Raw genomic sequence first — 115,343 nt, 5'->3', positions numbered from 1 at the left:
AAATCCGATGCAAGCTTGCTTGAAGGAGGATTTTTGAACTTGGGACCCGACAAAAACATGAGTAAGAAGCCAAAAACAAAGGGGATGCGGCGGCAGACATTTGTTTTACGGAAAGGACAGCATAAAAATGGGAACATGGAAAACAAGAGGCCTTCGTGGATCTACCTTAGAAGATTTGATCAATCATACAAATGAAAGCTACAGGGAAAAAAAGCTGGCTTTGATCCAGAAAATCCCTACCCCCATTACCCCCATTGAAATAGATAAGAGCAGCCGTCATATTACACTGGCTTATTTTGAACAGAAAAGTACAGTAGACTATATTGGGGCAGTGCAGGGAATCCCGGTGTGTTTTGATGCAAAGGAATGTGCGGTAAAAACATTTCCTCTGCAAAATATCCATCCACACCAGATTAAGTTCATGGAAGAATTTGAACAGCAGGGGGGTATATCTTTTATTATTGTACATTATACAGCCATGGATGAAATGTATTATGTACCCTTTGCAGATGTAAAAAAATTCTGGGACCGCATGGAAGCAGGCGGGCGAAAGAGTTTTACTTATGATGAAATTGACAAAAACTGGAAAATACGTTCCCACAGGGATATGTATGTTCACTATCTGGAGCCTTTATCCATTGATCTAAGCCAGAGGGAAAATAAGCAGGAGTTATGAAGATCCAGAAATACGTAGTTATGAAAAATCCAGAAATACGTTGACAAGAAAAATAAGAACCTTTATAATAAGAACCACGTTAATGAATTACCACTCTACCATGATAAAGCAATAAGGGACAAAAAAAGAGCCATTTACACCGGCGGAAGATAAGGGAGATGTGCCATGACAAAGAAAAACAAGCTGATCCATACTCCGGAAGGAGTCAGGGACATTTACAACGGAGAATGCCGCAGAAAGCTGGCAGTCCAGGAGAAGATCCTCCATACATTATATCTGTACGGTTATGAGCATATCCAGACCCCAAGTTTTGAATATGCGGATATTTTTAATGAAGACCGTGGAAGTGTAGGCGCCCAGGAAATGTTCAAATTTTTCGACCGGGACAATAACATGCTGGTACTCAGGCCGGATATGACCCCGGCAGTGGCCAGATGCGTGGCAAAATATTTTATGGATGATGACATGCCTCTGCGCCTGTGTTACTTAGAGCGCACTTTTAAGAACAACACCAGTTATCAAGGTTACTTAAAAGAAAGGGCTGAGTCTGGTGCAGAGCTGATCGGTGATGACTCACCAGATGCTGATGCAGAGATGATCGCTATGGTCATTGACTGCTTAAAGACGGCAGGTTTAAAAGAATTCCAGGTAGAATTAGGAGAGGTTGCATTTTACAGAAGCCTGTTGCTGCAGTCCGGACTGGATGAAGATGCACAGGCACGGTTAAATGACCTGATCGAGAATAAAAACCGTTTTGGTGTGGAAGAGTTCTTAAAGAACCAGAATATGGAAGAAAGCTTAAAAGAAGCCTTTTTAAAGCTTCCGGAGCTGTTTGGCGGTATTAGCCAGATTAAAAAGGCAAAAACATTAACTCACAATCCACAGGCGTTAGCAGCTATTGAGAGGCTGGAACGGGTACATACTTTGCTGGAAGAGTACCACATGGCAGATTATGTATCCTATGACCTGGGAATGTTAAGCCGTTACCAGTATTATACAGGCATCATTTTTAAGGCGTATACTTACGGGACCGGCGATTATATTGTTACAGGCGGCCGTTACAATAAGCTGTTAGTACAGTTTGGAAAAGATACCCCGGCAGTTGGTTTTGCCATTGTGGTAGACCAGCTTATGGCAGCTTTATCCAGACAGCAGATCCATATTCCGGTGCAGTTAGTGAATACAGTGATCCTTTATGAGCCATCAGCCAGACAAAGTGCTGTGCGTTTAAGCCGATTCTTCCGTTCCGAAGGCACTCCGGTGCAGGCCATGGTCATGGAGGAAGGAAAGAGCCTGGAAGACTACAAGGAAATGGCAAAGAAAAGAGGTCTTCGTACTATCCTCTGCCTGAAGGATGCAGGGAATACAGTAACTGCCTTTGATATGCTCACAGGAAATGTAGATGAAACTCCTGTATCTGCATACGGAGTCAGGGGGATCTTATAGGATACCCGGAAAACATATGGATATAAAGGAGGAGATTATGAGATATCTTACCATAGCATTAGCCAAGGGCCGTCTGGCTTTAAAGGCAATGGATATGTTTGAGCAGATCGGCATTTCCTGTGAGGAGATGAAGGACAAAAACTCCAGAAAGCTGATCTTTGTAAATGAAGACCTGGGCATCCGTTTCTTTTTAGCCAAGGCAAATGACGTTCCTACTTATGTAGAGTACGGTGCTGCAGACATTGGCATTGTAGGCCGTGATACCATTTTGGAGGAAGGAAGAAGATTTTATGAGGTACTGGACCTGGCGATGGGAAAATGCAGGATGTGTGTCTGCGGGCCTGAGTCAGCCAGGGAACGTTTAAAGCATCACGAGCTGATCCGCGTAGCTACCAAATATCCCCATATTGCAAAAGATTATTTCTATAATCAGAAATACCAGACTGTAGAGATCATTAAGTTAAACGGTTCTATTGAGCTGGCACCTATTGTAGGGCTTTCCGAGGTGATCGTGGATATCGTGGAGACAGGTTCTACCCTGAGGGAAAACGGATTAGTAGTTTTAGAAGAGGTCTGTGACCTTTCAGCACGTATGGTAGTCAACCAGGTAAGCATGAAGACAGAAAATGAGCGGATCACAAAGATCATCAAAGATTTTCAGGGACTTTTAAAAGAAAAAGAGAGGGCGGACAAATGAGGATCGTAAAGTTAGACGAAGCATCTATGAAAAATATTCTGGCAGATATGTTAAAAAGAGACCCAAATAACTATGATGCCTATACAGAAACCGTGCAGGAGATCGTAGATAAGGTAAAAGTAGAAGGTGATAGGGCGGTTTTTGATTATACCAGAAAATTTGATAAAGCACAGATCAATGCAGAAAATATCCGGGTAACAGAAGCTGAGATTAAAGAAGCTATGGAAGAAGTTGATCCCCACCTGCTGAAAGTAATGAAAAAATCCATGGAAAACATCCGCCGTTACCATGAAAAACAGAGAAGGAACAGCTGGTTTGATTCCCAGCCTGACGGTACGATCTTAGGACAGAAGATCACTGCTTTAGAGAGTGCAGGTGTATATGTACCAGGCGGAAAAGCAGCGTACCCTTCTTCTGTACTTATGAACATTATCCCGGCAGAGGTAGCAGGTGTTAAGCGTATTGTAATGGTCACACCTCCTGGTCAGGATGGAAAGGTAAATCCTGTTACTTTAACAGCAGCGCATCTGGCTGGTGCTACGGAAGTTTATAAAGTAGGCGGTGCCCAGGCCATCGCAGCCCTTGCTTTCGGCACTGAGTCTATTCCAAGAGTCAGCAAGATCGTAGGACCTGGAAATATCTTTGTTGCGCTTGCAAAAAAGGCTGTATACGGCCATGTAAGCATTGACAGTATCGCAGGACCAAGTGAGATCTTAGTAGTAGCAGATGAAACAGCAAATCCAAGATATGTGGCAGCTGACCTGTTAAGCCAGGCAGAGCATGATGAGTTAGCCAGTGCTATTTTAGTTACCACCAGCATGGAGCTGGCTGAGAAAGTTTCTAAAGAAGTGGATGGCTTTTTACAGGTATTATCCAGAAGTGGGATCATAAAGAAATCTCTGGATAACTACGGCTATATCCTGGTAGTGGATACCATGGATGAAGCAGTTGAAACAGCCAATAACATTGCTCCGGAACATCTGGAGCTGGTAACGGCGAATCCTTTTGAAGTAATGACAAAGATCCGCAACGCAGGAGCTATTTTTATCGGTGAATACAGCTCTGAGCCGCTGGGAGACTATTTTGCAGGACCAAACCATATCCTTCCTACTAACGGGACAGCGAAATTCTTCTCACCTTTAGGTGTAGACGACTTTATTAAGAAATCCAGCATTATCTATTATTCCAGAGAAGCCCTGAAAAAGGCTCACAGGGATATTGAGGACTTTGCAGAGGCAGAACATCTGACTGCACATGCAAATTCTGTAAGGGTAAGATTTGAATGATATGTTCTCTCGGAATCTCAGCCACAAAGGCAGGTGCATGAGAGATGCCGAGAGGACATTAATAATTGAGAGAGTGCAAAGCACGCAGCAATTCAATATCAGAGGAGTTAAAAGGTCCGGATAAAGGAGAGTACAGGAATATGGAACGCATTGCGCAGATCACACGAAATACCAATGAAACACAGATAAAAATGACCTTAAACCTGGACGGCAGCGGAAAAGCCAATATCCATACAGGCATCGGTTTTTTTGACCATATGTTAAACAGTTTTGCCCGTCATGGTTTTTTTGATCTGGATCTTCAGGTAAATGGGGATCTGGAGGTAGATACCCATCATACCATTGAGGATACGGGAATCGTTCTGGGACAGGCGATCCGCCAGGCAGTAGGTGATAAAAAAGGCATCTGCCGTTATGGCTCCCAGATTCTTCCTATGGACGAGGCATTAGTAATCTGTGCCCTGGATCTTTGCGGAAGACCTTATCTGGTCTATGATTTAAATCTTGACCGGGAAAAAGTTGGTGATCTGGAGACAGAAATGGTGCGGGAATTTTTCTACGCAGTATCATATGGCGGAGAAATGAACCTTCATCTGCGACAGATGTCCGGAAGCAACAATCACCATATTATTGAAGGGGCTTTTAAGGCATTTGCAAAGGCACTGGATGAGGCAACCGGTTATGATCCCCGTCTGACAGATGTATTATCTACAAAGGGAAGCCTGTAGAAAAAATCTTCACAAAATCAAGTACAAAAAGATTCCGAGAGTACATAAAAGAGAAAAAGGAGACAAATTATGCAGCTGTATCCGGCAATTGATATGAAAAATGGAAGATGTGTCCGCCTGTGCCAGGGGAAATTTAAAAATATTACCGTATATTCTGAGCATCCAGAGGAGATTGCAGCTCTCTGGCAGGAAAAAAAAGCCACTTTTTTACATCTGGTAGATTTAGATGGTGCACTGGCAGGACGTTCTGTGAATGAAGAGACCATTAAAAAGATAGTTTCTTCTGTGAATATCCCTGTGGAGATCGGCGGCGGGATCCGTTCTGAAGAAGCTGTTAAAAATATGCTTTCTTTAGGGGTAAAGCGTGTGATCATAGGAACAAAGGCAGTAGAAGAGCCGGAGTTTTTAAAAGATATGGTGGAGAAATTCGGAGCAGATGCTATTGCAGCAGGCATTGATGCCAAAGCAGGCATGGTTGCGATCCAGGGATGGGAACAGGTAAGTACAGTTACAGCTACAGAACTTTGCCTGAAAATGAAAGAATACGGTGTAAAGCACATTATTTATACAGATATTTCCAGAGATGGTATGCTTTCAGGTCCAAATATCCCGGCAACAAAGAAACTGACTCTGGAAACAGGACTTGACATTATTGCTTCTGGAGGCGTATCCTGTATGGAAGATCTGCAGTCTCTTTATGATGCAGGGATCTCAGGAGCGATCATCGGAAAAGCTCTTTATGAAAACCGGGTGGACTTAGAAGAAGCAGTCTGCCGTTTTGAAAAATGAACGGACAAGGAGTAAATGAAAATGGATAATAAAAAACTGATCGCAGGTTTTGGCTATCAGGAAGGACGCATCAGCAGCTGGGATGGAAAGAGGACTTATACACAGGCTGTGCCACAGATGGCAAAGCACTGCTGTGATAATGGGGTTGACGAGATACTGGTCTATGACTGGTCTGTAACAGATGAGGATCATGAGGCTGCCATTGCAGTGATCAAAGAGGTGTGCAGGGAAGCAGATGCCCCGGTTATTGCAGGCGGCAGAGTAAAGCGCATGGAAGATGTAAAGAAATATCTTTATGCAGGAGCCAGTGCTGTATTTTTAGACATGAGCAAAGAAGAAAACACAGATATGATCAAAGAGGCTTCGGACCGCTTTGGAAAAGAGAAAATTTACGCTTATCTGCCAACAGACGAATATATTGACAGTGTAAAGGACTATGAGGCAGCAGGCGCATCTGTTATGCTTCTTAATACAGCAGGCAGTGTGCCCTCTTTACTGGAAATGGCTTCTATCAGCGACAGTGAGGCATCATTTTTATTCTTCTTACAGGCAAAGGACGATGCCAAAGATACAGCAGAAAGTCTGAAAAATGCCTTTGGCTGTGGAAATATCTGCGGTGCAGTTCTTACCTTTACAGAAGATAACATGGATTCTTCCATGACCATAAAGCAGTCTTTAAAGGCAGCGGGGATCTCTGTGGATACCTTTGAATCTTCTGTAGACTGGAAGGATTTTAAGTTAAACAGTGACGGTCTGATTCCGGTGATCGTTCAGGATTATAAGAGCAACGAAGTGTTAATGTTAGCCTATATGAATGAGGAGGCATTTGATAATACACTTGCTACCGGCCGTATGACTTATTTCAGCCGCAGCCGTCAGGCACAGTGGGTAAAGGGAGAGACCAGCGGACATTTCCAGTATGTAAAATCCTTAAAGATTGATTGTGACAATGATACCCTGCTTGCAACTGTAAAACAGATCGGGGCAGCCTGCCACACTGGAAATCGTTCCTGCTTCTACACCACGCTGGCAGAAAAGGAATATAAAGAGACCAATCCATTAAAGGTATTTGAAGATGTTTTCAATGTGATCTTAGACCGTAAGAAGCATCCAAAGGAAGGCTCTTATACAAACTATCTTTTTGACAAGGGAATTGATAAGATCTTAAAGAAGGTAGGAGAAGAAGCTACAGAGATCGTTATTGCAGCCAAGAATCCGGATCCGGAAGAAGTAAAATATGAGATTTCTGATTTTCTGTACCATATAATGGTATTAATGGCAGAAAAGGGTGTTACCTGGGAAGAAATCACAGAGGAACTGGCAAACCGGTAAAACCGGAATAAATGTAAATATGAAGGATTTGTATTTGGGGCAGCTGGATCGAAAGACTGGCTGTCCTTTTTGCATAATGAATAGATTCGTGGTAAAATTATGATATAAATATGTTTGTGGAGGACAATAAAATGAAAACAACAGATTATTCTGTTACGGAACGCTTTTTACGCTATATTTCCTATGATACCCAGTCAAAAGAAGAGGAAGAACAGGTTCCAAGTACAAAGAAGCAGTTAGAATTTAGTATACTTCTTGCTGCAGAATTAAAGGAAATGGGTATATCCAATGTGCGTATGGACGGACATGGATATATTTACGGTGAGATCCCAGCAAATACAGAAGAGACAGTTATGTCATTAGGCTTTATCGCCCATATGGACACGTCACCGGCCCTTTCAGGCAAAGATGTAAAGCCTCAGCTAGTAGAAAACTATGATGGCTGTGATATCTGCTTAAACAAAGAAAAGGATATCTGGCTCCTTACTTCTGATTTTCCGGAAATAAAAAAGTATAAGGGAAAAACACTGATCACTACAGATGGAACTACACTGTTGGGAGCAGATGATAAAGCAGGTGTGGCAGAGATCATGACTATGGCAGCCTGGTTTTTAAGCCATCCGGAAGAAAAGCATGGAAAGATATGCATTGCTTTTACGCCGGACGAAGAGGTGGGAAGAGGTGCTGATTTCTTCAATGTAGAAGATTTTGGGGCAGAGGCGGCTTATACAGTAGACGGAGGAGCTTTAGGCGAACTGGAATACGAAAACTTTAATGCGGCTTCTGGTCATGTGGTGATACAGGGAAAGAGTATCCACCCGGGAAGCGCCAAGGGAAAAATGAAAAATGCATTGCTGGTAGCTATGGAATTTCAGGCTTTGCTTCCGGCATTTGAAAATCCTATGTATACAGAAGGCTACGAAGGCTTTTATCATCTAGACCGTATGGAAGGCGATGTAGAATGCACCCAGATGGCTTATATCATCCGGGATCATGACCGGGAGAAATTCCAACAGAAAAAGGCATTTTTCGAAAAAGCAGCTGAGTTTTTAAATGTAAAATACGGAGCAGGTACAGTAACTGTTGCAGTAAAAGATTCTTACTATAATATGAAAGAGAAGATAGAACCCCATATGGAATTGATCCATATTGCAGAGAAAGCCATGAAGAAAAACGGCGTTGAACCGGTGATCTCTCCAGTACGCGGGGGAACAGACGGCGCCAGATTATCCTATATGGGACTGCCCTGCCCCAACCTTTGCACAGGGGGACACAATTACCATGGAAAGTATGAATATGTATGTGTGGAGTCTATGGAACAGACTGTCCAGATCCTTACAGAAATTGTAAAAAGCTTTGCAACAGGAAAAAATGTGGATTAATGAACAAAAATTTCAAATTTATATATAAAGATTCATTTTGATCATTAGAAATTTTTATTTTGTATATACAAAATATTAAAAAAGTGCTAAAATGCAAATATAAAAATATTCTGATTTCTGGCGGTCGGGGAAAAGGAGGCAGGGGACTTCTTAAAAAGCTGGAAAGAAGAACTGATCTTTGGTGATTACCAAAGATTAATGATCAGAGATCAATATATGAGAAGGAGGATCTTATATGAGTCTGGAAAAATTGTTTCACCTGAAGGAAAACCACACAGACGTCAAAACAGAGGTGTTAGCGGGAATTACCACCTTCATGACCATGGCCTATATCCTGGCTGTTAATCCGGGTATCCTAGGCGCTACAGGTATGGATAGCGGTGCTGTTTTTACAGCAACTGCAGTTTCAGCATTGTTTGCTACCTTATGTATGGCATTTATGGCAAACTATCCATTTGTACTGGCACCTGGTATGGGCTTAAATGCGTATTTTGCTTATACCGTAGTTTTACAGATGGGTTATTCATGGGAAATGGCTTTAACGGCTGTATTTGCAGAAGGTATCATTTTCATTCTTCTGTCATTGACCAATGTACGTGAAAAAATCTTCAATGCTATCCCAATGACATTGAAACATTCTGTATCTGCCGGTATTGGTCTTTTTATCGCTTTTATCGGTTTGCAGAACGCAAAGATCGTAGTAGACGGAGCTACATTGGTAGGTCTTTATTCCTTTAAGGCAGCTGTTCAGAATGGTACATTTTCTACAGAAGGGATCACAGTCCTGTTAGCGCTGATCGGTATTTTGATCACAGCTGTTTTACTGGTAAAACAGGTAAAGGGAGGTATCCTTTGGGGTATCCTTGCTACATGGATTTTAGGCATCATCTGCCAGTTAGCAGGTATCTACCAGGTAAACCCGGAGGCAGGAGCTTACAGCCTTCTCCCGGATTTTTCCAATGGGATTGCGATTCCAAGCATGGCCCCAACTTTTTTGAAGATGGATTTCAGCCGTCTGTTCTCACTGGATTTCTTTGTAGTTGTATTTGCATTCCTGTTTGTAGATCTGTTTGACACCTTAGGAACACTGATCGGTGTTGCTTCCAAGGCAGATATGCTGGACAAAGACGGCAAGCTTCCAAAGATCCGCGGCGCTCTTATGTCTGACGCCATTGGTACTACTGTAGGTGCTATGTTTGGTACATCTACTGTAACTACGTTCGTAGAAAGTGCTTCCGGCGTAGCAGAAGGCGGAAGAACCGGACTGACCGCTGCAGTTGCAGCTATCCTTTTTGGACTGTCCCTGTTCTTATCACCGATCTTCCTTGCGATCCCGTCCTTTGCAACAGCACCGGCGCTGATCGTTGTAGGATTTTTAATGATCTCATCTATTCTTAAAATTGATTTTAATGATTATACGGAATCCATTCCTGCATACATCGGTATCATTGCAATGCCTTTTATGTACAGTATTTCTGAAGGTATTTCTTTAGGAATCATTTCCTATGTAGTGATCAATCTGGTATGTGGTAAGGCAAACGAAAAGAAGATCAGTCCACTGCTTTATATTCTGGCAGTACTTTTTGTACTGAAGTATATTATGCTGTAAGCGTATAAAAGCATATAGCAGTTTTAGCAAAAAAAGAGTCGCCCCCTGGCGCAATGTCATTAAGTTAACATGACAAATCAAGATCTCAGTATTAGAAAATAATACTGGGGTCTTTTTTTATCAAAAGCTTGACAGGAACACAAAAATGTGTGGCCGCTCTCGCTACTGATTATATTTAGAAGTTGCGAGAGCGGCCCTTGTAATTAAGTAAATCTTGATTACAAGGAGGTCACATATGAAACCCAAACAGGTAAAACAAATTTTATTATCTGAAATTAAAAAAGTTTCAGATAGAGCAGATGAATTCTGTCTTAATCCTGGTAAGTGCTTCGTTAGAAAACGCAAACTATCATTTGAGACAGTTATACGAGGCATTATAGGGATGGAAAGTAAAAGCTTAACAAATGAACTAATCGATATGTTTGATTCATCACCTGAAATGCCTTCAGCATCTGCCTTTGTACAGCAACGAAGTAAAATTAAACCAGATGCATTTAAAACTATTTTTGAAAGTTTCACCTCAAAAATCACTACTAAAAAATCTGATACGCTTCGTATCCTTGCAGTTGATGGCTCAGATGTTCAAATAGCTACGAATCCTGGCGATTCCACTTCCTATCATCCAGGAAGTAATGGACAAAAACCGTATAATCTCTTACATTTAAATGCTTTGTATGATTTAGAACATCATATTTATACAGATGCCGTTATTCAAGGTCGCTTGAATTGGAATGAACATTCCGCACTTCAGGAAATGGTTGATAGATCAGATATTTCAAAGGCACTTGTTGTTGCTGATAGATGTTATGAGTCATATAACAACATGGCACATATCCAAGAAAAAGGATGGTATTTTTTAATACGAATCAAGGATGGAAAAAATGGAATAAAGCAAGGCTTGGACTTACCTGATAGTGATGAATTTGACGAAAAAATAAACTTGCGATTAACACGAAAACAGACAAAAGAAACGAAAGAATTATTCAAAAGAAAAAATTACTATAAATTCGTACCAAGTACTACTTCCTTTGAGTATCTTCCTCTGAAATCAAAGAAAAATGATCCAGCAGTTTTTTACGAACTTAATTTCAGAATTGTTCGCTTCAAGGTGACAGATGAACTCTATGAAACAGTACTTACAAATTTAGATAAGGATGTATACCCACCTGAAAAACTAAGAGAATTGTATGCATCACGATGGGGGATTGAAACATCTTTTAGAGATTTAAAATATACTGTAGGAATGTTAGATTTTCATTCCAAAAAGGTGATGTGTATCCATCAAGAAATATACGCACATCTAATTATGTATAACTTTGCAGAAATGATTACCTCGCACATAGTCATTGAAAAGAAGCAAAGAAAATATACATATAAAGCCAATTTTTCGATTGCAGCTCACATGTGCAGATTATTCTATAGAGGAAAAGCCACATCACCCAATTTAGAAACCATTATAGCAAGACATATCATTCCTGTAAGGAATGATAGACATCGTAAAAGAAATCTTACGATCAAAGTCTTTCATGGTTTCCTATATAGAGTAGCATAAATTTACAAAAATGGAATCATTTTTTAGGCAGATGCAAATCTGTCTAATTAGCATGCTTAAAAATGCAAAATGGCAGGAAAGTACAAAACTCTCCTACCATTTTATTTTTGAGTCAACTATTATACAATGTTAACTTAATGACATTGCCCCCTGGCGGTTCCTTTTTGCTTTCATGAATTTGGAAATGGAAATAGGAAAATGTTATGGATGACCTGTAACTTATTTCTTATAAAAACAGTTATCACCCACAATTTTATAGGATGAATAATTTTCAGGGGAGATCCTTCTGACAGAATTAAAATAAAGATAATCCCCGATGTTGTTGGAACCGCTAAGAGCAGCTTTGGCAGCCTTAAGAGCAGTCTTAGATGGCCCCTGGGAAAGAAAGCTGTCTAACAGACCGGAATGTGCGCCGGGAAACTGCCCATCTGCATAGATGACACTGGAAATACTCTGTCCCCATTGCTTTGACTGGACACGATTGATAATACAGCTTGCAACGGCCAGCTGCTCATCGTAGGAACCATCTCCTGTTTCCATTGCTGTGCAGGCAGCAAGGAGATAGATCTCGTCATCTGTTGCGGAAATGATATAAGCAGGTTTTTCCTGGGGTTTATCAACGGAATGAAGAGCAGCCGCCTCTTCTTTTGCATCAACGGCTTTACCTGGAACCGGAGAGATCTTCGCATATTCTGCACAAATATATCCATATGTATCAGCCGGAAGCTGGATCTTGATCCAGCCTTCTGAGGTACTTGAGACCGGAAAGGCTTCTCCTTGGGCGGCCTGCTTTATGATCGCAGCATCCGTTGAAGGATCTTCACGTATATTTAATGTAACGGCAGTGACGCTGGCTGATAAAAGTCCCATCTCCTGGGCAAGAGGTTTTATATCTGTACCATACAACAGATAGTCATCTTTAAGCCAGCCTTCCAGTTTGCCAGAGTGGATACGTGTCCAGCCGTTTTTGCGCTCTAGGACAGTTCCGCCGCAGCCGCGGTAACATTTTCCGATGATATCAGCATCTGTAGAAGGCCCGGTCCTCATGTTCAGCGGTTCGTTTTTTACATTTGCAACTGCAAGACCGTCATAGGGAGAAGCAGCAAAGGCCGGAACAACTAAAGAGGCAGAAAGAAGTAAAGCAGATAGAAAAAGGGTTATTTTTTTCATAAGCAGCAGCATCCTCCGAAATATTACAAAATTGTTACATATAATCATATCAAAAATGACAAAACTTGTCAAATAAAAGAGATGTTAAAGCCAGCCGTTGCTGATCACACTTGAAAAAATATGTACAGCATTGGGCGTAACATTATCGCAGTTTTTTCAGGAAGGTAATTCAGAGAATCTGACAGAAGAGCAGAAAGAAGTTTTAAAGATATGGAACGATCTGAGTACAAATGAGCAGGAAACAGTAATGTTTTTCTTGTGTACAGTAGAGCGCTATAGTATAATAAAACCAGTTTTCTTGCATAAGTTTAAAAGCTTAAAAAGGATGATCGGCAAACCAGATGAAAATCTGGGACGCAAAGCTACAGGGCCTGTAAAATGGCAGCCAGTTGCATGAAATGAGGTGCACTGTCTGTTTGGCAGTGCTTTTTTATGGTAGAGCACTTGAATAAGTAATACAGAAGCTTTTGGAAAAATATTGTGAAAAATAGCGGGGAGGTTATTGATAATTAATGAATGTAAAATTAAAATCTGGAAGCAAGCAAGCAAGCAAGCAAGCAAGCAAGCAAGCAAGCAAGCAAGCAAGCAAGCAAGCAAGCAAGCAACTGTAGCCTAGAGGATGGGAGAAAGATGAAGAAGTGCAAATTAGTACAGAATATAATGAATTTCAAATTTTGTTACATTATATTTTGCACAATTATATGTTTTATTGTTTTATCCGTTCCTACATTTGCCAAAGAAAACTCTGACAATGTTATCCGGGTAGGATCTTTTGAGGAAACTTATAATGTAGTCAATGAAAAGGGAGAAAGAAGCGGCTATGGTTATGAGTATCTTCAAGATATTGCAGGTTATGCAGGATGGACATATAAATACATAACAAGTGATTGGAAAAACTGCTTTACACAGTTGGAAAATGGAGAGATTGATATTCTTGGTGGCATTTCCTATACAGACGAACGTGCTGAAAATATGCTTTTTTCCGATATGCCTATGGGGGAAGAGAAATATTACATCTATACGGATGCATCCAATATGGATCTTACAGCAGGAAATCTGGATTCTTTTGAGGGAAAAAATATTGGTGTGCTTAAAGATCATATACCGGAGGATGTGCTTAACGAATGGGAGTTAAAGTATGGTCTGCATACGCAGCATGTCAATGCTTCTAATACCGCAGAAGTTATGGACAAACTGTCGAAACATGAAATTGACTGCTTCGTTTCAGTAGAAGAATCCCGTTGGGAAGAATCGGATATTTCACCGATTACAAGTATTGGAGAGACAGAAATCTATTTTGCCATAAATCCCAAACGTCCGGATATCAAAGAAGCACTGGATAGTGCTATGCGCAGAATCAAGGATGACAACCCATTTTACACAGATGATCTCTACAGGCGTTATTTTTCTGCACAGAGCAGCTCGTTTCTTTCAAAAGAAGAAAGGGAGTGGATCGGGCAGCATGGAGCAATCAGGATAGGGTATCTGAATCAGGATGGAGGTATCAGCAGTGTAGATCCATCAACAGGCAAATTGACAGGTGTTATCACAGATTATGTGGATCTTGCAGAAAATTGTCTGCAAGGTCAGACTCTGGAATTTGAATTAAATGGATATAATACAAGAAGTGAACTGCTTCAGGCATTGCAGGATGGAAAAATAGACCTGATTTTTCATGCAAACCAGAATCCATACTTTGCAGAAACAAATGGATTTGCTTTGTCGGATACGCTATTGACTCTCAATATGGCAGCAATTACGGCAAAGGATTCTTTTGATGAAAATAAAGAGAATATAGTTGCCGTTGAAAAAGATAATTTTGTATTGAAAGCATATCTTTCATACAATTATCCGCAGTGGGAGGTTGTGGAATATGAGACATCAGATGCAGCAGTAAAAGCAATGCAGAAAGGGGAGACGGATTGTATTGTAAGCAATTCAAGTACTGTTTCAGACTATTTGAAAAATAATAAGCTTCTTAGTGTTTTTCTGACAAAAGAAGCTGATGTTTCATTTGCTGTTCAGCAGGGAGAACCGGTTCTTTTGTCCATTCTGAATAAAACACTGACATCTATGCCTACAACTCAATTTTCAGGTGCAGTAGTTTCGTATAATGCTTCTTCACGAAAAGTTACAGCGAAGGATTTTATTCAGGATAATTTACTGGCTGTCTCACTCATAGTTGGAATCTCTATTTTTGTTGTCCTGTGTATAATTCTTGATTCTTTGAAAAAATCAAAACGTGCGGAAGAAAAATCCAAGAAGTCTGCTGAGCAAGCATTGAAGCTGAATCAGGAGCTTGAAGAAAAACAGCAGGAATTACAAAATGCACTTGTAGAAGCACAGAGTGCCAATAAGGCTAAGACTTCCTTTTTAAATAACATGTCTCATGACATCAGGACACCGATCAATGGCATTATGGGCATGCTTACAATTCTTGAAAAAAGCGGAAATGATGGTGAGCGGGCAAAAGATTGCCTGAATAAAATAAATGAGTCTTCGAAACTGCTATTATCATTGGTAAATGATGTTTTGGATATGGCAAAGTTAGAATCGGATACTGTGGTTTTTGGTGATGAATCCATCAATCTGGATCAGGTATGTCAGGAAATCACGGAGTCACTATCTTTTCAGGCAGAAGAAAAAGGACTTCATGTTATAGGAGAACATGATGATTACAGTGGTATATATGTTTGGAGCAATGCAGTTCATCTGAAAAAAGTATTGATGAATCTGTTTACAAACAGTATGAAGTACAATAAGGTGAATGGTTTTATTTACATGAGTATGAGAACGATTGAAAGATCAGAAGATCACATGACATGTGAATTTAAAATAAAAGATAATGGAATTGGAATGTCAGAAGAATTTATAAAAAATGAATTGTTTACTCCATTTGTACAGGCAGATAATTCCCCACGTTCTGATTATAATGGGACAGGTCTTGGAATGCCTATTGTGAAACAACTTGTAGAAAAGATGGGTGGAACCATAACAGTTGAAAGTAAGCTGGGTGAAGGGAGCTGTTTTACTGTAGTACTTCCATTTGAAATTGATACGAATGCACGACCGGAAGAAAAAGAAGATTTCAATGCAGATATATCAGGTGTCCGGATATTATTGGTTGAAGATAATAAGCTGAATGCGGAAATAGCAGAATTTATACTGACGGAAAATGGGGCTAAAGTAGAAACAGTGAAAAATGGGTTAGAAGCTGTTCAGCACTTTGAAGCCTGCGAATCAGGAACATACGATGTTATTTTAATGGATATCATGATGCCGGTGATGGATGGGCTTACTGCCACAAAAACAATAAGATCCCTGGAACGGCAGGATGCAAAAACAATCCCTATTATTGCTATGACTGCAAATGCATTTAGGGAAGATGCCGAAAGGTGTATGGAAGCAGGAATGAACGCACATCTTGCAAAGCCGTTGGATGATGAAACAATCAAGCAGACTATATGCGAAGAATTGAGAAGCAGTAGGGACAGGTGAAAATTTATTAAACCAGGAGGTTGACCAGGAGACGTATAGAGAAATTGTCGGATACGATCAGAGCTGGGATGATATGCAGCAGATGCTTGAAGATGGCGAGATTGATATGGTAACATCTCCCCGCAAAACACCGGACAGAGAAGAAAAGTTTGATTTTTCACGTCCGATCGGAACCAATAATGCGATTCTGACCGTCCGCAGTGACAACAGCACGATTGTAGATGGCGATTACAGTACTTACAATGGTATGCGTGTAGCACTTTTGAACGGAAGCTCACGAGATAAAGAGTTTGCGGATTTTGCAGACAACAAAGGATTTACATATGATCCATTTTATTTTGATACGACAGCAGAGATGGAGGAAGCTCTTCAGAGCGGAAATGTTGATGCTATTGCTGCCACTTCTCTGAGAAAAACAAACAATGAGCGTATCGTGGATAAATTTGACAGCAGCGATTTCTATGTCATTGTTAAAAAGGGCAATACAGAATTGCTGAATGAGATCAATTATGCGATCGATCAGATGAATGCAGTTGAGGGTGACTGGAAAACAACGCTTTATAATAAAAATTATGAAAGCATAGAAACTAAGAATCTGGAATATACGGAGCAAGAAAAAAGTATTATTGCACAATATTCCAAGGACAACCCGCTTCATGTTCTGTGTGATCCGTCCCGTTATCCATATTCTTATAATGAAAATGGTGAGATGAAGGGGATTATCCCGGATTACTTCCGGAAAATTGCAGACTATGCCGGGATTTCCTATGAGTTTCTTACACCTGCCACCAGAGATGAGTATATTGCTTATCAGAAAAATAAGGAAGCCACAGAGATGAGTATCGATGCACGCCTGGAAACAGATAACTATGCTGAGACGAAAAAATGGGGGCTTACTGCACCTTTCATTACAATGCAGCTGGCAAGGGTGACACGGCGTGACTTTGATGGAGAAATCAATGTTGTTACTACGGTTGACCAGACAGCATAAAATTCAAGTGAAATGCAATCCGGTACCGGCAGATTTGAAAAGTATCACAGATTCTGCACTGGATATTACAAAAGGCTTTCTTACGAACAGGGATATCAGCTTTAAGATCCAGCGTGAAGAAGCAAAGATCCCAAATGTACTTGTGGATCCTGTACGTCTGCGAGATGTGCTGGTTAATATTCTGAGCAATGCCGTGAAGTTCACCCCGGATGGAAAAAACATTCCTATTATAGCAATGACAGCCAATTCATTTGGTGAAGATGTTCAGGCATCACTGGATGCAGGAATGAATGCACATTTGTCAAAGCCGATTGTGATTGAGGAAGTTATAAAAACGATTTTAAGGTATGTTCATAATGATTAGCAGAGGTTCATGAATTAGTGGAATACAATTGACAGGAGGGCTAAAAGATGACAATGCAGGAGTGCTATAAAGCTATCGGAGGAAAGTATGAGGCTGTTTTGGGACGCCTTCACAGCGAAGCACTGATTCAGAGATTTACATTAAAGTTCTTTGAAGACCAGAGTTATCTACAGTTAAAACAGGCATTGGAAAATAAAAATTATGAAGACGCTTTCCGCAGTGCGTACACATTGAAAGGGGGTGTGTCAGAAGCTTTCCTTTGACCGTCTGTATGAGGTTAGTAATGAGTTGACAGAACTTTTGAGAGATAGAACCGGAGAGAAGCCGGGGATACCGGAAGCAATGGAAAAAGTAACAGAAGTATATGAGATGACGATTGAAGAAATAAAGAAGGGTCTGTCGCATTAAGTGATGCGACACGACCTTTTGTCTTGGATCAAGTGCTTGGAACATCATAAAAAATGAGTGGATAAAGGAAATAAAAAATATGGATAAAAAACAAAAAATACTAATTGTAGATGATGCGAAATTCAACAGGGACATATTGAAGGAGATTCTTGGAGATACCTATAATTATCTGGAAGCTGAAAATGGAAATCAGGCAATCCAGATGATAGGAGAAAATATTGGAATTGATCTGATGCTTTTAGATATCAATATGCCACAGATGAATGGTTTTGAAGTCTTGGAGATAATGAAAAGAAGCCAGTGTATTGCTGAAACTCCCGTAATCATGATATCTTCTGAAGATGCTGTTAATACTATGCGTAAGGCATATGAGTTGGGAATCACAGATTATATCACACGACCGTTTGATTCTGTGATTGTAAAGAAAAGAGTTCAGAATACCTTGGGTCTCTATATGAACCAAAAACATCTGATAAACGTGGTTTATGATCAGGTTTATGAAAAAGAAGAAAATAATAATATCATGATCCAGATTATGAGTAATATATTGGGATCCCGTAACAGCGAGAGCAGAGAGCACATCCTGCATATTAAAACAGCAACGGAGATGATGCTGAGACAACTGGTAAAAGTAACAGATGCTTATCCTTTGACAGAGGCAGATATTGCTTTGATTACAACTGCTTCTTCCCTTCATGATATTGGTAAGATTCGTATTCCGGAAGAAATATTGAACAAACCGGGCAGACTTACCGATGAAGAATTTAAGATTATGAAAAACCATAGTGAGCTTGGTGCAGCTATAATTAAGGATATGGACTTTCCACAAGATCATCCACTGGTACATACCGCATGGGAAATCTGCAGGTGGCACCATGAAAGATGGGATGGAAAGGGCTATCCGGATGGATTGAAAGGTGAAGAAATACCAATCTCCGCACAGGTGGTAGCGATTGTTGATGTTTATGATGCACTTACAAGTGAAAGATGCTATAAGAAAGCATTTGATCATGACACAGCGATTCAAATGATCCTGGATGGACAATGCGGACAATTTAATCCCATCCTTCTTAAGTGTCTGAAAGAACTGAGTATTCAGCTTTCAAAAATGCTTAATAAAGAAATGGACGATAATAAATATTCTCATGAAATACAAAGGCTTTTGAATGAAATACTCAGTGATAAATCCTTACCGAGCCAGATTTATTCACAGAGTCTTGTCAAGGTCATGCAGGAAAAAATCGATTTCTTCAAATCGAACAGTGGCATGAATTCGATTGATTACAATGCGGTTTCAGGTCAGCTTACTATATTAAACGGAAATCAGCAGATATTATGTCAGAGAAATAATCCGAAAATTGATCTGTTCAAAGAATTCGGAGTAAATGAAGAAGATGCTCAATATATTCGGGTTTTGTTACACCAGACATCTGTACAAAATAAAGAAATCTCTGTGCAGATAAAAGCGACAGTGGAAAATAATAGTCAGATGTATAAAATGAAATTGCATACGCTGTGGTCGCCAATGAAGAAAGACGTATGCATAGGAATTATCGGGTATTTTGACACTGTAAAATAGAAAAATACAAAGCAGTGGGGGGAAATGTGGCATATCCTGTTATGGAAAACACTCTGTTTTATAGCAATTGTTTTGATGATTTCCCAGTATTTTAGATTTGTATCGAAAACTGTTTACGATATGTTAATTCATCAATGCATGTAAGCGTTATTACAGCGTTAAGTACGTCCGTGTGCCAGATCTGCTCCTGGACTTACAAGAGGCCAGAGATGAATGAGCTTCATATGAAAAAAATGTTAGGTTTTTAGGATTCATCGATTTAGATTTTTTATAAAGAGAAGTTCAAAAACAGAAGTAAAATATGTGTAGATTTAAAAAAAAATTATTGACGTGCGAAAAAACGCGTGGTATGGTTTTTTGAAGAAAGAGATTATTTTAAAGGCAAACCTGTTGAAAGGCAGGGGCGCAAAGCCAGAAGGGACTAAAGTCAGAAAGCTTGACCATGTCAGCCGGTTGCCACTGTTTCCATATCATCATAATATATGGAAAAGATGTTTGAACAGAAGAGATTCCGATACCTTTTATACTATATAGATGTGTGATTTAAAAAAAATGTAGTAGGACACTGGCAGATTTTTGCAAGTGTCCTTTTTGTATGCAAAAATGGGTAACAAAACTAGCAGGGACAGGTTTTCTGTATACAGATAAAAGCAGGATGAAGAAGGCATAAGACGGAGAGAGGACTTTTATAAAATGAAAAATTATGAAGACAAAATATATTCCTTAGGTGAGACTGTAACGGGGCAGACACAGGCCATGTCACAGGCCGTACAGAAAACACTGGAAAATAATGGCGGGGTAGGTATAATGACAGGATCTTATGACCAAAACCTGTCTATTTTGTCTGTGAATAATCTGCTGTTGCATAGTACAGGATATACATTCGATACTTTCATGGAACAGACAAAAGGCTCATTAAGAGACTTCTTTTATGACGAGGAAGATATACTGGAGCGAGACCGTTTTTTGCAGCTTCACGGAACAGGGGAAGCACAGATCCTTGCAGCAGACGGTACAGTGAATAATGTACGGCTTTGTAAAGAGGATGCGACAGATGAGGCGGGCAGACAGATCTGGGTTATGTCCGTACAGGTCAACTGGGATCATGTAAATTTGACACTGCTCAATGAGGCTATCTATTCCGGCTTCTGGTATTTTGACTGTGACGAAAACAGTGAGATTGTGAATGCAAACTGGAGTCATGAATTCCGAAAAATGCTTGGCTATCATGACACTCTGGACTTTCCGAATAAACTGGAATCCTGGTCAGATCTTCTGCATCCACAGGATAAAGAAAGAGTAATGATACAGCTTCAGGCGGCAATTAAGGATAAGACGAACCAGATAAAATACCAGGTAGAGTATCGTATGAGAATGAAGGGTGATCAATACCAGTGGTTTCGGGCATCGGCAGAAGTAATACGCCGTCTGGATGGTTCTGCCAGCAGGATTGCCGGGATTTTTATTAACATTGATGGGGAGAAAAAGAAATCATGCAGGCACACAAATCTGCTGCTTTCCACCGGGCTTTTACGAAAGCAGATCTGTGCGAGTATTATGTGAATCTGGAAGCGAATACTTTTGATACCTTTAAGGTTGAACCGTCAGATTATACAGGAAAAAGGATTCTGCTGGTTGAGGATAATGAGTTGAACAGAGAAATTGGTGTTGAAATTTTGCAGATGACAGGGGCAGAAGTGGAAACAGCAGAAAATGGGAAAATCGCAGTTGAAAAAGTGGAAGCTTCTCCGAAAGGTTCGTATGATCTTATTTTTATGGATATCCAAATGCCTGTCATGAATGGTTATGAGGCAACTGCAGCAATCAGGAGCCTTCCGGGTGAAAAGGGAAAACTGCCTATTATTGCTATGACTGCCAATGCTTTTGCAGAAGATGTACCGCTGGCCAAAAATACAGGCATGAATGGACATATCGCGAAACCGCTGGATATGAATAAGCTGAATGATGTTCTGGAAAACTGGCTGTAATTGCTTCACAGGTGCATGTGAAAAGCTCCTGAAAAAGTAGAGAGAGGTATAATAGCATTAATATTTTTGCATGAGCAAGTAGCGAAGCGGATTGCGAACATCCGCTTTACAAGTTATAATAGAATAATCGGCAAATAAGATGAAAGTCTGAGATGGGATTATTGAATTATGGTTTTTATCAGGAAAGAATGAGGAAAATAAGAGTATGAAAAAGGCAAAATATTATCTGATAGTTTTATTGTCAGGGGTGCTTGTAGCAGCTACTGTTTTGTCTGGCTGTGGACAATCTAAAAAAGCAGTATCTAAAAATGACGATCACCTTACCGTGTATCTGTGGGAAAATCGTTTAATGAAAAATATTGTACCCTATATCCATGAGCAGTTTCCAGATCAGGATATTGAGTTTATTACCGGTAACAATGTTACCGATTTATATAGCTATTTTGAGGAGCATGGTGAACTGCCGGATATCATAACCGTACGTCGATTTTCTGGAAAAGATGCACAGGATCTGGAGCCATATCTAATGGATTTTGCTTCTTATGATGTGGTTTCCAGGTATTACTCCTATGCATTGCAATATTATAAAAATTCAAAAAATGAGATTCAGTGGCTTCCTATCTGCGGTATACCGCAGACGATTATTGCCAACAAGACATTGTTTGAACAGTATGGAATCAAGATACCGAAAAACTATAAGGAATATGCACAGGCATGCCAGCAATTTTATGATAATGGTATAAAACCGTATTCCCTGGATCTTGCAGAAGACTGGTCCGCTCATGAGGTGATTCAGACAGGTGCAATTGGTGAATTCATGAGTCTGGATGGAATCGAATGGAGAAGCTCAGCTGAAAGTGCATCAGGGGATATCGCATTTGATGATGCGTTATGGAAACGTATTTTTTCAGAAACCAATACATTTTTGAAGGACTCACATTTTACAGGTGATGATATCAGTGTCGATATTAATACTGCAACTCATATGTTTTTTGAGGGAAAAGCAGCAATGTTTCATGGATATCCGGCACTTATGCAGGAACTCCAGGAACAGATGGATGCAGAATTAACTCGTATACCGTTTTTTTCACAGATTTCGGATGAAGCTTTTATAAATATGACCCCTTCTCTGAATATTGCATTCAACAAAGACCTGGAAAAAGATCAGGAAAAACTGGATCTGGCATTCGATGTCCTGGAGTGTATGATTTCAAAAGAAGGACAAACGCTGATCGCAGATGGAAAGGGTGTAATTTCATTAAATGTAGATGTTCCAAACATGATGGAAGATGTACCTGGCCTTGAAGATGAAATTAATAATAATTCTGTTTATATCCGATATTCTGCTCAAAAATCATTTGATGCCAGCCTTAAGGCTGTTCACGGATTATTGTCAGGGGAAATGGATGAAACACAGGCTTATGATGCTTTTCGCAGCACAATGAACAGCAAGGATTCAAAAGAAGAAACCACAGTTAATTTTGAAAACGAATATGCCATTTCGCTAAATGATAAAAACGGTCGCGATGCGGCATCTTCTATTTTAACTACGATCAGAGAAGAAAATGATGCGCAGCTGGCTCTGGTGCCATATTATTATTTTACTTCTTCCATTTACAAAGGGGAGTGCACCGGCAGCCGAGTTGCTTTGCTGACGGCAAAGAGTTCAGATACATTTTTATACCTGGCAAAAATCAATGGCAAAGAAATTTATGAACTTGCGGAGAAATATCTTGCTGAGTCCGATGAGAAATTTCACATAACCAATAAATACGAATTGCCAATTGCATCCGGTATGAAAATAATCGTCAGGCAGGAGGAAAACGGATTCTCATTAAAGGACATAGAAGTAAATAAGAAAAAAATAGACAAAGACAAGGAGTACTCTATTCTTCTTACAGAAACCACAATGTCTGTTTTGAAAAAAATAAATCCGGAGTGTGAGATCAGGCAGCTTGGGAACACAACATTATCAAGTGCATGGACCGTAGCAATGGCAAACGGACAGCAGCCGTCAGCACCGGAAGATTATATAGAGGTTGAAAAATAAAAGTGGGAATAGAACAAGTAATAACAAAAAGAAAAAAGATTATAGTGCCATTGTTCTTTTTAATTCTTATCTTTTTAAGCTTAATTTTTGTAAAGCTCCTTTTGAACAGGATGAACAGCTATATCGCGGAAAACGGGAAAAGCAATATGGGAGCTGTTGTTGAACAGATACAGCAGACCTATGATCTGCAGGTGAATGGATACTACAGCCAGCTGCATTTGCTTGAGGATTCTCTTATTCAAGAGGAAGTGAGATCTATTGAACTGGATAGAAACAAGAAGTTCTTTGAGGCATGGCAGAAAGAATCTGAAAGTACACTTATATTTCTCCAGGAAAATGGAAAGGCAATAACCACTGATGGAACAAAACTTCGGGTTGACATGCCAAGTAAATGCTTGTTGGATTTGAGGAACGGATATAATATTGGAAAATTGGTTTCTCTTGATTACAACCAGAAGGAAAAAGATGGTTATCTGGTTGCAATTCCATGTCAGGGATATACGATTAATGGGGAAACTTATACGGCAATTGGAACCTTGTATGATCATTCAAAATTAGATTCCATGTTAAGTGTGAAAAGCTATAACGGGAATGCGTATCTGTTTATGCTGGATAACGACGGAAATATTACTTATACAAATCAGAAAGAAGATAAATTTTTTAGGAACTATTTTTTGTTAAAGCATTTAAAAGGAGATCAGGCTATCACTGAGGAAGAGGCTGATTCTCTTCAAAAAAAGCTGGATGGCAGAGAACAGGGGGTAGAACTTCTGGGAAGTGACAAACCTTACTATCTGGGATACTGTCCGATAGAAAATAATAACACCATGCTGATCTGTATTGTAGGAAAGAGTGTTGTAGATAATGTACTGAAAGATTATCAGAAAACAATAGTGTTTGAAACAATACTCATGGCAGGTTTTATACTTTTGCTTTTTGCCGGATTATTCTACAGTATTTCTAGACGCAGTCTTGCTGAGCAAAAAGCTGAATATGAAAAAAGAAATAATGAGGTTCAGACGCAGGCAATGAAGGAAATGGAGGAGTCCAATAAAAAACTGAAAAAAGCAAAGGACATTACAACGGAAGCCTTGCAGACCGCTGAAAATGCAAATAAGGCGAAAACAGATTTCCTGTCCAATATGTCACATGATATTCGTACACCAATGAATGCAATTATTGGTATGACATCATTAATCAGATATGATGCAGGGAATAAAGATAAAGTAATAGAGTATGCAGATAAAATAGATATTTCATCACAGCATCTGTTAGGGATTATTAATGATGTTCTGGATATGAGTAAGATTGAAGCAGGAAAAACAGTTTTTAAATACAATGATTTTTCCATTCTGAATTTTATACAGGAAATCAATACTTTATTTCAGTCACAGATAGATGAAAAAAAACAGACTCTTACGATCATAAAAGAAAACATCCGGCACGAATGGGTGAACGGAGATCAGGTTCATCTGATGCAGATTTTCAGCAACTTGCTTTCTAATGCAGTGAAGTACACGCAGGAAGGTGGAAAAATTCAGTTTCTGGTAGAAGAATGTGAGACAAAGTCATCTGTCTATGCAAAGTACCGTTTCTTAGTCAGCGATAATGGTATGGGAATGTCTGCAGATTTCAAAGAGACGATTTTTGATCCGTTTACCCGCGCTGAAAGTTCTATGACTAATAAGATACAGGGAACCGGTCTCGGAATGGCTATTACCAGAAATCTGGTTAAAGCAATGGGAGGCACCATTGATTTGGAGAGTGAACTGGGACAGGGAAGCTGTTTTGAGGTTCTCATAGATATGAGAATTGCAGAGGAGAGAACAATTGCTTTGGCAGCACAAGAAGAAATAGATGAACAGGATGATAATATCCTTCAGGGAATGAGATTCCTGTGTGCGGAGGATAATGAGCTGAATGCAGAGATTTTGATGGAACTGTTAAAAATTGAGGGCGCAGAGTGCATCATCTGTGAAAATGGTGAAAGAGTTCTGGAGACATTTGAACAGTCTGCCCCGGGGGATTATGACATGATCCTGATGGATGTGCAGATGCCTGTCATGAACGGTTATGAGGCAACAAAAGCAATCCGCAGAAGTTCTCATGAACTGGCAATGACAATTCCGATCATTGCTATGACCGCCAATGCGTTTTCTGAGGATATTCAGCATTCTCTGGCAGCCGGTATGAATGCCCATGTTTCAAAACCGGTTGAGATGAAGGTATTGGAAAAGACGATCAGAAGCATAAAATCCGGCGGCGGTTTTGTGTGGGGGGGGGGGTGGGTATCGAAATGCAGGTCATTGAACAGTGATAAATGGAAAGTAAAAAGTGGAGATTGCTCCCTGATGGACCCAGTCGCTGGAGGCAGAAGGGAAGGACGCAGGAGAGGTAACGATCTGGCACCGGACGGATGGCACTGCCTATAACCGCCGGTCCTATAAGGATGATTTCAATTCCCTGAAAAAACTTTACGGTCTCCCGGATGATTTTCACTGGCACGATTTGCGTCATGTATACGCAACATTAATGGTCCAGTACCAGGTTAATATCAAAGAACTGGCCGTCGTGCTCGGACATTCCAGCGGAATTTTCACGATGCAACACTATGTTGTTCCGAGTCAAAAAGTTTGTGAAGAAGTGCCGGAATTTGAGGAAATTGTCCTGAATGCCATGCCAGTAAAACTGGAAAATGATGAGATCGTTCTGAAGGAAAACCTGATTTTTGAGGTTCCTGGATTTGACGAATATTCGGAAAACTTAATAAAAAGTTCGACGATAGAAGCTCGAAAAATTGATTTCGGGAAAGAATCTATTGCGGAAACACGGGAAATACCGTATAATAATGCGGTCTGATCTGTACATTTAAAGCGGATTTATCCGTAAAATGATGGAAAATCCGAATTGTGCGTATTTCAGAAACAATTTTTTTTGTCGTAAGAGCGAAAAATATTATGTAAACTATCCGTGAGATAAAAACACTTGACAAGAATTTGTGTTTTTACGCTTACGGAAAAGAACAGAGAAAAAGAACTAAAAAGAACCAAAAAACAGCGATGAATATATCGCAAAAAACGTGAGAAATGTAGGTAAAATAAGGCTTTATGAAAAAGTTAGCGTTAAGTGATGAAATTTTATTAACCGTTCAACAACCCGCCAGATACATCGGAGGGGAAGTGAACTGTGTCATGAAAAATCCGTCCCTTGTGGACATTCGGTTTGCCATGTGCTTTCCGGACGTATACGAGATAGGCATGTCCCATTTAGGCATCCAGATCCTGTATTCTATGTTTAATTCCAGGGAAGATATCTATTGTGAGCGTGTATACAGCCCCTGGATGGATCTGGATCCGATCATGAGAGAGAAGAATATCCCGCTGTTTACCCTTGAGACCCAGGAGCCTGTAAAGAACTTTGATTTTCTGGGAATCACTCTTCAGTATGAAATGTGCTATACTAATGTGCTTCAGATCTTAGATCTGGCACAGATCCCGCTCCATGCAGCAGATCGTGGGGAAGATATGCCAATTGTCATCGGTGGCGGCCCATGTGCCTATAATCCGGAGCCTTTGGCAGATTTCTTTGATATGTTTTATATCGGAGAAGGTGAGACAGTTTATTTTGAACTTTTAGACTGCTATAAGGAAAACAAAAAAAACGGCGGAAGCAGAAGAGACTTTTTAGAGAAAGCAGCCCAGATCGAGGGAATCTATGTCCCGGCTTTTTATGACGTAGAGTACAATGAAGACGGCACATTAAAAAGCTTTAAACCAAACTGTCCAACTGCAAAGGAAAAGATCGTTAAGCAGGTAGTAGCTGATATGGACAGTGTGCCATATATTGAAAAACCGCTGGTGCCATTTATTAAGGTGACTCAGGACAGAGTGGTTTTAGAGATCCAGAGAGGCTGTATCCGTGGATGCCGTTTCTGTCAGGCGGGTAATGTGTATCGTCCGTTAAGAGAACACAGTTTGGAATATTTAAAGCATTATGCATACGATATGCTTAAGAGCACCGGACATGAGGAGATTTCCTTAAGTTCTTTAAGTTCCAGTGATTATACGCATCTGGAAGGTCTTGTGAACTTTCTTATTGATGAGTTTAAGGGAAAAGGGGTGAATATTTCCCTTCCATCCCTGCGTATCGATGCTTTTTCCCTGGATGTTATGAGCAAGGTCCAGGATATTAAAAAAAGCAGCCTTACATTTGCTCCTGAGGCTGGTTCCCAGCGCCAGAGGGACGTTATTAATAAGGGACTTACAGAAGAAGTGATCTTAAAGGGTGCCAATGATGCTTTCCACGCAGGGTGGAACCGCGTAAAACTGTATTTTATGCTGGGACAGCCTACAGAAACAGTGGAAGATATGGAAGGGATCGCCCTTCTTTCTGAAAAGATTGCAGAGACCTATTATGATGAGATCCCAAAAGATCAGAGGCATGGTAAGGTACAGGTAGTTGCCAGTTCATCATTCTTTGTTCCGAAGCCATTTACCCCATTTCAGTGGGCAAGGATGTGTACTAAGGAAGAATTCCTAGAGCGTGCCAATATCGTTCGCGGAAAGTTCCGTGAGATGAAAAACTTTAAGAGTTTAAAATATAACTGGCATGAAGCAGAACTGACTGTATTAGAGGGCGTTCTTGCAAGAGGCGACCGCCGTGTAGGTGCAGTTATTGAAGAAGCATACCGTAGAGGGGCTATTTACGATTCATGGTCTGAATTCTTTAAAAATGAAGTCTGGATGGAAGCATTTAAAACCTGCGGCGTGGATATTGATTTTTATACCACCAGAGAACGCAGCTTAGATGAGTTATTCCCATGGGATTTCATTGATGCAGGTGTTTCCAAGGCTTTCTTGAAGAGAGAGTGGCAGAATGCGCTTGATGAAAAAGTGACTCAAAACTGCCGTCAGAAATGTTCTGGCTGCGGTGCTGCCAAATATGGTGGCGGTGTCTGCTTTGAGAAAAGATAAGACCATAAAACTGTAAGAGTGCAAATTCGTAAATTAATGTAAATATATAAATAATAAAAGGAACAATACAGACAATGATGAAAATTCGTATAAAATTTCGCAAATACGGCACCATGAAATTCATCGGCCACCTGGATGTGATGCGTTATTTCCAGAAAGCGATCCGCAGAGCTGAAGTGAATATCCGTTATAGCGAAGGCTTCAGCCCTCATCAGATCATGTCCTTTGCTGCGCCTTTAGGTGTAGGTATCACCAGCAAGGGTGAATATGTGGATATTGAGGTACTGGATACTGAAAATTCAAAAAAAATGGTGGACCGCTTAAATGCAGTGATGTCAGAAGGCTTTGAAATCCTGGAGTACAAGCTTCTTCCAGATGATGCAGCAAATGCTATGTCTATTGTGGCAGCAGCAGATTACAGTCTTACTTTCCGGCCGGGTTATGAGCCGGAAAATGAAAGTCCACAGGAGTGGTTTGAAAAGCTGGTTCAATTTTTTGATACAGACCATGTAATGATCATGAAAAAGACAAAAAAGGGAGAACGGGAAATGGACCTTAAGCCCTTTGTCTATGAATTAAAAGTTCGTAAAGAAGGGGAGATCCCTGCTCTTTTTATGAAAGTGTCTGCAGGCAGTGCTGCAAATATTAAACCGGAGCTTGTTTTGGATGCGTATTATACTTCTTTAGAGGAAGAACGTCCCCAGTTCGCTTTTATGACTGAGAGAGAAGAAGTATATGCAGATGCAGCCACTGCAGAAGAAGCAGAGGCTGGCACACATAAATTTGTAACATTGGGCAATCTGGGACAGGATATAGAATAATGGATAAATTAGTCATTACCCGTTTGCAGGGAAAAATATGTACAGCTTCCGTATCCGATAGAAAGGTAACAGGTATTATCCTGGAAGAGGAAGACCAGGCATCAATCCTTAATAACATTTATATTGGAAAAGTCCAGAAGGTAGTTGCAGGTATTAATGCAGCTTTTATTGATCTGGGCGTGACGGTTGGTTATTATAGTCTGGATGAAAATAAAGAACATATATTTACCCAGAAAGGAAGAAGTGGTAAATTAAGACCAGGAGATGAGCTTTTAGTTCAGATAAGCCGGGACGCCGTAAAGACAAAGGCGCCTGTGCTTACCTCTAATTTGTCTCTGCCTGGGCGTTTTTGCGTTCTCACAGCAGGCAGAACAGGGATTGGTTTTTCGGCAAAACTTACAGACACAGCATGGAAGAATCAGATCCGGAAAATGCTTTTGGAAAATGATTTTATAGGCTTTGGCATTATTTTAAGGACCAATGCAGGATCAGCAGGGCCGGAACAGATATTAGAAGAGTGCGAAAAGCTTAAAGCTATGTTAAAACAGCTGATAAAAGAGAGCGGCAGCCGCACCTGCTACAGCTGTCTGTATAAGACACTTCCTTCTTATATTGCAGGTATCCGGGATTCTTATGCCGGAGGACTGGAGGAGATCGTTACAGACTGTCCGGATCTATATGGGCAGTTAAAAGAATATCTGGAAACCAGCCAGGCGGAGGATGCAGGAAAATTAAAATTGTATACAGACAGATTGCTTTCACTTGGAAAGCTTTATAGTCTGGATAATGCTCTTTCCAAGGCACTTGATAAACGGGTATGGCTGAAATCCGGAGGCTATCTGGTGATCGAGCCAACAGAAGCCATGGTAGTGATAGATGTAAATACGGGGAAATATGAAGGTAAAAAGAAGCTGGAGGAAACCGTATTAAAGATTAATTTAGAGGCGGCGGCAGAAATCGCAAGACAGCTGCGGCTGCGCAATCTTTCCGGTATTATTATGGTGGATTTTATTGATATGAACCAGGAAGAAAGTAAGATGCAGCTGATGGAAGCATTAAAAGCAGCTGTAGCGAAAGATCCGGTAAAAACAGTTGTAGTAGAAATGACCCGTTTGAATTTAGTGGAGATAACCCGCAAAAAGGTAAGACGTCCATTATACGAACAGGCGGCAGGATTATATAACAGTACAAGGGAATAGGGGAAAACAAACATGAAGATCATAATCGTGGGCTGCGGCAAAGTTGGAACAACTCTGGCAGAGCAGTTAAACAGGGAAAATCATGATATCACACTGATCGATACCGATGATGAGGCATTAAAAAACATTTCTGACAATGTAGACCTGATGAGCGTAACTGGAAATGGCGCTATTTACCAGGTACAGATGGAAGCGGGTATTCAGGAGGCAGATCTGATGATCGCCACTACAAACTCAGATGAGTTGAATATGCTCTGCTGTCTGATCGCGAAAAAAGCAGGTAACTGTCATACCATCGCACGTATCCGAAACCCTGAGTATTCCGCAGAGATCGGTTATATCAGAGAAGAGTTAAACCTTTCTATGGCCATTAACCCGGAACTGGCAGCTGCGAGAGAAATCGCAAGACTTCTGCGTTTCCCATCTGCTATTAAGATCGAGCCGTTTGCCAAAGGAAGGATCGAGCTGTTAAAGCTTCTCATCCCGGATCATTCCAATTTAGACCAGTTAAAGGTCATGGATGTGGTAAATAAGTTAAAGAGCAATGTGCTGATCTGTGCTGTAGAGCGCGGGGATGACGTTGTGATCCCGGATGGTAATTTTGTGATGCAGAAAGGAGACAAGATCTCATTTATCGCATCCCATACAGACAGTGCGGACTTCTTTAAGAAAGCCGGAATCGTAAACAACTCCGTAAAAACTGCCATGTTTGTAGGCGGCGGAAAGCTGACATATTATCTTTGCAACCAGCTGGCGGATACAAAGATCAAGATCAAGATCATTGAGCAGGATGAAGCACGGTGCAGACAGTTAAGTGAACTGCTGCCAAATGCCATGATCATCCACGGTGACGGTTCTGACCAGCAGGTTTTATTGGAAGAAGGTATCCTTCAGACAGAGGCTTTTGCTTCTTTAACAGGCTTTGATGAAGAAAATATCATGCTTTCCCTGTATGCAGCCAGCAAATCCAATGCAAAGCTGATCACGAAGGTAAACAGGATTGCTTTTGAAAGTGTGATCAATTCCCTGAATCTTGGAAGCCTGATCCAGCCGAAAATGCTTACTGCAGACCTGATCCTTCAGTATGTAAGAGCAATGCAGAATTCTATGGGAAGCAATGTAGAAACTCTTTATAAGATCGTAGCTGACAAGGCAGAGGCGTTGGAATTCCGCGTAAAAGAAGGATCCCCTCTTCTTGGTATTCCGTTGGAAAGGCTGCAACTGAAAAATAATCTGTTAGTAGCCTGTATCAACCGCAGCGGCTGTATTATTACCCCTCGAGGCAAAGATACGATTGAAGCTGGCGATACCGTGATCATTGTTACGACCCATACAGGCCTGAATGATCTGACCGACATATTAAAGTAAAGGGGTTTAGGCAATGAATCATAGTATTATTATTTATATGTTAGGCTGGATTATGAATATAGAAGCGGCGCTGATGCTGATCCCTATCCTGACAGCAGTCGTTTATAAAGAAGGAATTATCAGCTGTTACGCAGGGGTAGCAGTTGTATGTGCAGTTCTTGGTTTTTTATGTACCAGAAAAAAGCCAAAGGTAAGGATGTTTTTTGCAAGGGAAGGCTTTGTACTGGTTTCCTTAGGCTGGCTGGTTCTAAGCTTTTTTGGCTGCCTTCCTTTTGTGTTAAGCGGGGAGATACCTCATTTTATTGATGCTTTGTTTGAAATTGTGTCCGGTTTTACTACTACCGGTTCCAGTATCCTTCCAGAGGTGGAGAAGCTGTCAAAAGCCAGCCTGATCTGGAGAAGTTTTTCCCACTGGATCGGAGGCATGGGCGTTCTTGTATTTATCCTTGCTATTCTTCCCATGGCAGGAGACTATGATATGCACATCATGAGAGCAGAAAGTCCGGGACCTTCTGTAGGGAAACTGGTACCGAAGATCCGCATTACCGCAAAGCTGTTATATGTGATCTATTTCTTTATTACCGCTGTGACTGCAGTTTTCCTGCTGATCGGGAAAATGCCTATATTTGATACCATCTGTATGAGCCTTGGCGCAGCTGGAACAGGAGGTTTTGCCTGCCGCAACAGCGGACAGGCAGGTTATACCGTTTACCAGCAGGCAGTTTTAAGTATTGCCATGATTCTTTTTGGTATTAACTTTAATGTTTATTATCTGCTTCTCATTCGTAAGCCCAAAGAAGCCTTCAAGTGTGAGGAGATGCGTGGTTATCTGGCGATCATCCTGGCAGCGGTAGTGCTGATCACTATTAATATCCGCTCCATGTTCCCATCTCTTTTCCTGGCAGCTCACCATGCATTATTTCAGGTTGCTTCTATTATTACAACCACTGGTTATTCTACCGTAGATTTTGATAAATGGCCGGAGTTTTCAAAATGCATTATCGTGCTGTTGATGTTTATTGGTGCCTGCGCAGGAAGTACAGGCGGCGGAATGAAGGTTTCCCGTATTATGATCGCTTTTAAAGAAGCTAAACGGGAAATTTCTACCATGATCCACCCAAGAAGTGTAAAGGTCTTAAAATATGAGGGGAAAGTGATCGGAAATGATACCCTTCGTGTTTTAAACTGCTATATTATTGTATATTTTATGCTGTTTGTGGCTTCTGTCCTTATTGTCAGTCTGGATAATTATGATTTTACCACCAGCTTTACAGCAGTAGCCGCCAACTTTAATAATATTGGACCGGGACTTTCCGTTGTAGGTCCTGCATCTAACTTCTCTATGATGTCCTACCTGTCAAAAACAGTGCTTATCTTTGACATGCTGGCAGGCAGACTGGAGCTGTTCCCGGTACTTGTTCTTCTTTCTCCGGGAACTTGGAAAAGAGGATAAAATAATTAAAAATATCCTTGACAATTGAAAAGTCGGGTGATATTATACTTAAGTATGCCGCACAGCGAGGTAAAAGATTTCGTAAGAGACACCGAAGCTGGCGAGTAATGAACATAGGAGGTGCCTTTTTATGTACGCGATTATTGCAACAGGCGGAAAGCAGTACAAGGTAGCAGAAGGCGATGTCATTAAGGTAGAAAGACTGGGCGCAGGCGCAGGCGAGACCGTAACATTTGACCAGGTGCTGGCTGTTAACAACGGCGAACTGCAGATTGGATGCCCAACCGTAGCCGGAGCAACTGTTACAGCAACAGTTGAGAAGGAAGGCAAGGGAAAGAAAGTTATCGTTTACAAGTATAAGAGAAAAACTGGCTATCACAAAAAGAATGGTCACAGACAGCTCTTTACACAGGTTAAGATCGAAAAGATCAACGCTTAATTGTAAATGGTATGATCCAGACAACAGTATTTAAGAAATCCACAGATTCAGGCAATGATCTTTACTGCGGGATCGTGATTAAGGGACATGCAGGTTATGCTGAAGAAGGTGAAGATATTATCTGCGCAGCAGTTTCTGCATTGGCTATTAATTTTTATAATTCAGTAGAGACATTTACGGATGACGGATTTGAAGGAACAGCAGGACAGGATGACATTCAGTTTGACTTCCGCTTCACTTCAGATATAAGCCCTGAGTCACAGCTCCTTATGAATTCTCTTATTCTGGGACTTCAGAATATTGAGAATGATTATGGAAGATCATACATTAATATCCGGTTTAAGGAGGTGTAAGACATGTTAAAGATGAACCTTCAGTTATTCGCTCATAAAAAGGGTGTTGGTTCTACTAAGAACGGCCGTGATTCCGAGTCCAAGAGACTTGGCGCAAAGAGAGCTGATGGACAGTTCGTACTGGCAGGAAACATCCTGTACAGACAGCGCGGTACACATATTCATCCTGGCAACAACGTAGGTAAGGGCGGCGACGATACCTTATTTGCTTTAGTAGACGGAGTTGTTAAGTTTGAAAGAAAGGGCAGAGACAAGAAGCAGGTTTCTGTTTACCCAAGAGCAATCAACGAGTAATTCTGAGGGCCCCATACAAGTATGTATGGAGCCCCTTTTTTCTGTATCCTTAGTGACGGGATGTGCGTTCTGCCTACTGAGGATCCTCACATTCAACACCAACAGGAGGTGCTGTATAATGTTCGCAGATAGAGCAAAAGTATTTATAAAGTCCGGTAAAGGCGGAGATGGCCATGTTTCTTTCCGAAGAGAACTTTATGTTCCAAATGGCGGTCCTGACGGCGGGGACGGCGGAAGAGGCGGCGATGTTATTTTCCAGGTAGATACAGGAAAAAACACACTGGTAGATTTCCGTCATATTCATAAATATGTGGCAAAAGACGGACAGGAAGGTGGAAAACGCCGCTGTCATGGAGCAGATGCCGATGATCTGATCGTAAAGGTACCGGAAGGTACTGTAATTAAAGATTTTGAATCCGGAAAAGTCATTGCAGACATGTCCGGTGATAATAAAAGAGAAGTTATTTTAAAAGGCGGAAAAGGCGGCCTTGGAAACATGCATTTCGCAACCTCCACCATGCAGGTTCCCAAGTATGCACAGCCTGGACAGCCTGGACAGGAGCTGTGGGTCACTCTGGAGCTTAAGGTGATCGCAGATGTAGGTCTGGTAGGATTTCCAAATGTTGGAAAATCTACATTGTTATCCGTAGTCAGCAACGCAAGACCTGAGATTGCAAACTATCATTTTACTACATTAAATCCACATCTGGGTGTGGTGGATCTGGGTGATGGTGCAGGTTTTGTTATGGCAGATATCCCGGGATTGATCGAGGGAGCTTCTGAGGGAGTAGGACTGGGGCATTCTTTCCTGCGTCATATTGAGCGTACCAAAGTGTTAGTCCATGTAGTAGACGGTGCTTCTGTAGAAGGAAGAGATCCGTTAGAGGATATTTTAACTATTAACAAAGAGCTGGAGGCATACAATCCGGATCTTTTAAAACGCCCACAGGTGATCGCAGCCAATAAAATGGATGCATGTTATTCGGAAGATGACTCCAACGATATTATTGCCAGATTAAAGGCAGAATTTGAGCCAAAGGGTATTAAAGTATTTCCAATCTCTGCAGTCAGCAGACAGGGCGTAAAAGAGCTGTTATGGCATGTAAATGACCTGTTAAAGACTGTAGATTCTGCACCGGTTGTATTCGAGAAGGAATTTGAGATTGAGTATCAGGGCGACCGCAGCCTTCCGTATACAGTTACAAGAGCAGATGATGGTGCTTATGTAGTAGAGGGACCGAGAATTGAAAAGATGCTGGGTTATACGAATCTGGATTCTGAGAAGGGCTTTGATTTCTTCCAGAAATTCTTAAAAAATACCGGTATTTTAGACGACCTTGAAAAATCTGGTATCAATGAAGGCGATACTGTCCGTATGTATGGACTGGAGTTTGATTATTATAAATAATTACTGCAAATAATTACTACAATTACTATTGATCGTTTTAGTTTATATAGATGAAGGAGAAATAAATGACAAGTAAGCAGAGATCCTATTTAAAAGGTCTTGCAATGAACCTGGATCCAATCTTTCAGATCGGCAAATCCAGCCTTACACCAGAAGTGACAGAGGCTGTTTCTGAAGCACTGGAGGCTAGAGAGCTTGTAAAGATCACTGTATTAAAGAACTGCCTGGATGACGGCAGATCTATCGCAGAAGTATTGGGTGAGCGTACTCATTCAGAAGTAGTACAGGTGATCGGAAGAAAGATCGTACTGTATCGTCCGGCTAAGGATGAGACTAAGAGAAAGATCGTATTACCTTAATTAACTATGAAAGTGTTGCCAGGTGGCTATAGGGTCTGAGTGTCTGCACCCGGGGAAGTATAGATATCTGGCAGCAGTTGTGTAAGTGCCGGCGGCATGTGACAACAGACTTATGCACCTGTTTTTGTGGTTGATTTTCCGTCAGCTGCACCTGGATTTTATCACCGTACGCACTGCGTATGCCTCAGAAATTTGGGTATAACTGACAAGAAATCTTTTCACAAAATCAGGCACAGAGAGATTCAGAGAGAACATCAGATGACTACGGAGGTCTGACATGGCGAAAATAGGAATCTTGGGAGGAACCTTTGATCCGATCCATAATGGTCATCTTGCCCTTGGAAAACAGGCATACGAGCAATTTGGGCTGGATGAGATCTGGTTTATGCTTTCTGGCCATCCTCCTCATAAAAAGGGTCGCCTGGTAACAGAGGGAAAAGAGCGGGAAGATATGGTAAAACTGGCCATTGCGTCAGTTCCCTATTTTGTATATTCCGATTTTGAATTAAAAAGGGAAGGAAATACTTATACAGCCCAGACGCTGACACTGCTTAAGGAAGCATATCCCCAGCATGAGTTTTATTTTATCATAGGTGCAGATTCCCTTTATGAGATCGAACAGTGGTATCATCCGGAGCTGGTCATGAAACAGGCTGTTTTGCTGGCTGCGGCAAGAACTTATGAAAAAGATCACCGTGATTTTGAAAAGCAGATAAATTATCTGCAGGAAAAATATGGTGCCAGGATTGGTATGATTCAGTTCAAAGAAATGGATATATCTTCCAGACAGATACGAAAAGCAGTTGGATCAGGCCAGTCTGTTGAAAAACTGGTACCAGGTTCGGTTGCCGGATATATCAGAATACATGGACTTTACAGAGAAGCCTTTGATGATTAAAGGAGTGTACAGATATGCAGATGAGTAATCATTGCAGTCAGATCATGATGCTGCGCAGTAAACTGAAAACAAAACTGGATCCTATGCGTTATGAGCATTCACTTAGTGTATCCTTTACCTGTATGAATCTTGCCATGCGTTATGGGTATGACATAGATAAGGCAGAACTTGCAGGACTGATGCATGACTGTGGAAAGCGTTTTACAGATGAGATCATTTTAAAGAAATGTATCAGTCATAAGATTCTTGTGACTGATGCAGAACAGAAAGCCCTTCCAGTACTTCATGCCAAATATGGCGCCTGGCTGGCGGAGAATAAATACGGAATCGAAGACCCAGAGATCATAAGCGCCATTGCCTGTCATACAACAGGTAAGGCAGATATGTCTGTTTTGGATAAGATCGTATATATTGCTGATTATATTGAGCCAAGGCGATACAAAGCAGATAATCTGCCTCAGATGAGAAAACTTGCATATGAAGATCTGGATAAGACCATGTATGAGATTTTAAAAAGCACATTGGAATATCTGGCAAAGAAGGGCGCAGCAGCTGATCCTATGACTGCTACGGCTTATGAGTATTTCAGACAGCTGGTAGCCGCCGAAAAGTAAAGGAGAAATAGAATGAATTCTAAGGAAATGGTAAAAATTGCCTATGAGGCGTTAAGTGATAAAAAGGGACAGGATATTAAGATCATCGATATCCAGTCTGTATCCGTTCTTGCTGATTATTTCATTATTGCAGACGGAAGCAACCCAAACCAGGTACAGGCAATGGCCGACAATGTAGAAGAGATGCTTGGCAAAGCAGGCTGTGAGTGTAAGCAGATTGAAGGCTATCAGAGTGCAAACTGGATTCTTATGGACTACAAAGATATCATCGTGCATATTTTCTGCCGCGAAGACCGTCTGTTCTATGATCTGGAGCGTATCTGGAGAGATGGAAAGACATTTGTGGATGTAAATGAGATTAATTAAATGTTTGTTTAATTCCTTTTATTTCGCGAACATTCCCTCTAATCGCGAACAAGGGGTAAAAAAAGCGTAAAAAATTCCTTTTATATCACGAACAGAGAGGGAAAAACCTGCGTATGGTTTTTCCCTTTTATCGCGAATAAGGAATGTAAATTTGAAATCTGTGTTTTCCCATATATCGCGAACAAGACAGATAAAGCATTTTCCTTTTATATTGCGAACAGGAACTAACTACAATTCCCTTATGATTGGTACTGGCGAGCCTGTCCTTTCCGTGGTACAATATTTACGTTATCAAGAAACACGGTCCTGAATCATGGAGGCGCAAAGTATGGAACCAATGTATTTGTCAATCCAGCCGGAAAAGACCGGGGAACGCATAAGAAAGCTGCTTTTGGAACAGGGGTATACGATTCGGGAAATCCAGGGAGCTTTCGGGTTTGAAAATCCACAGGCCATTTATAAATGGTTGTCCGGCAAATCGTTACCCAGCATAGACAATTTCATTATTTTAAGTAGATTATTACATACTACGATTGAAGATATCCTCGTCATTGACGGGGATATTCCTCGTTTATGGGGAATTTTAAACCGATGGTTGAATGACATCCGCCGCCGTATGATTTAGAATCGGAGCAGAAACAAATAGCGGAAGATAAGGGCAGAGAGGACGGAAAAGCATGGAATCGGTACATAAATGTATGTTAAATGATATTCCGCGAAAGAAACGGAAAAGTAAAACACGAAAACCGGAATATCCAGTTTTTCTTACTAACGGACCGACTCACGGTTCTCCCATGGAATGGATAAAACGCTGGAGAGAAGACATTATCTGCATCTGCCAGAGATTGCGTTACGGATACTGCTACCGTGATGTCTGGTCGATTGACTGGTGGTTCGTTACCGTTGTTCCGAACATGATTCACGATCTGCGTATCAACAGCCACGGGTATCCTGGATACTTCACTGGAACCGAAGAAGAAAATGTACTGAAGTGGAACAGGATCCTGAAGCGTATGGAATTTTTGTTTCGAGAGGCAAACGAGGAAACCTGCCGCCGGAAAAACCCGTATCAGGATGCGCATGATGAAGCAATGGCGGCATTCACTCGACAATACGGGATGTTCGGCGAAAAACTGAAGACGAAAGAAGAAAAAGAACAGGAAAAAAAGAAAGGATTCAGCCGTATGTACACCATGTCCGATGTACCGGAATATAAGGAAATATCGGATCAGTGGCTGGCAGCGGAAAATGAACTGACAACATACCGGGATCGATGCATGAAAGAAGGTATGAAGCTCTTTGCCAGATATTTCTGGAATTTGTGGGACTGAGATCATTTGCGTTGAAAAAACATTATGGGAGGCGAAAACCATGCAGAAAATTACATCGGCTTATGCAAACAAAATGCTGAGAAGCCTGGAAGAAGACAAAGCATTCTGGGTAAACAAGGAAGCTGCATCCAGTACTTACGTGGCTGCGGTCAATGAGGAGCCGGTCATTCCGGAATACGATTACATGACCGTTGCGAATATGATTGACGAGATTGACAGGAAGATCGTTACTATCAAGCACGCACTGAATCTGACCAATGCCACCGCAAAAGTGCAGGTCGGTGAGCAGGAGATGAGCATTGATGGCATCCTGATCCGGATGGCGCAGCTCAACAAGAGAAAGGCCGTGCTTGACGATATGCGCAAGAGACTGCCGAAAACTCGTGTATATGGCAGTTCCTTCGGCTCTTCTGGTTCGGCACCGGAGTATAAGTATATCAACTACGATCCAGAACTGATCCGGCAGGAATACGACCGTATCTCCAATACGATCATGGAAATGCAGATCGCACTGGATCGCTACAACCAGACGGTGTTGTTTGAGGTGGACATCTAAACAGGATTTCCGTACAGGGCATACTTCTAACAAAACTTACAGGCGGTTACTGTTTATGGTCATTGCTTATCGGTTATTTGTTATCAGGTTATGTGTTCCTGTTCATGGAGACGACTTTGGGAAAGCATACAATGCAGATTTTCAAATCGCCCTGTAAAAAACCCGTGAGAGATCACGGTGCCAAGGTACGGTTTTCAGGCACGACGGCTGCGGGAGCAATTCCGCAGCCATTTTTCATGGTAAGAAGGATTTCAGCCTGGAACCTTGCGGAGTGGTTTTATCCGAAAAACGTTATCCGCAGAAAAAGCTGTCTTGCAATGTCACCGCAATGATGATATAGTTGTAGCCAAACATATGATCGACTGTAACTGATGATGAGGCGAAAAGTTAAACTTAACAAAAGAGAAAAGGAATGATAAACGTATGAGCAGTTTTGAGAATGTAGAGGTTTTTGAAGATACAAAAAGAATGTGTGAAACAAATGGAAAGATTAAGAATGCCCTTACACGGTCTGTGAAAAACCAGAAGCTCATTTTGGAAGGAACAGAGCTGCCTGCTGTGGATAAGGTGTATTTTTCAGATGAGGCGAAGATCATCGTATCCACAAAGCGGACTTTCGAGGCGGCTGCAGGTTATGCAGGTCAGAATGTGGCGGTACATAACTTTGCTTCCGCGACCAATCCGGGCGGCGGCGTGACAAGGGGATCCAGCGCGCAGGAAGAGTGCTTGTGCAGATGCTCCGGCCTGTATTTCTGTCTGAGTGTGCCGGAAATGATGAAGGGATTCTATTACCCTCATCGGAATGCAAAGAATCCGCTCAACAATGCGGATATCATCTATACGCCGGATGTGACCGTATTCAAGACGGATACGGGCAGGCCGAAGCTGATGAATGAAACAGAGTGGTATGATGTGGATGTAATCACCTGCGCAGCGCCGAACCTGCGAGAGCGGCCGAGCAATCGGTTCAATCAGGGTAACGGTGACCGGGCGGTCAAAGTCAGTGACCGGGAACTCCTGGAAATCCATAAGAAGAGGCTGACCAGGATTCTGGATGTTGCAGTACTGAACGGTGACGAAGTGGTAATTCTGGGCGCATTTGGATGCGGAGCGTTTCAGAATAAGCCGGAAGTGGTGGCGCGTGCTGCCAAAGAAGTGATTGCGGATTATCTGCACGCATTGAAAACCATTGAATTTGCTGTGTATTGCCCGCCGCGGGATGATACGAATTTCAAAGTGTTTAAGCGGGTGATGGGAGCGTAAAGAATCGAAAGGAGACAAGCGATGGGAGAAAACTATGTATATATGGATGACGATGAAATGATGGAATTACACGGTTTGCTCGAAGAAATGCTTTCCAAAGAGAAATTTTCAATGAACGCTCTCGAAGGTGCAACGGTATCCACAGATCCGTCCCCGGATTATCTGCTCCGGGTGCTGTGTACGCCGGTTCTGGACCGTTGCTTTTATTTGACCATGTGGGGCGACAGATCATACGAGCACTTACTGCACGATATCAAAGACGGTACGTATCAGGGACTTACCATGGATGTTTTTGAGAAGAAACGCTTGGAATGGGTGAAGGAAATCAAGAATACGGAAGACCCCATTCTCCGTGTCGAGAAAGCATTACGGTATGCCCGCGAAGTCGATGTTTGGGAGACAAAGAAACACTTTTTGGATCTGGTTGCGAAAGACAAGACCACGATGGTATGCGCGGAAGTATGTGCCAATATGATTAAGAAAGGCTATTCCCTGACGGAAATTGCGTCGATTGTTCCCCGGACCACCAAAGCGGATATCTACGGGCTTTCCCACATGATAAAAAAGCCGCTGAAACTGACGGAAAAGGAATATAAGGATGTTGAAAAGCAGTACCGGAAGACAGGAGAACCGGCCGTCTTAAAGAAAGTTTTTGGAGAGCCCGGTCAGAAGAAAGGAAAGTCTGAAGATGTATAACACATTCCGTTATTAATCAATAGTAAGAGAAGCCGGTTTGAGAGTGATGGAAGAGACTGATAACCGTGAAGATTGCATCTGTGCTTCATCAGGAGTCTGCCCTTTTTACCGGGATTGCGATTGTGTTTAAAGAAGATGAGAGAGGAGTGGCGATTATGTGTCATGAAATGGAAATCATGAGAAATCAGGCACATGAGGAAGGCGTTGAGGAAGGTAGACGCTTGTTATTAATTGAGCAAGTCTGCGCAAAAATGCAGAAATTTTCTTCAGCAGAAGAAATTGCAGATGATCTGACGATACGGGACGTGCCTTTAATCCAGAAAATCATAGATGTAGCTACGAGGTTCGCTCCGGATTATAACGTTGATGCTATTTATGAGGCATTAAACTTGTAGAGCTGCTAAAATTCTCCTTGTGGAGAAATAGTATTAAAGATATTTCGCTAAGAGCTTCCTGAAAAAGGAGTCTCTTTTTTTGATGTAAAACACCAACTTTCGCGACACATGCCCTGTTAGTTTCCAAAAATTTTACAGCCAAAATGGGAGAGCTGAACCCTGATGCTTCCACTATGGCGCATAACCAATAATCATCTTTTTCTTTCCATAATTCACGCAAGAATAAATCTGGAAAGGAAAGAGTGATTATGGGATTACGAACCGAAGATGCCGTACGGGATGGTTATGCACCGTCTGACGGAACTGCATTTGTAAACGGGGCACGACAGATTTTAGGATTTGATAAAGTGGAAGCCGGAGTACGCCAGGGAACCGGACAGATCACCACCTTCAATCAACTTGGATTTACAGGAGTGATCGACAAGCCGGATGGATGGTACCTTCCGGACGATTACAGTAAAGTTGCCATTGTTCTGGAAACAAAAGCAGAAAAAGAAGATGTGGCAAATGAAAAATGGGTGAAAGAGCTGCAGAAAAACATGAATATTGTTTCTGCAAAATATAACAAGGTAATTGGCATTCTTTATAACGGTAAAAATGTACGCGTCTTTAAGAATGAAGAGGAAATGACATATGCATTCCCCATCACGCGTTGTTCTGCCAGCCATGAAACAAGCGCACTGACTACAAGGTCAGCTGAATCGACAGCTTGTAGCCAGATACGCAGCTGTTCCGGGAAATCTGGATCATCGTAATAGAAGCAGAAACCCCAGGTTCCATTCTCCAAGACCATTTTCATAATCATTTCTCCTCGCAGTGATTGAGTTCGTAAAAAAGCTTCTTACCACTGAAATGAATTGATTTTTTTCAGTAACTGAAACCAGTGAGAAGCATCGCCCCACTGAATATCCTGTTCCGTATAACTTCCAAGACAGATTTCTTCCATTTTCTTTCCGGGTTCAAAGAACTGCCAAACCAACCCGTTTGTATAGATGACTTTGCGATAGGAGAGGACGTGACCGTCAAGCTGATCGGTATAGGTCAGCTTCACGTCAGGCCGTTTAATTTCAACACATCCAAGAATGGGAGCATGCTTGATTTTCTCCCGTTTCAGCACCACAAAATCGGGAAATCCGGATTCGCCTTTCAGATAAGAGGATTCAGTGGTTGTTCGTCTTTCTGAAACGTCCCGGATAGAAACTTTTCTGCCGGATTCGGATTCGCGCAACACACTGGCGACGATGGAATATAATTCACACTCGACGGCACAGTTTTGTATCAGGGCAAGTTCCAGTTCTTCTTTGTAATCGCTAAAAATTCTACCGTAATTCAATATTCGCTCCTTCCGGGAACCCATAGACCAGGACTAATTCCACTCCATCACCGTCAATATGTCTGTTTACACTGATGTGATCGGCCGTAGCCAGGGCCATCCGCATCCGCTTCTGAGTAGCCATGATATCAAAACCGCACCGTCCTGTAAAAGCAGCGGTAATATCGTGAAAGTGATCCTGCCGGATAGTCAATTTGGCACCAACCAGTTCTGCAAATTCCTTCAGGATCGGCAGAAGAGCCGCATCAAACCACGTCCGGAAATCCCGTACCGCGTCATCTGCCCGTTTCTGCCTAACGCTTTCGATGGCCTCCATGGCAGCAGCGGCTTCATCTTGTGAGAGGTTTTCTGCCATATCAGCTAAATTATCGGCCTGATCCGTACCGGTATAATCAAATTCCAACACATCATCATTTTCCAAAGTTTCATTCTGTTCCATAAAATATCATCTCCATAGATTTGTAAATTGTTCTTTAGAACAAATATAGCATATAAAAGATTGGAAAGAAACGCTTTTCGTTCGACTGGATTCGACAAAAAGCGACAAAAAAATGGAGGATCAAAGGGATCCTCCTATTCAAGATAAGCCTTGAGAGCTTTCATCAACCTTTTCTGTTCATCCGGTGGAAGAGTACGGATTGCTTCCGGCAGACCATTCGCGAATCCATCCACGGAATATGTCACAACATCAACCAGGAGAGTATCTGCGGAAACATCCAAGGCATTTGCGATGGCAACAAACGTATCTAATCTTACAGTTTTCATACCGCGTTCAATGACACTTATATGTGTTGAACTGAGATCGACAATGGCAGCCAGATTTTCCTGTGTCAAGCCTTTTGCTTCCCTTGCGGTCTTAATACGCAATCCTACTGCTTTTAAATCCATCGTACATCTCCTTTAGCACAAAAAAATGGTCTAAAGGTATTATATCTGTTGGGCAGGATGCAATACAGAATCTACGAAACTATATATTGGTCTAAAGAACAATATAAGGAAAGATTATGAATGATTATTATCTTGCATGCGTCTGATTCATGTTGCAAATCCTGTGCTAATTCCGTGGTGCGTACATAAATATCACCGCTACAGTTCGCGCCGGTGTCGCTGTACAGATGGTTATCCGTGCAAATTCCGTAGTCTTTACTATACGCATAGGATGTCAATGATGCAAATTGACTGATATCAATGGTACCAGTTGCGAGCAATACAGCAAGCAGCCCGGCAACCGGACGCTTCCAGTTCCCTTTTTTATGTTTTTGCATAGATTCTCCTTCCTTCCTTTTTTTATAGGCTAATTATGGAGAAAAATGATGCAAATTTGGTTTTGATGTGATTTTGTTATACATACAAAAAAGACTTCCTCTAATTTCTTAGAGAAAGTCCTTGTGTTGGAGAAACGATTTATTCGTATTTAATGTATTCACCGAAATTGAAATTGTAAGACTGTCTTGTTCCGAGTTTTGAAGTTTCTCTCCAATCATTAACGAGGTCGATAGCTCCGTTTTCAGCCATATGCGGAACGCCGTCTGCCTGTACAATCCAACATGCGTGTACTGTGTCCCCGACAACGGCGCATTTTAAACCAAGCAACGTTGCAAGCAGATGTCCTGTATCAGCAAAATCAATACATACGCCCTTTTTGTTGATAAGCACCTGATAAAATTTATCGTACGTATGCAGACTTGGATTGTTTTTTACTTCATCGTCGTATTTTGATCCGATTAACAATTCTGAAATCTTTGCGAGTCTCTCTGGTTCTGTAGCATGTTCGAAATCAAAACTATTTAACCAGTTCCTCAACACAGCAATAACTTCATCGGCCTGTTTTTTCTCTTCGTCTGTCATGGAATTTACACGATTGAATGGATCTGTTTGACCGGTCAGCTGTGCGATGTAATAACCATAGTTTGTGATAAACTGATTATGCCCCGCGAGTCCGTGATGATTAATTTCCGAATATTTTTCAAGCCAGTCTTTAGTTGCTTCAATATTCAGTGCATACAGATCCACGACCCTTTTAAGTGGATAATTACTATCATACGCTACATCACGCACCTTGCCGCCTTCATAGGTCAAGCCAAGCTCTTCTGCAGTGGCAGTTTTAATTTTGCCGTTTTCATCCAGTACGCGGTACAGGTAATCGATTGTCACTCCGTCAGGAGTTGTCCATTTATCGAACGTCCAATACGACTGCGCATTCGGATAAAGTTTCATCTGGTAACCTGCAGATGTCGGCTCTCCGATATCTCCCGCTGCTTTTGTATCTGTTTTTCCGTGATAATACAGAATATATTCGTTACCACCGTTCCAGTTGCGCCAGTACATATTGTCGCCAACTTTCAAATCGGTTGTTGGAAATGCGACACCAGTTCCAACTGGGTTTACTCTTGTAGTATTCTCCGGTTTATCGACATCTCTCATATAGCTGACAAGGCTCGACTGTTTGACGTTGGATTTTGCGGAAGACTGGGGTTTTCCTGTTGAACCGGTACTTTTTACAGTCCCCTGCGTCTTTACCACGCCGTTCTCTACCCACTGTCCGTCTGCATTTACGGTATAGCCGTCCGGGGTTGTGGTGTTGGTTAAGAGGTAACCGTCTGCACCGAAATAATAACTCTCGGAAATGCCGTCCCCATTACCATCCAGCCAGCGCCACTCATTTTTGGGATAATTACCATTTTCATCCCACCAGTATCCAGTTGCGTCCTGTTTCCATTGCCCGGCAAATGCGGTTGTTGCAGAACCCGCGGCCATCGCCGTTGCCATTGCAAGCGCTGCCGCTTTTTTGTAAATTTGCTTTTTACCCATAATGTTCCTCCTTTGTTCGTTAGCCCTTTTTCTTGCGCTATAGACTTATTATAGTTCCTTGGGTGATTTCTGACAATGCTTTTGTATTCTGCCGATATCCAAAAGAACTATTTTAATTCTGTTTTCAAGAAAAATCCAGCTGTACTATGAATAGTATATCGTATTGTGGATATATACACAATATTGATCTGAAAGAAAATCAGCTATGATTGTTCGCAGGAGGAGGACTTGTCATGGTTGATTACAGCCCGCTGTGGGACACAATGCGCAAACGCGGAATAACGCAATATATGATTCTGCAGGATAAGGTCCTCGATAATCATACGCTTGATCGTCTGAAAAAGAACATGAACATCACGTTGATTACATTGGAGCGTATCTGCACCTATCTGGATTGCACACCGAATGACGTGATTCGGTTTACAGAATAGAGCAGTAGTATATTTGATCGGAAATTATAAATAAAATCCCATGTCAGTGCCGCGCGGCGGTTGACTTGGGATTTGTTCGTATAGAGATTTTTTATGTACACCTTATAAATACCTCATTGAATGGAGTAGAGCAATTATATGGAAAATACATTAAAAAAGAGACCTTGTACGGAAGTAAAATATCATGGTCTTTACGATGGCAAAAGCCTGCTTCCGTACGCCATTGAAAGGAACTGGGAACTGAAGAGGTCCAAAATAAATTATGACATAGAAATCTTAACCAAGCTGAATCAGAAATCAATAACGATAAAGCTGTCAGATTCGGTACCTTTTGAAAGGGTACATGCGATACTCTGCAAAATTCTGAGGTATGAATGTCTTTTTGATGGCCGTTTTTTCAAAATGAATAAATATGAAGTAGACGGTATTGATATCACGGCTGACATGAGAGAAAACATGCTGTCATATTATGAAGGTAAACGGGCATATACAATATTCAGTCAACCAGTGAATGATATGGCCTATAAAAGAGGTTTTTGTGCATGGGAGAGGTACGATAAAAAGGCATTACAAATGGATCAGATGTTTTATTATATCGGGTTCGGTGATGGCTTGACAGCCGATTTGAGGTTGGCATTATTCTCAGAGATATTTGAGCCGTTATCAGAGTATCTTGCATCATTGCAAAAAATCCAAATTAATTGTTCACAGCCGCCAAAACAGAGGAATACAAAATGCCCACAATGTGGCTGCAAGTATAAAATTTCCATACCGAGTATTCCCTCCTTCAAGGATAAGATAGATTCGGTGATACAAGGATACGGAAGAACAGCGTTTAATGGCGATAATATTCCTGAAATTCTAAAAAGGACTGTCAACACAAGAAATAAAATGCTTCATGTTGATGCGAAAAAAGAAGATGCAATGACGGGCGGTCAGTGTGGATTTTACATCAGAAAATATGTAGAATTGTATCGGGTAGTGGTGCTGTCAGAATTAAAACTGTGGAATGCAGATCTGGAAAATGAACTTGCAGAGGCCATAAACGGTTACAATGCTGATTTCAAAAAATTAAGAATAAAAAAGAAATGAAAGAAGCGACAGCAGTATACTACAGGAACAATGATAAGAAAGCGCAGGTGCGAGTGCCTGCGCTTATTCGTTATGTATGTTTCTTTTATATTACTGTAAATCCTGTATGTAGCTTATGAGATCATCATACTGTGACGAGGACATTTCGCCATTATCATACAGTTCCTGAATGTGCTCCGCCAGAGCATCGATGTCATAATCTTCGGTGTCTCCATTCACAATATCCACAATCTGATCTTTCAGGTCCTTGTATTCCTTGCAGAATATATGGCTGTCGTACATTGTGTTGCCTCCTTCTTTTTATTCGATATACATACGCGGTTTATCGGAAAAGAGCATTTTAACAAATGCTTCCTGCGGATTTCCTACATAGTAGACCGGGTGCGCCTGACAGATCTCCAGCATTTTCTTTATAATCGCGAAATTGGGGTCCGTGGGATCGCATCGGAAGTCTTTGGTTTGCATGATAACACGATATTCCAGCTCATATGCAAGCATGACCGTAAAGGGTGTAAACTTGCCGGGCTGAAAGTTTTTCAGTGTCTCGAACCGTTCCTTCCGTTCCGCTTCATTGGCCACGCACATCCTGAGATAGCAGTGATCGAAGTACCTGCAGGTCTCGCAGACGAGCTGGTCAATCTGTTGATCGATAAGCTGTTCGTCGGTAGGAACCTCATAAGATCCAATCTTTTCAATATTGTCAGGATTCCGCAGTCCGTAATCAATCAGTTTACCGTCACTCTTACGCATGTAACGGTAAATATCCGCTTCGACCCAGAGGCAGTCGCCGGGATTAAATAATTCAAAACCGGTTCTGTCCATCCAGACATGATCTTCCTTGCCGACAAAACCGATACCGTCACCATACATGTCGTTTACCATGATACGTTTGAAAAGTACTTTGTTTTTCTGCTGATCGAACCGTAAAATCTGGCCTTTAAAGTCAGCGGATGAGCCTGAAACGTGATAGTAGCACAACTCGAAAAATTGCCGGACCTTGTCGCAGGAACGTTTCTGCACCTCCAGATATTCGTCATAGGACTTGAAATCGCCATTCTCCACATCCCGCATGCTGTCCGGAGAGAAGTCTATCCGACCGTTCTGATATCTTTCGAGAGTGTCTTTCCCATAACATTCCTTTCGTAATTCATCCCATTTGTTCATAAATCATTCCTCCCAAATTGATAAGTGCTGCATGGCAGCCTGACATACCAATCTTTGGGTTAAGCCCATTATAATACATTTTGTGCCTGTTATAAAGAATAATAATGGCAATCTCCAAATAGCCCATAATCAGGGATTTCAACTGTACTGGAGCGCCTCGTCATCCATTATTTGGGACGATCAGATTTCGCCTAAAGGTAAATTGTATTTTTTGAACACGATTACCGCTTAATATTTCTTTAAAATGAATGCGAAAACCCGTATTCGAATAGATAACCGCAATGGCCGGACGAAATTTATCCTTTTTGAGCAACTTATACGGATAGTCCGGATCTCCGGTAAGCAGCTTTGCCAACGCCGCTGTGGAAATGGTAATAACGCCTGAGTTGGATACTACACAGCGCAGGTAGAGAATAACGGCAGGCAGTGTATGAAGCGAATACAGGTTTTGGAGATTTACAGTTTTGTAAGTCTTTTCGGTATTGTTTTCCCAATACTGAATAAAGTCATGGGAAAAAGTTACGGAACACAGATCTGAAAGGATATCCACCCGTACAGACTCTATACAGACCATGCCTGATGTATTATTCTTACGGTGTCTTCCAAAAACAAGAGGCTGCTCGGCAAGATCTTCCAGATGGGAGAGGATGCGACGGACATGGTGTGAGCGATTGCGATTGCACTCCGAATTGGAATAGTATCCAAACATCATGTGCAGGATCGTGATCGGCACAGTGATTTCACAGTGATCGCGTTCGGGGAAAAAGTACATGATGGACAGCAGGGCCTTCCAGGCGATTGCGGAAATCGGCTTTCCGTCAATCCCGGAAATCCCGGTTAACAAAATGGTTTTTGGAACTTTTAATAACAAATCAGTGGAATACATGGTGCCTCCTTAGCCTTTATAAGATGAATCGATGATATCATCATAGATGGAACTGGAATAATCGACATCGATCTTCGAGACTGTGGCATCCTGATGAGATATGTATTCCTGGGTAGCCATATCGTAATCAAAGTCATTCATCCAGTCATTCCGATACGGACAGATCGACAACTCATCGAACATGATATTTTCATGGAGCATGTAATGATCCATCTCGTCCTCGGCAGGAAAACGTGAAATGACAAAGCGTAAACTGCTTACCTTCCGATCCGAAAAGTTTTCCGAGACGGTTACGTTAAGATTTGTGCAGCGGTTAATTTCCTGAATGGCCGGCAAAATATGGTCCCGTTTCAGATATTTGTACGGAAAATCCATGTCTCCTGTCAAAAGATTTGTGAGATCCGAAATATCATAATTGAAGACATGCATATTTTGGTAACGGCAGAAAAACGGATACAGTATGACGGAAGCGGGTTTCTTGAGCCGATTCAGGTATTTCAGTTTTACCACAGTGAAGTCTTCTTTCAGCGAATAGCCGAAATAACGTGCAAGGTCCGTATTGAAGCGGATAGTAAGCCAGTCTCTCTTGAAAGAAAAACTCATCGTCTGAATCCATACAAAAGAAACATACATGTCCTGATCTTTGTCATGGATTGTCAGCGTTTCATTCATTAACTCCTTAACAAGCAGCACAATTCGCCTTTTTAACCGGGCAAAGTTGCAATTCCGGTCGCTGCAGTATCCGAGAGCTTGACAAAGTTCGCTGATGGACAATGCTACACCATCGATATGTCTGTAATTCTGCTGTAAACTTTTCCAAAGCAGATACATAAGGCTCTTATATTGGATCGGATCAAGAGCCTTATAGGTGATAAACATGATGCCGTATTTGGCAATATCATTCCGCTCAAAGATCTTGTAGTCGTGTATTGCTGGCTGGGGATAATGTTTCATTGATTACTGGTCTCCTTACTACCGATTTGATGCCGTAATTATGGAGACAAAACGGAATATTTTGGTATTGATGGATCAATTTTCTTCTGAAGGAAACGGATTTTTTAGTGTATGACAGCCATTTTCTGCAAGACAATACAAGTTTTTATGCCATTTTCGCGTCTCCACAACAGCATTTACACGGTGCCGTATGTCAATTCAGGCACTGATAAACGGAACTGTTCCGTATTCCAATGGTGGCTATATCATTTCCTAAGTGGAATTTTGGCGGTGTTCCTATGTCTTTTCCGAAAAAAGTACGTGATTTCTGCCAATACAGTCATTGTTAACCGACAATTTTCTCTTCACCAATTACCACCTCTCCATAAGATGGGAGGCAGCGTATGCGACTCGGTCACTGATAACCAGTACAGTTTTTTATTCCGAGAACTATATCTATACGTTGGAGAATATTTTGGTGGTGTGCTAATTCTTTTCTCGAAAAGATAAGTTATCTCTGCCACTATGTTACCTCTCCAATAACTTCACCTCAGATAATCCACATTCTCCATAAAGGGTTCACTGTGTAGAAGATGCCAATACATTCCCCTAGTATCGATACTGTTACTGATACAATTAATAGTAACTGTATCGATATTTTCTGCTTATGAGGAATCGATTTAATAAACTTATTGTAGCTGAGTCAATTCATGGTCTGTTCTACGATAAAATTTTTTATTGCGAGATTTCTTTTCTTTTGTTTCTTTTTTGGGGGCAAAAAATTGTTGCCGTACATTTTTGTACGTTTATAGTATTGCATAGTTATAGATCTGTTTACGGAGACGGCGGTGCCACCCAGAAATCGTTGGAATTACAGGTGTTTCCGAGGAATTATCAATGTCTTATGGTGAGCAAAATGACGTATTTGGGGGTGGTACGGTGAGGAAAAGTAAGTGAGGTGAGCAAAATGACGTACTTTTCCCCATTTCCTATCGTATTTTTTTCCACCACATTTTTGGAAAAACAGGCCTGCTTTTAAGTTATGGTGAGGGAAATGACGTATGGTGAGCAAAATGACGTATGGTGAGGGAAATGACGAGTTTTTCTGACAAGCAAACTATCACGAAGGTGATAACTTCTGGAAAATCATAGCTATCACGTATGTGATAACTTATGAAAAATTACAGACTATCACGAAACTGATATACGTAAGTACTGTAAGTTATCACGAAAGCTGATATCCAGTAATCATCAGGATATCACGTATACTGATATCCGTAGCCCAACCGTGATTATCACGAAACTGATATTGCTGTACCATAAGCTATCACGAAAGCTGATAACATCTGAGAAAAAAACGACCTCCCGCCAAAAATGACAGGAGGCCGTTAGGTTCGTGCTACTGAGAAGTGAGGTCATCATACATGGCCAGAGCAATCCTCAGCATCGTTCGCCGTTGGTTAAAATTATTAATCCGCTTGAAAAACTGCCTTCCGGTCCGCATGTGATATTCCACGCGGAGGCTTTTGCAAATCTTCGAAAAGTCATCCATCAGATCCATCAGATCCAGGAGATACAGAATTCTGGTCTCATTTGATGGAGCCGGATCAGATATCAAAACCAGCCAACACTTGTGTATCCCGGTAAGAAGTTTTTCCAACTGACTATACAGCAGCGGAGTCGTAACCTTAAGCTTTTGCAGGTTTGCAGGATCATAAAACTCGTGCATCATGATATATTCTCCTTCCGTAAAAACAGGCACGAAGCATTCACTCCAAACGCCTTTGATTTATACGGAAATTATGGAAATGGGTAGCACGAGAAAACATGGAAAAGCAAGAACGGAAAAGATGGAAGAAAAGAGCAGAATACGGATTGACACCAGTCAGGGAGGACATTATACCTGTCTTTCGGAGTTGAACTGAAGAAATAGTGCTAAGCCATGGACTAAAATCTATGGCTCAGCACTTTTTTAATATCGGTATTACCCATAAAATAAGAGGTTAATGGAAGTCCGGTATGATCGGAAAAAAACTTTATAAAAGAAGAATTCCGTGATAAGTTTATATATTTTCGGTCAGATATTTTTGCAACTCTGAAGTCACGTATGAAATCAAATATCTCTTCGGTACCATACTGGTTTTTTAAGATGTGTATCTGTAAGATCCTGGTCAGCAGTACCGCAAGGTAACAAATGAGGAAATGTCCGGTGATCGTTTCCTGTTTTTGTAAATATACAGGTCTTGCATCAAGCTGGGATTTCATGACACGGAAAGATTCTTCAATGCGCCAGAGATTATGGTAGGCAGCATACACCTTGGACGCAGCCATGTGGATCTCTGAAGTAACGATCATGTTATAACCTGCAAATTTGCGGGCATTCTCAATGGATTTTTCGTTTATTTCAACTTTTACAGCACCCTCTGTTTCTTCTCCCTTTTTATTAGTGGGAATAAAAGAAACATATTTAGAACTATCGCCATATTCGGATCTTTTTGCCTGACTGGCTTTGAGCTTCTTTGCTTTCTCGACCTGCCGGTTTATTTCATATTTCTGTTTTGCGGCAAGTTTTGGATTGAATGTTACGATCCGTTTTTCTGTAAGTTTTACTGTTTTTTTATGTCCAGCGGTATCTGTGTAGGAATAAGAAAAATCATCTACGCATTCCTTGATACGGTACAGTATCTCTCCTCTTTTGTTCTTAACGTCTGCATAGTCATTTTCAAGCAGGACCCATGTTTTTTCCGTCTCAGGAAGAGTTTTTACAGATTTGGAGAAGATGTATCCATCGCCAGCTTTCAATGCGTGTGCGATGTTATTAAAGCAGTTAAGTCCCTTATCCGCGATCTGAATCGTTCTGCCGGATATGTGACTGCGTTTTTTAAGATCATCAATGATGTTGCGTATAACGGGTTTTTCACTTTCATTCCCAGGATACATTTTCATACCGATAGGGATCTGGTTGGCATCCAGGAGCAGGCCCATACCGACGATCGGTTCCCTGCGGTTTTCTTTTGAGGGGCCTTTCAGTCGGAAATCATCTTCTTTATCAATCTCAAAGTAAAAGTTTGTACAATCAAAGTATGTGTGGACCGTATCAAGCGGATATGTCTGATTGATCTGGTGGTTATAGATCTCGATCACCTTTTCGTATTCGGAGCCAATGTACTCCAGACCGGAATACAGCTGGTCCAGTGAAAAATCGTGGTTTTCAAAGAGATTTGGGATAACCTCATCATAAGTTTTTGATTTCGAACAGGGATGGACTGTTCTTGCATAAATTAAAGCAGACATCATATCAAAAATGTTAAATCTGAAATTAGTTGCCGTCTGCATGAGATCAATAAACCGCTTACAGCCGAGAGAGTCATTGATATTTTTTAAAGGAAAATACCCCAGATGTTTTTCGGGAGACACATCGGAGATATGTTGTTCTTTTTCTGCCTGTTTTTTCTGTTTGCATTTCTGATTAAGTTTCTGGACCTCTTTGGTAAAAACAGCAATCGGATCCTCAATGCCGGTAGCCTGAAGTTCGTGTACATACCCCAGAGGTTTGTAAGAACGATGAGCACCGCATTTTCGAGTAGGATCATAATAACTTTCGTAGATCTGTAAATAAGTACCCTTTTTATTGTTTGTTTTCTTTAAGAAATAAGACATATAAATCACCCTTCTCCATTATAACACTATAGCACTATATATGCAAAGGGTAAAAACAAACTTTGTCAAATATTTTTAGCAACAAAAAAACCAGCAAATATGTCGGTTTATAATAAAAGGGGGATTTTATTACTCCCAAAAGTAATAGTGCTAAATCCTAAAGACGGGATTCACTCCAAACGCCTTTGATTTATACGGAAATTATGGAAATGGGTAGCACGAGAAAACATGGAAAAGCAAGAACGGAAAAGATGGAAGAAAAGAGCAGAATACGGATTGACACCAGTCAGGGAGGACATTATACTTAAAGAGTAAAAAGAATACGGATAAGGACACCACTAGGTGCAGTTCCTGTTTAGAGGCCATAGAATTGGCGGCAGGGGCTGTGCCTTTTTGCGTCTTTTAGAGGAAAAGAGAGGAGAGAACAGATATGGGATATGAGAAGAGACAGGATATCGATCAGCGTGTGTACAGTGCAGAAGATATTCAGGTGATGCTTGGCGTGAAGCGTTCGGCTGCCTACAATTTCCTGACTAAGGTTTATAAAGACGGAGCGCCGTTCCTTGTACACAAAATCGGGACCATGTACCGCGTGCCCAAGGAGAGCTTTGACGCATGGTTGTGCGGCAAGGAAAAGTGAGGAAGAGAGTAGCTTTGAAGAAGTTGTTACTTGTGTTGAAAAGTCGTTTGAAAAAGTTTCGCTTTCTGATTAAAAGAAGAAAGAATTAAAAAAATGCACTGCCGGAGCAGATTACGTTCCGGCAGTGGGGATTCTATTGCTGATGACGATGGGACTGAAGGAAATCCATGGTTTTTCGCACAAACTCTTTTTCCTGCCGTGTCAGGCTGAGGTAAGCCTCAATCCCGTTACGGTCCATCGGCTGTAAGCGGGACTCCGGGATAATCATGCTTTGTGGAGTCGGTTCGTCATCCACACCGCAGATATACGGAAGGCTTACGTTGAAAATATAGGAAATGGCGACAAGAGCGGTATCATTTGGTGTACGCTTACGAAGTTCCCACTGCTGCCAGGCACCACGGCCTGCGCCGATGGAATCACCGGCCTGTGTCTGGGACCAGCCTTTTTCCTCTCGAAGTTTTTTGAGCCGTTTAGGGATCAGTTCATCATTGCGTTTTAATTTCATCTTACGTGTACCTCGAAGATTTTTCTCATAAGTAATAACAAAAGTATAGCACAGTTCCCGATTCCGGGAAACCGGATTTGCAAAGGAAAATCACACATCAAAATGACTGCGTGCAAACAAAAATATGCAGTCATCCCTGATGAAATATAATAAATTTTGATATCCGCAGTCAGTAAGCACGAACTAACACAGTCACAGTGCATGCGTTTGTGAAAAAAATGAAGAAATATACAGTCATAGTGTGTGTCGGCACGAAAAGTAATATTTCTAAAGCAAAATGACTGTATATATTCGAGACGATGCATACATTTTGCATTTAAAAAGCGGAATTCATCTATCCGCAAGAAAAGATACATCAAAAGACAGTCATTCTGATTGTTCGGTTCGTCAAAATTCAAAAATGCACAGTCGATACAAGGGATTTTTTTTCAAGAAGAAAAGAGATTTTTATATTCCATGATCCCTGCAGATAAAAGGGTATGGACCGGAATGTTCCATAATTGGACCGAGGAGGTGAAAAATTGAAGCAGAAAAGCGACGCAAAAAAACGACAGGAAGGGCGCTGCCTCGGAACCGGAAACCTGTATGTCGGATTCATTAAAGCAAATGAAATCGGCAGTATCGGAACATCAACGGCAATATACGATCCGATTGCGGAGAGAACCGTGGATACGTTATCCATGGGCGAAAAGGAATTTTTCTGGATCATGCGTTTTCGCGATGACGTGGCACAGATTCAGGAACAGATGATGCTTTCTTCCGAGACGGTACGGAACATTTGTGAGGAACATGGATTTCGCATTCCGCGGAATGTCCTGTCCACGGATTTTCTCATTACATTCCGTAACGGCAGCAGGATTGCATACAGCATCAAGTCAGGAGCGGAAGAGTTTAATCCGGAATCGCCGAAATACCAAACTCTTTTGGTTCGGCAATATATTGAGATGGAATACTGGAAGCGATATGGCATCGATTTCCGGATTGTCTTACGGGAGAACCTGAATAAAACGCTCGCGGTCAACATTGAACATTGTATGGCGTACTATGATTCAGCTCATGTGACGGGAACGGAAACCATGCTGAAATACCTAGTCGCGCATAAAGCTGTATCAATCCCCATGGATGGGGAAATCGTACGGTTTGCAAGTCTGGTAAGAGGGAACGAAGAGAATATCAGAGAAACTTACAGGAGGTACCGGGATGGAAAATAAAGGACAGCCGCAGTTACAGGCAGGTGATGTAATACATGCGGATCAGGAATATTATCGAATTCTTGTACTGACGGAAAAAACGGTAATATTCGTACAGCTGGATGTAAGCAGGTTAAATATTGTACGTTTTTCCACGGAGCTTTTAAAATACCGGATGAATCTTGGCGAATTTGAAAAGGTTGAATGGAATGATGATTACCGGATTAAGAACCTTACGTTGGATGAGGAAGAAGAGATAGCGCGTAAAGCAAAAGCGATGGAACGTATGCTTCAGAGTATGTATCCGGCATGGGAAAGAATTTCATCAAAAGAAACCAAGTCGGAAGTAAAAGCGCTCATGCAGGAGCTGGGTTGCCGTAAGACAACTGTTTATAAGCTGATTAGGCTTTACCTTCAGTCAGGACGTAATCGGTATTCCCTGGTTGATGGAAGAAAAGGCGAGAAAAACAGAGTGAATGACTATAAAACAGGAGATTCCGTCCGTGGACATGGTGATAAGACAGTTGCCAATGACGAACGCCTGGAAGAGATTTTCCAGGACGGCTATCAGTATTTCCTGAAAGGAAAAGAGGCCGGAGTGTCACTTAAATCGGCATACCGTTATCTCGTCGGAAAGCACTACATGACGCAGGAATACGTTGACGGTGCCCTGGTCCAAAAGATGCTCCCGTTGGAAGAAATCCCCACCTACAAACGTTTCTGGACCTACTGCAAAAAGCAGGGAGGCGAAAACGGCATCATGCCGTTAAAGATGAGCGCGAAGGAGCGGAGAAACAACGCAAGGCTTCTTCAGGGAAACAGCCAGAGCGGCTGTGCCGGTCCCGGCCATATCGTGGAGGTCGATGAGGTGGAAATCGACATGATCAACGTGTCCACACGGGACAGCAGGCAGGTGGTCGGGCGCGCAGTCATGTACCTCGCAATCGACGTTTATTCCTGCTGTATTGTAGGCTGCTGGGTCGATTACGCAAACAATAGCTTTGTTGGAATCACAAATTTACTTATGGCGCTGTTTTTTGACGGCCGTGAGCAGTATGCAAAATACGGTCTGACCGCACCGTCAGAGGTTTGTCCGATGGGATTCATTCCGCAGGAGTTGCGCACGGACCACGGTTCCGAATACACATCAGAAGATATGAGGCGTGTCGGCCGGGAAATCGGAATGAACATTGTTCTGGCACCTCCGGCCACGGGTTCCATGAAAGGCATCGTTGAGCAGTCGTTCCATCAGTTCCAGGAGCTCGTGCGCAGCGCAGCTGGTGGAACGGGAGTCATTATGAAAACGCATGACTCGAAGCACTATGAAACGGCCTGCACCGACCTGGACGATATTCGTCGCATGGCGTATCGCTTTGTCGTTTATTTTAACCAGCACAAACGGGACGGATACCCTCTGACGAAGGAAATGATTCAGGCAGATGTTCCGCCAATCCCGGCTTCCATCTGGCAGTACGGATGTGAGTATCTGATGACACCTCGGTGGCTGACAGAGAGTACGAAAAAGACTGCATTTTTCGCACTTCTGAAAACGGACAGGAAGTTCCAGATCTCCAGGCGGGGCGTTACATACCGCGGGCTCTTTTATGAAAACGGAGAACAGTGGCTTCTGGAGAAAATGTGGAAGACAGGAAAGAAAAAAGAAGCATTACCGGGTGTGCGCTACGACCCGCGGAGCATCAATAACGTGTATTTAATGGAAGATGGTGCACTGCATGTCATCGCCCTGAACGAGATCCGGGAGGAACAGAGAACATTCAGAGACATGAGCTGGAAAGAATATGATGAGCTCTGGAAACGGAGAAAGGATACCAGCCGTAGCCTGGAGGCATATGATCTGGAACAGCAGGTCGCTGTCCAGCGTGACATGGCGGATGTCATCACAACGGCGAAAAAGCTGCAGAATGCCGGGAAAAACAGAAAGAAAAATATTCGGGAGGCCAGAAAACAGGAACAGGAAAACGGACAACTCCAGAATACGCTTGCGGAGCGCCTTACGGTAGGCGGAGAGGATGTCGTGACCGGACTGCCGGATGCGAATGTCCTTCAAAAGAAGCCGGAAACGGAAAAAGAGAACGTTACGGAAAAGGTGAAAGATAAGGCACCTAAAGCAACCGAAAAGGTACTTGAAGTGCTCCCGGACGATTTTAGCGGGATGACAAAATATTTTGGTGTGTAGAATGCAGAAAGGACGGAAAAAATCATGAAATTTGTTAAGAACATGAATCTTGATTATGTGGAACCGGCCGGCGGAAAAAATCTGTATGACGGCGTGGATCTGTCAGTGGAAGATTGTGTGGAGGCACGCTACTGGAAGCAGAACGGACATCTTGGAAATCCGGACATTTGTTCATTGCCGCGTGCAGCGGATATCACTGAACTGCTCAAACAGAACAATATCCCCATTTCCGGATATGACCCGGCAAAGGTGAAAATGGCCTCGCTGTCTGAGCGGAAACGTCAACTGATCAGTCTGAAAAAGATCCGTTATCCGATTCCGTTCCATTCGCTTATTGAATACCACTTGTCCACGGCTTTGATTTCGTCATACGCCAGCAGACGGAACGGAATAACGGCTATGGCCAGACCGATCAAAGTTGCGGGCGAGGAGATGGAGACCAATATTATTTCATATGCGAATGATATTTCTGCCAACGTACTAGGCTTCTCCATTGTCGGAACATCCGGAGTAGGCAAATCGACCGCTTTTGACCTGACATGCGCGAAGTATCCGCGGGTCATCCGCCACACCTTCCCGGATGGATTTTACACGCAGATTCCGATTATTCGTTTGACGGCATTTTCGAATTCCAACTTAACGGCATTGTTCTTATCATTCGCCAAGCAGCTTGACCAGCTGCTGGATACAGGGGAAGATCATTTGAATGTGATTTCGGGTAAGGCGAATTTAGGAAAGATTGTTTCCATCATCTGTGGGTGGATTGAACTGTATCATATTGGCGCGATTGCGATTGACGAGATCCAGTTTTTGGATTTTTCACAGAGCAGCGCGAAAAGTTTTGAGAATTTCCTGACAATCACGGCTCAGACTGGCGTTGCAATCGTGGCAATCGGAACCTCGGAAGCATGCCGGTTATGGGGAGGCATGCTGCGGATCCAGAGACGCATGGCAAGCACAATTATCCGGGCAGATTCTTACTGCAAAGACAAGAAGTTCATGAGCGAGATTATCGAGAGAATCTGGAAATACCAGTGGCTGGACGAACCGGCACCCCTGACGGAGGGACTTGAAAATAGCATGTATGAGGAAAGCTGCGGAAGCATCGATCTTCTGACAACGTTATGGATGATGATGCAGTTTGAGGTATTAAGCAATGAGGAGCAGCCGACTATTGATGAAGTGTTTGTTCATAAGGTTGCCGAGAAACACATCAAGGAAATGCGGGGGCTGTTAAAGGAATCCCTGATTGAGAATGAAGAGCGATTTCTGGAACTTCGTGAAAATATGCTGATGGATATTCAGCAGTCAGCCCTGGCGGATGAGGAAAGAAAAGTCGTGGAAGCATTCCGCCGGGAAGCGAAGGAAAATATTGATAATCATTATGACCGCGACATGATTCTTTCTCAGATGATGGGATCCATTTCAGATTGTTATCCGGAATATTCGGAGCTTCAGATACGGAAAGCCTTTGCAAAAGCGGAGCAGGAAGATGGATTCAAAAAGGCCGCCAAGGGAGAACGTGTCCAGAGGGTTCTTGCCGTATTGAAAAAAGTCGGGAAAGGAAAAAGACGGACAGCCGGGACAAAACAGGCAGCCGGGGATGACGGAAAAATGAAGGAGATTGAAAACACGTTGATGAACTGCATCGAGAAAGGATAGGGCTTCATAACATGATCATGCCGGTATGTGTGAGACCGATGGAAGATGAGCTGCTTTACGGCTGGCTTTCAAGGCTGTCACTGGAAAACGGATACACGTCGATCAAAGAATTCGGGACACGGTTCCTGGCCGAAAGGACCGTACTGCATGCAGAGAAACCGTCATCCTGGATTACAAGGGTTGATTTCATCCGGGATCTGGACCGGATCTGTTCGGAATACGGACAGGTCCCGTTCTTTCCTTCCGCGGATGAACTGCTTGGGCGGATGACGCCGCTGTATGCCGTTTTCCCGTTCCTGATATACGGAAACCAGGCCAGATGGACGCAGTATATCCTGCGGGCAAAAGGGACCGCCATGACCGGGAACGGAAACCGTTGGAACATGATTACGGAATTCCTGTCATGCCCGGAATGCAGGCGGCAGGACCGGGAGCGGTACGGTTTTTCCTATCTGCGCACCTGGCACCATCTGCCCGGGGTGCGGGTATGCGCCGTTCACGGGGTGCCCCTGCAGGTTCTTTCCTTCCGGAAACAGAACGTGATTGACCCGGATGGGGAAGGAGCCGTCGGACCGGAAAAGGAACCGATCGGGGATCCAGAAACGGAACGGAAGATTGCCCGGTTTGCCAAAGAGATGCAGGAACGGCCGCTGTTTCTGGATCTTCGCGGACTGCAGGCACTTTGTTCGGAACGCATGGAAGAAACCGGAATCGGAAGGAATCTTCCCGAAGCGGTGGAGGCGGCGGGCTTTCTTCCTTATTTTCACGGGGAATGCGAAAAACAGGTACGGAAAATGCGGATGGAACGGTGGATCGGGATGGAGGAATTCATGGCGTTCACCGTGTTCCTGTTCGGGGAATATGCCGTTCTGGAAGAAAGGGCAAAGCGGTTTTGCGGGGAGCTGGAACAGCCTTTTGCGGATGTAATCCGGGGACGGTTCCGCCCGGTGTCCGAATTCGGCAGACTGGTGCGTCTGAGGTGCGATGCCTGCGGTAAGGAGTTTCATATCCATCCGTATGCGCTCGGCTTGGGATGCGGCTGCCCTTTTTGCGAAGCCGGGATGTCACTGCAGCAGCGGATCAACCGGAGGCTCTCTTTTCTCGGAGACGGGAATTACGAACTGGCAGAAGAAATCAATGAAGGGAACATGGACGAGCGGGTCGGCATCCTCCATAAGAGCTGCGGAAAAATCCGGAAAACCATCCTGACGGAGGCAATCTGGATGCAGAAGAGATGCGGATGCGAGAAATGGATCACGTTCGAGGATGCGTCAAGGCGTGTCCGTACGGCGGATCCCGGTTTTTCCCTGATCCGGTACATCGGAGGCAGGAAAGACCACATCGTCCTGTTAAAACATGAGGTATGCGGTCAGACCTTTCAGTGGGAACTGAGCCGTTTTGAGAAGAGGCCGACCTGCATGGCATGCGGAAGACGGCGTGCCCCAAGGAATTCCCCGGAAGATTTCCGGGAACGGATGCGGGAACTGGCAGGAGACGAATACGAGCCGATGAGCGGCTTCACGGATTTGAGAAGCCGGATACTGATCAGACACCGGGCATGCGGAACCGTTACGGAGATGATTCCGAATGATTTTCTCCGCGGGAGAAGATGCAACCTGTGCCACAAGGCAATTCGAAGAACGGAACTGGAAGAGGCGCTTAACACATGCACCGGAGGGTACTACCGCATTACGGACATGAAAAACGTCAGATATTGCATCGAAGGCGAAAACGGAGAAAGATTCTTCCGGGATTCCGGATGCATCATGCAGGAACTGTCCAGACCCACGGAATCAAAGCTTTTTACGCACCGGCTGGCAAAGCCGAAACCGATACAAAGAAAAGAGGCAATGATTTATTTATCCGCAAAGGAAATCTGCCGAAGGAAGGGCTTCTGGAGTCCAAGGGACTCGGCTGACATCCTGCCGCTGAAACAGGTGCAGGACTTGATGCGATGGCTGGTAAGAAACGATTATCTGGAACGGATCGGATACGGCGAATACGTCCTGTCGGAAAAGAAGCTTCCGGGAGAACATGACGGTGCAGATCAGGCTGCCGAGAGCGGGACTGTACAGGAACATGACGGAATGGTATGATGTCAGTAAGCTCCTTGTAGAATCAGAACGGAATCATGTAAAAAAAGGAGAAAAGAAAAATGGGAAGAATTTACGTGACAGGGGATATTCACGCGGAACCGGACCGCTTCAATACGGAGAATTTCCCGGAACAGAAAGAGCTGACGCACGATGATTACATGATCATCTGCGGAGACTTTGGACTGGTATGGGCAGAGGATAAGGAAAGCAAACGGGAGAAGCAGCTGCTCGACTGGCTGGAGGAAAGACCATATACCACACTGTTCGTGGACGGGAACCATGGTGCGACACGTTGTTAATTGAAAAGATTAACCGTTTCTTTGTTTAAAGAAAAAGAACTAATTTCTTGAATAGTCAAATGATGGAGTAACGCCCTGAAGGACTATTGCTAATACTACGACATGCGATAATAGTGATTATATATTATTGTATGAAGCTCGTTGAAGACGGCTGAAGAGACCTAAGTAAGAAAACATATGAGTATAAGTTGGTATAAAAGTGACTAGAGTCCGCCTGCTTGAAAATTTGGAAGTAATATATGGTTTACGATAGGCCGGGCATCCGAAAAAGGTGAATATGGATAGTATGTACAAGTAATGCTTGGCTGACGAATCCTCGAAGTAAAGAATCTAAATGCCGAAAATATCGAAAGATATTTAGTACTTTTGTACTATCTGCATGGGGTTTAGTAAGAATCGTGGTTATGAAAGACCTTGTTAGTTTACAGGACTAAGATATGTGGAAGGTTCATAGAGGAATCCTAAGTTCATATATGATGGATAGAGAAATTGGAACGTGGAAAGTTGGAAACCGAAATGAAAATCATATAATCAATGAGATGTTCGGTTAATGAGGAAAAGAATTTGACTATAACTCATTTTAATTCCAATGAGAGCGAAGGCACAGTACCAATGAAGCTATGGAAACACAGCTGAGGGATAGCCTTTAGTCAATTACAATTGAATAATTATTTTGGGTTAATTATAAGTTGGTTCGAGTAAGACTAAGAGAAACTATCCTTTTGAGAAGGAGGTTGACAACTTGGCTTTAGAAACAAGACTTAGAGCGGAAGAAGCGTATTATGACATGAGTAAAATCACAGATAAATTATACGCTCAAAGTAAAAATGGTAATAACTTTTATAAGCTGTATGAATTAATTATTAGTGAAGATAACATTTTATTAGCCTATAGAAATATCAAACGAAACACAGGAAGTAATACGAAGGGAACTGATGGAAAAACGGTTAAAGACTATGCCAATATTCCGATGGATGAATTGGTCAGTCTAGTCAGATCCAGATTGGCAAATTTTCAACCGATGTCAGTCAGAAGAGTGTTCATACCAAAAACTAATGGAAAGGAAAGACCCTTAGGAATACCGACATTTGAAGACAGATTGATACAGCAATGTATCAAACAGATTCTGGAACCGATATGCGAAGCCAAATTTCATCCTCACAATTATGGATTTAGGCCACTAAGAAGTACAAAGTATGCAGTGAGTAGAATGATGACATTGGCCCAAGTTAAACAATATTTTTATTGTGTAGATATAGACATAAAAGGTTTCTTTGACAACATTGACCACAATAAACTTATTAAGCAAATGTGGACTCTTGGAATTAGAGATAAAAGGCTTCTTTCAATAATATCAAAAATGTTAAAAGCTGAAATAGTAGGCGAAGGCATTCCAGAGAAAGGAACTCCTCAAGGGGGAATTTTATCACCTCTGTTAAGTAATATTGTGTTAAATGAGCTGGATTGGTGGATAAGTTCACAATATGAAACAATTAAATTTAGTGGAAATTGTAAGCCTGAAAGTGTACAAAGCAAAAAAAGCAAAACCAATCTTAAGAAAATTCATATAGTGAGATACGCAGATGATTTTAAAATTATGTGTAAAACGCATGATGATGCTGTCAGAGCATTTAATGCTACCAAAAATTGGCTTAAGGAACGATTGAATCTTGATATATCGGAAGATAAATCTAAAATAGTAAATTTGAGAAAACAGTATTCTGAATTCCTAGGATTTAAAATCAAGCTAATCAAGAGAAAGAATAAGTATGTCATCTGTAGTCATATGTCTGATAAGAGCAAGCAAAGAGCAAAAGAAATGCTCAAACGAAGTATTATCAGTATTGATAAAAATGGTGAGAATGCAATTAAGAAAATAAATCAAATCAACAGTCAAATCATGGGACTACATCAATACTACTGCACTGCAACAATGATTAACCATGATTTTGGAGATATTGCTTATGAACTTAGTTACCTCATCGAGAACAAACTTAATCCAATTGCCAAACGAGGGAAATTTAAACAATCATGTTCTAAATACATCACAGATACATATCTAAAAAGGAACAATTACACAACCTATAAAATAGGGAAGGTTGTATTGATCCCAATGGTTTATATCTCTCACAGAAAACCTATGAACTTTTCACAGGATATGAATGTTTATACCGAAGAAGGCAGAAATAAAAGTGGGTACAAGAAACTCGTTTTAGAAGGCGCACTGAAAGAACGATGGAGGGTAAGAAATAAATACGATGATGTTGAGTTCCTGGATAACTCAATTAGTAAAATATCGGCACAACAGCTGACGTGTGCAATATCAAAACTGTTTGTTACCGATGGAGAAATTCATCATATAAAGCCTAAAGAAAACGGTGGAGATAATAGCTATGATAATCTGCTATATGTAGACAAGAATGTTCATAAACTTATCCACCTAAAAGATGAAGGCAAAATCCAAATATATCTCAGTCACTTTGAGAAAATAGTTTCTGACTACAACGATTTTATTAATACATTGAACAAATTTCGGAAGTTAGCAAGAAACAAAATAATTAACCTAAGCAAGTAACTAAAGTTGATAACCACTATAATTAACAATTGTAATTGATGGAAAGCCGTATGAGGTGAAAGTCTCATGTACGGTTTGGAGCAGGGGAAAAACTGGAGACTATATCAAAAGTTTACCTATTGCTATAGAATTTTACCAGGCTTAACGCTTTTCCGGTGGAGGAATGGCATGGCGGCCATGTGCATAAGATCCGGGAGCACGTCATTCATCTGATGCGTGGTGAGATGTTCAATCTGGACGGAAAGAAGATATTTGCTTTCGGCGGGGCAAGATCCCATGACATCGACGGGTTTGCCACGGATGCGGCACTGAAACGGGATTACACGGCAGGGATTTTGCAGCCGGACGATCCGCTTCTGTATGATAAGCTTAAGATTCTCCGCATCACGAACTGCTGCGCGAGGATTGAGGAAGTCAGCTGGTGGCGTGCCGAAATGCCGACCAAACTGGAAATGATGCACGGGATGCAGACACTGAAAGCAAACGGAATGAAGGCGGATTTCATTGTTTCCCATGACGGTCCGTCATCCAGTCTGGCTATCTTAGGCGGCGGACTGCTGCCTCCAGATCCGTTGACACAATATCTGGAAAAAGTGAAAAAGAAAACGGATTACGGTCACTGGTTTTTCGGTCATCACCATGTGGATCGCCAAATCACGGAAAAGGATACCGTCATATACGAGCGGATCACCAGAATCTGCTAATCGAAAAGTTAATAATATCTGCCTGGAGCCCTGGAGGGAATTGAAACCTTCCGGGGCTTTTCTTTTTGCGGTAACAGGGTGCTTTTCTTCCATAATTTACACATGAAAGCAGAGAGAAATCCGGCTGTGTACGGATTACTTACCATTTCTAAGGCATCCTGTCCAACTGATGCACGGAACGTTAGACCATAAAAGCAAAGGTATTAAAAAAGAGGAATGACAATGGAAAATCAAAAGATGACTTTAGAGGAAACGCTTCAAATATTGGAAGATGCTCATAACAGATATTTAAACATGACTCCAGAAGAACGCAGAGACTGCAGACCGCAGAGCAAACTACGGTATTGGGGGACGCAAAAATCCCTTTATGATTATTGCGATAAGTATAACTTAGTGGAAGGAAAATCTTATCTTTATGTTTTAAAATGTGCAGAGGACTTATATTACATTGGAGAGACGAACGGTATTTTTCAACGTTTTCGGGAGCATTTTGCAACAAGTGGAAAGTCTGCCGTATCAGCAACTGCGGTATATGAGCCACAATCGGTTTACGAAATTATCCCGCTTGGAGAGATAAGCAAATCCAAAAGACTGGTTTATGAGGATGCACTGACTGTAGAGTACGCTAACAAATACACGATTTATCAGGTAAGAGGAGGACATTTTTCTCATTATGATATTCAAAAGGCATACTCTGCAAAAAAGTTGCAGAGTCATTGGCTTTATGAAGAACACGGAAGGCTGCGTTTTATAAATCCACAGTATAATTGGATGTTATCAGCAATCAATCAGATGCAAAAATTTCCAAGGATTCATCCCAAACTTTAAAATCATCATTAAGAATCTTTTCTTATTATTTTATGTGACTTAACCCCGGAAGGAATGAGCCTTCCGGGGCTTTTCATTTTGCGGTAACAGGGGGCTTTTCTTCCATAATTTATACAAAGACATTATGGAAAGGAAGTGCTATTTATGCTGATGCCGACATGCTTGAAACCTTATCCCGGTGAACTGCTGTACGGCTGGATTGTAAGGTTATTCAGAGTCAATATGTACGATTCCATTGAGAAATTCTGTGCAGCTTATATCCCGTATGAAGATCGAAAATTTAAAATGGGAAAACCGGTTCCCGTTCGTCTGGATTACCGATTCAATCTGGACCATATATGCTCGGAGAACGGAGAATTCGAATGTTTCCCGGATGTCAGGAGCATGATTGCGGAAATGACACCGCTCACGACCCTGTTTCCGTTTATGACCAGGGGATATCAGGCAGAATGCATGGAAATTCTGCTCCGGGAACATAACGGTTGCAAACTGGATATTCCTCTGATGGACAGTGATATCACGGAACTGCGCGTGTGTCCGGACTGCGCGCGGGAGGATATTGCCGCATATGGAAGACCGTATCTCCATACCGTCCATCATCTTCCTGGCGCTCGGATGTGTCCGAAACATCACCGGGTACTGATGCGTGTACAGATAGAACCGGACGATTGGGAACGCGGACTTGATGACGGGTCCATGGTTCCGGTGGAGCTTAGAGCAGATGAAACAACGGAACAGCGTATCAGTGAGTTTATGCGGAAATTATATGAGTGCCCGCCGGATCTGGATCTGAATGGCTTACAGGCGATGATTCTGGCGCGCATGGGAGAAGGCGGATATCCACTGGAGTCACCGTACGGAAATCTTGCGGATGATCTTCGGACTGCCGGATATGCCGGTCTGTTCGCCGGTAAAACGGATGTGCGTGTGTTCAAGGTTCTGTCACAGAAGAAAATTGTACCGGAAGACGCGATTGCACTGTTGTTATTCCTGTTCCATGATTACGAGGATTTTCAGAAGGCGGCATTGAAGGTACAGACGGATGATACGGGAACGCTTGCCGAGCTTTTCCCGGGATACATCGTGCATTCCGTGGATCACTGGATTGCGGAACTGGAGTGTCGGAAATGCGTGGAGCGGTTCCATATCCATCCTTATGCTCTTTTCCTTGGTGCCGGATGTCCGAAATGTGACCGGGAAGCGGATCCAGATGAGGTGTTTCAGCGCCAGCTTCATATGATTGGGGACGGTACCTACGAACTGGAGGAACACTTCCCGGGATATGGAAGACCCGTAAAGATCCGACATAAGACCTGTGGCAAGGAACGTAATGTGAACGCCACGGAGCTGATATGGATGGAGAAACGTTGTTACTGTGAAACATATCTCAGACAGGAAGAACTGCAGGCAAGGATCGACAGGGCCGCGCATGCGGAAAATACATACACGTTGGTGAAATACCGGGGCGGTAAGGGAATCGGACAGTTCGTGACGCTCCGGCATGAGGAATGCGGAGGCGAATTCACAGTATCTCTTCGGGAATTTGAACGGGCACCGTTCTGTCGTTGCTGCAGGAGCGGTCAGGCGGTTGTTGACCGATTCGGGGAGAGATTCCAGGAACTCATGGGGGATGAGTATGAGATGATCACTCCATATCAGGGACTGGCGAAAATGATGACGGTACGCCACCGCACCTGCGGAACGACCACGGAAGGATATGCCCTCAGCTTTCTGAACGGCAAGCGGTGTGCCCTGTGTACGCCGATCATACCGAAGGAAGACATGAGAGGATATGTGACGGAGTGTACCGGCGGGGAATATCGTGTGAGCAGCATTGAACGGAACACGATAACGGTATGCGGCCCGGACGGAAAGGAACTGACGAACTCGGTACAGTTTTTTATACAGGAGCTTTCGCTCGGCGAGAAATCCTCAGTGTTTAATCACGTGGTCAAAAAACCGGAAATTCCCCTGCGGGATGCTGCGGTTTTGTATTTCAAGGCGAAAGAAGTCTGTGAGAAATATGGAGTCTGGATACCGGAAGAAACGGACGCTGCCATGGAGTTTGCAAAGATTCAGTATCTGTCACGTCAGCTGCTTGCCGAAGGACACCTGTTTCGGAAATGTCCGGGCGTATTCTCCGTGGATCTGGATGTTCCCGATGAGACTGCAATCCGGGAGATTTACCTGGAGCGTCGCGGGGAACATATCGGGGCTTATTACCATGAATCCGCCGCGTACCATGCCGGTATTCTGGATAAGAAACCGGAAACGGAATACATTCTGTGTAATGACGTGAAAACGGATGACTTCAGGAATCAGAAGGTGGGAAATACAAAGTTCAAAACCAGAGCGGCATATGCGGAAATCAATAACCGGAATTACAAGGCAATCGAAGGAATCAATCTGTTGATGTTTTCCGGCAAACACCCGGAATATAAAAAACAGGTGGAAGACTGGCTCCTGGAGAACCGCATCTTTATTTCTGACATGGAGCCGTATCTTCAGTATTATCCATTCATGATTAAAAAGATTGTCAAAGGACTTTTTAAATAAGAAGAAACGAAAATTCCCCCACCTCTGCAGGTGGAGAGATGAATTAAAAACAGAAACAACATCGAGCCATTTTTATTTTCTGACCAATTCTGCGGAAATTTCTTCCATAATTCCTGTATCAAACAGGAAAGGAGGAGATCCTAAGTAAGATGTGGCATTAAGACTAATTTCTTCCATAATTTTCTGTCAAAAAATTATACATGGAAATAACCAATAAGATTGGGTATGTCACATCAAACGAGAGCCTGTTCCCTGGTGGGAATGGGTTCTTTTTACGTTTTGCTAATTTATGCAGTAATTCTTCCATAATTGTTCCGCAAGAAAATTTATGGAAGGAGGTTTCTTTTTATGAGGAAATCAAAGAAGCAGATGGTCATGGCAGCAGCAGCCTGTGCCATGATGGGAGTAATGGTCATCGGAGGAACCATGGCGTATTTAACTGACAGTGAGACCGCAACCAACACTTTTACCATTGGTCAGGTAAAGATTGATCTGGAGGAGCCGGAGTATGCGAAACTGACGGACACTCAGAAGAAGAACCTGGTACCGAACCAGATCGTGGCAAAGGACCCGCAGGTGGAGAACACCGGTGTCAACGATGCAATCGTATTCTTAAAGGTTGAGATGCCGAAGAAGGATGTAATTGTGGCGGAAAAGGACGGCACAAGAAAGACCACTGCAGTAACAGAACTCTTTACCATGCTGAATACCGATATCGATCCGGCAGCCGACGGCAGCACTGACGGAAAGAACTGGGTAGAGCTTCAGGGTGATGATACCGGTGCTGATACAAATATACATGTTTATGCTTACAAGGAGAAACTGGCAAAGGATGCCAAGACCACGGCACTGTTTGACAGTATCCAGCTGCAGAACATCATCGAGGGACAGATCGATACCGATACCGAGAATATCAAGGTTACCGCTTATGCGATCCAGGCAGCCGAGGTGCTGGAGGGCGAGGATACCGACCTGACTGATACCTTGACTAAGGAGAATCTGCAGAAGATCTATAATGTCTACGGCAAGCAGAACAACGGTCAGACCGTCCCGGAAGCAAATACCAATAACAGCAAGAATCTGGAAGGCAATGACCTGTCAGTCTGATTATTTTTTCATGAAACAAGAGCCTGTTCCTTATCGGAGCAGGTTCTTTTGCGTTCCACCAATTCCGGGTGCAAATTTTCCATAATTGTACCGACAAAAAAATATGGAAGGAGGTTTTCTTTTTATGAGGAAATCAAAGAAACAGCTGCTTCGGACAATGATTGCCTGTGGTCTGGTGGTTTCCGTGGCGGCAGGCGGCACCGTGGCTTATCTGACCGATGCCGAGACAGCCACCAACACGTTCACGGTCGGCAAGGTCAAGATCGACCTGGAGGAACCCGGCTATCCCGGAAATGACAGTGACGAGGTCAAAAATATCATCCCTAATCAGGAGATCGTGAAAGATCCGCAGATCGAGAATACCGGCAACAACAATGCCCTGGTATTTTTACGGGTCGAGGTACCACAGGAAACGTTTACCGACGAGGATGACGGCACAGGAGAGCAGAAGAAGCAGGATCTGTTCCGGTTAAAAGGCATCAGTGACCAGTGGGAACTGCTGCGGACGGAAACAGTGACCGGGGAAGACGGGAAAGCAAAAACATCTTATGTGTACGGTTACAAAAAGACCCTTGGTAAAGACGCAACCACGGACAAACTGTTCCAGAGGGTACAGATGAAAAATGCTGTGGAATCCGATTTGAGCGGAAACGTGGAAGATATCATTGTGACCGCCTGCGCCATTCAGGCAACCGATATCCCGGATGTGAACCTGACACCTGGCAGTGATGGAAATCTGAGTAAGGATGCTCTGGATCAGGTATACACCATCTTCCTGAACCAGTCCGGGAACCAGACAAGCCGACCGGCAGATGAAGGTGACCGGAACCAGTCAGGAAAACTCGGTAAGATCAGCTATGAACTGGATGGAGGCACCCTGGCAGCCGGAACACTGACGGAGTATGGAAGCGCTGATTATGGATACACGCCGCCAGCTCCGGCGAAGAAAAACTATACTTTTACGGGATGGGAACCGGAGAACATTCCGGCCGGCAGCACGGGAACCGTAACAATGACTGCGAAGTGGACTGCAGATGTGCTTGGTAGCATCCACTAATATTCATCGACATACAAAAACCTCCTTGTAAATAAACTAAAACTCCGTTTAAAACCAAATCATTACTATAATTACTATATATTATATCGTCATATCTCCTACAAAAATAAATAAGGCAGTTCCACAGTCGAGTAGACTTACACCTCACAATGTAAGCCCCTCACAGAACCGTACGTGCGGCTTTCTCGCATACGGCTCTTCATAATAATATTTACAGTCTCAAAACAAGCTGACATAAATCTTTGGCATTGCCAATGTATAATATTTCAGCATTTCAATGAATCCTTCTCTTGTATAACTCTTTCTGTCACTTCGTCTATTCAGCACCTTAAACAGAAGTTCTCTCACTTGTTGTTTGTAGTTTGAAATCATTCTGCCATTAAAACTTATGCCATAGTACCTATAATGACCTATTAGTTTCAGATTTAGCATACCCATTAGTTTCTTTAGCGGTTGGTCTCTATTCGCATATAACCATACCTTGATGTCTCGAATTTTCTGTCTGAATTTCTTAGAGCTTGTCTTTGGCATTATATATGGCATGCCTTTTAAATCCCCTGGATCCCAAAATCAAAGATGTCGATCCGAAAAATATCTATTGAAACGTTTGTATAAAACAGAGAAAATATATTTTCTGTTTTGGTACTGAAAAGAACTGCTATCGTTTACAATGGATGACCGGATCAGAACAATTCATTCGTCTGCTATCAGGCAGGAACGATGCAATTGCACCTTGAAAACCCTATATTTCCAAAGGCTGACATACGAATTCGGATGACTTTCGTGGCAGGAAAAAATGACGAACTCGGCCTGAAAGCTGATTCGCATTTGTCACAGATTTCTGCTATACTACCGTTAGTAAGAAAGGCGGATATCATGTGCAAAAAATTCACTCCAGATGAACTGAACAAGATGGATCATAAAACTAAGGACGATGTCATCTACCAGATGCAGGACCGGCTTGACCGACTGGAACACAACTATGAAAACCTCGTAGAGCAGATCCGGCTGGCAAATCAGCAGCGCTTCGGCCGCCATACGGAAAAACTGGATGATATCGCAGGCCAGCTTTCTTTTTTTAATGAGGCAGAAGCGAATTATGATGGAACAGCCAAGGAACCGACTGTGGAAGAGGTCATTGATTCATCCAGAAAGGTACCGCGAAAGCCTAAGAAAAAAGGCCAGCGTGAAGAAGACCTGAAGGATTTTCCGCAGGAAGTAATCCTTCATGATATACCGGAACAGGAACTGAATGAGGCTTTCGGTGAAGAAAACTGGAAAAGTATGCCGGATGAGATTTTCTGGCAGCTTCGTTTCGAACCGGCCAAATGGACTGCTGAAAAACACATCATAAAAGTGTATGTTGGAACAGATGGTGCGCATCAGGATGAATTTCTTCGTGGTGATCACCCGGAAACGATGTTCAGGGGAAGCATTGCTACTCCTTCTCTTGAAGCCGCAATCATCAACGCCAAGTATGTAAACAGCAATCCGCTTGACCGTATTTCCAGAGACTTCCAGGCAAACGGCCTGGATCTGTCCAAACAGACGATGTCGAACTGGACGGTGTGGACAGCTGAACGCTATTTATTGCCAGTGTGTGATCTCATGAGAAAACGTCAGCTGGAAGCACATGTAAATCAGAGTGATGAAACACCTGTAGATGTAATTCATGACGGCAGACCTGCAGGCAGTAAAAGATATATGTGGGTTCACATCACTGGAGAGTTAAGTCCTGTGCCGCCAATCATTGTGTATGAATACCAGAAGACACGACACAGCGATCATCCGAAAGCGTATTATAAGGACTTTGACGGTGTTCTTGTGACTGATGGCCTGGAACAGTATCATAAGCTGGAGCGGGATCTTGCTGGTGTGAAGAATGCGAATTGCATGTCTCACGCAAGGCGCCACTTCGCAAATGCGATTAAGGCAATTGGAAAAAGTAATCCAGAAGCGGTCGAGGCGTCTGTTGCGTATAAAGCACTGGTACGAATTGGTGCCATTTATGACCTGGAAGGAGCTTTAAAGGAACTGACTCCAGAAGAACGCTTAAATGAGCGGCAGGCTTCCATCAAGCCTCTGGTTGAAGAATTCTTTGCCTGGCTCCGAAAGATACAGGCGGACCGGTCGGTGCTTCCAAAGAGTGAAACAGCCAAAGGCATCAACTATTGCCTGAATCAGGAAGCATATCTGAAAGTATTCCTGTCAGATGGAGAAGTACCGATTGATAACCTGGCCAGCGAACGTGCGCTGAGAACTTTCACGATTGGCCGTAAAAACTGGATGACCATCAATACGGTACGAGGAGCTGATGCCAGTGCAATCATTTACAGTGTTACGGAGACCGCCCGGGCGAATGGCCTGAATGTCTACTATTACATGAAACATTTGTTGACAGAGCTGACACGGGTTGTTCGTGCCGATGGAAGTATAGACGAAAAAAAGTTAGAACCACTTATGCCATGGTCGAAAGACCTTCCGGCTGAGTGTTACAAGCGCCGCAAATAAGCGGCGCTGTATTTGGCGTGGAGCGAAGGATTTGACCTTTACATAATAGAAACATTAAAATTGTAATTGACCGAACTGAAGGTGAAGAATGCTTCTTGTCTAAAGGGCAAGAAGATGGGGATTAGAAAGTGTTTTTTACAAGGAGGTGATTAGGTGAATGATCAATTCATACAAGGAGTAATATTTGATTGGGATAAAATTGATAAGGATAGTTATCTGAAGGGAATCAGGGCTTTTAAGGGAGTTGAAAAACTTGATTTTAACAAACCAATTACTTTTTTTGTAGGGGAAAATGGCAGCGGTAAATCAACTTTATTGGAAGCACTTGCCGTAGCACATGGTTTTAATCCTGAGGGTGGAACGAAGAATTATGTTTTTTCTACGCATGATACACATTCAGAGTTGTGTGATGCGATAAGAATTGCCAAAGGCTATCGGAAGGAAAAGTGGGGATATTTTCTTAGGGCAGAAAGCTTTTATAATGTAGCAACGCAGGAAGAAGAATATGCAGATATTACACATCCTTCCGCTAAATATCATGAAAAATCACATGGAGAGAGTTTTCTCGCATTAGCACAGAATAATATGAATCCAAATGGCTTGTATCTTTTTGACGAGCCGGAAGCTGCATTATCGCCGCAGAGACAGCTTACATTGTTGATGCAAATATACAGATGTGCAAAAGAGGGAGCACAGTTTATTATAGTTACGCATTCGCCAATTTTGTTAGGAATACCAGATGCAGATATCTATTGTTTTGATAATGGACGCATACATCTGTGCGAATATGAGGATACAGAGAGTTACCAGGTAACAGAAATGTTTATAAATAATAGGCAGATGCTGTTGGATAGATTATTAACAGATTAGATAATAAAGAAATCGATAAATTCAAGTTTGGAGAATTGAGAAAATCGGAATGTGGAAGTGTGAAAGGAATGGAAATGGATATATACCTTGAACTAAAAGAAAAATTTGAAGCAAATAGAGATGATGAAAATGCTGTAAAAATGGCGGCGTATATGAGGAATTTGTTTTCATTTTATGGTTTATCAACACCTAAAAGGAAAGCAATTTACAAGGATTTTCTGAAATCTGAGAAACGCAAAAAAATAATTGACTGGGATTTACTTGACAGATGTTATGTAGATGAACATAGAGAATTTCATTATTTTGTGATGAATTATCTTGTGGCAATGCAGAAGTTTTTAAAATTCGATGATGTACCTCATATAGAAAAATATATCAAAACAAATCAATGGTGGGACACAATAGACGGACTTGATAGAATTGTCGGGAATATAGCTTTTACAGATGAACGAATAAATGACCTAATGTTGGAGTGGTCAACAGATGAAGATTTTTGGGTACGCCGAATTGCTATTGACCACCAGCTTTGTAGGAAAGAGAGAACAAATACGGAATTGCTTGAAAAAATATTAGTGAATAACTTCGGCAGTTCAGAGTTCTTTATCAACAAAGCCATCGGTTGGAGTCTGAGAGATTATTCTAAGACAAATCCGGATTGGCTAAGAAATTTTGTTGAAACTCATAAAGACAAGATGGATAAATTGAGCATCAGAGAAGCAAGCAAATATTTATAAGTCAAATGGGAAACACAAAATTCCAGTTGTGCGCCCAGCTAAGGGTGTGTAGTCAAGCCGGTGGGATTCCGGTTTATCCAAGGTTTAGCCAACCAGATAATAGCGAGTCTTGGGATGATGCCGGTAACGGCATCTGACAAGCGTAGACAGCAAGAAAGCAAGGTTGAATAGTGATTGAGCTTCGAAACGTTAACTTCAGTCGGTCGACGTCTTAACTGGTGCGGAAGGCAATATCATGTAATGCGATATGGCGAGTGCTATGTGACACTGCGGAGTCAGAGAAGTGAAAAAGCTGAGCAAAAGCGGTCAGTATGCCGCAAAGAAAGCAGAACACGCAAAGTCCTCTGTCCGTGCCAAAGTGGAGCACGTATTCGGTGTCGTCAAGAAACAGCTGCGTTTCCGAAAAGCACGATACCGAGGGCTCGAAAAGCAGAGAGCCAAATTCAATATCATGTTCGCGTTAGCGAATCTGATTCTGGCTGACAGACCCTGCCTGGCAGCTTGAATCAGTGCGCTCCTGCGAGCAAAAGCACGGGCGACCTAATTGATTCTTACAAAATGGCCGCCCGGTAATGCGTATCGTAGCAGTTGTGCGGTATTGCCTTAGAAACACCAAATGGTTATGTGTGGCATCATTTGGATGATTATAATGTTGAAAAAAATACAATTACAATGGAATTAGTAATGGATGAAGCACATAATGCATCGAAACCACATTCGGGAGGTTGTGCACAGTATGATAGTGTTAACGGACCGACATATAACGAGAAAAGGAGATAAATAGATGTACGGATTTGTAAAAGAAAAAAGTGAAAACACCCATATTTCAAGTTGTGAGGTATTGGAAATTGAGAATAAGTATAATATTAATTTTCCGACAATACTTAAAGAATATTATTTACAACATAAGCGGTCAGGAAATGAACTATTCAGAATGGTGTGCAATCAATTCCTATAAGGGTTGGTTGAAATATTGTGATAGCAGCCGATTGTCTGAAAAATATATTGAACCAATTCAGCCTTATGCTGATAGGTACTATAAAAATCATATCAAGAAAGGTGGTAAAAAGCATGAAAGAGTACGGAAAAGTACGCAGTACAAAGCAGCCTGAACAGAAGGTCATTGATGACTATTCAGTTTGGATTGCAGAGAACATCACCCCGGTCACAGAAGCCGGGACAGATGAACAGCCGGGGTTCACTGGTTATGAATATGACCTGACCCAGTACACCAAGGATGAATACATCAAAATGATTGATGACAGGAACGCATCTTTGGAAGATCAGATGACACAGGCACAGGAAGCCATGTGTGAAATCTATGAAATGATGGCATAAGGAAGGGGGTGAGAATATGGCAAACATTTATGCAGCACTTATCATCAAGGGTAAGAAGTCAATCAATGATGTTCCTGACAAAATCAGGGATGAAGTCAAACAGGTGCTTATTGATGAAGGACACCCGGAACTGGCAGAAGGTGGTAACTGATGTTGTTTCAGTTCATCATAAAAATTTTATTCAGAAAGGATGTGGAATTTATGGCAGTGATCTATGCAACCCTTATCATTAAGGGCAAGAAAACCTTTGCTGATGTACCTGAGAAAATCAAGGACAAAGTGAAGGAAGTTCTGATTGACCTTGATTGCCCTGAATTAGCAGAGTAATCAACAGACAAGGAAATTATCACAGGAACAAAAACAACCGCTATATGACCCTTATATGAGGTCACAAGCGGTTGTTTTTATGTTCAGAAAGGACAGAGAAAATGAAACAGACTATTTGCAGTGTATTAGGTGTGATTGGTTCAGCAATCGCATCTTTTTTTGGTGGTTGGGATGCGGGACTTGCAACCCTTCTGATCTTCATGGGTCTTGATTATATTTCAGGACTGATTGTTGCGGGGGTGTTCAAGAACAGTCCCAAGACAGACACAGGTTCACTTGAAAGTAAGGCGGGGTGGAAAGGTCTTTGCAGAAAGTGCATGACCCTGATTTTTGTACTGGTTGCGTACCGCCTTGATCTTGTCATTGGCACAAATTACATCAGGGATGCAGTAATTATTGCGTTCATTGCCAATGAAACAATCTCCCTTGTGGAAAATGCGGGTCTTATGGGTTTACCACTCCCGGCAGTCATCACCAAGGCTATTGATATTTTACAGAAAAAGACAGAAAGTGAGGGTGAATAATTATGGGTTTAGTAGTAGGTTCAGCAAGAATTGATGAAAACGGCAAGATTTCCGGCGGTGCGTTGGGTGACAACAACGGTAGGGAAGTAAGTACACAGCCGTATTATTTGCACAGCAAGGGTTGGTATGTTTTAAGACCAAAGACTATTGCACTTGCAAATGGTCTTGCATCTGCAATGTCAGATGCGTGTGCAAATAACCATATCGGTTACGATCAGTCTAACCGTTATGGTGTCATTAAGATGGTCAGAAAATACGGCAGCATGAAAGCAATCAAAGAAAAGACAGAAGCAGACTGTTCTTCCTTGGTTCGTGGTTGTTGTATTCAGAACGGTTTTGACCCCGGTGATTTTGCAACATCAGGTGAAGCAGCCAAACTTGAAGCAACGGTCAGAGTGCTGCACCAGTTACTTCAAAAACCGCAAAGTCATCTGCACAGAAAAAGTCATCTGCCGTTGCCGGAACATATAAAACAAGCACTGATTGTCATATGCGTAACGGTGCGGGAAAACAGAACGTATCAATGGTTGTGTTAGAACAGGGGACAGAAGTGAGGTGCTACGGTTACTATTCTGAATATCAGGGTGTAAAATGGCTTTATGTTCAGGTAACATACAAGGGTGTGAAATACACTGGTTTTGTTTCTGAACGTGTCCTGAATAAGCAGTAACCGGGTGTTACTAATTTGTTACTAAATAGCGGGATTTTGTGAGATTTGCGGAGATATTCAAAACTGAACTTTTCAGCAGATACTGGCAAAAAGCGGGGTGTTATATCAATGAAATTTATGATATATTGTGATGATGTGGAGAATCCAGTTTGGGTATGTGATTCTATTAAAGCATTTTTTGACTTAATGGAAAATAATTCGCAAATTGCAAGTGCAAGCTGGACACATGCACGGTAGAAATTAGTTAATCAGAGCGTCGGTCAGGATGGAAGCCGCTGGCTTCCGTCCTGGGCGATGCTGCCGCAGCCTTCGGCTGCGTAAACAGAGTCGAGGAACTCGTCAATCGGAACGAAGGTTCGAAACAGCCCGTTGTGGCGTTCGTTTTGGGGACGTTCCCACGAAGTATAGGGATGTGCAAAGTAGACTGCACAGCCCCAGTTCTCGACCTGACTGAACGCAGAGAACTCCGAGCCGTTGTCCACGGTAATGCTCTTGAAGACCTGTGAGAACTTGTCTCCGAATTCTTCCCTGAGTGACTGCATGGCGTTCAGAACGGAGTCTGCATCCTTGCCGGGGATCCGGATGGCAATCTCCATATCCGTTCCGGTGCTGAATCTCCGCAAGATTCAGCGCGCTCTTTTGAGAATGCTCGCATATCTTCTGGAGATTCTGGCTCAGAACAAAAATTGGGCACTTGTTCAGTGGACATTATGTAAACACCGAAAAGGTTTATCGGACGACGGACGGCGGAAAAACCTGGTACGACATTACGCCGGAGCCTGGCGCGTAGTCGGATCGGAGACAGAATATACGGAGCTGTAACGTTCTCCCGGAAAACAGGCTGCCGTAGCGAGATAGGGTACTGCTGGGCAAGCGCGGCAGCTGGATGGCCGAGCTTGCCGAAGGATCTTACAGCTTGGCTGCCGGTAAAGACAATGGAATGATGCTTGAAAAGCCCGACTGCAAATTGCAGTCGGACTTTTTCACACCGGGGCCCCAGGAATTTAGCCTTGACACTTCACATTTTAGATGATACGACCGTGGCAGAGGAATCAATTTCCTCTGCCATAATTTTATATTGATCGGACGATGAAATCGGGAGAGATCGCTCAGGCGATGCCGAAGGGGAACGCAGAAGCTCCCAGGCAAAAGGACCGGTTTCGGACGACGCTCCGAAAAGGCCGGGCGGCAGCGCCCGACCACCGAAGGTGCAACCTCCCAAAGCGGAGGGAATCTCTCAGGTAACTCAACGGGGGCACAAAACCGTAAAGGGCGGTTTTGTGCCCTTTTTTGCTGTCCTAAAAAAGAAACGGAGGAGCGGTATAGCCATCACTCCGAGGCGATGTCGAGACCGGCGTCCCCGCCTCCGCCGGGGACGGAGATCTCCGCCTCGCCCGCGATCTCGCTGGCGGTCTTTTCTTCGCCGTTTTTTTCCTCCTCGTCCTCAAAGAGGGAGTCGTACTTCTCGCCGTCTCCCTCTTGCAGCATGGCCGCGGTCTTAGCCGCCATGTAAAGCTCGTGGTTGTATTCCATCAGCCGCTGTTCATCCTCCGGAGGGACTTGGCCGCCGGAGGCGATGCGGTGGTAGATCTCCAGCATCTTGCCCATCTCCTCTGCGGCCTTCGATAGAGCATTGCCCTGCTGCTTTGCAACCTCGGCGTTGTGGATGGCAGTCTCCCGCTCGATGATGCTCTCCATCACGCCCTGGGCCTCGTTGTATTGCGCGTCCACGGCGGACAGCTCACGGGAGATCTCCACACGATCCACATTGGGCGCGCCGCCCTGCTGGCAATTTTTGAGCGCCTGCGATAGGTCGCGTTTCCGTGTCCACAGCGTATCTATCTGCGCGGCGTATGCCTTCTTCGCATCTTGAATTTTCATTGCGGAACCTCCTGTCTAAATGTTTTTCATATCCTTATTATCGACAGAAAAATGTTTTTCATATCCTTATTATCGACAGAAAAGGGTCCGGATTTAAGCCGGAGCACGGAATACAGGACAAAAGCTTAACTGATCGTGGGCAAGACCACTGCCGGACCGCCCTTCCTCGACAAGACCTTGTGGGAACAAACGCTCCGGTTGAAACCGAGAAGGGGAGAGAACATCATGAAAAAAGCGATTGCTTTGCTGCTGACGTTTGTAACGCTGCTGTCCTTCGCGAACGCCAAGGAGGATCTGGCCGCTGAGGATCTCCATATCCCGGGCACCGGTTAAGGCTGATCCATCGCTGTCAAGAAGGGAAAAGCGGGGCGGTCCCTTTCGCCCTCATTTTGCGTGTCCGCGCGCGTTTGTCATGCGCCGTTACCCAAACCGGATCATGGCGAAGGGGGTTCCGCGTATTTAATGTGCACTGAATAATAGAAAAAGCCTTATATTTCAATCCATAGAAGCCAATCCGTGGTATAATAGGAGCAAGGGAACTGGCAAAAATCCAGCAAAAATCTTGCACCTGGAGGGCAACTATGTATCGTTACAGCAATGGCCAGATCAGCTTGGCGGATTTCAAACAGCCGGTGGATATGAATCTGAAGGAAAGCAACCGTTGGGTAAAGAAAGCCCAGACGATCCCCTGACTGGAGATCGAGAAGCGCTACGCCGCACTATTCACCAACCGGAAAGGCAATGTGGTCAAGCCGCTGCGTCTGGCCTTGGAGGTCTGCATCATTCAGGCGGAGTATGGCTATTCTGACGAGGAAACCGCGCTCCAGATCCAGGAAAACCCATATCTTCAATATTTCTGCGGGTATCCTGGCTATGATGACGAAAAGCTGCCCTTGATTATGGGCAAAGCTATGAAACAGCAGTACGAGATCTTTATGGTGATGTGCCTTTTAGACAACGTCAGTACGAGGCTCTTGTAGATGGGCAGTGGGTTGATGGTGTTGCTGATAATGTAGTGCAAATTGGTGGAAAAAACACTGCAATAGAAGCAAAGTATGTTGATGATTGGGCAGCTTCACTTCGAAATCCTCTAAGCCCTAATGGTACCAAACCGTGGGCTTTGGCTGAACAACGAAAGATGCTAAATCAGGCTCAAAAGTACAACTCTGCTTTCGATCAGATAATCTATCATACAAATAGCGTTGAACTAGCAAATTACTACAGTGATATGTTCAAAAATGCGGGTATTACAAACTGGAAGTTTCCATTTTCTACAAATTGGACAAGTCATCGGGATGGCTACTTTCGCATAATTTTAAATCACCATCTTTTAAACTAAAATGCGAAAGAAAACTCAAATTTCTCCCCTACAGAGAATGGAACTGCTCCTATTGTTTCCGTGACTTCAAAAGTTGCTCCATTCCATCCGTTGATTTGGATAGTTCCCTTAATGCTGCCGTCATCCGATGTGAAATCAAGGTTTCCATTTCCATTATCAATAAAACTTCCTTCTATTTCACCCAGCCTATAGACAGAAATGATCGCCTCATCTTCTCCCTCCCAGCTTTGTTGAGTGATTAGTGAACTGTACACGGCATCGGTTCCCTGGTTATCGACAAACAAACCGTACTTTGTAGATGCTTCCGGCATGGCAAAAGATTCTCCCTCAATCTGTGCCAGCTCATTTGCAATGAAATAAGCCCTGTTCTTGGTTTTTTCTTCCCAAAGGGAATTTACAAGCATAGGATACATACTGCCATTTTCCTCCTGAGAACCAAGGCTCATTAATGTTACTTCTTCTTTCATAGCAATCCAGTTTCTCTGTTCTTCAAGAACCATTTCTTTAGTATCCTGATTTGCCAAGCTACTGAATCTGCTCCAAAGATTATTCAGTTCCGTATCCCAAATCACATAAAGCCATTGAGATGCCACATTCATCTCTCCTTGAGTCTGCGCAGACTCTGCCAGCAAGGTGTATTTTTGGGTAATTGTATCGATATTCTTTAATTCCTCCTGAAGAGAAGATGAATTTGATGCCACATAGGCAACATCCGCTTTGATATCTTCTGTGTAATCATAGGTGAAATCTATTTCAATTGTAGCTTTTAGCTCTATATCATCTTCTTCATCGTTATTAAAAGTGGTGGATTCTTCTGATGTCGTCTCCTCATCCATACTTTCAATCTGTAGGCTGCTTTCCTGCTGTGTTACGACAGTTGCATCTTCTTTTGTTTTTCCACAAGCCCCTAAACTAAACACCATAAAAAGAGTGCATACCAATATGGTTATTTTTTTCTTTTTATTCATAATCGTTCCTCCATCAAATTCTGATTTATCGTGCTACAAAATATTCAGCTTTTTTCACCCATTTTCTTTTTATTTCCCACATGGTTGCCTGGGTACTAAGATGGGGATGTACTTCACCTTCAAAAGAGCAGCTGATATCAAAAATATTTTCCCAGCTTTTCCGTTTTTCTTCTTCAGAATATACCGCTGAATCGTCAATAGGAAAAATAATTTCGCCATCGTTTAGGACACAGTGCCAGTAATCAAAATCAGAAAGCAAAACTAGGTTGTCCGGGATCTCAATCGTCAGTAAAACAACAGGTGTACCTTTTTCTCCCCAATTACGTCCATGCACACGCATATCCGGTCGTTTCCGCATGCCTTCCCACTGGTACCAAGGCCCACACGGGGAATATAACGCCTTCTGGTGGTTCACCTATACGCTTTTTCATTTGCTCTGCCATCCACAGATAAGAATTTTCAAACCAATCCGTCGCAATGAAATTTTTGTCTGCCCTGAGCACTCCGGTTTGTTCCATTTTTTCATATGCACGTTTATGCTGTATTGACCACAAAAGCATGATACACCTCACTGAAATCTTCTGAATTATCTATTATTCTACCATAAAAAATAGAGCCGGTGTAAAAAAATCACACCAACTCTATCCAGACATTCATTCTTCATTTTCCGGGAATCCAAAGATCAGAGAAAATTCCACTTGTGAGAGGTTTTCTGCTATTTCAGTGTTCCTGGGATGGAGCGTGTATTTTATGTCTTCATAATGGTTTGTAAAAATTTTCTGTAAGATATTCATAAGACTATTATGAGATATATTTTGAAAAAAAGGATTCCCCAACCACTCAATCTTAAGGAACTGGGGAATTTTCACTTAATATGATAGAAAAGGGTTTTTGATTCCAACATTTTAGGTTAAAGTCTCACTGTGATTTAGCACCGATGTACTATACAGAAACAGCACATCCTGATTTTTGAATTCTATAAAACGGTCAAGTAAATCCGCTCGCAGATACCGGATATCAACCAATGTAATCTTTGCATACCCTTCTGCCAGAAGAGGAGCAATACTGCTGCCAAAGGAATCACGAAAGATGATAAGTTCCCTGTCTGATTTGTAGTTGGGATTCTCAATGGTGATAAGGGAACAGGGACCGGAAAGAAAGATTTCATAAGGATCCTTACCGGATTTCTTTTCTATATTATAGATGCCGCCCACTGTCTGATCTTCATGATTTGTTACGATACAGTCATCTAATGCATCATTGGACAGATAATACAGTGTCTCCGGCGGCAGCGGGAGCGCTGACTGACCATAATATACACCATAAAAAGGTACATCCAGTGCACATTCTGTATAGTTTCCAGAGATAGAAGCACCCATGCTTTCAGCAAGGACCGCGGCTGTCTCTGGAAGCTTCTCCTGACGCCAGTGGGTGTCCGTCTTGTAGTAATCCGTAATATCCAGTGTTTTTGTAATATCAATATAGTTAGCATAATCCATGCTATTTTGCATTATATGGCACAGTTCCTTATAGTCCATGGAGAGGTATCCATATTTCTCAGCAAGAAAATAGCTTTTATCCGGTACAATAGAGAGATAGATATCCATTTTCTTGTCCATTAAATACTTCTCATAGATATATTCAAATCGGTCCGTTGCATGTTCCAGAGAATCCGTATGCAATGGGTATTCAAGTTTTGCGGCATATCCGTCCTTTATATAAATATCATAATTATCAAGCTGGCCGAACACATGGTAGATTGTGTAAGCTTTCAGCGTACGGAACTGATTTCGCAGCGGAAATTGATCCAGGGTATATTTCTCAAAACCTGTCATAAAGCTTCCGTCGGATATGCCCTCCAGGGAAAGTGCCGGACGCTGGGCAAGCTTTCGACGTTCGCTGTCGGAAAAATCCCTGGAGGGCAGCAGCCAGGATGCCAATGTAAGACTTATAAAGCTGAGACCCGGTACAACCACAGTCAATATGCGGTTCATGTTCGTTATACTTTTTATACGTTTATATTCGTTCATCTGTCATTCCTTCCTGAAACTGGATATTCCTAGAACCTGAAATAAAGGAATGGGTTAAAAGAGCCATCTACCAGATAGGCCGTGCAAACAAGCAGCAGGGCAGAAAGAACCACAGGTTCAGCCAATGCCATAACCGCCGCACCTGCTTTCCATCGCTGAATCCCCTTGCAAAAGGATTTTGGAATAGGTGTTGCACCAAGGAAAGCAATTACCAGAACCACAAAATAGCTGCGGAAATAGTAGCTGAACTCAGCTGAAACCAACGGATATGCGTCTGCTCCAAACATGGCTTTTATATATGAAAATGCCTGGGACATATTAACAGCATCAAAAAACACAAAACTGACCACGACAGCAGTAAATACGTAGATATGGCTTAACATGCGGCTTTTTTTCAGATGGTTTAGGAGAAAGACCTTTTCCAAAATCAGCAGCAGGGCAAAATAAAGACCCTAGATCACGAAATTCCAGGCGGCACCATGCCAAAAGCCTGTCAGCATCCAGACCAGGAATTTTGCCGGAGCCTCCGCCTCATGCTCTGCATTACCGCCTACAGCTGGAAACTGCTTATCTTCGCCAAAGGCATCCCAAACCTCTGTATAAAAATCAACTGCCGATTCAATCACAGTTCCCTGGGGCTTAGGTGGGTCATTTGCCGGCTTACTGCCGCAGCCTGCCAGAGAGACAGCCATGGTAAGAATCAGAAGAGAAGTAATCGTTTTTTTCATATTGGAAAATTCCTTTCAGTTATTTGTTTCTGCATATCAGGCTATATTATCTCAGAAAAGCCAGCATAAAGTAAGGCAGGTAACAGAACAGTAAGAAATGTAAAGATTAATTAAGGCATTGCAGAAGACTTCGGAAAATTTAAAACAGAGCTTCAAGAAACTCTTCCAGTTTGTCTGTTTGGTAAATAAAAGGAAGGAAAGAAACAATAAAAGAGCAGGTATGAAATAGGAGCAATATCAATTTCAGACCTGCTTTTGACTTTATAGATTCATTTATTCAAGCATTTCCTGTGCTTTCAACAGGTTCCGCAGGCAATAGTAAAAGGCCGGAATCAGAAAGGCGTCTGCCATAAGCCACGCAAGAGGAGAAGCAAAGCATATGATAATATAGCCGAAGATGGGAACCAGTGCAAATCCAACCAAAGCCCGGGCGATCATCTCGCAGACACCGGCGAGAATGGCAAGAAGACTGTAGCCCATTCCCTGAATGGTAAAACGCCATACATTGACGATGGTAAGCGGAATATAAAACAGAGAATTAAAGGTTAAAAACTGGTGAGCCTGATGAATTACAACTGTCTCCGAAGCATCTACAAAGAGCAGTGGGATCACACCGCCGAACAGGGTCAGGACAATGCATGCCAGAACCGAGTAGATGCTTCCAATGAAGGTTGCAGAACGAACTCCCTGGCGGATACGGTCAGTTTTCCCGGCACCGGCATTCTGTCCGGCATAGGTTGCCATTGTGCCTCCCAGTGCATCAAAGGGGCAGCAGAAGAACATACCGATCTTCTGACCGGCAGTAACCGAGGCAACCGCAATGGAACCGAGAGAGTTGATGGCGGTCTGGATTACCACCGAACCGATGGCGGTGATGGAGTACTGAAGTCCCATCGGAATACCCATCATGCAGAGACGATAGAGGTGGTAGGTACTGATTCGTGTTTCCTCCCGATGCATTTTTAAAATATCGAATTTCTTCTTCATATAAATCAGGCAGAGAATGCCTGAAACAGCCTGTGCAATCACCGTAGCATAAGCAGCACCGGCTGTTCCGGTTCCTATCTGTACGATGAAAAACAGATCCAGTACGATATTAAAGAGACTGGATAAAATCAGAAAATAAACAGGTGTCCTGGAGTCTCCCAATGCACGGATGATACCGGCTAAGGTATTGTACAGATACGTGGCCGGAATACCGGCAAACACAAAGAAGATATAGCTGTAGGCACCGTCGATGATATTGTCCGGTGTCTGCATCCAGACAAGAATCTGACGGGTCAGCAGACAGACGATTACGGTCATAACCACAGCGAAAAAAGATGCCAGCCATCCGGCATTGGCAACGAAACGCCGCATGTTCTTATAATCCTGGGCGCCGAACCGCTGAGCAACCGGAATGGAGAATCCGGTGCATACACCGATTACAAAGCCATTAATCATAAAGTTGATGGCAGCTGTGGAGCCAACGGAAGCCAGGGCATCCACGCCCAGAAACTTTCCTACAATAATGGTATCAACCATGCTGTAAAATTGCTGAAACAAAAGCCCCATCAGCATGGGAATGGCGAATCCAAAAATCAATTTAGCTGGGCTTCCAGTTGTCATATCTTTAATGGTAGATTGTTTTGCAGATTGACTCATAAAGCAGTCTCCCTTCTTTTACAAATCAAACAAGTATAGCTGAATCCGAAATCACATGGAATTGATCAAAAAATCTCAAACATAAATTTTATAAGAAAGATGGAAAATTGGCAATTCATAAAAGTCACGAAAAATTGGAACGATAAAAGAAAAAATTTGGAATAAGAAGCATTGGAAAAATCCCTTGATTTCAACCGGATTGTAGCTACAGGAATATGACTAATGCTTTATTTTTATGAACGTTCCTCACTTTATCGCTACCTAAATGACATTGATGGCTGAATTGTAACCAATTTTCTTATGATTGGTACTGGTGAGCCAGTCTTTTCTGTGTTACAATATATACGTTATGAATAAACACGGTCCTGAATCATGGAGGCACAAACTATGGAACCAATGTATTTGTCAATCCAACCGGAAAAGACTGGAGAACGCATAAAAAAGCTGCTTTTGGAACAGGGATATACGATTCGGGAGATCCAGGGAGCTTTCGGATTTGAAAATCCGCAGGCTATTTATAAATGGCTATCCGGCAAATCGTTACCCAGCATTGACAATTTTGTTATTTTAAGTAGATTATTACATACTACGATTGAAGATATCCTCGTCATTGACGGGGATATTCCTCGTTTATGGGGGATTTTAAACCGATGGTTGAATGACATCTGCCACCGAATGATTTACAATCGGATCAGAAACAAATGATGGAAGATGAGGATAGAGAGGAAGGCGAAAATCATGCAGAAAATCACATCGGCTTATGCAAATAAGATGCTGAGAAGCCTTGAGGAAGACAAAGCATTCTGGGTCAACAAGGAAGCATCATCCAGTACTTACATTGCTGCTGTCAATGAGGAGCCGGTCATTCCGGAATACGATTACATGACAGTTGCGAATACAATTGATGAGATAGACAGGAAGATCGTCACTATTAAACACGCATTGAACCTGACCAATGCCACAGCAAAAGTGCAGGTGGGTGAACAGGAGATGAGCATTGACAGTATTCTGGTTCGAATGGCTCAGCTCAATAAGAGAAAGGCTGTTCTTGATGATATGCGTAAGAGACTGCCAAAAACGCGTGTGTATGGCAGTGCATTTAGCTCATCTGGTTCAGCGCCTGAGTATAAGTATATCAACTACGATCCGGAACTGATCCGGCAGGAATATGACCGTATTTCCAATACGATCATGGACATGCAGATCGCACTGGATCGCTATAACCAGACGGTGCTGTTTGAGGTAGATATCTGATCACTCATTCCGTGCAGGACATATTTCTAACAATACTTACTGGCGGTTACGGTTCATAGTTATCGTTTATCGGTTATTTGTTATCGGGTTATGTGTTCCGGTTCATGGAAACGACTTTTGGAAAGCATATAATGCAGATTTTCAAAATGTCCTGTAAAAACCTGTGAGAGATCACGGTGCCAAGGTACGGTTTTCAGGCACGACGGCTGTGGGAGCAATTCCGCAGCCATTTTTTATGGTAAGAAAAGCCACTGTATAGTTTCAGATTTTAGTAACTGTACAGTGGCTTTTTGGTGAAAACTGTTTTATAAGTCAGGTTAAACTTGCGAACACGCACATTACATCATTCTTATCAGACCAATGACCCTTCCAAGAATCTCAACATGATCTGTAATGATCGGATCCATGGCATCATTTTCAGGCTGCAGGCGGTAGTGATCTGTTTCCTTGAAGAAACGCTTTACAGTAGCGGAATCATCTAAAAGGGCAACTACGATCTCGCCGTTTTCAGCAGTTGGACGCTGCTCAACGATCAGCTGGTCTCCTGGAAGGATGCCGGCATTTATCATGCTTTCACCTTTTACATGGAGCATAAAGGTCTCGGCATTAGGAAGAGATTCTGCCGGGAATGGAAAGTAGCTTTCAATGTGTTCCTCTGCCAGGATCGGTTCTCCTGCTGCAACTGTACCAATAACTGGGATATTTACCATTTCCTTCCGGTTAAAATTGAATGTATCGTCCAAAATCTCAATAGCTCTTGGCTTAGTAGGATCGCGATGGATATATCCTTTTTCTTCCAGAGCAGAGAGGTGAGAATGGACAGAAGAAGTGGATTTCAATTTTACAGCTTCACAGATATCCCGCACAGCTGGCGGATATCCTTTTTTTAAGATCGTAATTTTTATGTATTCTAATATTTCCTGTTGCTTTGCAGTAAGTTTATCCTGGGCCATAAAAATTCCCCCTTCTGTTTTGTAATAATCTTTTACTGATACTATAGTAACATATGTTCGATAAAAATGCAAACCTTTGTTCGGTTTTTGCGTACTAAATGATTGACAAACATATGTTCTGATGATATAGTATGAATATAAAAAGAACAAATGTTCGCATCTGCTTTAGACGAATGAGGAGGAAACGTTATGAGGAGAAGAAGATTAGTAAGAAGACGGTTTTTGACAGGATGCTTTATCATGCTGCTTTTTGTTACCATTCTCACAGGACGGAGTATGCTCACGACTATGGCAGAAGAGGAACCTGTGACAGTAAGCCCATATTACCGGAGTGTGGAGATCAAAGAGGGAGACAGTCTGTGGAATATAGCCCGTCAGTACAAGAAGGGGAGCCATATGTCTACAGAAGAATACGTTAAGGAATTAAAACGAATGAATTCCCTTCGCTCTGATACGATCCATAAGGGCCAGTTCCTTACGGTTGTTTATTATAAGTAATTATTTTTAGAAAAATGAACGAATTAGGAATGTCATCATATTAAAAGGCACATTGAAAAATTCATATTTAGGAAAACTGCGCTTATTGAGAAATGTTTCTAATGAGAAAAGTTACCTGTAACCCTACTTGTTTTTTCGTGTTTTATCTGATAGGATATATAAAGAAGTTAGCTAACACTAACTATATTTTAACAGTAGTAAATGAGGTATCCTATGAGTAAAGAAACACTTGATCTGATGCTTAGCTTAAACAGGCAGGAACTGGAAATCCAGATCGCACTTCAGTGTGCGCCCCTTCTTACTGGACGTAAGATATCCAATCTTCTGACAGTAGACAGGAGTTTTCGCAGTGCAGTATTGGGGCTGTTCCGTTCCAGTGCCGTTTCCTGTTATGTTCTTTATGAGTCGGCTGACCGTATTACCTTTCTTTTGTATGTACGGGAAAAGCTGGAAGCTTATTTAAGAACAGAAAAGGTTAAGAAGCTGATGCTGGAGTTTGGATGCAGTGGGTGTACGCTTTCTAAGATCCTTTATAGCGTATCAGGACGTTACCGTGAGCATATGGAAGGAAATGGTGATTTTCCTCATGAGATTGGATTGCTTCTCGGATATCCGCCGGAAGATGTAATAGGTTTTATTGAAAACCGGGGACAGAATCCGCTATATATCGGATACTGGAAAGTATATTCCAATTTGGAAGAATGCCGGAAAGTATTTGCTGGATATGATCAGGCAAGAGAAAAAGTGATCCACATGGTATCTTCAGGAATGACTGTTAAAAACATTATGGAGCTGTATGATTTGCATTCATGCAAATTAATGGCAGTATAGGAGGAAGAATAAATGGACGAAATCATGGTAGTTTACTGGTCACAGACAGGAAACACAGAAGCTATGGCACAGGCAGTAGCACAGGGAATCGAAGAAGCTGGAAAGAAAGCAAAACTGGCAGAAGTATCTGCTGTATCTGCCACTGACCTGAAGGATGTAAAGGCATTTGCGTTAGGATGCCCTGCAATGGGAGCTGAGGTTCTGGAAGAAGATGAGATGGAACCATTTGTAGCAGAGGTAGAAGGATTTGCAGCAGGTAAAACTGTTGGTCTGTTTGGCTCCTATGGCTGGGGTGATGGACAGTGGATGCGTGACTGGGAAGAACGTATGAAAGCAGCAGGTGCTGAAGTTGCATGTGGCGAAGGTGTTATTACCCAGGAAACTCCAGATGATGATGCATTAGCTAAGTGTAAGGAATTAGGAAAGACACTGGCAGCAGTTTAATTTTATTTTAAAGTAAATAACCGCATATAAATCTATTTACCGCAAAGCAGGCAGTAAAATGTTTCCTGTTTTGCGGTATTTTTGTTTGTTGATACCATGGTCATTTACAGAATCAGAAAAAACATCTATAATACCATTCAGTGTAAAAAATGCAAAAGAGGAGAAGCAGTTATATGGATATCAAAAAGCAGTTTATCCGCTATGTATCCCAGAATATGTTAGGCATGCTGGGTATGTCTTTGTATATTCTCGCAGATACTTATTTTATATCAAAAGCAGTAGGAGCAGATGGTATTACAGCATTGAATCTGGTACTTCCTGTATATAATTTGATCTTCGCCATTGGAGCTATGATCGGTGTAGGTTCTGCTATCCGTTTTGTGATAGAGAGAAATAAGGAAAATCCAGAGGCAGAAAGCTATTTCTTTCATGCTCTGTTCTGGGCCGGGATCATCAGCCTTGTATTCATTGCAGCCGGGATTTTCTGCCCGGATCAGGTGATCAGGCTTATGGGTGGAGATGAACAGATTATAGCAACAGGAAAAAGCTATACCCGTATTTTTATGACATTTGCCCCATTATTTATGTGGAATCATATTTGTAATGCTTTTGTACGAAATGATGGAAGCCCTATGATCGCTATGATGGCTACACTGTTTAGCAGTTTGTTTAATATTGTATTCGATTATATTCTTATGTTCCCTTTTAGTATGGGTATGCCGGGAGCAGCCCTTGCAACAGCTCTTTCACCAGTAGTAGGTATGTTGATCTGTCAGCTGCATTTTCGTTCAAAAAAGTGTACCGTATCTTTTTTGCCGGTGATGCCATCGTTAAAAAGGCTCATTTTTTCCTGTCAGGTGGGAGTTTCTGCCTTTGTAGGAGAGATATCTTCCGGTGTGATCACTACAGCTTTTAATTTGATCATATTGCGGCTGGCTGGAAATACCGGTGTTGCAGCCTATGGTGTAGTAGCCAATATCTCTCTGGTGGCAGTAGCACTGTTTAACGGTATATCCCAGGGTTCCCAGCCTCTGCTTAGCAGTTTCTATGGAAAGTCAGATAAAAAGGCTTTAGAGAAAGTAATAGGCCTTAGTTTAAGGACAGCAGCAGTTACGGCTGTATGTATATATGCAGTGATCTATTTGTGGTCGGAACCAATTGCTGGTATTTTTAACCAGGAACATAACAAAGAACTGGCGGCTATGGCCAGATTTGGTCTGAAGTTGTATTTTATTGGTTTCTTTTTTGCCGGTATCAATATAGTAGGAACAGGTATATTAAGTGCGGTGGAGTCAGTTAAATGGGCATTCACAGCTTCCGTTTCCCGTGGATTTGTTATGATCCTTCTTTCGGCCTTTACTATGTCTGCAGTTTGGGGGATGACAGGTATATGGCTGGCTTTTCCGGCAGCAGAATTTATTACTATGGGAATGACTCTCGCAGGTGTTTGGGGATTTTTTTCTAAAGTAAATCTTGTTGGGAAATCCCTATAAGAAGGCTATAGAAAGTCTTGTTGAGAAATCGTTAAAATTGACTTTCTGCGTATTATAACTTATAATAAGGAAGGAGAAAGTCAAAAGAAGAGGTTAGGGGTAGGGAAGTTACAAAAATTCAAATGTAATTTACAAGTCCAGAAAAATCTTCTGGACCTTTTTTTGCCTTTTAGCCAGTTCTTATATCGGTATTATAAAATGTTTTCCTGGAGTCATTTCTCACAAAATCAGGAACAGGGAGATTCCGGCAGAACATAAAAAGGAGAAGGAGGGGCAATTAAATTACAACCGGTTATTTTGACTTGCTTCTAAGAGAAAAACAGGCTGTCGCAAAATGACAGCAGAATGGGAGTTTACAAATGATTCATGACGGGTTTATCTATCTTGGCACTTTGATGCTGCTAGCAGCGATTTTAGTCAATCTTCCTGTATACCTGAAGGGAAAAGGCGCACAGAAATTTTTTAAGTTTGCACCGCCTATTGTTTTGCTCTATTTAGGTATGATGCTTTTATGTACTATGAAAATGTGGAACCTGGAAGATACAGCTGCAACTTATAAGGCAGTAAAAAACCCACTGCTGTATGCAATGTTGTTTTTAATGCTGCTGCGCTGTGATCTTAAGAAGATCATCAAATTAGGACCGAAAATGCTGATTGGTTTCTTTGCAGCCAGCCTTTCTATTTGTACTGGTTTTATAGTAAGTTATGCTATTTTCCATAAAATGTTAGGCCCAGACAGCTGGAAAGCACTGGGGGCATTGTGTGGAAGCTGGTTAGGCGGAAGTGGAAATATGCTGGCTGTACAGGCGGTTTTAGATGTAAGTGAGGAAAGCATGGCATATTCACTGGTAATTGATTCTGTTTGTGCGGTAATGTATGTTATGTTCCTTCTGTGGGCCATTAACTTTTCAAAGGAATTTAACGCATGGACCAAAGCAGATGTACGTCTGATCAATGAAGTTGGCGCTTCTCTGGAAGAGGAGGCAAAAGCAAACACCAAACCTCTTACATGGAAGAGCATGCTTCTTTTAATTGGTGTATCATTCTTCATTTCTGCTATTTCCAAGGATGTAGGAAGTATGGTTGCAAATGCACTGCCTGTTTTTGACAGTGCAACCTGGACTGTTCTTCTGGTAACTGCTGTTGGACTGCTGGTGGCTATGACTCCATTTGGAAAATTAAAAGGAACAGAAGAGGTATCTAATATCATCCTTTATGTTGAGATTGCCCTGATCGCTTCCAGAGCAGATATTTCTGCTATGGGTAATGCACCTGTATGGCTGGCAGCTGGCTTCCTGATCCTTCTGATCCATGTAGCTGTTATGGTCATTCTTGCAAAGGTGATCAAAATGGATATCTTTACCTGTGCCGTTGCATCTTTAGCAAACGTTGGTGGAACTGCTACTGCACCTGTACTTGCAGGCGCATACAGTAGTGCTTTAGTTCCGGTAGGTATTCTTATGGCACTTCTGGGTAATATTATTGGTACACCAGGAGGTGCATTTGTGGGACATTTAATGAGTCTGATCGGATAGTAGTTTCTGTCAGATAAGTCAGATAAGTAAAAAGGTATTCCGGGATCATGAAAAAATGATCTGCGGAATACCTTTTTTAGATCCACGCTTTGAAGATTTTTTCTGTTTTTTTGCTTAAAAAGTGTTATATGGCAATTAGTTTGATATAATAGGTGCTGCAAATAAATGTCAGGAAATGAAAGATATACAGTCATTAAAGAGGAAATGATATGAAACATGAAGAATTACTTTTAAAATTAACACTGGAGGAAAAAGCGGCACTTTTGAGCGGCAAAACAGTATGGCAGACACGGGATATCCCACGCTTTAAGATACCGTCTGTTTTTCTTTCTGACGGCCCACATGGGATCCGCAGGCAGGCGGGATCAGGGGATCATCTGGGTTTAAATGCCTCTTTAAAGGCAACCTGTTTTCCGACAGCGGCAGCTATTGCAAACAGCTGGGATCCGGAGCTTGGAGAAGAGATTGGCAAAGCACTGGGAGAAGAAGCAGCTGCCCAGAATGTAAATATTGTACTAGGTCCAGGGCTTAACATGAAAAGAAGTCCTCTTTGCGGAAGAAATTTTGAGTATTTTGCGGAAGATCCTTATCTGGCAGGAAAAATGGCAGCTGCTTATATACGGGGTATCCAGAGTCAGGGCGTATATGCCTGTCCAAAGCATTTTGCAGTAAACAGCCAGGAAGAACGGCGCATGGCTATGAATGCAGTGGTAGATGAGAGGACTCTTCGAGAAATCTATCTGACAGGTTTTGAGATTGCAGTCAGAGAAGGCAATGCCAAAGCTATTATGACCAGCTACAATGAGGTAAATGGGGAATATGCCAATGAGAATAAAAAGCTGCTGCTAGATATTTTAAGAAAGGAATGGGGCTTTGACGGACTGGTGGTTACAGACTGGGGCGGTTCTAATGATCATGTAAAAGGAGTGATGTGTCAGTCAGACCTGGAAATGCCGGCACCTGGGCTTGACTCGGCCAGAGAGCTGGTTACAGCTGTAAATGAAGGGCGTCTTTCCATGAAAGATATAGATCTTTGTGTGGATCATGTTTTAGATGCAGTATTGGATCTGAAACAAAAAGCAGAGGAAAAAAAGTCAGTTTTTGATGAGAAAGCCCATCACGCATTAGCCAGAAAAGCAGCTGCAGAAAGTGCTGTCCTTTTAAAGAATGAAGATAATATACTTCCGTTAAAGCCGGGAACCAGGATCGCGCTCATTGGTGATTTCGCTTTTGTACCACGCTATCAGGGCGCAGGATCTTCTATGGTAAATCCTTTTAATGTGGAATCCATGGACCAGCTGATTGATGAGTATGATCTTCAGGTAATTGGAAAAGCTCATGGATATACACGCAATGGAGAACCAGATGCAGATGCAGATTTAGAAAAAGAAGCATTAGAGGCAGCTGCCGGAGCAGATGTGGTCCTTTACTGTTTTGGGCTGGACGAGGTTAGTGAATCAGAAGGGAAAGACCGGGAACACATGCGTCTGCCTCAGAACCAGCTCCGGTTGTTAAATGAACTGGTAAAAGTAAATGAAAATATTGTGGGTATTTTAAGTGCAGGTTCTTCCATTGAGATGTCCTGGCAGTATGATTTAAAGTCAATCCTTCACAGTTACCTAGGCGGAGAGGCAGGTGCTGGGGCAATCCTGGATATCTTGACCGGAAAGATAAATCCTTCCGGCCGTCTGGCGGAGACTTATCCGCTGCGGTATGAGGATACGCCTGCATTTCAGTATTATCCTGCTTCTGAGCGTACATCAGAGTATCGTGAAGGACCTTTTATGGGCTATCGCTATTATGATACAAGTATGGTACTTTTCCGGTATCCGTTTGGATATGGCCTTTCCTATACAGAGTTTGCCTATTCAGCTTTGGAAGTGGATGAAAAAGAGGTACAATTGACTGTCACAAATGTAGGAGAGCGGGATGGGGCAGAGGTTGTCCAGCTTTATGTCGGCTTTCCGGACTCCGTTGTATTCCGCCCGCAGAAGGAATTAAAAGGCTTTCAGAAGGTCTTTTTAAAAGCGGGGGAAAGTAAAAGGGTGCATATTCCATTTGACGATAAAACTTTTCGCTACTGGAATGTAAAAACAGGACAATGGGAGATAGAAGAAGGAGAATATCTGCTTATGGTGGGAGCCAGTGTGTCAGATATCCGGTTGTCCGGAAAATTATGGGTGGCGGGAACCACAAAAGAAATACCCTATGAAAAGAAAAAATTGCCTTCTTATTACAGCGGACGGATCAGTAATGTGGGAGCAGAGGAATTTGAAGTTCTTTTGGGACATCCTGTTCCTGATGGAAAATGGAAGGGCGAACTGGGGATTAATGATGCTATCTGCCAGATGTATTATGCCAAAAGCCGTCTGGCTCGTCTGGTTTACTGCATATTGACAGATAAAATAAAAAAGAGTGAAGGAAAAGGCAAACCGGATTTAAACTTATTGTTTATCTATAACATGCCATTTCGCGGAATCGCAAAGATGACAGGTGGTGCTGCAAGCATGGAAATGGCAAGAGGAATCGTTGATATGGTTAATGGAAAGTGGCTTTCTGGCACCAAAAGGGTAATTAAAGGATATTTCCGTAATAATAAAGAGAACAAAAAATATGAAAAACAGTTGGAAGGTAAGGAGAAGAGAGAATGAAATCAGGAAAAAGAAGGATTAAGAGCTGGATCGACAAACATCCAGCCGCCTGGGAATTTATTCTATTTAATGTGCTGTCTAATGTGGCTACATTTGTGAATTTTATAGCAATGTGGATCTGTACAGCTTTCCTGTTTACCTCTTTAGAGGAAATCCCATTTTGTTTTTTCGTTTTCCATTATACTCAGGTAGAAAATGACCTGGGATTGGGTGGATTTTTAAGCTTTCTTGTAGCAACAGCAGCTGCCCAGACCATTAATTTCTATGTACAGAAAAACTTTGTATTCCGCTCCAATGCAGCATTTACAAGAGCCGTACCAAGATACATCTGTCTTGCAGTGGTACTGGTTATTGTATCTGCAGCACTTCCTGCCTACAGCCAGGCATTTTTCAAAAATCTGGGGCTTCCACAGGCGTTGGTTCCTACGCTGGCTAATGGAGTGAATATTGTGGTACAGGTAGTGCTCAGTTATCCGGCAATGAAGTTCTGGATCATGCCGGAAAAATTGCCTGACAAGGATAGTTTCTAATTAGTTGGCTTTTTAATCTAATCATTTTCCATCTATCTCCCTTAATTTTACTGCATTACGGGCGCTGCGGCGGCGCTCGTCCTCAAGGGCAGCGTAGTGCTTTTTGGTGGTATTTACGTCTGAGTGTCCTAGAACATCAGCAACCAGATAAATATCACCGGTTTCACGGTAAAGATTAGTTCCGTAGGTGCTTCGAAGTTTATGTGGGGTGATCTTTTTTAATGGGGTAACGATCCTGGCATATTTTTTAACTAAGTTTTCCACACTGCGTACATTCATACGTTTCTTCTGAAGAGAAAGGAAGAGAGCATTTTCACTGCCTTCCTCAGGGATAATGCTGTTTCGTTCATCCAGGTAATCCTGAAGCGCAGTTTCTACTTCTGTGCCAAAATAAACAGTAACCTCTTTTCCGCCTTTTCGATGGATATGGATTCCGCCATTTTTAAAATCAATATCGTTTAAATCTAATCCTACACATTCAGAAACACGGATGCCGGTTCCAAGAAGAAGGGTTAGAAGAGCAAGGTCGCGCAGTTTAGTCCGGTTGTGGAAAGCTTTCTGTTTATCCGTCAGACCATCCCCTTGTTCCACAGCATCCAAAAGGAGAGCAACTTCGTCAATATCAAGACGTATGATCTCTTTTTCATGAAGTTTTGGAAGCTGGACCAGGGCAGCAGGATTTGTTTTCAGCTTTTCTGTACGGAAAAAATAGTTGTAAAAGCTTTTTAAAGAAGAAATTTTGCGCATTATTCCCCGTTCTTTGTTAATGATTTCCTGATTATGCTCATTAAAACGGTATTTTAAATACTCCATATATTCTTCTAAATCTGTTACCGAGATCTGATCTAAATAATCTAAAGTAAGATCCATTCTCTCCATTTTGGAAAATACGGGATTTTCTTTTTTAAGGAAATCGAAAAATACAGAGAGATCGTATGCATAGGCAATACGAGTCCTGGTAGAAGTTCTTGGTTCGATCCCACGAAAAAATTCAGTGCAGAAGGGTGGGAGAGTCGTCATCATTTCCCTGAGTTTTTTAATATTTTCAATATCTTTTTGCTCGTAATAAGGTAAAGTTGTTGCCATAATTAATGTATGCCTCGTTCATAGATTTTTATTATTTGGAAAGCTTGGGCCAATCTTCAAAATTCCCGTTAATGACTGCGTGAAATAAACGTTCCCGTACACCGGGAGAGTCCGTATTCAGAGTCCGAATCAGATTTTTGACGTATTCCCGGTGCGTGTGTCCATCCATAGGACATGGATTTTTACAAACGGGAAGCTGGTATTTATTTTTGAAGCCTTTTACATCAGCTTCAGAAACCAGCATCAGAGGCCGGATCACGGTTAAATCTGTACGGTCAAGATGAGTGACTGGCGGAAATGCATAAAAACGCCCCTCGTATAAAAGTGACATTAATGCAGTTTCAATCAGATCATCCTTATGGTGTGCGTAGGCAATCTTGTTGCAGCCAAGTTCCAGAGCTTTCTGGTTTAGGGCGCCTTTTCGCATTTTTGCACAAAGAGAACATGGATTAGCCTCATTACGGGCCTCAAAAAGGATTTTTCCAATCTCAGTGGAGATAATTTCATAAGGAACGTTAAAATCCGCACAGAGAGTCTTTACAGGCTCTAAATTCATGGTATCAAGTCCCATGTCTACAGTAATGGCAGATAAGGTAAAATGTTTGGGATAAAATTTCTGAAGTTGAGACAGCCCATACAGCAAAGTAAGGCTGTCTTTACCTCCGGAAATACCAATGGCAATATGGTCGCCGTGTTCAATCATCTGGTATTGGTCGATAGCCTGACGAAGAAGGCTTAAGAGACGTTGGAGTTTCATCTGGAAAAGAGGATCCTTTCTGTAATTTGTAATATGCAAGCAGTGAATAGTTTACATAATTAATTTATGTAAACTGACAAAGGTTTATAAGTGAATGAATAAAATATAAGAGAAAAGTATACGTAACTATTCGTTAAACTATTCTTTCGCGAATAGTTACATTTCACTCTTCATTCGGTATCTGCCTGTTCTTTGGGCTGATATAAAAAATATTATAGGAGGTTTTTGTATGGATGTCAAAGAAACTGTAAAAAAGTCTTTTCTTCCTGTGGCTACTGGTCTTGCTTCCGCTGGTCTTGCTGTCCCGGCTTTTGCTGAGGGGCCTACCACAACGGTAGTAACTGCGTCTGATTGGTCTAGCGTGATCTCTGCACTGACTGCCCAGATCTCTGTCAGTACGATTATCGCAGCTCTTGCAACGTTTGTGGCTGCTGGTATCGGTATCGTCTTCATGTGGTGGGGACTTCGTAAAGGTATCCGTTCTCTTATGGCAGCATTCCGCAAGGGTCGAATGTCCATTTAATATTTTTTGTTCCTTTGTTTCCGGGGGCTTGCCGATTGGTAAGCTCCTTTTTTGTTAGGTGGTGCTTATGGAATTGAATCTACTTGACGGCTCACTTAATCCGGTCAATGTGGGCCGTGTCATAAAACATAACCATGATTTTTATAGATCCCATCCCGGTTACTTCCGTCCGGAAGGCTTGCTTGTCTTCTGCGGTGAACAGGGGTCGGGGAAAACTCTTTCGGCGGTGCAATATGTTAAGAAGCTTTGTAATGAATATCCTGATGCAATATTGTGTACTAATGTTCAAATTAATGGGCTTGATCCTCGAACGCATGTAATTGAGTATGACGGTCTTGATTGTCTTAAGAATCTTGAAAATGGTTACTTCGGTGTGATCTACCTGATTGATGAGATCCATCTTGAGTTTAATTCTCTTGAATCAAAGAATATTGATATTGAGGTCATGATCGAAGTCAGCCAGCAACGTAAACAGCGTAAACATATCATTGGTACCAGTCAGGTGTATGGCCGTCTTGCTAAACCTTTTAGGGAACAGATCCGTAACGTGGTCTTGTGTTCCAACTTCTGCAAGATCTTACAGATCAATACTCTCATTGATGGCAGCAAGTCTGTTGAAAAAGACGGTAAACTGATCACGGAATCGGTCAAGCGTTTCTACTGGTTTCATGATCCGGCTCTGTATGACAGTTATGATACGTATGCAAAAATGAAACGATATAAGAAAGAATGGCAAGGTAGGAGGTTAAGTTAATGGTACAGGAAGCTATCAATCTGTTTGCTGATGTTGTGGCTGCTGCTATCCCTTATGCAGTAGTCTTCGCTCTCGGTCAGCGCCTGGTAACAATGTTCCTGGGCATGGCATTTAAGGGGCATGTTGAATTATGATGAGGTGGAAAAATGTTGTATTATGCAGTTTGTTTCTTTGCGTTATGGGGTCTGTGCCGGTGTATGCGGATGAGTACACGCTTACTGCGGAAAGTTATGCGTCTGATTCGCAGAACTCTTCTGCTCCGTCACTGGATGTAAATTCCTGGCTTGCTACTGTCCCGGATGATATGGACTTTGATACTTATCAGGAGATCATGGCTCTCATGCATCCGGAACTGGCTGATGATTATGAGGAAGAAGAGTTACCAGATGAGGATGTTGATGTTGCTTCCTCATCTACGGCTAGGCGCTCCCGTACGAATGTGACTTATAATAATGTGTCTGTGGCATCTAACTATGTCCCGGATAATGACCAGATCAGTACGTCTGTATTGCAGTATTTCAGGGATATGGTGGTCAAGCTCCCGTATGGTACTGATTACGTCTTTTTCAGGGTCAATGACTATGAATATCGTCTTGTGTATGGTAAAGAGCTTAGTTACTCCAATGGTGTGTTCAGTGGGTCTGATATGAGCTATGTCAGATACTATCGTCAGAGTTCTGGCAATTATTATTATGATTGGTTGCTTGCATCCGGTTCAGAGGGTGATTTCAAGTTAACACCGAATGGCTATATGGTCTATACGAATGTTCCTGAAGCTGATCTTTATCCTACAATGTCAGGGGGTGTGTATTCTTATGAAACGTATGCGGTTGTATTTGTCCTTGTGCTTACTCTTCTGTTTAACATTGTCCATGCCTTTTTCTTCGTTGGCAAGTACCGCATCTAGTTCCAATGCCATGCGTGTTCCTCGTGCTTCCTGGTCTAATGCTTCTAAAGCATGGGATGACTTTAAGGATAGTTTTGACCGGATTAATGATGTTGGTACTGTGTCTGGTGATGATATTACTGTAGCTGCTTCTGGGCCTGATGCAAATTATGGGAAAACTTGGTGGCTTATGGCTTGGTTTACTAATAATACTGGTGTAAAACTTGTCTGGAATGATACGTATGGTTATTATCGCTTGCCTGATGAGTATATAGGTAAGGGTTATAAAATTTATAATGTTCGTTTGTGCATCTCTCAGAGTAGGTTACCTTCGTCTGGTACGTATCTTTTTAAGTATGATTTGGTTCAAGGTTCTGTTGTTAATAAGATTTTTAGGGCTGATCTGCAATTTGATATAGTTCAAAAAAATACGTTGGATATATTTCCTAAATATCAGGGTGTGACTTGTAATCAATCTGGTTCTCATATTTCTGGTAGTTACAATGTTACGATTCCTAGTCGTTGTGTTAGGTTGTCTTTATTGTTATATCCATACGGGGATGATCCGGCTGTTAATTTTTCTGGTGTATCATTTTCATTCGGTCAGATCCCTGATTCCTCTGTAGGTACTGCTGATTCCGGTGTTAAATCTGATCCGTCTCAGGATACAGCTAATAACACTGCTACTATCGCAGAAAACTCTAACCGTCAAGTTGAACAGGGTGATTCTATCATTGAACTGATTAAGAATACGATCCAGACTATATCTAGCCAGTTAGAAAGCTTCTGGAATCAGCTCGCTGGTGAGTTTACGAATCTTTACAACAAAATGAATCAGCAGCATGCGGAGAAGCTTCAATCCGATCAGGACACAAGGGACACGATCACGGAAGAATCGGAGAAGTCAAGGAACTTTATAGTTGACGGTATCATCAATGGCCTTAAATCACTGTTCATTCCGTCTGATGACTATTTCAAGGCTTGGTTTGATGATATGTATGCGTTCTTCAATGACCGCTTTGGTTTCCTTATGTTCCCAGTAGATCTGCTTGTTCAGATGGTCAATCTTTACCTGAATGCTGATTCTTCCTTTGTTGGTGTTCCGTTCCCTGAATTTAAATGGATTGATGGTACTGTGGTGATCCCGGCGCAGAATGTCCAGTTTACTTTCCTTGAAACTGATTGGGGTCAGGGCATCCAGCAGAAACTTTACTTTGTTGGTAATATCATTATGATTGGTGCGCTTCTCTCCCTCATGCACCGTAAATTTGAGGAGGTGTTAAGGAATTGATCCTTCAAGCTGTATTCGATTTGGTCAGAAATGTAATCAAGGTTGTATTTGGCTGGATCAATCTCCCGGCCATGCCCGAAGCTGTGACTTCTGTTATTGATGAGTTGTTTGCTCTGCTCCGTGGATCCGTGGGGATGCTGGGTGTGTTCGTGGATTTGTCAATGCTCAAGATCCTGTTGCCTGTGCTTCTGATCGTGATCAACTTTGAGCATGTATGGAAGTTTACAATGTTCATCTTGCGTAAGATCCCGTTTCTTGGGATTGAGTGATTGCAAGACAAGCCCCCTAGGCGCTGCCGGGGGCTTGTTGTCTGTCTAATTGTATATACAAATGTTTTGCTGCAGCGTTTAATTGTGTACACAAAATCAATGCTGCAGCGTTTAATTGTCTGTCTACTCTTCTATTTTGATCTCTCCGTGTATTTCTTCATAGTCATCTATGAATTTTTCTACAATGTACTTTGTCATATCACTGGCACTTTTTCTTTTTAGCTTTTTAGATAAGCTATTGAATTTTTGATAATATGTGTCATCCAGTAGATATTGCATTTTGTTCTTATTGGTTGGCATTTTTCTTCCTTTCTTCAAAAAAGTGATTGACTTTTATTCACCCATTTGCTATATTGGAAGTGGATAGAAGTGATTCACTTTTATTCACTAATTTATTCAATTTAATTGTACCAGATTTCCCAGTCTGGTACAAGGTTCAAGCAGTTTGTTAGCCAGTATTCTATTGAGAAATCTGGTGGCTGTCGATTGTGGATAATCCACACGCTGCGTTGATGTAAACTCCGCAGTTGCGAACTTTGACAACAAAATAAAAAAGGATGGTGACAAAATGAAAGTCAAGGTTACAGGTTTTAGAAAAGTCAACTTTACTGATCAGAGTACAGGCCGTACTGTTAATGGTACATCTTTATATGTGGTGTATCCTGATCCTGATGTTGTTGGTGAACGGTCTGATAAGTTTTTCATTGATGATAACTTGAACTTGGATCTGTCCCAGGTTCTTCCAGGTGTTGCGCTCAACCTGATGTTTAATCGCCGGGGCAAGGTATCCAGCTTTGATATTGTTAAAAACTAAAAATCTGCTTTTCATACTGGCGGTCGGGGGTCTGTCCGCCCCTGTCCGCACTCTCTCCCCGGAGATGCCCGCGTTTCCTTGTTCGCTCCCAGTGCCAAGGCTCGTAGTGGGTTTAGTTCGTCATGGTAGGCCGTCAGGCCGTGCGGATTCTGCGTTGCGCTCCCCTACGCGCGCGTATTATTAGACTTATTCAAGAAGTTCCTGGTATAGTATTACCCAGGAACTTCTGTCGCAAGGTCCAACAAACCTTTTAAAACCTAGGCTTTCCAGTCTGCGACAACTTATGTCGCAATCGTCGCTGTCGCAATTACAAACTTTGGAGGTCGCATATGGGAAAGGATTCGCAATCGCGTAAATGGCAGCTAACAATCAATAATCCTGTTGAAAAGGGTTATACACATGAGGTTATTAAGTCTATCTTGATTGACATGAAATCACTTGTTTACTGGTGTATGGCAGATGAGATAGGTGAACAGGGAACTTATCATACACATATATATCTTCAAGGCCGTGGCGCTATTCGGTTCAGTACGTTGAAAAGTCGTTTTGAGCCTGCTCATTTTGAGATGGGTAAAGGTACAGCGCTCCAGAATTATGAGTATATCACAAAAACAGGCAAGTGGGAAGCTGATAAGAAGCATGAGACTTGCGTGGATGGTACTTTTGAGGAGTGGGGCGAAATGCCTGTAGAGCGTCAAGGTGCCAGGAATGATCTAGCCGACTTGGTCTCTATGATCGCTTCGGGCATGTCTGATTATCAGATCATTCAAGAAATGCCGGAAGCAATGCTACAGCTTGATAAAATTAGTCAAACTCGTCAAGTTCTTATATCGGAGACTGCTCGCAAAGTATGGCGCGACATATCTGCTTATTATGTGTGGGGTGACACGGGCACAGGTAAAACAAGGTCTATCATGGAAAAATATGGATATGATGATGTTTTCCGTGTGACTGATTATATGCATCCCTTTGATAACTATCATGGTCAAAACACCATTGTTTTTGAGGAGTTCCGTTCAGGGTTTCGTATCTCTGACATGCTCAACTATCTTGATGGCTATCCTCTCGAGCTTCCTTGCCGGTACGCTAATAAATGGGCTTGCTACCATAATGTTTACATAGTCTCTAATATTCCTCTTTCTGAACAGTACCGCAATCAGCCTATAGAATCTTTTAATGCGTTTTTACGTAGGTTAAAAGGTGCGATTCATTTTAGTAAGAAAGGGATTATATATAATGATATTGAGATCCATGCAGATGGGTTTCAACTTGTATTATCTGGTGAAAAAATACCATTTGATAACTAGTTCGCGAAAGAACTGTTTAGCAAATAATAGATGGACGAGCGCCGTCCAGATCAAGGAAAATGATGTCCGGCGCTATCGATTATTCGCTAAACATTTGTACACTTTCGCGAATAGTTACATGTCACTCTCATCATCAAAATATAACTAGTATTTTTAAGAATTTAAATAAATAATTAAAAGCCTCAGTGTTTATCCAAGGCTTTTTTAATATATGTTTAAAATTGTTCTTACTTACATCATTCTCAATTCGGATAACACTTTTTGGTTGTTAGCCGTACAGCTGTTCTGCAACTTCCATTGTTTAAGATATTTTACATCATTCTCAAACCGGAAAATCACCAAGCAGAATTCCAAAATAGTTTGAGTCCCATGCATATTTACATCATTCTCAAACGGATTAGCAACATACATTACGAATAACCCAGTTTGAGTCCCATACATATTTACATCATTCTCAAACCGTCACTTGACTCACCTCCTACTTTCTTTCGTTTGAGTCCCATACATATTTACATCATTCTCAAACCCCTGTTCGTGCTGAAAGACGATATCCGTTGTTTGAGTCCCATACATATTTACATCATTCTCAAACATACGTTGGATGTGCCAGTAGATATCACAAGTTTGAGTCCCATACATATTTACATCATTCTCAAACGCGGTTGCTGTGGGAATGTTCAATGGATTGGTTTGAGTCCCATACATATTTACATCATTCTCAAACTATCGTGTAAAGGAGATGGAAACATGGGCTGTTTGAGTCCCATACATATTTACATCATTCTCAAACCTCACATGCGAATTCTGACTTGAGGTGTACGTTTGAGTCCCATACATATTTACATCATTCTCAAACGAGTTTTTCACATTCTGGTAAACAATCTAAGTTTGAGTCCCATACATATTTACATCATTCTCAAACAGCAACGTATTAAATGTTATCCCTGACTTAGTTTGAGTCCCATACATATTTACATCATTCTCAAACTACAGCTTCTTTGATGTCCTCTAAATCGTAGTTTGAGTCCCATACATATTTACATCATTCTCAAACTGCGGAAGCAATCGCAGGCAGTGTGGAAATGTTTGAGTCCCATACATATTTACATCATTCTCAAACTATAATGAGCACAAAGGAGGTATCTATCAAGTTTGAGTCCCATACATATTTACATCATTCTCAAACAGATCTGTAGCGTTAGCTTTGGCAGCAATAGTTTGAGTCCCATACATATTTACATCATTCTCAAACCTCAAAGTTAAAAATGAACTGCCTTCATTGAGCAGAAATATGTGAACCTCAAACATAAAGGATAGGTATTCATAACACTAATAAATTTCACAACCATCCTTATCAATTATATAACAGGATAAAGAATCTGGAAAGTCTTTTTGATGATTTTCAGGGATTTCGCTTTTAGCACTGTATATTTATAAATAGTGCCCCTCTCACGCTTATTTTCTCTTTTGCTTCCTGAATAGCTGAATGCGCACAACGTCCCCCCTTAGTTAAATTTAGCTCATTTCAAAGCGCCTGTTTTTATTTTCCCACTGACAGACTATCCGCCCTTTTCATACAAGATACTTTTTACTTTTTCCAATAATAGCTCATCACAAAACTTCCGGTTCACACTTTTTCGGCTGATTCCACTTTCTTTAAATCTTTGAATACGGCGATACAGGTATAATTCTCTCATGTTGAAGCCGATGATCATCAGATCAAATATTACTTCTGTTGCTGCATGGCAATAGCAATGTTTTGCGTGATAATACGTTTTCAACTGGTGGAATCCATTCTCTTCTATATCCCATCTTCGGTTCATCATCTCCCATAAAACCCGAGGTTCCCCTTGATCCAGAGTCGTTACCAGCCACATCCGGCGTTCGTTTTCTTTCCAGCTTTCATGATATCGGATCACACGAAGCTTATGGGGACTATTATCTATCTCAAATCCTGAAAGATCCCAGACTTCTATATTCTTTTTTCCACAGGTAAACGACCTTTTTTTCCCCTCATCCCGCTTAAACAGGCTTTCCGCATCCTGAAACAGTTCCCTTCGTTCATCTTTTAGTCGGATCACCGCATCCAGTCCGCACTCTTTTATCGTATTGATAAATGGGGCATTCAGATACAGCGCATCTGCTACGATCACATCTGCGAAATGTCCGTGTCTTTCCTTCAGACGTCTGATCAGCTTTTTTCCTCCTGTCAGTTCTCCTTCATCTTTTTCCGCTCCGTCCCTCGGTTTTAACATTTCCTGGCCCAGGATTACATGTGGCGTTTTTCCTACTGTCATACAGACCACGCTCCGGTGGAAATATTCTGTTTCACCTGCACGGTTTTTCCGGCTAAGGCAGTCCGAACAGGACTTTTTTGTGCTGTTGAACAATTCCACTCCATCGATACCGGCTACAACATATCCACCTATAGTCCCTTCCCGAAATACACGGTTGCTTTTTATGATATCGATCGTCTGGTCGTGGATCTCACGGATCTCATCTGGATCTATCTGGGTAAGAAGGTCACGGACCGCATCAATTTTAGGTATTTTTCCATGTATGCAGTTTTTCAATCGTTTTCCCATACTTTCAGGCGCAGAAAAAACTGTATGAAAACTCTCATACTGCAGCATCAGAAAGAGCAGTGCCGGCATGACGATATTAAATAATGGGATCGTTCTTCTTTTTCTTTTGTCCGATAACCCCTTGATTTTCTCCGGGATTTTATATACACTTTTCATATAAGTTAGCAGCTTCTTTAATGCTAATTTTTCATTAAGGACACCTTCTTTCGTGTTGTTTTGTGGGTAACATAATTATACAATAAAAGGTGTCCTTTTTGATTGCTTATGCAGAAAAAACAGTAACTTTTTATTCAATATGAGAATTCCCCGTTCTGCCAGATGGATCCCTTGCAAAACGGGGAACTTTTTATCTTAAAAGCGAAATCCCTGGATGATTTTCTATTAGCAATAAAGCAATTTCGTTATATTCTGCAGTTTCTAGTACTTGAGAAAGCTGTGATTTATTTAAATAGCTGCACAGGTTAATGAAAATAATTAGTTTCTTTTCCAGTAATCCGGCCATTATTTTTATATATTGTATAAGCTTTTCTAAAAATGTATCTCCAAATACAGCCAGACGGATTCCAGAAGCTTTCATAACACTGACAATGTCAATATTCAAATCGGTTTCCAGACAATATTCGCTTTCCTCTTCTATCTGGAAAAAATATTCCTGAAGGGAACTTAATATATTTTGTGTTTGTGTATACAATATTTCTCCGCAAGCTATTTTTTCCAATTCGGAATATAGTTTTTTCTGTATACGTCGGTCATTTAAATCAATAGAAAATGGATCTGTTATAATTTCAGCTGATTTAAAAAGGGAAAGCTCCTTTTCTTTTTCTTTCAGTGATAAAACAAAGCTGCTCTCCTCTCCTGCTATTATTGCTTTATATAAATCTTGGATATATTCCATAAAATATTCTGGAGATTCTATAATCCATAAGCATCCTTTGCCAGGGGAGAGATTTATTTGATGTTCCAAATCTTTATGTACTAATTTCAAAGAAAACATCAAAGAATCACCAGCCTTTCATCACTGTTTAAAACTTCACTTTTTATTTCACCAACGATCAGATCCATTTTGGCATATTGTTTTTCTGTTACAGTAAGTAACTGGACCAGTCCTTCAGGAGGTTTATTTTTATGAACATGATCTACAATACTATTTACAGCTGTTGTATTAAGAGCAAGTTTACAATATACAGATTCTTGGAGCATCATAAATCCATTTTTAATCAAAAATCTACGAAAATGTACATATTCCCGCCTCTGCTCACTTGTAAGTACTGGTAAATCAAAAAAGACAAGTATTCTCATAAATCTATAACTCAAATCTATAAAACTGAATCAGGGAACTATCATTCTCATTTAAAGCATCAAATACACTTTTGCAATAAATCTTGATCGCATTGTTTACATACTGTTTACGACCATCAATTTCCACTTCCTGATTTAATGTATTAACAAGAAACATTTTTCCTTCATGATCAAGATCTTCTATGGGATACATCATAATGACTGCTCTGTCTATTAAAATGCGGAAAGGCTCCATTAAATCAGAAGCCAGGTTAAATTGATTAAACATATTATCGTGAAAAAGGCCGAGCTGTGTGATATAACCATTTGAAGTAATCTCTCTGGCAAAAGCAGAAAGCAAAATACTGTAACCATAGTTTAATGCAGCATTAGTAGGATTTTCTGCAGTCCGTGTGAAATCAAGACCAAACAAAGCATTAAAATAAACTTTTGCGGCGTGACCCTCGCGGTTGCTCTCGTCATTCCAACGTATTTCCTGTAAATAAGAATGAAGAAGTTTTGATTCATCCTTTCCTAGAAATTCCAATAGTTCTTTTTGTTTTCGTATCTTTTCAGTAACAATTTCTGTCCATACAGCTTCTTTCGTTTGAATCCCCCATTGAATCTGGCTGCGTACTTTATTACTGGTGTCATGGCTGCCATAATATCCTACAAGTTCTGATGAGGGGTTTCTTTTCTCATCGCAAAATATAACCTTGATTTTTCGTTTAGTTAATTCTGCAAGTAAACTGGTAGTAAGCGAAACGGCTGTAGATTCAATTAAAAGTGTGGATATTTCACTTAAATGGATTTTTACTATCTCTTCCGTACGGATCACCAGATAGCCAAGTTGATGATCCAACTTGGCTCTTCTGGTGATCACAACAATTCTCCAGCTCATAGTTGATTTAAATTCAGCACCTGTTCATAAAGACCAGCGGGTGACTGATGGATGATCTGGATATGTTTGCATTTTGTGATATCACTATTTAGAACTAAAATACCTGCACTTCCTGGTCCATCAATAAGTTTTAGATTGGCAGAAGCACTCTGACATTGAAACATGTGTAAAATTTCCGAAAGTACGGTACATTTATCTTCTGGTGATAACTGTTCAAAAACTTCCTTTTTATCTTCTAAAGATTTAATCTGTGCAGATAGACGACTACTGTAAATAGTATTTTTAAGTTTATCCAGAAATTGATCATATAATTGCGTCAAAGATTCATTTGTCAATTCATCTGAAGGATAGATTTGTAATTCTTTATTTTCTTTTCTTCTGGAAATAAACTTTAATACCTTTTTTAACGTAGCAGTGTTCTTTTCCGAAAGAATTAACTGATTTGCATTTTTAAAAACCAACTGCCTTCCTGTTCTTCCAGATAACCACATATAAAAGCCATCAATGCAGAATAAAGTATCAATCTGGATTTTAGAAAGCAATATTTCAGGTTCGTTTAATCCATGTTCATCTGCCATATAAGTTTTCATCGCCATTTCATTTTTTTCCAAAGAATCTTTTAAACGTAAGGGCACAAACTCTATTGTACGGATAAGATTTCCCTTTTTATCCTTTGACTGTACCAGAGTAAAATAAGCCCCCGTTTCCTTATTATATCCTCCATACTTTTCAATATCCCTCAATCTAGGATCACTGCTTTTAACCGGAACCTGTCCTTTTCCTTTTTTAAGAAGTTGCTGGTCAAATAAGCCACCACTTACTTCATAACTTCTCCGGGTAATAATCACATTATTCCTTCCCATAACCTGTCGGACTATATTAATGGATCCATTTTCCCCCGGTGTCCAGGCAGTCTGGCCATTTCGTTCCACAACACCTGCTGTAAACATTTTTTGTAAATTGTAACTGCGTCCTGGATGCTCTTTTACATACCACATAGCATTCTTGGTAAATTTTGTAAAATACACATTTCCGACTACAATATTCAAATAAGCATCTTTGGCATGATGAAAATCATTCATGTCACGCACTTTAATAAAATGAAAATCCTGACGGAACTGCGATACAGTTTTGGCCTTTACATATACTATTTCAGTATCTGGTAAGAACTGTTTTAATATACTTGCAACTGCTTTTGTACTCTGCCGTGTTTCTACCAACTGCCTTGCAATAAAACCAGCTAATTCTGAAGGTTCAAAACCAGTGTTTCTGGTAAGACGATGATATTTCTCTTCAGAAATAAATTTCTTTTCCAGCAACATTTTCCAGAATGGTGTCTGTTTCTTTCGGATATCCTCCGAAATAGGATAAATATCTGTTTTATCAGCATTATAGGTGCGTTTTACTAAAACACGATTGTCTAGACTATCATCCATTACCTTTGATTGAGGATAAATATGATCGATATCATACTTTTGATCATTCCACAGATCACTTAATTCAATTGGTTCACCAGAGTACATACAACGTCCCATCTGAACATAGTATAAATACAGCTTATCTCTTCTTAAATCAGAGTCATTTTTCTCGTTTAATTCATTGATCCAATCACGTTCTTCTTTTTTACAGCTTTGATATAGATCGATCAGTTGTTTTCTACGTGAAACGGTTCGATCAGTATTTTGCTTTTCACGGGCCATTTCAATAAAAATCCGTTTAGGTGGCTGTTTTTTCGCCTGACATAATTCTTTTATAATAAGGATTGTCTGCCATACCTGGCGTTTTACAGCTGGAGATAATGGTTGGCGATCAATCAATTCATACGATAATGTTTGTGGAAGATCTCCGTTTTCCTGATTTTGTTTTTCAATGGCATCCGCAAAATCATATTTATCACTTAAAATCTGCATCAGATTATCATTGGTTTCCCAAAGTGTTCGTAAAATAGTCCAGTTTTCCCCTGTTTCAGGAGAAATTGCGGTCAGTTCATTTAAAAAAGCAGATGAAAGACGTCCCCAACCTCTGTAAGGAAGATTGCATATACTATTGCGCTGTTTGTCAGTCAGTTTAGGAAATAACCGGGAAAGACGTTTACTTAACAGACGCTTATCATCACCAAATAATGTGATATTTAAAACCAGAATTTCCATATCACTTGTATTAAGCGGCATTCCTGTGAGCTTTTCTTTAAAATCAAGATACGCTGTCAAAGAACCCTTAAAGTCCCCATCAATGCCTGTTATTTCAACTTCTTTTTTTGCAATGCCTTCCCGTACCAGATATTGTTTTAAACTTTTCTGAGTTACTTTCCGCTTCTTCATAAAAAGCTCTGTAAATATCTGCTGTTTTAAAGGAACAGAAATGGCTTGTCCATCCAACCGAAGGTTATTTAATTCATTCAGTACCATAAAACGGCTGTACATAGGTGAATACTTTGGTAGTACGTCTTCCGTTGGCAGATAGGTACAATGATTAGTCATTCGTTGGATAAAATGTCTCGCACTTTCTTCTTCATCAACGATTTCTGAAAAATTCCATGGATAAATGGTTCCTTCTGATTTTCTTTGCATCCAGTTGGTGCGTTCGCCGTTTTTTACAATACCGTTTAAAGGTCCGATATAATAGGGGATGCGGAATGTGAGAAGGGAACGAAGCTTGTCTTTTTGTTCTTTTAGCATGGGAATCCGATCAGCCAAATTAGCTATGATCCGATCAAATTCATATAAATGAAGCTGGTTTGGTATGACACTGTTATCCTTGGTGGTTTGTTTTGGAAGAAATGTTCCATATTCTATTTCTGCTTTAAGAAATGCAGTTTTTGTTTCATCTGCTATGCAAGCTAGAACGTGTTTTTTTAAATAAGAATAAAAATCCTCCTTTGAGCATAATTTATTTTCCAATGATTGCTTTTTACCGTTTTTTTTCGTCATTCCAATATAGGCACTGTAATTAGACAGTTTTTCATTGGTCTGTACAAATAATTCTTTGTAGTCAGTTACTGAAAGGTTTTCTTTAACAAGCTTTTTTAAATAAACCAGATCATTATGGTGTTTTTCATATGTTGCTACTTTTGCTTCTGAAATAGAGGAAAAGCCTTTCAGAATATCCGCTAAAACTGCCCAGTCATAAACAGCTTTTAGAGCCTCTATAATATGGTAACGTTCTCCAAGTGTACTTTGAAGGGAATCAACATAGTCATCATAAGAAGCATCTGTAAAAGATATTTTGGGCTTTTCGGAATCATTTAAAAGTTCGTCACCTAAAAGGTCGCTTAGTTTTGCAGTACCACCGGCCAGTAAAGTATAAACTGCTTTTTCGCAGGGAGTTTTTTCGTTGAATAATTGGATAAGTAAAGTTTTTTTCTGTGACTTTGTAAGTTGACTATTTTTTAACAGGAGTTCTGCTTTTTCTACCTGATCTTCTGTAAAATTGTAATTAAAGGGAAGATCTTCTGATCGTAATGCATCAGACAGCTGTTTAAATACATTATTAAAATTGCGGATTTCATCAATACTTCCGGAAAACAGAAAATGTCCTCTGTGTTTTAGCATATGATGAAATGCGAGATAGACCAGACGGATGTCAGGTGTCGTATCTGTTTCCATAAGCCATTTACGCAGATGATAGATAGTCGGAAATTGACGATGGTAATCTTTATCTGTATATGACTTATCTATAAACAGTGAATAAGGAAGATCTGGTATACTTCCATCTGTATTATGTTTATCTTCTGGTAGATAGCGGCTTTCTTTTAAGCGACGGAAAAAACCATCGTCTATTTTGTTTATTTCATCTACGAAAATCTGCTGTAAAAGATTTAATCTCCAGTTGCGGCGTTGTAGTCTTCTACGTGAAGTACGAAATACACGTCGTTCTTCTGCTGTTTTTGCAGTATCAAATAAGCGGACACCCCATAAAGCTTTTCCATGTGAACGGAGAAGATGATAATCAGGATCAGTAACAGCCCATCCTACGGAACCACTTCCAAGATCAAGTCCTACATAATAATCATTTTTCATATAAATAAATACCTCCGTATTAGTCATTTACAGATATTGTATAATGAAATGCTACATATTTATTGTACTTATTATAACATGAGTGAGGGGAACATAAAAGAAAAATGTAGAAAAATGAACAAAAATACATAAAAAAACTGCTCCTTTTCAGGAGCAGTTTTCCCACACACTGTGGACCATGTTACCATGGTGATTTGAATAAATTTTTATTTGAACTTATGATGTAAATTTAGTATGGGCTAAACTTATATTTAATATACCGTATATTTGCGTTTTCGTCAACAAAATTCATTACAAGATTGTTCGTAATATTCCGCTTAAATACCCCACCGCCTGTTTTTCATCAGGCCCGTCTGCGGTCAGTACCAGAGAGTCTCCCTGTTTAGCGCCAAGGCTCATCAAAGAAAGGACATTTTTACAGTCTGCAACTCCTCTAGAACTTCCCAATGTGATCTTGCACTGGTATTCAGAGGCGGCACGGCTTATACTCATGGCATTGGCAGCATGTAGTCCGTGATTTGTTGAAATAACGTAATGGCAACTTATCATAGTAACATCTCTTCTTTCGCAATCATGTTGTTTAGTAAACGGATATGTCATCGTGACGTGAAATCATCAAAAATGAAAATCAGTTGTAAGTGTCGTTGTCACTTCCACAACTCTATAAAATATTTTAACATAGACATTTGATAAATTCAATATTGGAATTACACTCCCGGACCAATAAGGTCGGCTTTTTCGGTGTTTTCACCAGAAGTGTTTCCTGAATTGCTGACAGTTTCCTGCATACCAGGTCCTTTAGAAGAATCATCAGCTGTTGTTTCAGTGGCTTTTTCTGTTTCTTTTGGTTTTACGGTGCCGGGACCACCCTCAGATGCACTGGTGGTTTCTTTCTCAACCTTTGGGTCATCCAGCTTTTCAATGATAGCTGAGTTACTCTCTTCTGCTGCGGTCTCGTCGGTTTCTGCACTGGTTTCATCTATTGTTTCCTCCGCCTCAGAACTTTCGGCAGCTGCTGTCTGGGCTGCTGTCTGGGCAGGTGACGGTGAATCCTTTTTACTGT

At 41.8% G+C, this 115,343-nt stretch carries 111 protein-coding genes, 4 pseudogenes, 1 CRISPR repeat array and 3 riboswitches (1 of these 119 cut by a window edge); of the genes and pseudogenes, 82 read left to right on the top strand and 33 right to left on the bottom strand.

The window, feature by feature from the left end:
- The first annotated feature begins 127 nt into the window (after nt 1-127).
- The 10 genes from OGM16_15570 to OGM16_15525 all read left to right on the top strand — a co-directional run bounded on the left by OGM16_15570 (nt 128) and on the right by OGM16_15525 (nt 11,497).
- A complete protein-coding gene (locus tag OGM16_15570) occupies nt 128-676 on the top strand; it encodes a Holliday junction resolvase RecU (protein ID UYJ46196.1) in 549 nt (182 codons plus the stop codon).
- Between the two features lie 165 nt (nt 677-841).
- Nucleotides 842-2,122, top strand: coding sequence for an ATP phosphoribosyltransferase regulatory subunit (gene hisZ / locus OGM16_15565; GenBank protein UYJ46195.1), 1,281 nt, complete (start codon nt 842-844; stop codon nt 2,120-2,122).
- A gap of 37 nt (nt 2,123-2,159) precedes the next feature.
- Nucleotides 2,160-2,819 (top strand): ATP phosphoribosyltransferase, encoded by a 660-nt coding sequence (hisG, locus tag OGM16_15560; protein UYJ46194.1) that lies wholly within the window; start codon nt 2,160-2,162, stop codon nt 2,817-2,819.
- Nucleotides 2,816-4,105, top strand: coding sequence for a histidinol dehydrogenase (gene hisD / locus OGM16_15555; GenBank protein ID UYJ46193.1), 1,290 nt, complete (start codon nt 2,816-2,818; stop codon nt 4,103-4,105). The genes hisG and hisD overlap by 4 nt, the downstream gene beginning before the upstream one ends.
- 140 nt (nt 4,106-4,245) lie before the next feature.
- Nucleotides 4,246-4,833, top strand: coding sequence for an imidazoleglycerol-phosphate dehydratase HisB (gene hisB / locus OGM16_15550; protein ID UYJ46192.1), 588 nt, complete (start codon nt 4,246-4,248; stop codon nt 4,831-4,833).
- A 69-nt stretch (nt 4,834-4,902) separates the two neighbouring features.
- Nucleotides 4,903-5,622 (top strand): 1-(5-phosphoribosyl)-5-[(5-phosphoribosylamino)methylideneamino]imidazole-4-carboxamide isomerase, encoded by a 720-nt coding sequence (hisA, locus tag OGM16_15545; GenBank protein ID UYJ46191.1) that lies wholly within the window; start codon nt 4,903-4,905, stop codon nt 5,620-5,622.
- A 21-nt stretch (nt 5,623-5,643) separates the two neighbouring features.
- A complete protein-coding gene (hisIE, locus tag OGM16_15540; protein ID UYJ46190.1) occupies nt 5,644-6,954 on the top strand; it encodes a bifunctional phosphoribosyl-AMP cyclohydrolase/phosphoribosyl-ATP diphosphatase HisIE in 1,311 nt (436 codons plus the stop codon).
- A 131-nt stretch (nt 6,955-7,085) separates the two neighbouring features.
- A complete protein-coding gene (gene pepT, locus OGM16_15535) occupies nt 7,086-8,336 on the top strand; it encodes a peptidase T (GenBank protein ID UYJ46189.1) in 1,251 nt (416 codons plus the stop codon).
- A 235-nt stretch (nt 8,337-8,571) separates the two neighbouring features.
- On the top strand, nt 8,572-9,945 hold the full coding sequence (locus OGM16_15530) for an NCS2 family permease (GenBank protein ID UYJ46188.1): 1,374 nt from the start codon (nt 8,572-8,574) through the stop codon (nt 9,943-9,945).
- Between the two features lie 235 nt (nt 9,946-10,180).
- Nucleotides 10,181-11,497 carry an IS4 family transposase gene (locus tag OGM16_15525; GenBank protein UYJ46187.1) on the top strand — a complete coding sequence of 439 codons (1,317 nt, stop codon included), beginning with the start codon at nt 10,181-10,183 and terminating at the stop codon, nt 11,495-11,497.
- Between the two features lie 219 nt (nt 11,498-11,716).
- On the opposite strand, the gene OGM16_15520 is transcribed toward OGM16_15525, so the two are convergent.
- The gene (locus tag OGM16_15520) at nt 11,717-12,667 is read right to left on the bottom strand and encodes an SH3 domain-containing protein (GenBank protein UYJ46186.1); all 951 of its coding nucleotides are present in this window, start codon (nt 12,665-12,667) and stop codon (nt 11,717-11,719) included.
- A gap of 321 nt (nt 12,668-12,988) precedes the next feature.
- Nucleotides 12,989-13,064, top strand: a riboswitch (cyclic di-GMP riboswitch).
- Between the two features lie 233 nt (nt 13,065-13,297).
- Here OGM16_15520 and OGM16_15515 point away from each other — a divergent pair.
- The 30 genes and pseudogenes from OGM16_15515 to OGM16_15370 all read left to right on the top strand — a co-directional run bounded on the left by OGM16_15515 (nt 13,298) and on the right by OGM16_15370 (nt 43,086).
- Nucleotides 13,298-16,165 (top strand): transporter substrate-binding domain-containing protein, encoded by a 2,868-nt coding sequence (locus tag OGM16_15515; GenBank protein UYJ46185.1) that lies wholly within the window; start codon nt 13,298-13,300, stop codon nt 16,163-16,165.
- A 73-nt stretch (nt 16,166-16,238) separates the two neighbouring features.
- Entirely contained in the window at nt 16,239-17,156 is a 918-nt protein-coding gene (locus OGM16_15510; GenBank protein ID UYJ46184.1) for a transporter substrate-binding domain-containing protein, read from the top strand.
- Entirely contained in the window at nt 17,125-17,520 is a 396-nt protein-coding gene (locus OGM16_15505; GenBank protein ID UYJ46183.1) for a hypothetical protein, read from the top strand. The genes OGM16_15510 and OGM16_15505 overlap by 32 nt, the downstream gene beginning before the upstream one ends.
- Before the next feature lie 47 nt (nt 17,521-17,567).
- Nucleotides 17,568-17,783, top strand: a complete 216-nt coding sequence (locus OGM16_15500; GenBank protein ID UYJ46182.1) for a hypothetical protein — start codon at nt 17,568-17,570, stop codon at nt 17,781-17,783.
- A gap of 224 nt (nt 17,784-18,007) precedes the next feature.
- Nucleotides 18,008-19,507 (top strand): response regulator, encoded by a 1,500-nt coding sequence (locus OGM16_15495; protein UYJ46181.1) that lies wholly within the window; start codon nt 18,008-18,010, stop codon nt 19,505-19,507.
- 370 nt (nt 19,508-19,877) lie between these two features.
- A riboswitch (cyclic di-GMP riboswitch) is annotated at nt 19,878-19,968 on the top strand.
- 232 nt (nt 19,969-20,200) lie between these two features.
- Nucleotides 20,201-21,114 (top strand): annotated as a pseudogene (locus OGM16_15490) (PAS domain-containing protein).
- A gap of 75 nt (nt 21,115-21,189) precedes the next feature.
- Nucleotides 21,190-21,495 (top strand): response regulator, encoded by a 306-nt coding sequence (locus OGM16_15485; protein UYJ48484.1) that lies wholly within the window; start codon nt 21,190-21,192, stop codon nt 21,493-21,495.
- Nucleotides 21,496-21,700: 205 nt separating this feature from the next.
- The gene (locus OGM16_15480) at nt 21,701-23,545 is read left to right on the top strand and encodes an ABC transporter substrate-binding protein (GenBank protein ID UYJ46180.1); all 1,845 of its coding nucleotides are present in this window, start codon (nt 21,701-21,703) and stop codon (nt 23,543-23,545) included.
- 146 nt (nt 23,546-23,691) lie between these two features.
- Complete coding sequence (locus OGM16_15475; protein ID UYJ46179.1) at nt 23,692-25,977, top strand: ATP-binding protein; 2,286 nt, start codon at nt 23,692-23,694, stop codon at nt 25,975-25,977.
- A 31-nt stretch (nt 25,978-26,008) separates the two neighbouring features.
- The gene (locus OGM16_15470) at nt 26,009-26,404 is read left to right on the top strand and encodes a tyrosine-type recombinase/integrase (protein UYJ48483.1); all 396 of its coding nucleotides are present in this window, start codon (nt 26,009-26,011) and stop codon (nt 26,402-26,404) included.
- Between the two features lie 248 nt (nt 26,405-26,652).
- Nucleotides 26,653-28,518 carry a TIGR03960 family B12-binding radical SAM protein gene (locus OGM16_15465; protein UYJ46178.1) on the top strand — a complete coding sequence of 622 codons (1,866 nt, stop codon included), beginning with the start codon at nt 26,653-26,655 and terminating at the stop codon, nt 28,516-28,518.
- A gap of 77 nt (nt 28,519-28,595) precedes the next feature.
- Nucleotides 28,596-29,339: a TIGR03936 family radical SAM-associated protein gene (locus OGM16_15460; protein ID UYJ48482.1), complete on the top strand. Its 744-nt coding sequence runs from the start codon at nt 28,596-28,598 to the stop codon at nt 29,337-29,339.
- The gene (locus OGM16_15455; GenBank protein ID UYJ46177.1) at nt 29,339-30,538 is read left to right on the top strand and encodes a ribonuclease E/G; all 1,200 of its coding nucleotides are present in this window, start codon (nt 29,339-29,341) and stop codon (nt 30,536-30,538) included. Before OGM16_15460 ends, OGM16_15455 begins: the two co-directional genes overlap by 1 nt.
- Nucleotides 30,539-30,550: 12 nt before the next feature.
- Nucleotides 30,551-31,906: a Trk system potassium transporter TrkA gene (gene trkA, locus OGM16_15450; protein ID UYJ46176.1), complete on the top strand. Its 1,356-nt coding sequence runs from the start codon at nt 30,551-30,553 to the stop codon at nt 31,904-31,906.
- A gap of 13 nt (nt 31,907-31,919) precedes the next feature.
- On the top strand, nt 31,920-33,359 hold the full coding sequence (locus OGM16_15445) for a TrkH family potassium uptake protein (protein ID UYJ46175.1): 1,440 nt from the start codon (nt 31,920-31,922) through the stop codon (nt 33,357-33,359).
- 130 nt (nt 33,360-33,489) lie between these two features.
- Nucleotides 33,490-33,798 (top strand): 50S ribosomal protein L21, encoded by a 309-nt coding sequence (rplU, locus tag OGM16_15440; protein UYJ46174.1) that lies wholly within the window; start codon nt 33,490-33,492, stop codon nt 33,796-33,798.
- Between the two features lie 11 nt (nt 33,799-33,809).
- Nucleotides 33,810-34,151, top strand: a complete 342-nt coding sequence (locus tag OGM16_15435; protein ID UYJ46173.1) for a ribosomal-processing cysteine protease Prp — start codon at nt 33,810-33,812, stop codon at nt 34,149-34,151.
- A gap of 3 nt (nt 34,152-34,154) precedes the next feature.
- The gene (gene rpmA / locus OGM16_15430; protein UYJ46172.1) at nt 34,155-34,445 is read left to right on the top strand and encodes a 50S ribosomal protein L27; all 291 of its coding nucleotides are present in this window, start codon (nt 34,155-34,157) and stop codon (nt 34,443-34,445) included.
- A 118-nt stretch (nt 34,446-34,563) separates the two neighbouring features.
- Nucleotides 34,564-35,853: a GTPase ObgE gene (gene obgE / locus OGM16_15425; GenBank protein UYJ46171.1), complete on the top strand. Its 1,290-nt coding sequence runs from the start codon at nt 34,564-34,566 to the stop codon at nt 35,851-35,853.
- Nucleotides 35,854-35,918: 65 nt separating this feature from the next.
- Nucleotides 35,919-36,212 (top strand): ribosome assembly RNA-binding protein YhbY, encoded by a 294-nt coding sequence (gene yhbY, locus OGM16_15420; protein UYJ46170.1) that lies wholly within the window; start codon nt 35,919-35,921, stop codon nt 36,210-36,212.
- 277 nt (nt 36,213-36,489) lie between these two features.
- On the top strand, nt 36,490-37,110 hold the full coding sequence (nadD, locus tag OGM16_15415; GenBank protein ID UYJ46169.1) for a nicotinate-nucleotide adenylyltransferase: 621 nt from the start codon (nt 36,490-36,492) through the stop codon (nt 37,108-37,110).
- Nucleotides 37,111-37,130: 20 nt separating this feature from the next.
- Nucleotides 37,131-37,724 (top strand): bis(5'-nucleosyl)-tetraphosphatase (symmetrical) YqeK, encoded by a 594-nt coding sequence (gene yqeK, locus OGM16_15410; protein ID UYJ48481.1) that lies wholly within the window; start codon nt 37,131-37,133, stop codon nt 37,722-37,724.
- A gap of 12 nt (nt 37,725-37,736) precedes the next feature.
- Nucleotides 37,737-38,090: a ribosome silencing factor gene (rsfS, locus tag OGM16_15405; GenBank protein ID UYJ46168.1), complete on the top strand. Its 354-nt coding sequence runs from the start codon at nt 37,737-37,739 to the stop codon at nt 38,088-38,090.
- 328 nt (nt 38,091-38,418) lie between these two features.
- Nucleotides 38,419-38,715: a helix-turn-helix domain-containing protein gene (locus OGM16_15400; GenBank protein UYJ46167.1), complete on the top strand. Its 297-nt coding sequence runs from the start codon at nt 38,419-38,421 to the stop codon at nt 38,713-38,715.
- Nucleotides 38,716-38,767: 52 nt separating this feature from the next.
- Nucleotides 38,768-39,421, top strand: coding sequence for a hypothetical protein (locus OGM16_15395; GenBank protein UYJ46166.1), 654 nt, complete (start codon nt 38,768-38,770; stop codon nt 39,419-39,421).
- A gap of 40 nt (nt 39,422-39,461) precedes the next feature.
- On the top strand, nt 39,462-39,977 hold the full coding sequence (locus OGM16_15390; GenBank protein UYJ46165.1) for a hypothetical protein: 516 nt from the start codon (nt 39,462-39,464) through the stop codon (nt 39,975-39,977).
- 423 nt (nt 39,978-40,400) lie between these two features.
- On the top strand, nt 40,401-41,240 hold the full coding sequence (locus OGM16_15385; GenBank protein ID UYJ46164.1) for a TIGR02452 family protein: 840 nt from the start codon (nt 40,401-40,403) through the stop codon (nt 41,238-41,240).
- Nucleotides 41,241-41,261: 21 nt separating this feature from the next.
- Nucleotides 41,262-41,936 (top strand): hypothetical protein, encoded by a 675-nt coding sequence (locus tag OGM16_15380; GenBank protein ID UYJ46163.1) that lies wholly within the window; start codon nt 41,262-41,264, stop codon nt 41,934-41,936.
- A 65-nt stretch (nt 41,937-42,001) separates the two neighbouring features.
- Nucleotides 42,002-42,331 (top strand): hypothetical protein, encoded by a 330-nt coding sequence (locus OGM16_15375; protein ID UYJ46162.1) that lies wholly within the window; start codon nt 42,002-42,004, stop codon nt 42,329-42,331.
- 248 nt (nt 42,332-42,579) lie between these two features.
- Entirely contained in the window at nt 42,580-43,086 is a 507-nt protein-coding gene (locus OGM16_15370; GenBank protein ID UYJ46161.1) for a hypothetical protein, read from the top strand.
- An 86-nt stretch (nt 43,087-43,172) separates the two neighbouring features.
- On the opposite strand, the gene OGM16_15365 is transcribed toward OGM16_15370, so the two are convergent.
- From OGM16_15365 to OGM16_15345, 5 genes are all read right to left on the bottom strand, one after another.
- Nucleotides 43,173-43,664 (bottom strand): hypothetical protein, encoded by a 492-nt coding sequence (locus OGM16_15365; protein ID UYJ46160.1) that lies wholly within the window; start codon nt 43,662-43,664, stop codon nt 43,173-43,175.
- Complete coding sequence (locus OGM16_15360) at nt 43,651-44,103, bottom strand: hypothetical protein (GenBank protein ID UYJ46159.1); 453 nt, start codon at nt 44,101-44,103, stop codon at nt 43,651-43,653. The genes OGM16_15365 and OGM16_15360 overlap by 14 nt, the downstream gene beginning before the upstream one ends.
- A gap of 134 nt (nt 44,104-44,237) precedes the next feature.
- A complete protein-coding gene (locus OGM16_15355) occupies nt 44,238-44,552 on the bottom strand; it encodes a helix-turn-helix domain-containing protein (GenBank protein ID UYJ46158.1) in 315 nt (104 codons plus the stop codon).
- A gap of 71 nt (nt 44,553-44,623) precedes the next feature.
- Nucleotides 44,624-44,929 (bottom strand): hypothetical protein, encoded by a 306-nt coding sequence (locus OGM16_15350; protein ID UYJ46157.1) that lies wholly within the window; start codon nt 44,927-44,929, stop codon nt 44,624-44,626.
- Nucleotides 44,930-45,068: 139 nt separating this feature from the next.
- Entirely contained in the window at nt 45,069-46,475 is a 1,407-nt protein-coding gene (locus OGM16_15345; protein ID UYJ46156.1) for a hypothetical protein, read from the bottom strand.
- Between the two features lie 233 nt (nt 46,476-46,708).
- Between OGM16_15345 and OGM16_15340 the strand changes: the two genes are divergently transcribed.
- Nucleotides 46,709-46,906, top strand: coding sequence for a helix-turn-helix domain-containing protein (locus tag OGM16_15340; GenBank protein ID UYJ46155.1), 198 nt, complete (start codon nt 46,709-46,711; stop codon nt 46,904-46,906).
- A 138-nt stretch (nt 46,907-47,044) separates the two neighbouring features.
- Nucleotides 47,045-47,998 (top strand): hypothetical protein, encoded by a 954-nt coding sequence (locus tag OGM16_15335; GenBank protein ID UYJ46154.1) that lies wholly within the window; start codon nt 47,045-47,047, stop codon nt 47,996-47,998.
- Between the two features lie 90 nt (nt 47,999-48,088).
- Here OGM16_15335 and OGM16_15330 read toward each other — a convergent pair whose 3' ends face one another.
- From OGM16_15330 to OGM16_15310, 5 genes are all read right to left on the bottom strand, one after another.
- Nucleotides 48,089-48,280: a hypothetical protein gene (locus tag OGM16_15330; GenBank protein ID UYJ46153.1), complete on the bottom strand. Its 192-nt coding sequence runs from the start codon at nt 48,278-48,280 to the stop codon at nt 48,089-48,091.
- An 18-nt stretch (nt 48,281-48,298) separates the two neighbouring features.
- Nucleotides 48,299-49,162 carry a hypothetical protein gene (locus tag OGM16_15325; GenBank protein UYJ46152.1) on the bottom strand — a complete coding sequence of 288 codons (864 nt, stop codon included), beginning with the start codon at nt 49,160-49,162 and terminating at the stop codon, nt 48,299-48,301.
- 160 nt (nt 49,163-49,322) lie between these two features.
- Nucleotides 49,323-50,048: a replication initiation protein gene (locus OGM16_15320; protein UYJ46151.1), complete on the bottom strand. Its 726-nt coding sequence runs from the start codon at nt 50,046-50,048 to the stop codon at nt 49,323-49,325.
- Nucleotides 50,049-50,057: 9 nt separating this feature from the next.
- Nucleotides 50,058-51,002: a replication initiation protein gene (locus tag OGM16_15315; protein UYJ46150.1), complete on the bottom strand. Its 945-nt coding sequence runs from the start codon at nt 51,000-51,002 to the stop codon at nt 50,058-50,060.
- A 1,926-nt stretch (nt 51,003-52,928) separates the two neighbouring features.
- Nucleotides 52,929-54,641 carry an IS1634 family transposase gene (locus OGM16_15310; GenBank protein UYJ46149.1) on the bottom strand — a complete coding sequence of 571 codons (1,713 nt, stop codon included), beginning with the start codon at nt 54,639-54,641 and terminating at the stop codon, nt 52,929-52,931.
- Between the two features lie 430 nt (nt 54,642-55,071).
- Between OGM16_15310 and OGM16_15305 the strand changes: the two genes are divergently transcribed.
- Complete coding sequence (locus OGM16_15305; protein ID UYJ46148.1) at nt 55,072-55,281, top strand: helix-turn-helix domain-containing protein; 210 nt, start codon at nt 55,072-55,074, stop codon at nt 55,279-55,281.
- A gap of 133 nt (nt 55,282-55,414) precedes the next feature.
- Here the strand turns inward: OGM16_15305 and OGM16_15300 are convergent, their stop codons facing one another.
- Nucleotides 55,415-55,786, bottom strand: a complete 372-nt coding sequence (locus OGM16_15300; GenBank protein ID UYJ46147.1) for a helix-turn-helix domain-containing protein — start codon at nt 55,784-55,786, stop codon at nt 55,415-55,417.
- A gap of 521 nt (nt 55,787-56,307) precedes the next feature.
- On the opposite strand from OGM16_15300, the gene OGM16_15295 reads away from it, so the two are divergent.
- From OGM16_15295 to OGM16_15245, 11 genes are all read left to right on the top strand, one after another.
- The gene (locus OGM16_15295; protein ID UYJ46146.1) at nt 56,308-56,997 is read left to right on the top strand and encodes a TnsA endonuclease N-terminal domain-containing protein; all 690 of its coding nucleotides are present in this window, start codon (nt 56,308-56,310) and stop codon (nt 56,995-56,997) included.
- On the top strand, nt 56,987-59,173 hold the full coding sequence (locus OGM16_15290; protein UYJ46145.1) for a transposase family protein: 2,187 nt from the start codon (nt 56,987-56,989) through the stop codon (nt 59,171-59,173). Before OGM16_15295 ends, OGM16_15290 begins: the two co-directional genes overlap by 11 nt.
- Before the next feature lie 24 nt (nt 59,174-59,197).
- Nucleotides 59,198-60,835, top strand: coding sequence for an ATP-binding protein (locus OGM16_15285; GenBank protein UYJ46144.1), 1,638 nt, complete (start codon nt 59,198-59,200; stop codon nt 60,833-60,835).
- 11 nt (nt 60,836-60,846) lie between these two features.
- Nucleotides 60,847-62,931 (top strand): TniQ family protein, encoded by a 2,085-nt coding sequence (locus OGM16_15280; GenBank protein UYJ46143.1) that lies wholly within the window; start codon nt 60,847-60,849, stop codon nt 62,929-62,931.
- Between the two features lie 59 nt (nt 62,932-62,990).
- Nucleotides 62,991-63,230, top strand: coding sequence for a metallophosphoesterase (locus OGM16_15275; GenBank protein ID UYJ46142.1), 240 nt, complete (start codon nt 62,991-62,993; stop codon nt 63,228-63,230).
- Between the two features lie 742 nt (nt 63,231-63,972).
- Entirely contained in the window at nt 63,973-65,805 is a 1,833-nt protein-coding gene (gene ltrA / locus OGM16_15270; GenBank protein UYJ46141.1) for a group II intron reverse transcriptase/maturase, read from the top strand.
- Nucleotides 65,806-65,960: 155 nt separating this feature from the next.
- Nucleotides 65,961-66,509, top strand: a complete 549-nt coding sequence (locus OGM16_15265) for a metallophosphatase (protein UYJ46140.1) — start codon at nt 65,961-65,963, stop codon at nt 66,507-66,509.
- 222 nt (nt 66,510-66,731) lie between these two features.
- Entirely contained in the window at nt 66,732-67,337 is a 606-nt protein-coding gene (locus tag OGM16_15260) for a GIY-YIG nuclease family protein (protein UYJ46139.1), read from the top strand.
- Between the two features lie 144 nt (nt 67,338-67,481).
- Nucleotides 67,482-69,893 carry a TniQ family protein gene (locus OGM16_15255; protein UYJ46138.1) on the top strand — a complete coding sequence of 804 codons (2,412 nt, stop codon included), beginning with the start codon at nt 67,482-67,484 and terminating at the stop codon, nt 69,891-69,893.
- Between the two features lie 348 nt (nt 69,894-70,241).
- On the top strand, nt 70,242-71,000 hold the full coding sequence (locus tag OGM16_15250; GenBank protein UYJ46137.1) for a SipW-dependent-type signal peptide-containing protein: 759 nt from the start codon (nt 70,242-70,244) through the stop codon (nt 70,998-71,000).
- 124 nt (nt 71,001-71,124) lie between these two features.
- Complete coding sequence (locus OGM16_15245) at nt 71,125-72,057, top strand: SipW-dependent-type signal peptide-containing protein (protein UYJ46136.1); 933 nt, start codon at nt 71,125-71,127, stop codon at nt 72,055-72,057.
- Nucleotides 72,058-72,276: 219 nt separating this feature from the next.
- Here the strand turns inward: OGM16_15245 and OGM16_15240 are convergent, their stop codons facing one another.
- A complete protein-coding gene (locus OGM16_15240) occupies nt 72,277-72,588 on the bottom strand; it encodes a hypothetical protein (protein ID UYJ48480.1) in 312 nt (103 codons plus the stop codon).
- 345 nt (nt 72,589-72,933) lie between these two features.
- Here OGM16_15240 and OGM16_15235 point away from each other — a divergent pair, with 345 nt between their 5' ends.
- The 9 genes and pseudogenes from OGM16_15235 (at nt 72,934) to OGM16_15195 (ending at nt 78,897) form a co-directional block, all read left to right on the top strand.
- Entirely contained in the window at nt 72,934-74,568 is a 1,635-nt protein-coding gene (locus tag OGM16_15235) for an IS66 family transposase (GenBank protein UYJ46135.1), read from the top strand.
- Between the two features lie 153 nt (nt 74,569-74,721).
- The gene (locus tag OGM16_15230; protein ID UYJ46134.1) at nt 74,722-75,438 is read left to right on the top strand and encodes an AAA family ATPase; all 717 of its coding nucleotides are present in this window, start codon (nt 74,722-74,724) and stop codon (nt 75,436-75,438) included.
- 68 nt (nt 75,439-75,506) lie between these two features.
- Entirely contained in the window at nt 75,507-76,172 is a 666-nt protein-coding gene (locus tag OGM16_15225) for a DNA alkylation repair protein (protein UYJ46133.1), read from the top strand.
- A gap of 286 nt (nt 76,173-76,458) precedes the next feature.
- Nucleotides 76,459-76,677, top strand: a pseudogene (locus OGM16_15220) (transposase).
- Nucleotides 76,678-77,243: 566 nt separating this feature from the next.
- Complete coding sequence (locus OGM16_15215; protein UYJ46132.1) at nt 77,244-77,510, top strand: hypothetical protein; 267 nt, start codon at nt 77,244-77,246, stop codon at nt 77,508-77,510.
- Nucleotides 77,509-77,661 (top strand): annotated as a pseudogene (locus OGM16_15210) (CD1375 family protein). Before OGM16_15215 ends, OGM16_15210 begins: the two are co-directional and overlap by 2 nt.
- The gene (locus OGM16_15205) at nt 77,661-77,837 is read left to right on the top strand and encodes a CD1375 family protein (GenBank protein ID UYJ46131.1); all 177 of its coding nucleotides are present in this window, start codon (nt 77,661-77,663) and stop codon (nt 77,835-77,837) included. The pseudogene OGM16_15210 and the gene OGM16_15205 overlap by 1 nt, the downstream one beginning before the upstream one ends.
- A gap of 101 nt (nt 77,838-77,938) precedes the next feature.
- On the top strand, nt 77,939-78,361 hold the full coding sequence (locus OGM16_15200; GenBank protein UYJ46130.1) for a phage holin family protein: 423 nt from the start codon (nt 77,939-77,941) through the stop codon (nt 78,359-78,361).
- A 2-nt stretch (nt 78,362-78,363) separates the two neighbouring features.
- Nucleotides 78,364-78,897 (top strand): hypothetical protein, encoded by a 534-nt coding sequence (locus OGM16_15195; GenBank protein ID UYJ46129.1) that lies wholly within the window; start codon nt 78,364-78,366, stop codon nt 78,895-78,897.
- Between the two features lie 478 nt (nt 78,898-79,375).
- Here the strand turns inward: OGM16_15195 and OGM16_15190 are convergent.
- Together OGM16_15190 and OGM16_15185 are read right to left on the bottom strand one after the other, a co-directional pair.
- A pseudogene (locus OGM16_15190) lies at nt 79,376-79,633 on the bottom strand (IS30 family transposase).
- Nucleotides 79,634-80,117: 484 nt separating this feature from the next.
- Nucleotides 80,118-80,198: riboswitch (glycine riboswitch) on the top strand.
- A gap of 162 nt (nt 80,199-80,360) precedes the next feature.
- Nucleotides 80,361-80,912, bottom strand: coding sequence for a hypothetical protein (locus OGM16_15185; GenBank protein ID UYJ46128.1), 552 nt, complete (start codon nt 80,910-80,912; stop codon nt 80,361-80,363).
- 743 nt (nt 80,913-81,655) lie between these two features.
- Between OGM16_15185 and OGM16_15180 the strand changes: the two genes are divergently transcribed.
- Complete coding sequence (locus OGM16_15180; protein ID UYJ46127.1) at nt 81,656-81,892, top strand: transposase; 237 nt, start codon at nt 81,656-81,658, stop codon at nt 81,890-81,892.
- Nucleotides 81,856-82,251, top strand: coding sequence for a hypothetical protein (locus OGM16_15175; protein ID UYJ46126.1), 396 nt, complete (start codon nt 81,856-81,858; stop codon nt 82,249-82,251). Before OGM16_15180 ends, OGM16_15175 begins: the two co-directional genes overlap by 37 nt.
- Here the strand turns inward: OGM16_15175 and OGM16_15170 are convergent.
- The 7 genes from OGM16_15170 to OGM16_15140 form a co-directional block, all read right to left on the bottom strand.
- Nucleotides 82,248-83,219 carry a DUF1311 domain-containing protein gene (locus tag OGM16_15170; protein ID UYJ46125.1) on the bottom strand — a complete coding sequence of 324 codons (972 nt, stop codon included), beginning with the start codon at nt 83,217-83,219 and terminating at the stop codon, nt 82,248-82,250. The two genes, OGM16_15175 and OGM16_15170, sit on opposite strands and share 4 nt — an antisense overlap.
- A gap of 25 nt (nt 83,220-83,244) precedes the next feature.
- Entirely contained in the window at nt 83,245-83,577 is a 333-nt protein-coding gene (locus OGM16_15165) for a DUF3841 domain-containing protein (GenBank protein ID UYJ46124.1), read from the bottom strand.
- Nucleotides 83,540-83,737 (bottom strand): DUF3841 domain-containing protein, encoded by a 198-nt coding sequence (locus OGM16_15160; GenBank protein UYJ48479.1) that lies wholly within the window; start codon nt 83,735-83,737, stop codon nt 83,540-83,542. Before OGM16_15160 ends, OGM16_15165 begins: the two co-directional genes overlap by 38 nt.
- A gap of 387 nt (nt 83,738-84,124) precedes the next feature.
- Nucleotides 84,125-85,249: a DHHW family protein gene (locus OGM16_15155; protein UYJ46123.1), complete on the bottom strand. Its 1,125-nt coding sequence runs from the start codon at nt 85,247-85,249 to the stop codon at nt 84,125-84,127.
- Nucleotides 85,250-85,278: 29 nt separating this feature from the next.
- Complete coding sequence (locus OGM16_15150; GenBank protein ID UYJ46122.1) at nt 85,279-85,632, bottom strand: hypothetical protein; 354 nt, start codon at nt 85,630-85,632, stop codon at nt 85,279-85,281.
- Nucleotides 85,633-85,701: 69 nt separating this feature from the next.
- Nucleotides 85,702-85,977, bottom strand: a complete 276-nt coding sequence (locus OGM16_15145) for a hypothetical protein (protein UYJ46121.1) — start codon at nt 85,975-85,977, stop codon at nt 85,702-85,704.
- A 273-nt stretch (nt 85,978-86,250) separates the two neighbouring features.
- Complete coding sequence (locus OGM16_15140; protein UYJ46120.1) at nt 86,251-87,621, bottom strand: MATE family efflux transporter; 1,371 nt, start codon at nt 87,619-87,621, stop codon at nt 86,251-86,253.
- A gap of 387 nt (nt 87,622-88,008) precedes the next feature.
- Between OGM16_15140 and OGM16_15135 the strand changes: the two genes are divergently transcribed.
- Both OGM16_15135 and OGM16_15130 read left to right on the top strand, forming a co-directional pair.
- Complete coding sequence (locus OGM16_15135; protein ID UYJ46119.1) at nt 88,009-88,326, top strand: helix-turn-helix domain-containing protein; 318 nt, start codon at nt 88,009-88,011, stop codon at nt 88,324-88,326.
- A 33-nt stretch (nt 88,327-88,359) separates the two neighbouring features.
- A complete protein-coding gene (locus OGM16_15130; protein UYJ46118.1) occupies nt 88,360-88,875 on the top strand; it encodes a hypothetical protein in 516 nt (171 codons plus the stop codon).
- Nucleotides 88,876-89,213: 338 nt separating this feature from the next.
- Here OGM16_15130 and lexA read toward each other — a convergent pair whose 3' ends face one another.
- Nucleotides 89,214-89,828 carry a transcriptional repressor LexA gene (lexA, locus tag OGM16_15125; protein ID UYJ46117.1) on the bottom strand — a complete coding sequence of 205 codons (615 nt, stop codon included), beginning with the start codon at nt 89,826-89,828 and terminating at the stop codon, nt 89,214-89,216.
- A gap of 189 nt (nt 89,829-90,017) precedes the next feature.
- Here lexA and OGM16_15120 point away from each other — a divergent pair, with 189 nt between their 5' ends.
- From OGM16_15120 to OGM16_15090, 7 genes are all read left to right on the top strand, one after another.
- Nucleotides 90,018-90,326: a LysM peptidoglycan-binding domain-containing protein gene (locus tag OGM16_15120; GenBank protein UYJ46116.1), complete on the top strand. Its 309-nt coding sequence runs from the start codon at nt 90,018-90,020 to the stop codon at nt 90,324-90,326.
- A 213-nt stretch (nt 90,327-90,539) separates the two neighbouring features.
- Complete coding sequence (locus tag OGM16_15115; protein UYJ46115.1) at nt 90,540-91,157, top strand: DUF3793 family protein; 618 nt, start codon at nt 90,540-90,542, stop codon at nt 91,155-91,157.
- 12 nt (nt 91,158-91,169) lie between these two features.
- The gene (locus OGM16_15110) at nt 91,170-91,601 is read left to right on the top strand and encodes a flavodoxin (protein ID UYJ46114.1); all 432 of its coding nucleotides are present in this window, start codon (nt 91,170-91,172) and stop codon (nt 91,599-91,601) included.
- Nucleotides 91,602-91,774: 173 nt separating this feature from the next.
- The gene (locus OGM16_15105) at nt 91,775-93,094 is read left to right on the top strand and encodes an MATE family efflux transporter (GenBank protein UYJ46113.1); all 1,320 of its coding nucleotides are present in this window, start codon (nt 91,775-91,777) and stop codon (nt 93,092-93,094) included.
- A gap of 359 nt (nt 93,095-93,453) precedes the next feature.
- On the top strand, nt 93,454-94,629 hold the full coding sequence (locus OGM16_15100; GenBank protein UYJ46112.1) for a DUF819 family protein: 1,176 nt from the start codon (nt 93,454-93,456) through the stop codon (nt 94,627-94,629).
- A gap of 209 nt (nt 94,630-94,838) precedes the next feature.
- Nucleotides 94,839-97,280: a glycoside hydrolase family 3 C-terminal domain-containing protein gene (locus OGM16_15095; GenBank protein UYJ46111.1), complete on the top strand. Its 2,442-nt coding sequence runs from the start codon at nt 94,839-94,841 to the stop codon at nt 97,278-97,280.
- On the top strand, nt 97,277-97,810 hold the full coding sequence (locus OGM16_15090; protein UYJ46110.1) for a GtrA family protein: 534 nt from the start codon (nt 97,277-97,279) through the stop codon (nt 97,808-97,810). The genes OGM16_15095 and OGM16_15090 overlap by 4 nt, the downstream gene beginning before the upstream one ends.
- A 21-nt stretch (nt 97,811-97,831) precedes the next feature.
- Here the strand turns inward: OGM16_15090 and OGM16_15085 are convergent, their stop codons facing one another.
- A complete protein-coding gene (locus tag OGM16_15085; GenBank protein UYJ46109.1) occupies nt 97,832-98,896 on the bottom strand; it encodes a tyrosine-type recombinase/integrase in 1,065 nt (354 codons plus the stop codon).
- A 31-nt stretch (nt 98,897-98,927) separates the two neighbouring features.
- Entirely contained in the window at nt 98,928-99,653 is a 726-nt protein-coding gene (locus OGM16_15080) for a tRNA 2-thiocytidine biosynthesis TtcA family protein (protein UYJ46108.1), read from the bottom strand.
- Between the two features lie 229 nt (nt 99,654-99,882).
- On the opposite strand from OGM16_15080, the gene OGM16_15075 reads away from it, so the two are divergent.
- From OGM16_15075 to OGM16_15050, 6 genes are all read left to right on the top strand, one after another.
- Entirely contained in the window at nt 99,883-100,176 is a 294-nt protein-coding gene (locus OGM16_15075) for a hypothetical protein (GenBank protein UYJ46107.1), read from the top strand.
- Between the two features lie 67 nt (nt 100,177-100,243).
- Entirely contained in the window at nt 100,244-100,930 is a 687-nt protein-coding gene (locus OGM16_15070; GenBank protein ID UYJ46106.1) for an ATP-binding protein, read from the top strand.
- A complete protein-coding gene (locus tag OGM16_15065) occupies nt 100,930-101,064 on the top strand; it encodes a hypothetical protein (protein UYJ46105.1) in 135 nt (44 codons plus the stop codon). Before OGM16_15070 ends, OGM16_15065 begins: the two co-directional genes overlap by 1 nt.
- Nucleotides 101,061-101,837 (top strand): hypothetical protein, encoded by a 777-nt coding sequence (locus tag OGM16_15060; GenBank protein UYJ46104.1) that lies wholly within the window; start codon nt 101,061-101,063, stop codon nt 101,835-101,837. Before OGM16_15065 ends, OGM16_15060 begins: the two co-directional genes overlap by 4 nt.
- Nucleotides 101,746-103,107 carry a hypothetical protein gene (locus OGM16_15055; GenBank protein UYJ46103.1) on the top strand — a complete coding sequence of 454 codons (1,362 nt, stop codon included), beginning with the start codon at nt 101,746-101,748 and terminating at the stop codon, nt 103,105-103,107. The genes OGM16_15060 and OGM16_15055 overlap by 92 nt, the downstream gene beginning before the upstream one ends.
- Before the next feature lie 20 nt (nt 103,108-103,127).
- Nucleotides 103,128-103,376 (top strand): hypothetical protein, encoded by a 249-nt coding sequence (locus OGM16_15050; protein ID UYJ46102.1) that lies wholly within the window; start codon nt 103,128-103,130, stop codon nt 103,374-103,376.
- Between the two features lie 123 nt (nt 103,377-103,499).
- Here the strand turns inward: OGM16_15050 and OGM16_15045 are convergent, their stop codons facing one another.
- Entirely contained in the window at nt 103,500-103,676 is a 177-nt protein-coding gene (locus tag OGM16_15045; protein UYJ46101.1) for a hypothetical protein, read from the bottom strand.
- A gap of 268 nt (nt 103,677-103,944) precedes the next feature.
- Between OGM16_15045 and OGM16_15040 the strand changes: the two genes are divergently transcribed.
- Together OGM16_15040 and OGM16_15035 are read left to right on the top strand one after the other, a co-directional pair.
- Nucleotides 103,945-104,190 (top strand): hypothetical protein, encoded by a 246-nt coding sequence (locus OGM16_15040; protein UYJ46100.1) that lies wholly within the window; start codon nt 103,945-103,947, stop codon nt 104,188-104,190.
- A gap of 329 nt (nt 104,191-104,519) precedes the next feature.
- Nucleotides 104,520-105,497 carry a replication protein gene (locus OGM16_15035; protein ID UYJ46099.1) on the top strand — a complete coding sequence of 326 codons (978 nt, stop codon included), beginning with the start codon at nt 104,520-104,522 and terminating at the stop codon, nt 105,495-105,497.
- Nucleotides 105,498-105,855: 358 nt separating this feature from the next.
- Nucleotides 105,856-106,749: a CRISPR direct-repeat array (repeat unit 36 nt; unit sequence GTTTGAGTCCCATACATATTTACATCATTCTCAAAC).
- A gap of 307 nt (nt 106,750-107,056) precedes the next feature.
- Here the strand turns inward: OGM16_15035 and OGM16_15030 are convergent.
- From OGM16_15030 to OGM16_15000, 7 genes are all read right to left on the bottom strand, one after another.
- Nucleotides 107,057-108,238: a transposase gene (locus OGM16_15030; GenBank protein UYJ46098.1), complete on the bottom strand. Its 1,182-nt coding sequence runs from the start codon at nt 108,236-108,238 to the stop codon at nt 107,057-107,059.
- 190 nt (nt 108,239-108,428) lie between these two features.
- Nucleotides 108,429-109,067 (bottom strand): type II-A CRISPR-associated protein Csn2, encoded by a 639-nt coding sequence (gene csn2, locus OGM16_15025; protein UYJ46097.1) that lies wholly within the window; start codon nt 109,065-109,067, stop codon nt 108,429-108,431.
- 8 nt (nt 109,068-109,075) lie between these two features.
- Nucleotides 109,076-109,381, bottom strand: coding sequence for a CRISPR-associated endonuclease Cas2 (gene cas2, locus OGM16_15020; GenBank protein ID UYJ46096.1), 306 nt, complete (start codon nt 109,379-109,381; stop codon nt 109,076-109,078).
- A gap of 4 nt (nt 109,382-109,385) precedes the next feature.
- The gene (gene cas1, locus OGM16_15015; GenBank protein UYJ46095.1) at nt 109,386-110,261 is read right to left on the bottom strand and encodes a type II CRISPR-associated endonuclease Cas1; all 876 of its coding nucleotides are present in this window, start codon (nt 110,259-110,261) and stop codon (nt 109,386-109,388) included.
- The gene (gene cas9 / locus OGM16_15010; protein UYJ46094.1) at nt 110,258-114,280 is read right to left on the bottom strand and encodes a type II CRISPR RNA-guided endonuclease Cas9; all 4,023 of its coding nucleotides are present in this window, start codon (nt 114,278-114,280) and stop codon (nt 110,258-110,260) included. Before cas9 ends, cas1 begins: the two co-directional genes overlap by 4 nt.
- A 291-nt stretch (nt 114,281-114,571) precedes the next feature.
- Nucleotides 114,572-114,829 carry an HPr family phosphocarrier protein gene (locus tag OGM16_15005; GenBank protein ID UYJ46093.1) on the bottom strand — a complete coding sequence of 86 codons (258 nt, stop codon included), beginning with the start codon at nt 114,827-114,829 and terminating at the stop codon, nt 114,572-114,574.
- Between the two features lie 158 nt (nt 114,830-114,987).
- On the bottom strand, nt 114,988-115,343 hold the end of the coding sequence (locus tag OGM16_15000; GenBank protein ID UYJ46092.1) for an LCP family protein. 1,471 nt of this gene lie beyond the right edge of the window; only the last 356 of its 1,827 coding nucleotides appear in the window; its start codon lies beyond the right edge, outside the window — the gene reads right to left on this strand; the stop codon is at nt 114,988-114,990.

Source organism: Lachnospiraceae bacterium (assembly GCA_025758065.1).
Taxonomy (GTDB): Bacteria; Bacillota; Clostridia; order Lachnospirales; family Lachnospiraceae; genus Enterocloster.
The sequence above is the reverse complement of the archived record's forward strand: the minus strand, read 5'-3'. Positions and strand labels throughout refer to the sequence as shown.

What these genes read in the sequence shown, in the direction of transcription:
- OGM16_15285 (UYJ46144.1), top strand. Translation starts at nt 59,198, where the DNA reads ATGAAATTTGTTAAGAACATGAATCTTGATTATGTGGAACCGGCCGGC.
- OGM16_15005 (UYJ46093.1), bottom strand. Translation starts at nt 114,829, where the DNA reads ATGATAAGTTGCCATTACGTTATTTCAACAAATCACGGACTACATGCT.
- trkA (UYJ46176.1), top strand. Translation starts at nt 30,551, where the DNA reads ATGAAGATCATAATCGTGGGCTGCGGCAAAGTTGGAACAACTCTGGCA.
- OGM16_15120 (UYJ46116.1), top strand. Translation starts at nt 90,018, where the DNA reads ATGAGGAGAAGAAGATTAGTAAGAAGACGGTTTTTGACAGGATGCTTT.
- OGM16_15505 (UYJ46183.1), top strand. Translation starts at nt 17,125, where the DNA reads ATGTTGTTACTACGGTTGACCAGACAGCATAAAATTCAAGTGAAATGC.
- OGM16_15520 (UYJ46186.1), bottom strand. Translation starts at nt 12,667, where the DNA reads ATGAAAAAAATAACCCTTTTTCTATCTGCTTTACTTCTTTCTGCCTCT.
- OGM16_15110 (UYJ46114.1), top strand. Translation starts at nt 91,170, where the DNA reads ATGGACGAAATCATGGTAGTTTACTGGTCACAGACAGGAAACACAGAA.
- OGM16_15320 (UYJ46151.1), bottom strand. Translation starts at nt 50,048, where the DNA reads ATGTATTCCACTGATTTGTTATTAAAAGTTCCAAAAACCATTTTGTTA.
- OGM16_15435 (UYJ46173.1), top strand. Translation starts at nt 33,810, where the DNA reads ATGATCCAGACAACAGTATTTAAGAAATCCACAGATTCAGGCAATGAT.
- OGM16_15090 (UYJ46110.1), top strand. Translation starts at nt 97,277, where the DNA reads ATGAAATCAGGAAAAAGAAGGATTAAGAGCTGGATCGACAAACATCCA.
- OGM16_15060 (UYJ46104.1), top strand. Translation starts at nt 101,061, where the DNA reads ATGATGAGGTGGAAAAATGTTGTATTATGCAGTTTGTTTCTTTGCGTT.
- OGM16_15360 (UYJ46159.1), bottom strand. Translation starts at nt 44,103, where the DNA reads ATGGAACAGAATGAAACTTTGGAAAATGATGATGTGTTGGAATTTGAT.
- OGM16_15380 (UYJ46163.1), top strand. Translation starts at nt 41,262, where the DNA reads ATGGGAGAAAACTATGTATATATGGATGACGATGAAATGATGGAATTA.
- OGM16_15355 (UYJ46158.1), bottom strand. Translation starts at nt 44,552, where the DNA reads ATGGATTTAAAAGCAGTAGGATTGCGTATTAAGACCGCAAGGGAAGCA.
- OGM16_15185 (UYJ46128.1), bottom strand. Translation starts at nt 80,912, where the DNA reads ATGAAAATTCAAGATGCGAAGAAGGCATACGCCGCGCAGATAGATACG.
- OGM16_15250 (UYJ46137.1), top strand. Translation starts at nt 70,242, where the DNA reads ATGAGGAAATCAAAGAAGCAGATGGTCATGGCAGCAGCAGCCTGTGCC.
- hisIE (UYJ46190.1), top strand. Translation starts at nt 5,644, where the DNA reads ATGGATAATAAAAAACTGATCGCAGGTTTTGGCTATCAGGAAGGACGC.
- OGM16_15345 (UYJ46156.1), bottom strand. Translation starts at nt 46,475, where the DNA reads ATGGGTAAAAAGCAAATTTACAAAAAAGCGGCAGCGCTTGCAATGGCA.
- OGM16_15165 (UYJ46124.1), bottom strand. Translation starts at nt 83,577, where the DNA reads ATGCGGAAACGACCGGATATGCGTGTGCATGGACGTAATTGGGGAGAA.
- OGM16_15065 (UYJ46105.1), top strand. Translation starts at nt 100,930, where the DNA reads ATGGTACAGGAAGCTATCAATCTGTTTGCTGATGTTGTGGCTGCTGCT.
- hisB (UYJ46192.1), top strand. Translation starts at nt 4,246, where the DNA reads ATGGAACGCATTGCGCAGATCACACGAAATACCAATGAAACACAGATA.
- OGM16_15205 (UYJ46131.1), top strand. Translation starts at nt 77,661, where the DNA reads ATGTTGTTTCAGTTCATCATAAAAATTTTATTCAGAAAGGATGTGGAA.
- OGM16_15465 (UYJ46178.1), top strand. Translation starts at nt 26,653, where the DNA reads ATGAAAAAGTTAGCGTTAAGTGATGAAATTTTATTAACCGTTCAACAA.
- OGM16_15055 (UYJ46103.1), top strand. Translation starts at nt 101,746, where the DNA reads ATGAAACGTATGCGGTTGTATTTGTCCTTGTGCTTACTCTTCTGTTTA.
- OGM16_15525 (UYJ46187.1), top strand. Translation starts at nt 10,181, where the DNA reads ATGAAACCCAAACAGGTAAAACAAATTTTATTATCTGAAATTAAAAAA.
- OGM16_15150 (UYJ46122.1), bottom strand. Translation starts at nt 85,632, where the DNA reads ATGTTAAGCCATATCTACGTATTTACTGCTGTCGTGGTCAGTTTTGTG.
- OGM16_15070 (UYJ46106.1), top strand. Translation starts at nt 100,244, where the DNA reads ATGGAATTGAATCTACTTGACGGCTCACTTAATCCGGTCAATGTGGGC.
- OGM16_15340 (UYJ46155.1), top strand. Translation starts at nt 46,709, where the DNA reads ATGGTTGATTACAGCCCGCTGTGGGACACAATGCGCAAACGCGGAATA.
- OGM16_15075 (UYJ46107.1), top strand. Translation starts at nt 99,883, where the DNA reads ATGGATGTCAAAGAAACTGTAAAAAAGTCTTTTCTTCCTGTGGCTACT.
- rplU (UYJ46174.1), top strand. Translation starts at nt 33,490, where the DNA reads ATGTACGCGATTATTGCAACAGGCGGAAAGCAGTACAAGGTAGCAGAA.
- OGM16_15145 (UYJ46121.1), bottom strand. Translation starts at nt 85,977, where the DNA reads ATGAAAAAAACGATTACTTCTCTTCTGATTCTTACCATGGCTGTCTCT.
- hisA (UYJ46191.1), top strand. Translation starts at nt 4,903, where the DNA reads ATGCAGCTGTATCCGGCAATTGATATGAAAAATGGAAGATGTGTCCGC.
- OGM16_15445 (UYJ46175.1), top strand. Translation starts at nt 31,920, where the DNA reads ATGAATCATAGTATTATTATTTATATGTTAGGCTGGATTATGAATATA.
- OGM16_15385 (UYJ46164.1), top strand. Translation starts at nt 40,401, where the DNA reads ATGAGCAGTTTTGAGAATGTAGAGGTTTTTGAAGATACAAAAAGAATG.
- OGM16_15155 (UYJ46123.1), bottom strand. Translation starts at nt 85,249, where the DNA reads ATGAACGAATATAAACGTATAAAAAGTATAACGAACATGAACCGCATA.
- lexA (UYJ46117.1), bottom strand. Translation starts at nt 89,828, where the DNA reads ATGGCCCAGGATAAACTTACTGCAAAGCAACAGGAAATATTAGAATAC.
- OGM16_15215 (UYJ46132.1), top strand. Translation starts at nt 77,244, where the DNA reads ATGAAAGAGTACGGAAAAGTACGCAGTACAAAGCAGCCTGAACAGAAG.
- cas2 (UYJ46096.1), bottom strand. Translation starts at nt 109,381, where the DNA reads ATGAGAATACTTGTCTTTTTTGATTTACCAGTACTTACAAGTGAGCAG.
- OGM16_15275 (UYJ46142.1), top strand. Translation starts at nt 62,991, where the DNA reads ATGGGAAGAATTTACGTGACAGGGGATATTCACGCGGAACCGGACCGC.
- cas1 (UYJ46095.1), bottom strand. Translation starts at nt 110,261, where the DNA reads ATGAGCTGGAGAATTGTTGTGATCACCAGAAGAGCCAAGTTGGATCAT.
- OGM16_15195 (UYJ46129.1), top strand. Translation starts at nt 78,364, where the DNA reads ATGGGTTTAGTAGTAGGTTCAGCAAGAATTGATGAAAACGGCAAGATT.
- OGM16_15225 (UYJ46133.1), top strand. Translation starts at nt 75,507, where the DNA reads ATGGAAATGGATATATACCTTGAACTAAAAGAAAAATTTGAAGCAAAT.
- OGM16_15235 (UYJ46135.1), top strand. Translation starts at nt 72,934, where the DNA reads ATGTGCAAAAAATTCACTCCAGATGAACTGAACAAGATGGATCATAAA.
- OGM16_15325 (UYJ46152.1), bottom strand. Translation starts at nt 49,162, where the DNA reads ATGAACAAATGGGATGAATTACGAAAGGAATGTTATGGGAAAGACACT.
- OGM16_15085 (UYJ46109.1), bottom strand. Translation starts at nt 98,896, where the DNA reads ATGGCAACAACTTTACCTTATTACGAGCAAAAAGATATTGAAAATATT.
- OGM16_15330 (UYJ46153.1), bottom strand. Translation starts at nt 48,280, where the DNA reads ATGTACGACAGCCATATATTCTGCAAGGAATACAAGGACCTGAAAGAT.
- OGM16_15290 (UYJ46145.1), top strand. Translation starts at nt 56,987, where the DNA reads ATGGAAAATAAAGGACAGCCGCAGTTACAGGCAGGTGATGTAATACAT.
- OGM16_15400 (UYJ46167.1), top strand. Translation starts at nt 38,419, where the DNA reads ATGGAACCAATGTATTTGTCAATCCAGCCGGAAAAGACCGGGGAACGC.
- OGM16_15045 (UYJ46101.1), bottom strand. Translation starts at nt 103,676, where the DNA reads ATGCCAACCAATAAGAACAAAATGCAATATCTACTGGATGACACATAT.
- hisG (UYJ46194.1), top strand. Translation starts at nt 2,160, where the DNA reads ATGAGATATCTTACCATAGCATTAGCCAAGGGCCGTCTGGCTTTAAAG.
- OGM16_15460 (UYJ48482.1), top strand. Translation starts at nt 28,596, where the DNA reads ATGAAAATTCGTATAAAATTTCGCAAATACGGCACCATGAAATTCATC.
- OGM16_15030 (UYJ46098.1), bottom strand. Translation starts at nt 108,238, where the DNA reads ATGAAAAGTGTATATAAAATCCCGGAGAAAATCAAGGGGTTATCGGAC.
- rsfS (UYJ46168.1), top strand. Translation starts at nt 37,737, where the DNA reads ATGAATTCTAAGGAAATGGTAAAAATTGCCTATGAGGCGTTAAGTGAT.
- OGM16_15260 (UYJ46139.1), top strand. Translation starts at nt 66,732, where the DNA reads ATGGAAAATCAAAAGATGACTTTAGAGGAAACGCTTCAAATATTGGAA.
- OGM16_15035 (UYJ46099.1), top strand. Translation starts at nt 104,520, where the DNA reads ATGGGAAAGGATTCGCAATCGCGTAAATGGCAGCTAACAATCAATAAT.
- OGM16_15485 (UYJ48484.1), top strand. Translation starts at nt 21,190, where the DNA reads ATGACAGGGGCAGAAGTGGAAACAGCAGAAAATGGGAAAATCGCAGTT.
- OGM16_15040 (UYJ46100.1), top strand. Translation starts at nt 103,945, where the DNA reads ATGAAAGTCAAGGTTACAGGTTTTAGAAAAGTCAACTTTACTGATCAG.
- OGM16_15255 (UYJ46138.1), top strand. Translation starts at nt 67,482, where the DNA reads ATGCTGATGCCGACATGCTTGAAACCTTATCCCGGTGAACTGCTGTAC.
- OGM16_15310 (UYJ46149.1), bottom strand. Translation starts at nt 54,641, where the DNA reads ATGTCTTATTTCTTAAAGAAAACAAACAATAAAAAGGGTACTTATTTA.
- OGM16_15240 (UYJ48480.1), bottom strand. Translation starts at nt 72,588, where the DNA reads ATGCCAAAGACAAGCTCTAAGAAATTCAGACAGAAAATTCGAGACATC.
- OGM16_15300 (UYJ46147.1), bottom strand. Translation starts at nt 55,786, where the DNA reads ATGAAATTAAAACGCAATGATGAACTGATCCCTAAACGGCTCAAAAAA.
- OGM16_15095 (UYJ46111.1), top strand. Translation starts at nt 94,839, where the DNA reads ATGAAACATGAAGAATTACTTTTAAAATTAACACTGGAGGAAAAAGCG.
- OGM16_15135 (UYJ46119.1), top strand. Translation starts at nt 88,009, where the DNA reads ATGGAACCAATGTATTTGTCAATCCAACCGGAAAAGACTGGAGAACGC.
- OGM16_15370 (UYJ46161.1), top strand. Translation starts at nt 42,580, where the DNA reads ATGGGATTACGAACCGAAGATGCCGTACGGGATGGTTATGCACCGTCT.
- OGM16_15160 (UYJ48479.1), bottom strand. Translation starts at nt 83,737, where the DNA reads ATGGAACAAACCGGAGTGCTCAGGGCAGACAAAAATTTCATTGCGACG.
- yhbY (UYJ46170.1), top strand. Translation starts at nt 35,919, where the DNA reads ATGACAAGTAAGCAGAGATCCTATTTAAAAGGTCTTGCAATGAACCTG.
- OGM16_15390 (UYJ46165.1), top strand. Translation starts at nt 39,462, where the DNA reads ATGCAGAAAATTACATCGGCTTATGCAAACAAAATGCTGAGAAGCCTG.
- OGM16_15480 (UYJ46180.1), top strand. Translation starts at nt 21,701, where the DNA reads ATGAAAAAGGCAAAATATTATCTGATAGTTTTATTGTCAGGGGTGCTT.
- OGM16_15515 (UYJ46185.1), top strand. Translation starts at nt 13,298, where the DNA reads ATGAAGAAGTGCAAATTAGTACAGAATATAATGAATTTCAAATTTTGT.
- hisD (UYJ46193.1), top strand. Translation starts at nt 2,816, where the DNA reads ATGAGGATCGTAAAGTTAGACGAAGCATCTATGAAAAATATTCTGGCA.
- OGM16_15100 (UYJ46112.1), top strand. Translation starts at nt 93,454, where the DNA reads ATGATTCATGACGGGTTTATCTATCTTGGCACTTTGATGCTGCTAGCA.
- cas9 (UYJ46094.1), bottom strand. Translation starts at nt 114,280, where the DNA reads ATGAAAAATGATTATTATGTAGGACTTGATCTTGGAAGTGGTTCCGTA.
- OGM16_15500 (UYJ46182.1), top strand. Translation starts at nt 17,568, where the DNA reads ATGACAATGCAGGAGTGCTATAAAGCTATCGGAGGAAAGTATGAGGCT.
- OGM16_15455 (UYJ46177.1), top strand. Translation starts at nt 29,339, where the DNA reads ATGGATAAATTAGTCATTACCCGTTTGCAGGGAAAAATATGTACAGCT.
- OGM16_15570 (UYJ46196.1), top strand. Translation starts at nt 128, where the DNA reads ATGGGAACATGGAAAACAAGAGGCCTTCGTGGATCTACCTTAGAAGAT.
- OGM16_15245 (UYJ46136.1), top strand. Translation starts at nt 71,125, where the DNA reads ATGAGGAAATCAAAGAAACAGCTGCTTCGGACAATGATTGCCTGTGGT.
- obgE (UYJ46171.1), top strand. Translation starts at nt 34,564, where the DNA reads ATGTTCGCAGATAGAGCAAAAGTATTTATAAAGTCCGGTAAAGGCGGA.
- OGM16_15495 (UYJ46181.1), top strand. Translation starts at nt 18,008, where the DNA reads ATGGATAAAAAACAAAAAATACTAATTGTAGATGATGCGAAATTCAAC.
- hisZ (UYJ46195.1), top strand. Translation starts at nt 842, where the DNA reads ATGACAAAGAAAAACAAGCTGATCCATACTCCGGAAGGAGTCAGGGAC.
- OGM16_15105 (UYJ46113.1), top strand. Translation starts at nt 91,775, where the DNA reads ATGGATATCAAAAAGCAGTTTATCCGCTATGTATCCCAGAATATGTTA.
- OGM16_15395 (UYJ46166.1), top strand. Translation starts at nt 38,768, where the DNA reads ATGGAATCGGTACATAAATGTATGTTAAATGATATTCCGCGAAAGAAA.
- OGM16_15530 (UYJ46188.1), top strand. Translation starts at nt 8,572, where the DNA reads ATGAGTCTGGAAAAATTGTTTCACCTGAAGGAAAACCACACAGACGTC.
- OGM16_15350 (UYJ46157.1), bottom strand. Translation starts at nt 44,929, where the DNA reads ATGCAAAAACATAAAAAAGGGAACTGGAAGCGTCCGGTTGCCGGGCTG.
- pepT (UYJ46189.1), top strand. Translation starts at nt 7,086, where the DNA reads ATGAAAACAACAGATTATTCTGTTACGGAACGCTTTTTACGCTATATT.
- OGM16_15170 (UYJ46125.1), bottom strand. Translation starts at nt 83,219, where the DNA reads ATGAATAAAAAGAAAAAAATAACCATATTGGTATGCACTCTTTTTATG.
- OGM16_15510 (UYJ46184.1), top strand. Translation starts at nt 16,239, where the DNA reads ATGCAGCAGATGCTTGAAGATGGCGAGATTGATATGGTAACATCTCCC.
- OGM16_15115 (UYJ46115.1), top strand. Translation starts at nt 90,540, where the DNA reads ATGAGTAAAGAAACACTTGATCTGATGCTTAGCTTAAACAGGCAGGAA.
- OGM16_15315 (UYJ46150.1), bottom strand. Translation starts at nt 51,002, where the DNA reads ATGAAACATTATCCCCAGCCAGCAATACACGACTACAAGATCTTTGAG.
- nadD (UYJ46169.1), top strand. Translation starts at nt 36,490, where the DNA reads ATGGCGAAAATAGGAATCTTGGGAGGAACCTTTGATCCGATCCATAAT.
- yqeK (UYJ48481.1), top strand. Translation starts at nt 37,131, where the DNA reads ATGAGTAATCATTGCAGTCAGATCATGATGCTGCGCAGTAAACTGAAA.
- OGM16_15280 (UYJ46143.1), top strand. Translation starts at nt 60,847, where the DNA reads ATGATCATGCCGGTATGTGTGAGACCGATGGAAGATGAGCTGCTTTAC.
- rpmA (UYJ46172.1), top strand. Translation starts at nt 34,155, where the DNA reads ATGTTAAAGATGAACCTTCAGTTATTCGCTCATAAAAAGGGTGTTGGT.
- OGM16_15140 (UYJ46120.1), bottom strand. Translation starts at nt 87,621, where the DNA reads ATGAGTCAATCTGCAAAACAATCTACCATTAAAGATATGACAACTGGA.
- OGM16_15080 (UYJ46108.1), bottom strand. Translation starts at nt 99,653, where the DNA reads ATGAAACTCCAACGTCTCTTAAGCCTTCTTCGTCAGGCTATCGACCAA.
- OGM16_15305 (UYJ46148.1), top strand. Translation starts at nt 55,072, where the DNA reads ATGGGATATGAGAAGAGACAGGATATCGATCAGCGTGTGTACAGTGCA.
- OGM16_15475 (UYJ46179.1), top strand. Translation starts at nt 23,692, where the DNA reads ATGGGAGCTGTTGTTGAACAGATACAGCAGACCTATGATCTGCAGGTG.
- OGM16_15200 (UYJ46130.1), top strand. Translation starts at nt 77,939, where the DNA reads ATGAAACAGACTATTTGCAGTGTATTAGGTGTGATTGGTTCAGCAATC.
- OGM16_15335 (UYJ46154.1), top strand. Translation starts at nt 47,045, where the DNA reads ATGGAAAATACATTAAAAAAGAGACCTTGTACGGAAGTAAAATATCAT.
- OGM16_15130 (UYJ46118.1), top strand. Translation starts at nt 88,360, where the DNA reads ATGCAGAAAATCACATCGGCTTATGCAAATAAGATGCTGAGAAGCCTT.